The following is a 92,400-nucleotide window of genomic DNA, read 5'->3' on the forward strand; positions in this document are numbered from 1 at the left end:
TCAAGACCTGCATCGTCGAGCAGAAGCCGAACCGCTTGCTGGTCGGGCAGGCCGATGGCATCGCCTGCCGCACCATGGAAATGTTTCACGCCTACGGCTTCAGCGAGCGCGTGCTGAAGGAGGCCTATTGGGTCAACGAGACGACATTCTGGAAGCCGGACGAGCGCCTGCCCGAGACCATCGTCCGCAGCGGAAGGGTGCAGGACGTCGAGGACGGCCTGTCCGAATTCCCGCATGTCATCCTCAACCAGGCGCGCATCCACGACGGCTTTCTCGACGTGATGCGCAAATCGCCGGCCAAGCTCGCCCCACATTACAGCCGCCGCCTGCTCGACCTCGAGGTCGATCCGGACGCGGGTCCGGCCGACCATGCCGTGACCGCGCGCCTCGAACGCGTCGATGGGGGAAGCGAGGGCAAGGTCGAGACGATCAAGGCGCGCTATGTCGTCGGCTGCGATGGCGCGCGCAGCACCGTGCGCAAGTCGATCGGGCGCGAGCTGCATGGCGATTCCGCCAACCACGCCTGGGGCGTGATGGACGTGCTGGTGGTGACCGATTTTCCGGACATCCGCTTCAAGTCGCTGATCCAATCGGCGAAGGACGGCAGCCTGCTGATCATTCCGCGCGAAGGCGGCTACATGGTCCGCATCTATGTCGAGCTCGCCAAGCTCGATGTCGGCGAGCGCGTCGCCAGCCGCAACATCACCGCCGATGACGTGATTGCGAAAGCGCAGCGGATCCTGAAGCCCCATACGCTGGACGTGAAGGAGATCGCCTGGTGGTCGGTCTACGAGATCGGCCAGCGTCTCACCGACAAGTTCGACGACGTGCCGGAAGCGGAGATCGCAACGCGGCTGCCGCGCATCTTCATCGCCGGCGATGCCTGCCATACCCACAGTCCGAAAGCCGGGCAGGGCATGAACGTCTCGATGCAGGATGCCTTCAATCTCGGCTGGAAGCTTGCCGCCGTCCTCCGGAAGCAGTGCGCCCCGAGCCTGCTGCATTCCTATTCGGCGGAGCGTCAGGCGGTTGCGAAAGAGCTGATCGATTTCGATCGCGAGTGGGCGGGGATTCTGGCTTCGTCAGCAAAGGCGGGTGGCGCCGACGCCGCCAGGACTCAGGACTATTTTGTCAGGCATGGCCGCTACACCGCGGGCACGGCGACACATTACACGCCATCGATCCTCACCGGTGCAGCCTCGCATCAGCACCTCGCGCAAGGCCTGGTCATCGGCAAGCGCTTCCATTCCGCCCCGGTGATCCGGCTGGCGGACGCCAAGCCGTTTCATCTCGGCCACGCCGCGCAGGCTGATGGCCGCTTCCGGATCTATGCGTTTTCGCCTGCTGAAAATCCCGCAGCGTCGGACTCGGCCATTCGTAAATTGTGCAATTTTCTCGCGGAATCCCCGAAATCTCCGATCCGGCGACACACGACCCGAAGCTCCGACATCGACAGCGTGATCGATCTGCGCGCGGTGTTTCAGCAGGATCATCGAGAACTCGCGATCGAGGCGATGCCGCCTATGTTGCTTCCGAGCAAAGGCCGTTACGGCTTGTACGACTACGAGAAGATGTTCTGTCCGGACCTCAAGAGCGGCCAGGACGTTTTCGCCATGCGCGGCATCGATCGGAAAGCCGGCTGCATGGTCGTGGTGCGCCCGGACCAGTATGTCGCGAACGTGCTGCCGCTCTCTGACTTTGCCGGGCTTGCATCGTACTTCGACGCGTTCATGTTGCAGGTCAACTGATTGCAGTCGACTGACGGTCCGCCAGCGCCGCTTACGCGTTGCGTCGATGAATGGCAGATGAATATTGAACCGCGCGCGGCATGCGTTTCAATCTTTCGATGGATGGGCGCGCCATGCGCGGAACGCCTGTTCTGCCCGCGCGTTCCGACTCGAAAGAGGAGGAACACGCCATGACATTCAAGAGCGTTTTGGTTGCCGCATTGCTGCTCGCGCCAACAGCCGCATTGGCCGCGCCGGGCATCGTCACGGTCTCGACCGGCCTGCGCGCCGGGCCAGGTTCAGGCTTTCCCCTGGTCGATCGCATCCCCGGGGGCGCCCGCGTCAACATCCATGGCTGCCTGCGCGGCAATGCCTGGTGCGACGTCAGCTTCTCCGATGATCGCGGCTGGGTGTCGTCGCAATATCTCGAATATCTCTATCGCAATCACTACGTCTATCTCCCCGACTATGTCGACCAGATCGATGTGCCCGTCGTTCCCTTCGTGCTGACCTCGTATTGGTCGAGTTACTATGGGGGACGTCCCTGGTATCGACGCCATGCCTATTGGAATAACTACTGGACCTCTCATCAGAGCGTCGCGACGCGGATGACGATTGATCCGCGTGCTGCCCGCATCGGCCGCGCGGCAACGCGCGACGCGGCGATCGCACTCGAACGCAGCGGCGTGCGCGGCAAGGGAGCCGCCGCGATCTCAACGCGCGACGCCGCGACTACACAGCGCGATGCGGCGATCGCGAAGCGCGACGCGGCGATCGCGAGGCGGGACGCTGCGGTCGCCAAGCGCGGCGCTGCGGTTACGCCCGACCGGACCCGCGTTGGACCAAGTGAACGCATCGCGCATGAGCGGACCAATGTGCAGACCCGCAATCCGCGTGATGCACAAGCCCGCATGATGCGTGAGCAGGCCGCGACCCGCGCCCCGGTGCGCGCGCAGCCGATGGCCCGCACGCATGAAGCGCCGCGTGCGTCGGCCGCGCCTTCAGCACGTCCCGCGACGCCGCATGTCGCCCAGCCAAGCGTGAGCCATGGTTCGCCGATGAATGCCCGTGCGCAGATGCCGGCGCCGCGCGCGGCCGCGCCTGCCATGCCGCACGGCGGCGGGGGTGGTGCTCCGCATATCAATGCCGCCCCGCGTGGCGGCGGCGCCCCGGCGGGCGGGCCCGTCGGCGGACATCAGAAGCACTAGCTTTGCAAGGAAAAGCCCGGCCCTGATGCCGGGCTTTTTCTTCGCCGTGCCGAGGCCTTTACAATTTAAGTCAGATCTTCGCGGGCAGATTTCATCGATCGTAACATGTCTACCCAAAGGTGTAAGCATCCACTCGGGGCAGCGGGGCACGGGAGGATGATATGAGACAGAGCCAGGCGGAGACGCGCCGCCAAAATGTCGCGAAGCGTTCGATGACGAAGGAGGCCAAACAGCTGACCGGCCTGATTGCCGGGCTGCGCGAATCCCTCGAAGGGATCCACAAGGAACGGACGAGCACAAAGCTCACCGGCGCCGAGATGGGCATGCTCGACGAGCGTCGCAACAACCTGCTGCTCACCATCGCAGCCCTCGACGACCGCCTCTCCGCGGTGCAGGGGCTGATCGATCTCGGCCGACCCCACATCATCCGCGTGCACTAGCGGGGGCTCGGCCATGGGACGCGCGGTTCCGTTGCTGCCGTGACGGGCCGCCCCCGGCGGTCGATCCGGCACGCCATGGTCCAGCACGGCTGGTAGACGGCCCCGTCGTCGCAGGGAGAACCTGCGGCGGGCCGGAATCGCATCCCAGCGGGGCGCGGCTCGACGCCGGTCGCCGGCGCCGATCATCGGCGCCATGCCTGCGGACGGCACCAAATTGCCATGCTCCCGGCGAATTGCCGCCAAAGCCCGCTGCCACGAGGAGGCCGGGTGCAGGGCGACGCAAGGGGATGCGAATTGGCCTACAAGATGGTCGCAGAACGCGACAACGAGAAGTACAGTTTCGCCCGCGAGAGCCGGCTGCTCATCGTGGCGAAGGCGAAGGTGTGGGCGAGCGAGGGATGGCGGGTCGTCATCACCGACCAGGACGGCAAGGCCTACGCACCGCCGGAGTTCGATCAGCTGTCGGCGGCGTGACCGAAGGGCGGGCGAGGGGACGGCATTTGAGATCGCTGTTTCGACTGGGGCGCGATCGGATCGTGCCCGTGATGACTTTTGCAGCCGCCGCTGTTCTGACGGTGACGGTCGCCGCCGCGCAAAATCTCGACGCCGGCAAGCCGCCCGCAAAGCTCTTCGCTGAGGGCTGCGCGACCTGCCATCGCAGCCCGCGCGGCCTTGCCAAGGGTCGCTTCAGCCTGACGTTAACCTGGTTCCTGAAGGACCATTACGCGACCAGCTCGGACTCGGCCAAGGCGCTCGCGGCGTATCTTGAGTCAGTCGATACTCCGCCGCCGCGCGCTGCTGCCAAACCCGCCAAGAAGCCCGCCCGGTCCGCACCGCATCCGCCCAAGCCGGTGCAGAGCCAGTAGGGCGTGCGAGGCCGCTATCTGCGCCGATTGGTCTGAGCGAGCAGCCGTGCGTGCACGGCGCGTAGCTCGGCGCTCATCCGCGTCTGTCCCGTCGTGACATAGGAGAGCCATGCGCCGTCGGCGGCCAGACGCACGATTTGCAGATCGGGCGCGTCGTCGGTCGTGCGATGACGCTTCAGGCGCGCCTTGATCCAGTCGTTCCAGAGCCGGCGCAGCGGCGGATCGGTGACGACGACCATGCTCAACGCCGCCCATGGGGTCGCGAAGCCGAAGGCCTTGCCGGTGAACACGGCATTCACATAGGCCCGCGTGAAGCGGCCGCGAGGCTTCGGATCGGCTTCAATCGCGGCGTCGATCTCGGTATCGACGCGCGCGAGCAGGTCGGCAAACAGGCCCTCGATCAACGCCTGCTTGCTGCCAAAGTGGTGAAACAGCCCGCCCTTGGTGACGCCCGCCGCCACTGCGACCGCCTGCACCGTGACGCCGGCGACGCCGTGGTCCATGGCGATCGCCGCGGCACAGTCGAGCAGGGCGCGCCGGACCTGCTCGGGCTGCTTGGCGCGGGTGTAGCGGTTCTCCGGCATCAATGCGCCGTGGTCTGCGAGAACAGGTTGATGACCACGACCCCTGACACGATCAGCGCGATGCCGACGAAGGCCGCGGAGTCCAGCATCTGGCGGAACAGCACGAAGGAGACGGTCGCCGTCAGGATGATGCCGACCCCGCCCCAGATCGCATAGGCGATGCTCAAGGGGATGACGCGGATCGCCACCGACAGCGCATAGAACGAGGCGACATAGAACAGGACCATCGCCAGCGTCGGCCACGGGCGGCTGAACTGGGCGGATTGCTGCAGGAAGGCGGACGCCGTGACCTCGAGAACGATGGCGAGGGCGAGCGCTGCGTAGGCACTGAAGGCGGAGGTCATGGTCAGCTCCGGCGGGGCGATAGAAAGATACCGCGCGGTAGGTATGTTTAGCACGCCGTGTCCGGCTTTGGCCAGGACGAGGTATCACGTGTGCGTGACGCGGCTGCGACACCCGGCAACGCAGCATAAAGCCGCCGCGTGGTGAACAAGCGGCGGCTCGAAAAATTTCGTGGCATTTCGACCGGTGTCAGTTGATCCGCACGGAGAGCTCGACGTCTTCGGCGAAGGGCGTGGACATGAAGCCGCTGCCGGGCGCGCGCACGCGCGCGAGATAGTCCGGGCTGTCGTCCGCATTGTCGGCGACGATGATCGCACCCGGTCCGAGATGGCCTTCCAGCAGATCAAGGATATCCGGATAGAGCGCCTTGGCGCCGTCGAGCAGCACGAAGTCGATCGCATCGGGCAGATCGGCGCTGAGCGTCTTCAGCGCGTCGCCTTCACGGATTTCGACCAGATCGATCAAGCCGCCAGCGATCAGGTTCTCCCGCGCCCGCGCGGCCTTGGACGGCTCGAACTCGCTCGTGATGAGGTGGCCGCCGCCATTGTCGCGCAGGCCTGCGGCAAGGTGCAGCGTCGAGATGCCGAACGACGTGCCGAACTCGACGATCACCCGGGCGCGGGAGCTGCGTGCCAGCATGTAGAGCAGGTGGCCCGTCTCGCGCGAGACCGCGAGCGGCGCGTCCTTCAGGCGCCCGTAGAGGTCGCGATAGTCGGTCTTGCTTCGCATCAAGCGCGCCCGGTCTGCGTCGGACAAATCGGCGACGGCGGCCCGCGTTGCGCCATTTGCCGCCGCGGCCTCGTCGAACAGGCGGTCCAGCAGCGGCGCAAGCGATGTGATGGTCGGGGTGGTCATATGAGGTCTCCAGAGTTGGCGAAGAAACGCGTGCTTGCGTGTCGACTGAAATACGACTAATTCGTCGCATTTCCTATTCGCATTGCCTGAGTGAGCCATGGCCGATCGTCGAAGCCGTTCAATTTCTTCACGAAAACAGCCGCAACAGGCCCGCTCCAGCGAGCTTGTCGCGGCCATTCTCGATGCTGCTGTTCAGGTCCTGACCAAGGAGGGCGCGCAGCGTTTCACCACGGCGCGGGTGGCGGAGCGGGCCGGGGTGAGCGTCGGCTCGCTCTATCAATATTTTCCGAACAAGGCCGCGATCCTGTTCCGCCTGCAAAGCGATGAGTGGCGGCGCACGAGTGACCTTTTGCGCGGCATCCTCGAAGACCGGGTGAAGCCGCCGCCGGCGCGGCTGCGCGCGCTGGTCCATGCCTTTATTCTGTCCGAGTGCGATGAGGCCGCGATCCGCGGCGCGCTCAGCGATGCCGCGCCGCTCTATCGCGACGCGCCCGAGGCGCAGGACGCGCGCGTCGCCGGCGAGGGGATCATCGCGGCGTTCATGCGGGAAGCGTTGCCCAAAGCCTCCGAGGCGACCCGCGCGCTTGCCGGCGAGTTGATCAAGACGACGCTGAGTGAGGTCGGCAAGCGGTTTTCGGAGACGCCGCGCAGCGAGGCCGAGATCGCGCGTCATGCTGACGGGCTCGCCGACATGTTCTGCGCTTACCTCGGCGAGCTGGCGCAACGCTGAGGCTACTCTTGCCACACACGACGTTTGACCTTACGGACCTCTTTCATGCTCGTGATCTCCATTCAAAGCCAGGTGGTCCACGGCCATGTCGGCAACAGCGCGGCCGCCTACGCCATCCAGGCGGAGGGCGTGAACGTTGCGGCGGTGCCGACGACGCTGCTGTCCAATCATCCGCGCTATCCGAGCCTGCGCGGGCGGGTGCTGGAAACCGAGCTCATTGCCGATCTTCTGACGGGCGTGGAGGAGCGCGGTCTGGTCGACGAGGCCGCCGTGCTCGTCACCGGCTATCTCGGCTCGCCGGGCAACGCTGCCGTCATCGCCGATTTCGTCGAGCGGGCGCTCACGCGGAATTCCAAGCTCGTCTATCTCTGCGATCCCGTGATCGGCGATGATGGCCGCGTCTATGTCGCCGACGGCATTTTGGACGTGGTCCGGCACCGGCTGCTGCCGGCAGCGAAGCTGGCGACGCCGAACCAGTTCGAGCTCGAGCTGCTCTCAGGCCTCAGAACTGCGGATGCGCGGGGCCTGCGCGCGGCGTGTGCGGCGTTGGCGGGGGCCGGCCGCATCGAAATCGTCGCCACCGGCTGTACGCTCACCGATACGCCCGAAGGGCAGGTGGAGACGATCCTGTGCGCTGACGGGCAATTGTCGCGCTTTGCGACGTCGCGCCTGCCGATCCGTCCCTACGGCACCGGTGATCTCCTCACCGGCCTGATCGCCGCGCATCTGGCCAAGGGCCAGGCGACGGAGGTCGCGGTGCGGCTTGCGGTCGAGACCATCTTTGCGGTGCTCGTGCGCACGCAGGACGCCGGCACGGCCGAGATGCGGCTCGTGCCGCTGCCGACGCTGGGGCGCGCGCCGTAACGGTCTCAGGTCGCGCGCTTGCCGGTCGATTGCGCCGATTTCTGTGGCTTGGCCGGGCTCTTCTGCTCGCGTGCGGCCTGTGCCTTTTGGGCCTTTGACGGCTTGGCGCTCGCAACAGTCCGTGTCTTCTTCGATTTGGCGCTGGCGACTTCCTTGCGCTCGCTCGTGCCACGCTTTGAGATGTATTCAGCGCCGTCGACCGGGCCGACATGCGGCGGATCGCGGCCGAGATAGGGCCGGCCGATGCCGTAGGCCTTGCCGTTGGCGTCGACCCACTTCCACAGAATTTCCGTCGAGACCCAGCGCTGCGCGCGGTTGTTGCCCTGGGTGCTGACGATGTCCGCGGCCATGCCGTGGCCGTAGCCGCCGCGCGTGCTGCCACCGTGATAGGAGCGGTCGGAGGCGGCCTTCAGGCCGCTCGCAATCGACTGGCGATAATCGTCACGGAACGCGCTGGTGATGCCGGGCGAGAGGCCGGCGGCTTCCGCGGCGAGCAGCGTGCGGAACAGCTTCCGCTTGAAGCTCTTGTCCATGCCGCCGATGACGTAGTCCACCATCGACATGCCGGCGTGCTCGGCGGCCTTCGGATCCTTCCATGTGAAATCCTGGTCGACCAGCTTGGTGAAGCTGCGCATCACCGTGACCGTCTTGCCCTTGCGCTTGATGGTGACGGCGCGGCGCTCCTGGACCTTGATCGAGTCCTCTTTTGCGGTGCGCTGATAGAGCGCCCAGAGGTAGCGGTCGATGCAGGCATCCATGACGAAGCATTCGTCGAGCACGGCGACGGTGTCGGCCGGCGGCGATGCCTTGCTCGCAGGCGTGACGGGGCCGCTCGCGATCGCCGCGGGGGACAGCGCGTCGGTCGTCACGATCTCGGTGGGATCGGCAGATGCGAGCTTGACGGGCGCCGGCGCCGCAACTGGAGCAGTCTCGCTGATGACGGGCTCTGGTTCAGGCGATATCTGCGGCGCGGGCGCCGTCTCCGTCGGAAGGATCAGCGCCGGATCTGCCGAGGCGAGCTTCATGGCGGGAGGCTCGGGTACCGCTTCAGTGATCATCGGGGCCGGGGCCGCAGCGACGGCAGCCGCGATGTCGGCGGTCAAGGCGATGCCGTCCTCGATCGTCGCAGCGTGCGGCACGTCCGCGAGGTCGAGCCGGCTGAGATCTTTCGCGCGCGACACGGCAGCGGCATTGGCGCCGCTGTTCTCGATGAGGGCAGGGGCATAGGCGGAGAGGGAAAGTGCCAGCCAGCCGGCGAGAACGGCCGAGGGGCACGCGACCGCCACCAGAAGAGACCGCCGATCGTTCATGATCCCTGCCTCCAAACGGTTCTGTTCGGACACGCTCTGTCGGAACAGTCATGATGCAAAAACAATCTTGCACGGAAAGGCACGCAGCGCCTCGATTGTTCGGAGGACCGTGTGGCGACGCAATGGCGTAATTCGGCGAAATCGGGCTTTTCGCGGAGGTGTTGCCAAGCTGCAACGCGAGTTCCCACCGCAGTTTTCAAGGGAATCGTCGGCAAATGCAGCGTTCATTGTCGTCAACTTGAAGCCATTGGATTTACTCAATCTTGGATTGTAGGCGCGCATTTCTCGTGCCGGCCGTTCCGGCAGAGTTGGGAAGGACACGATTGTGAAGTTGAAATGCAAATGGGCTGAATTCGCCGCCGATGAATCCGGCGCCACCGCGATCGAATACGGCCTGATCGCTGCCGGCATCGCGCTCGCGATCATCGAGATCATCTATGCGCTCGGCACCGATCTGGTCGCAAAGCTGCAATCGCTGGCGACCGCTTTGAAATAGGGCGTCGCGCCACGGCATCGATGATGGAGTGCGGGGGGCCAGCATCATCTTCTTGATGAGGGCATCTTGCCCGATGCGTTGCCGCAACTTTGTTGCGGCTGGCGCGTTTGGTGGGCCATGACGCATTCCTCGCTTCGTCCCATGGACGCCTTCGATCCCACCGAGCCCGCCATTCTGCACGATCGCATCACGGACACGATCATCACCTGGACCGCTGACCAGGCCGACGATTACCGCCAGGCCAGCCGCCCGGGTGAGGACGGAACCGTGGCCTGGAAGGCCTACCTGTTCGATGGCTGGGGCAATGTGCTCGGTGGCTGAGCACCGTCCATAAAACCGTCATGTCGCGGCCGGCGGTGATTCGGCCAACGCCTTGTACGCATTAAACATATCGCCATGCATAACACGCGCTGTTGCAATGCAACAAAGCATGTCGCATTGCAGCAAAACGCGCCTAAATATGCTCCGACTCTTCCACTCAGGAGCATCACCAATGAACAAGAAGACTCTGTCGATCGCCGCCACCATCCTGACGATCGCGGGCAGCACCGCGGCTTTCGCCGCCGAACTGCCGACTTACGAGACCAACGGATTTCCGGTCTCGCCCTTGCAGGTTCGCGTCCTCGGCGCCGCGCATGTCGAGCAGCAGACCGCTGCGCCGACCACGCTGGCCTCGGTCCACCAGGCGAAGGCGCTCAGCCCGCGCAAGGTGAAGACCGCGACCGTTGGCGTGGCCCACTAAGCTGACATCGTGAACGGCAGATGGGTTCCGCGGAGAGGCGGGACCCATCTGCATCACGTGATCGAAGTCGACGCTGCTCGCGCATCGCATCGTGCAAGGTCTCGGCACGATGAATTGGCACCGATGCGCTGATTGAGAATCCGGCCGCGAACAAGTTCGCGTGAATGTGCCGGTGATGTATGCCCGTTCATAACGGGCTTGATCCTTTTAACAGTTGCTTTGCACGTCGCATTGCTTGATGCGGCCGCCGCATTGTTGCGGCCAATTTTGAAATCATAATGGAGGCCATTATGCCCGTTGCGCAGAAAGTCGTTGCCCCCACCACGTCGCCGCGTGCGTTCATTCTCAAGCAGACAGCTTTGTTCGCCGCCGCCGCTTTGTTCGCGTTCGTGCTGAGCCTGACCTACGGCCTCGATCTCAGCCCCGGATTTTTCTGAGCGATCTTCCGCCGCGCGCTAAGCTCTTCGCGCGCGCAGGCTTGACGGCGCGCGGCCGTAGAGTTCGGCGAAGGCGGCGTTGAATCTGCGCAGGCTGCCGAAGCCGGCCTGGAATGCAATATCGGTCATGCTGTCGTCGCCGGCATCGAGCAGGCGCTTGGCGCGCTGGACCCGCAGCGTCCTGGCGAGCTGATGCGGCGTGGCGCCGACGTGGCGCTCGAACAGGCGCGCCAGATGACGCGAGGAGATGCCGAGCCGCATCGCCAGATCGACCACCGAGCCTTGGTCGAGCGCGCCGTCATCGATCAGCTTCATGGCCCGCGCCACCGTGGAGCGCGTGCCGTTCCAGGCCGGGCAGAACGGCGCGGTTTCGGGCCGGCAGCGCAGGCAGGGCCGGAAGCCGGCGGCCTCGGCCGCCGCTGCCGTCGGATAATAGGCGACGTTGCGCGTCAGCGGCTGCTTGGCCGGACAGACCGGGCGGCAATAGATGCCCGTGGTCTTCACCGCCGTGAAGAAGCGGCCGTCATACCGGGGATCACGGCGCAGGCGCGCGGCGTTGCAGACATCGAAGCTCAGCATGGCCGGATCATAACGCATGAGGGCAGGGGTGGAAGGGTTGCGGGATGACCGAGTCCGATTGTGGCGAGCTGCAAGGCGCATCGCGGCCTAGAAGGCGCCCCTCAACGAAAACGAGGAAGCGCATCATGTCCAGCCCAAAAGATATCGTCCTGAACGCGTGGAAGATCTTTTCGACGCGCGATGCCGAGCGCATCGCCGCATTGTTCACCGATGACGCCGAATGGATCGCGCCGAAGGGCAATGCCACCGCCGTCGCGCTCGATCACACCGACCACATGGTGGGACCGCACCAGATCGCGCGCTTCATCGCGCAGGAGATGCACAGGATGTTCTCGAACATCGATATCGCGTTCCGCGGCGTCTATGCCGACGGCGATGTCGTGATCGTGGAGGAACGGATGCGCGCCACGCTGCCCGGCGGCAAGCCCTACGAGAACGACTATTGCTTCGTGTTCACGGTGGCGGGCGACCGGATCAGGCAGGTTCGGGAATACATGGACACGCGCAAGGGATGGCGGATGGTCTTCGAATAGGAGGCTGATGCGTGAGCCCCACAATCACCGCCGCGTGCCAGCCCTGCAGCCGCGTGGGTTGAGCCGATATACGCGCTGACATAAGGCTTGACCCCATGGACCAGCGAACGAGCGGCGCCGACGCTCTATCTCAGAACCAGATTGCGGCGCCGGCACTGCTCGGCGTCACTTGCGGCCTTGCCGCGGCGCTGTTCTGGGCGCTCGGCTTTGCCGCCACGCGGCATGGCCTCAAGCTCGGCTTCACGCCGGTCGATCTCCTGGTGCATCGCTATGTCTGGTCGGGGATCGCGTTCCTGCCGCTGGTGTTCCGCGCCGGCATCTCCGATCTCTGCGGCATCGGCTGGAGCAGGGGCCTTGTGCTGATGGTGCTCGGCGGCCCCGTGATGTCGCTGATCTCCTACACCGGCTTCCTGTTCGTGCCGCTCGGCCACGGCAGCGTGATCCAGCCCTCCTGCGCGACGCTGGGCGGCCTGCTGCTCGCGGCGGTCGTGCTGAAGGAGCACATCTCCGCCTCGCGCCTTGCCGGCGCGGTCGTCATCGTCGGCGGCCTCGGCGTGATCGGGGCGGAATCAATCGGCCATATCGGGGCCGACGGCGTGCTCGGCGATTTGATCTTCGTGCTCACCGGATTGATGTTCGCCGGCTTCGGCGCAGCTCTGCGCCACTGGCGCGTCTCGGCCGTGTCGGCTGCGCTGGTGATCAACGTGCTGTCGCTGCTGCTGCTGCCGGTCTACATCGCAACCGTCGGGCTCGCCCATGTTGCGGCGATCGGCGTGACCGAGAACGCGATCCAGGCGCTGGCGCAGGGCGTGCTCGCCGGCCCGGCCGCGCTCTATCTCTACGCCGTCTCGGTCCAGCGCCTCGGCGTTGCCCGCGCGGCGGTGTTTCCGGCCTGCGTGCCGGCGCTGACACTGCTCACCGGCTGGCTGCTGCTCGGCGAGCCGCCGACGATGCTGCAGGCGGCGGGACTGGTGACGGTGCTGTGCGGGTTCTATCTGGCGCAGCGGCAAAGGTAAGCGCGAGCTACGCCTTCTTCACGAACTCCGACTTCAGGTTCATCGCGCCGATGCCGTCGATCTTGCAGGCGATGTTGTGACCGTCGCTGGCGTCCTGCAGGCGGATGTTGCGCACCTTGGTGCCGCCCTTGACCACCGAGGAGGAGCCCTTGATCTTGAGATCCTTGATCACGATGACGCTGTCGCCGTCCGCGAGCACATTGCCGTTGGCATCGCGCACGCTTGCGTCCTGCGCGGTGTCCGCGGCCGCCTCCGCCGCACCGCTCCATTCATGGCCGCATTCCGGGCAGACCCAGAGATCGCGGTCCTGATAGGCGTGCTCGGAGCTGCAGGCGGGGCATTTCATCGTGTCGGTCATGGCAAGTCTGGTCTAACCCTTCGCTCGTCTCAACGCTTCGTTCGCGGCGCGACCGTAGGGGCAGGATTTGGGAAAGCAAGGGAAAGCTGCGGCCTGCGATCGCTGCCGGTGCGATATCACCGAAACAGCGCGACGAAGATCACGTAGAACCAGCCCAGGATGCCGTGGATGATCGCCCACAGGATGGAATGGTTGTTGGTGTAGGAGATCGCGATGGCGAGCGCCGAGCCGAAGCCGACGCCGTATTTCGCGCCCTCGACGCGGACGCCGTAAGAGCGATTGCCGTTCATGGTGATGCCTCCGTGAGTCGTTGACGGGCGCGAGCCTATGCGGTTGCCGCGATCCTGGCGACCGGCTTGATCCATGAGGCAATGTCGCCCTTGCGAGTTGACTGCCTCAACACCTCCGACACATCGAATCGCGAAAACAACCCCATGCACAGTAGAGACAGCCTTGATAAGGCTCGTGTTTTCGGTTGTGCCGAATAATGTTCTGATGCGTCGGGAAAACAGTGGCATGATGCGATGGTGCCGCTCGTCCGCGAGGCGCTTTGAGCGGAGTGCGCAGCACGGATGGAGCGCAAGCGTAATCCGGGATTTCATCCTTCCGAGACAAGACCCGGATTGCGCTTCGCTCCATCCGGGCTACGCTGCGCCGGCAGTCGAGATAACGGGACGACATGCCGGCAAAACCGAAACGAAAACTGAAGACCTACCAGACCTCGCTCGGCTTCTATGACCAGGCCATCGCCGCGCCTTCGATGAAGGCGGCGCTGGAGGCCTGGGGGGCGAGCTCCAATCTGTTCCATCAGGGCGCGGCGAAAGAGACTGACGATCCCGACATCGTCGCGGCGACCATGGCAAAGCCAGGCGTCGTGCTCAGGCGCCCCGTGGGATCGGACGGGCGGTTCACCGAAAGCGCCGAGCTGCCCACCGATCTCGTCGATGACGACGCCAGGCCCAGACGCAAGGCCAAGAGCAAGACGCGATCGACGAAGGCTCCCTCCAAGGCCGCCAACAAATCATCCGGCAAGATCGACGATCAGGCCGCCCGCAAGGCCGCCGCGGCATTCGAGAAGGAGGAGCGGCGGCGCGAGGCCGAGCGCCGCAAGGAGGAGGCCGCCCGCGCCAAAGAGCGCGCGCGCCGCGACAAGGCGGTCGCCCTCGCCGAGGCGGCGCTGGACAAAGCGAGACGGGAGCACGACGCGAAGGCGGAGGAGATCGACGCCGAGCGGGCCGCGCTGGATGAGCGCGCCGCGGCGGAGGAGGCGCGTTGGGACAAGCAGCGGGCGAAGCTGGAGCAGAGCCTGCGCCGCGCGCGGGAGTAGGGCCTTGCTACGATCCAAGAGATCGCGAGAGCAATTCCTTTACCATGCCATCCAGTCCCGGCTGAGGCGGCTGCCGTTTAGGAGTTGCAGGAAAGTTCTGCGCTATCTTCGCCCCGATTTCGGCAGCGTTGGAAACGCCGCCGCAAGTTTTCGGGAGCTGTCATGAGCGATCATCGCGCCGCAGTCAGGCATCACACCTTGCGCACCGGCATGGTCGAGTTCGACAACGGCACCGGCAGCATCGTCAGCGTGCCCTGCACGATCCGCGATGTCTCCGGCACCGGCGCGCGCGTGGCTCTGAACAGCTCGGCATGGGTGCCGGAGCAATTTTCGCTGGTCTTCTCGAACGGTCTGCGCAAGGGCTGCCGGCTCGCCTGGCGCAAGGAGCGGCTGATCGGCGGCGCGTTCGCGGACGGCTATGCGAGCGTGGACGAGCAGGCGGCCATGATGACCGCGGACGAGCAGGCCCGGCATAGGCTCGGGATCGGCGCGCGCGTCAAGGCCGCACGCGAGACCCGCGGCTATACCGCGGCCCAGCTCGCCGAGCGCCTCAGCGTCACGCCTGCCTTCGTGGCACTGGCCGAGCAGGGCGAGGCGGACATTCCTCTGTACCAGCTGATGCACATCGCCGATTTGCTGATGGTCAGTCTCGACGGGCTCGTCGCGGGGCCGGTGCCTGAGGATGTTGATGCGGGGTAGGGTTTCGCAAGCCTCCCGTAGCCCGGATGGAGCGAAGCGCAATCCGGGATGTTGCCACCGAATTCACTGGTCCCGGATTACGCTGCGCTCCATCCGGCTACGCGCGCTGAAGCGCCCAAGCGCGCGCCTCGTCGCTGAGGAGCCCGCTCTAAGCGGGCGTCTCGAAGCATGGCCGCAAAGTCGCGCGAAATTTGCTTGCCTTGCCCCGAGTCCTTTTGCACTCTTGCCGCGAAGGAGACCACCGCATGACAAAAATGACCGCCGCCTGCGCGCTCGGAACCGCCCTGGTGCTGAGCAGCCTTGCAACATCAGGCGCGGAAGCGCGGACGCGGAAAGCCGTCGTCGTTCGAGCCCCACAAGAGCGGCTCATCGTCACGGCGCCGGTGCTGAGGCCGACGCCGTGGGATTACAATGTCGTTCCACGCTATCGCTATCGCCCCGAGGACGACAAGGTCGATCCCTACGGCCCGCCGCTGGTGCCGTCCTATGTTCGCTATGAGGGATGGCGCTGGCCGTATTGGTGGTAGTGATCGACGCTTCGCCGTTCGGAGCTTCGTAGGGTGGGCAAAGGCGCACTTGCGCCGTGCCCACGTCTTCTCCTCGATCAGCCAAGACGTGGGCACGCTTCCGCCTTCGCTCTTCGAGCTACGGCGGACAAGTCGCTTTGCCCACCCTACGGCACTGCGCGTGCGCCGGCCCTCGATTCCGCCACGCTCGATCGGGGCCAGGCTCGTTCAGCAATTCGGACCGGTTCATTTGTGTTTGACAGGTCCGGAGCTTGAGAAAACGACATCTCCTCCAACTGATACGCCGATAAGTTGAAGTTTGATTGCTCGTCATCTCTGCGTGCAGAGGTGACGATTAGGAAAAAATGGCAAAGTGGGGGCTGTCAAGAGTACATCGAGGTAGAACGACACTTATCCCCGTAATAAACCCGATGCTGTTTGGGGTTCTGGGCGTATCGGGAGGATCAGTCGTGGCAAGTGTTGAACAATTGCACAGACGAGAGGGAGTGAACTTGGTCCAACTCGAAGCGGACATCACGTCGATCCGCTCGGGAAGCTCCATTACTTCAATTAATTTGCCTGATTACGTCGAGCACACCGCGGGCGTGTCGCGCGTCGGTGCGCTCAGTGCAGAGGCGGTCGTTCGCGACTATGAGTCCGCTGCAAAAGAGATCGAGGCCATGGGCACCGAGTTGATCGACGCCGCGCGAAAATGCGAGGCGCTGACGGCTCAGGTTCATGATGCGATCGCCTTCATGCGAGAAACGGCGGCGGGGTATCGTGAAGAGGGACGGAAGATCTTCCAACGCATCGAAGAATGCGCGCTGTTCACCGAAGACGTGCGCAAGACCTGCGAACAGGTCAAACGCAGAATGGCTGGAGTTTCATTTGGCCCATCTTCCGATGAGGAGCTTGCGCCGCAAGATCCCGAGCTGACGGGGATCGCGGCCAAGGTGACGATGAGCGAGATACGGTAAGGCGAGCGGAGAGCATAGTAGCTTCGTAGGGTGGGCAAAGGCGCACTTGCGCCGTGCCCACGTCTTCTCCTCGATCAGCCAAGACGTGGGCACGCTTCCGCCTTCGCTCTTCGAGCTACGGCGGACAAGTCGCTTTGCCTACCCTACGGCAGCTCGCTCACCAATCCGGATCGCCGTAATAAGGATCGTAGGGCGGCGGCATCCACGGGCCGCGCGGGGGCGGCCTCGGCCGCCGTGGCGCGGCGTCTGGTACGTGCGCCCGGGCACGCGCAGCCGAATCGTTGTTCACCACGCTGCGCGCGACCGGCTTGGCGGCTGCAGAAGCGGATGACGCCGGTGACGCGGTCAGTTGCGTTTGCAGCGCCTGGACCTGCGCGGCGAGGCGCGCATTGTCCGCCGCATCCTTCTCTTGCGCTGTCTTGAGCTGTTGAATGGTGTCGGCCTGCTCGCGCAGGGTCTGCTCGCTCCGGCTTTTCAGTTGCTCGAGCTTGCCGTTGATGCTCGCAAGCTCGCTGGTGATGGCCTTGAGCGATTGCGCCAGCTCCGATGACGACGCCTCAGGCGCCGCGGCGCCGGACTTTGGGGCGCTGTCCGTTTCCTTGGGCACTGGCGGCGCGGCCACCGGGCTCGGTTCATCCGCAGCAGCCAGCAGCACGACGGGCGGCTGCACCGGGTTTTCCACCGCGGACGCCTGCGGGGGCGTGCTCGCGGCCGGCGGAGCCCATCGCGCCATGATCGACTGGCCGATCGATTGGGCCTCATCGCGATATTGCGAAGCGACGGCGGCACCGAGCAGGGCGATCGCCAGCACGAGAATGACCAAGGCGCGCATCATGGCCGGATCTTTCTTCAAGCCGCGATCGCGACCCCCGGTATTCGGAACGTAGGGGCTCGGAACCCTGGCATCGGGCTTCGGCGCCTCGTCTCCGGGAGTGGCGGCTGCCGCCGGCGCGGCGCTTGCACGTGAGGCCCGCGGGCTCTCGCTCTCGCGTTCCATTCCGGAAACCAGTCGGTCCAGCCGCGCCAGGTCCTGCTCCGCGCTCTTGATCCGGTCGTAGGCCTGCGCGAACCCGCTATCGGCGCGCGCCTCGTCCGGCTTGGGGGCATCAGGCTTGCTGGTGTCAGGTTTGGGGTCGTTCGTGTCAGGCACCGATGCGCTCTCCATCCGGTCGGGCGTCAATGGGAGGCAGTCCGATCAAGGGAAGGATAGGTCTCGCCACTGTCCAACACAACGCGCGTGCAAAGGAAAAATTATGGCGGGACGGGAGCGGGGCTGTGCTCTTCAATGATCCTGGTCCGCCGCCAGCCGCGCAAACTGCCGCTTCATCGTATTGACCCTGGCGACATACCCCGCGACGAGATGATCGCCGCAGCGTGTCCCGGCGATCATCACAAACTTGCGCCGCGCATAGGCCGCCGCGGGACCTGCGCCGCAGAGATGGATGAAGGCGGCCAGATCCTGCTTCTGCTGCGCGCTCGGCTTCACATCGCCGGCGAGGGTGAGAACCAGCGCCACCTGGCGGTCCAGATATACCGAAGCCAGCTCGATGGCGTGGCTCGGGATCGCGCGGATGTAGAGGAAGGGAGACCCGCAGCCGGTTTGCGTGACCGCGTTGCCTCGGATACAGAACCGTGCGGCCTCCGCGAAGGCCGGATCGGTCATCTGGAAGAGGCCGACCGCGCTGGAGGCGGGCTTGTAAATCGCCAGCGGATTAAGACTCCACCGCCAGCGCCAATAGGTGCGCGCCACCGGATTGCCCGAACTCTCGACCTGCGCCAGCGCGGCCAGCAATTCCGGCGTGATCGCAGCCGTGGAATAGGTGTGGAAGAGCGGCCCGTATCTCGCCCAGGTCTCGGCCGGCTCCTTGTCGAGGGCGTGACCGACGACGGCGAAGAGTTCGGTTGGCTTGCGGATGATGTGATAGGCGATGTTGAGGAGCGCGAGGGTTGCCAGAAGGATCAAGACGATGCCCGCGATCCGGACCATCCGCGGCGCGCGCGCAAACTTCTTTCGCGCCCACTGGACGCTCCGCCGGACACTGCGAAGGCGGAGGAGGAGCTTGCTTTTCCTTGGCATGGGCGCTGTGGGCGTAAATCGCGGAGACGATGATGCATGGCGCCACCATCAAGACATGAAGACCATGCAGCTGGGATCACGTAGCATAGACGGAGCGCTCGGCCACAGTGGCGGCGACTTCATGACCACGGGACAGGACGCCTAGGCCCATGAACTATCTCGATCTCATGGACAATCGACGCCCACCGGCGTCCGCCGACGCCATCCGCGCGCTGGAACAACATATCGGCGCGCCGCTGCCCGCGCCCTACAAGGCGCTGCTGGCGCAATCCGACGGCGGCGGCTTCGAGCCCTGCGGCGTCGAGCTGCCCTGGCGCAACGACCGCACCGTTCTGGACCTGCTGTTCACGACCCATCCGACCGACAGCTACGGCGTCATCGACAATTACGACATGTATCGGAGCATGAACCGAATCCCCCGCCTGAGCTGCCCCTTCGCGCCCGATCCCGGCGGCGACCTGTTCCTGCTGAGCCTCGAGCCGGACAGCTATGGCCAGGTGTTCTACTGGGAGCACGAGCGTGAGCCGCCGGACGGTGGCGAAGAGTTCGCCGATTTCGCGAATACGAACCAACTGGCGCCTGATCTTGAGAGCTTTATTCTCGGGTTGGGGGAGGCGTGAGTTCGGAGATTAGTCCGCAAAGATCAGACCCAAGGAGTTGAGTGCACTGTCACTGAAATTTGGTAGCCCGGATGGAGCGCAGTGCAATCCGGGATGTTGCCACAGGATATACCGCCCCGGATTTCGCTGCGCTCCATCCGGCTACGCGCTCCATGAGCTAATTGCCGGCCATCAATAGCGGCCGCCGCTGCCCTTTTGCTGCGTGATCCAGGCCGACAATGATTTCGGTGCCGCCTTCGCAGTCCGGCCCGGTGATGCCTTCGGATTGTCGCGGACGCCTTTCGCCAGACGGGTGCGCGGCGATTCCGTTGCGCCAGCGCCCTTCAAGGCAGCCGTCGATGCCTCTGCGGCTTCCTTTTCCAGGCGCAACTGTTTCAATCGCGCCATCTTGATGCGCTCTGCCTCGACTTCAGGTCTTTCGGCGAGCAGCGGCTTGGCTTGAGCAAGCTCTGCCGGGACCAGGACACCGAGAATGGTCGTCTCGCCGAGCGCCTTGCAGGCCTCTAACCGATGCAGTCCCTCGACCAGAACGAGGCGGTCTCCGTCGAGCCGAACGGAAATGGGCTCCTGTTGTCCGATCTCCATAATACTTTCCGCGACCTCCGCGACGGTCTCGGGCTTGATGGCCTTCTTCTGCTTCGTGGGAACGAAGATCTTCTCGATCGGGAAGCTTTCCGGTTTGGGCATACCTGTACTCCGCTTCTACCGGGCCCGACGGAACCTATGCCGGTGAGGTCGGAGTTTAGGAGGGAAGGGCTCGACCGCAAAGGCAATTCGAGTTCAGGCTCTCATGGCTTCGCGGCCACAACCGCTCGCTTGGCGCGCGAAGCTGTTGGACGAACTGCGGCAAGTGGAGGTGGCGGCCGCGTTGCTGTTCGTTTCGAATAATCTTCGATTACTGCCTCGATCCGCGCAAGTAAAGGCTCGAAACCCGAGAAGTCGATACTACCGGCTAGCGGGCGGATAACCTTTTCTGCAAAAATGACCTTACCGTATTCTCCAGGAGCATCGTGTTCTTTATCGGGATTGAAGATCTTGCCATCAACTTTCGTCGCTAGCACGTGAGATTCAAAAAAATCTTCAGGGCACGATTTGTGATCAGCGCCCCTAGTCGGAGTTTTAACGAGGTACAGCGGACCGTCGAGATGATAGAATGGTAGGTCCGTTGCGAGGCCAATGCTCTGCCCAAATTTGCCTCTCAAGATTCCGAATATCGACTTTGCTCCATCGTCATTATCGATCAGCACAATTATCGGATGCTTCATTGGACGATGCTTGTGCCTTGCCAGTTCTTCTTTCCAGCCTTCGAGGAAGTATTTCAGATCGCCAGAGCCGCCGCGCATTTGGAGGAGGTCCCGCGACTGCTTCGAATATTTGAAAAATGCCACGTTTAAAAGGATGTCGCTGCCTCTAACGGAGGTCAATTTTGGATGAGCGCTCGCGAGTCTGCGGATCGCACTTTTCAAATAAACAGGATCAGTTGGCCCCTCGCAGATGATGAGTGGCTTTGTTGGGTCTACAAAATGTTTGAAGAATACAAGTCGGTAGTAAATCTTGCGAATAGCCGAAGGATATTCGTTCGTGTGTTCGACTCGGTCTGATAGCAGCTTTTTGCGTTTTGCCGCGTCCTTCTCTGCGGATAGCGCAATGTCGATCTGCCGCTCCCTAATATTATAGATATAGTCCAAGATACCCTCGAGACGTTGTACGGACGTCTCAGAGATGCCGTCGCGCAAATAGCTTCCTGTCGAAAGAAGCGAATGCGTCATTGCACGCGCTAACTTGTAATAGCGTTGCGGCACGTTGACTTTCTCGTTCACGGTTAGCCCCGTTACAGTCTGACAACTTCCGCGTACCTGCATCCTTGTTTTGGACTCGTTTATCGAGAAGCCTGCATCTTCAATACGGGATCGCAATTCGTCGCCGAGACTCCATCCCTCAGCGACCGCAACAGCAAGTGCCTCGGGAAATTCTTTTTGGTTCGTGGAGAAGGTGATGTCGTCCGCGTAGCGCGTATAGGAGCACTTGTTTCTCCCGGCTAGTCGAACAAGGCGCATGTCGAGAAAATGAGTCAGCAGTTCCGATATTATCGGAGAGCACGGACTTCCCTGGGGAAGGGTACCATTGTTGCACGCGATCTGGGCGATTAGCGTCGCGATTGGGCGTGCCAACTTAAAGTGATTGTTTGTAAGAAAGAAGCCGCGCACCCGGCCGAAATTGAGGCTAGGAAAGAAACCTTCGAGATCAAGGTTCAGTACGTATCGCCTCGATTTGTGTGACTTGGCATTGGTGATAATCGAGAACTGCTTGCGATACGCGTGCGAAAGCTTGTTTTTTCGTGGTTCGGACTCCTCTATCTCGCGAAGGCATTCGTACAGCAAATCAGCGAGTCGTTTTTGCAGCCCTTTGAGACGCGGAGTCGGCGCATCGATTCGCCGTGTCCCGCCTCCCTTCTTTGCTATGTCAAATGTCGTGTATTTTGCGGTGGGCGGTGTCAGGTAGACTATAAACGACAGTGCACTAGGTTTGTAACCGAGGAGAACTGCCAGATCATTCCTGGTTGTTGCTGCGCGGAGCGCGTGTAGGCTGGACAATGCGTTTCACCAGAACAAATGGCTTACAGGCACTCCTACGCGCCGCGCAGGCCATCATACCTGGAGATCATTGAGCATCGCTCAGGAGCAGCGCTCCTGCCGTTGGATCATATATCGCGAAACACGATAACAAATCTGCCTGTAAGCTTCCGGTGAGCTCAGAACAGATTCATATTTGTGCAAGCCTAGCGTGTTGAATCGGAGAGGTGCACGGCTTGTACTTTCGTCGACACGTCAAAGGAAAGGCGGCCTCTCGGCCGCCTTTCCTGGATGCTCGGGTATAATGATGATCGTCGAGATCTATCCCCTCACGAACACCCCGTCGTGCTGCCGCAAGTATCGCACTTCATGCAGGTCCCATTCCGCACCAGCGTGAAGTTGCCGCACTCGCTGCACATCTCGCCTTCGTAGCCCTTGGCCTTGGCTTCGGCGCGACGCTCGGCCTTGGTGGGGACGAGGGTCTGGGCGGTGCTGCCGGCTTTGCTCCATTGCAGCGCCTCGAGTTTCTCCGTGGGGGAGAGGTCGTGGGCTGCCTCCTGCTTCAGGGCGACGGCGCCTTCGAGGGCGTCGCCGACGCGGGCGCTGGTGCCGTGCGAGGCGAGCGCGGTGACCTTGCTGCCGCCGGTGGGGGCGCCGTCATTGCCCGGCGCGATCGCGGCGCTGCCGCCGCGCATCACGACGAGGTTGTCGGTCCGCGAGCGGGTGAGGCCGCGCGAGACCAGGCGGGTGGCGTGGTGGCCGCCGTCCTCGTCCGGCTCCTTGCCTTCCTCGACGCCCTTGCCGAGCGCGTCGAAGCCGGTCTCGTTGGGATCGACATGGGCGAGGTCGAAGCGCGACATGTAGCTCACCGCGAGCTCGCGGAAGACGTAGTCGAGGATCGAGGTCGCGTACTTGATGCTGTCGTTGCCCTGCACGGGACCCGCCGGCTCGAAGCGGGTGAAGGTGAAGGCGTCGACATATTCGTCCAGCGGCACGCCGTATTGCAGGCCGAGCGACACCGCGATGGCGAAGTTGTTGATGAAGGAGCGGAGCGCCGCGCCTTCCTTGTGCATGTCGATGAAGATCTCGCCGAGACGGCCATCGTCATATTCGCCGGTGCGCAAGTACACCTTGTGGCCGCCGACGACCGCCTTCTGGGTGTAGCCCTTGCGGCGATCCGGCATCTTCTCGCGCTCGCGCATCACGATGATGCGCTCGACCAGCTTCTCGACGATCTTCTCCGAGACCTGGGTCGCGCGTGCGGCCATCGGCTTCTCGTAGAGGCTCTCGACCGCATCGTCCTCGTCCTCATCATCGCTGATGAGCTGCGAGTTGAGCGGCTGGGAGAGTTTCGAGCCGTCGCGATAGAGCGCGTTGGCCTTCAGCGCCAGCTTCCACGACAGCATGTAGGCGGACTTGCAGTCCTCCACAGTTGCATCGTTCGGCATGTTGATGGTCTTGGAGATCGCACCCGAGATGAAGGGCTGCGCCGCCGCCATCATGCGGATGTGGCTCTCGACCGACAGATAGCGCTTGCCGATCTTGCCGCAGGGATTGGCGCAGTCGAACACCGCATAGTGCTCGGCCTTGAGGTGCGGCGCACCTTCCACCGTCATGGCGCCGCAGATGTGGACGTTGGCCGCCTCGATCTCGCGCTTGGTGAAGCCGACCGCCTGGAGCAGGTCGAAGCCGGGGGCCGCGATCGCCTCGGCGCCGATGCCGAGCTGGTCGCGAATGAAATCTTCGCCAAACGTCCACTTGTTGAAGGCGAACTTGATGTCGAAGGCGGTCGGCAGGGCCTTTTCGACCTTGGCGATGGCTTCATCGGTGAAGCCTTTTGCCTTCAGCGTCGAGGCGTTGATGCCGGGGGCGTTGGAGAGCGAGCCGTGGCCGACGGCGTAGGCCTCGATCTCCGCGATATCAGCTTCGCGATAGCCGAGCGCGCGCAGCGCTGCGGGGACCGCGCGGTTGATGATCTTGAAGTAGCCGCCGCCGGCGAGCTTCTTGAACTTCACCAGCGCGAAGTCGGGCTCGATGCCAGTGGTGTCGCAGTCCATCACGAGGCCGATCGTGCCGGTCGGCGCGATCACCGTGGTCTGGGCGTTGCGATAGCCGTGCTGCTCGCCGAGCGCGAGCGCCGCATCCCAGGCCGCCTTGGCATGGGTGACGAGGTCTTGTTGCGGGCAGGAGGCGTGGTCGAGCGGCACCGGGTTGACGCTGAGCGCCTCGTAACCGGAGGCCTCGCCGTGCGCGGCGCGGCGGTGGTTGCGGATCACGCGCAGCATGTGCGCGGCGTTCTTCTTGTAGCCGGGGAAGGTGCCGAGCTCGGCCGCCATCTCCGCGGAGGTCTTGTAGGTGATGCCGGTCATCACAGCGGTGAGGGCGCCGCAGAGCGCGCGGCCTTCCTTGCTGTCATACGACAGGCCCATGGTCATCAGGAGGCCACCGATATTGGCGTAGCCGAGGCCGAGCGTGCGGAACTCATAGGAGAGCTCGGCGATCGCCTTCGACGGGAACTGCGCCATCATCACCGAGATTTCGAGCACGATGGTCCAGAGCTGGCAGAGGTGCTCATAACCCCTGACGTCGAACTGCTTGGTCTCGGCGTTGTAGAACGTCAGCAGGTTCGCGGAGGCCAGGTTGCACGCCGTGTCGTCCAGGAACATGTATTCCGAGCACGGATTGGACGCGCGGATGTCGCCGGACGCCTTGCAGGTGTGCCAGTCGTTCATCGTGGTGTTGAAGTGCAGGCCCGGGTCGGCCGACGCCCAGGCGGCGTAGCCAATCTTCTCCCAGAGGTCGCGCGCCTTCAGCGTCTTCGTCACCTTCTTGGAGGTGCGGGCGTTGAGATTCCAGTCGCCATCGGTCTCGACGGCGCGGAGGAAGTCGTCCTTCAGCGAGACCGAGTTGTTGGAGTTCTGGCCGGAGACGGTGAGATAGGCTTCGCTGTCCCAGTCGGTGTCGTAGGTGTCGAACTGGATGTCCTTGTAGCCTTGCTTGGCAAACTGGATGACGCGCTTGATGTAATTGTCAGGCACGAGGCTGCGGCGCGCGAGCTTGATCTCGCGGCGGAGGGCAGGGTTCTTCTCGGGGTCGAAGCAGTCGTCGCCCGAGCCTTCGCAGTTGACGCAGGCCTTGAGCACCAGCTTGAGGTGCTTCTGGTTGATCTTGGATCCCGTGACGAGGGCGGCGACCTTCTGCTCCTCCTTCACCTTCCAGTCGATATAGGTCTCGATGTCGGGGTGATCGACGTCGACCACGACCATCTTGGCGGCGCGGCGGGTGGTGCCGCCCGACTTGATCGCGCCGGCGGCGCGGTCGCCGATCTTGAGGAAGCTCATCAGGCCGGATGAGCGGCCGCCGCCGGAGAGCTTTTCGCCTTCGCCGCGCAGACGCGAGAAGTTGGAGCCGGTGCCGGAGCCGTATTTGAACAGGCGCGCTTCGCGGACCCAGAGGTCCATGATGCCGCCCTCGTTGACGAGGTCGTCACCGACGCCCTGGATGAAGCAGGCGTGCGGCTGCGGGTGCTCGTAGGACGATTTCGAGCGGGTCAGCTTGCCGGTGAAGGGGTCGACGTAATAATGGCCCTGGCCGGGGCCGTCGATGCCATAGGCCCAGTGCAGGCCGGTGTTGAACCATTGCGGCGAGTTCGGCGCGACCATCTGCATGGCGAGCATGTAGCGGAGCTCGTCGTAGAACGCCTGGGCGTCCTCGTCGGTCGAGAAGTACTTGCCCTTCCAGCCCCAATAGGTCCAGCAGCCGGCGAGGCGGTCGAACACCTGCTTTGCGCTGAGCTCGCTGACATAGCGCTCCTTCTCGGGCAGCGCGGCGAGTGCGTCAGTATCGGGCACGGAGCGCCACAGGAAGGAGGGGACGGATTCCTCCTCGACCTTCTTCAGGCGCGCGGCGACGCCGGCTTTGCGGAAATACTTCTGGGCGAGCACGTCGGAGGCGACCTGCGACCACTCGGTCGGGACCTCGACGCCATCAAGTTTAAACACGACCGAGCCGTCGGGATTCCTGATCTCCGACGTGGTCTGGCGGAAATCGATTCCCGCGTAAGGTGACTGTCCTGCCGTGGTGTGGCGCCGCTCAATCCGCATCGTCTTGCCCCGTCCTTAAGTTTTGACCGGTCCCGCCTCCGTTCAGGCGTGCCGGTCGACATTTCGTTTCGCGGCGCTGTCAGCCATTCGGCCTTTGGCGCCGCAGTTCAGCCGGTGGATCCGGCTCTTGTTCTCCCGACGCGATGGCTCGATGCGCGCACCGATCATCCGCCGGCATGTCCAGACACATCCGCCCCCAAGGGGATGAGCCCGACATGCGTTCAACGCCCCACAACGTCACTTCTACCGATGCCATTCGAGCCTTTTGCCGGCCCGTTCTGGCGCCCGAAAAGTCCGCCTTTCGCGGGCAGACAAGCCCTCATCCGCTGCCTTTGGCTGGCTTGGCGGAGTTGAGATTTGCGAGACCCTTTGGGGGAGTGCCGGCGGGACGCAAACTCACTCGCGCCGAACGGACCGAAAGCTAGGACTCTCCGTTGCGCCCGTCAAGAACTAGTGCGAGTTCCTGAATCAAATACTAAATATGGTGGATTGCGGGGGATAACAGGGGGCAAGCCCGCGCCTGTTGTGGAGGCAAGTATCAGTGAGTCCTCACAGATTCCCAACCGAAAAAATTTGCATCCCGTGGTGCTGCGGATGCTTCATCCAGCTGTTCACAGGGCAGGTATATTTTTGAGCAATGGGATTGCGTCAGCGGGACTCACGTAGCCCTACGGAAGGTGAGGGCAGGCATGCCCGCCGAGGTGGTGGTGAGAGGGGCGAATCCGGGCCAAGCTGAGGGTCGATTTTTGCCGGACCACCCACATGCTTGATTCGACCCGCCGGGCTGCGCGGCCGCGCATCGCCCCGGCCGGCCTGATGTTCCTTGCCATCACCTCGATCGGCTGGGGCTTCAATTGGCCGGTGACGAAATTCCTGCTCTCCGAGCTGCCGCCGCTGACGCTGCGCGGGGTGACCGGCGTGCTGGGGGCGGTGCTGCTGGCGGCGCTGGCGGTCCTCCGCCGGCAGAGCCTCACGGTGGACCCCGCGATCTGGCCGCGCCTCCTCACCGCCGCCGTGCTCAACGTCACCGGCTGGATGGTGCTGATGGGCCTGGCGCTGCTCTGGCTGCCGGCGAGCGAGGCGGCGCTGATCGCCTATACGATGCCGGTCTGGGCCTCGATCATCGCCTGGCCGGTGCTCGGCGAGCGGCCGACCGTGCCGCGCACGCTGGGGCTGGTGATGGCCTTCGTCGGCCTCGCCTCGATCATGGGCGGCAACGGCATCGCCGCCAGCGTTGAGAAGCTGCCTGGCATCATCATGGCGCTGTGCGGCGCGCTGGGCTTTGCCGTCGGCACGGTGTTCTCGAAGAAGTACCCGATCCATCTGCCGCCGATCACGGCCGCGGCCTGGCAGATCGGGATCGGCTGCCTACCGATCTCGATCATCGGCCTCCTGGTCGAGACCACGCATCTGTCCCAGGTGACGCCGGTCGGCTGGTGGCTCCTGGTCTATTCGACCGTGGTGCAGTTCTGCATCGCCTATGTCAGCTGGTTCGCAGCACTGGCCCGCCTGCCGGCCTCGGTCGCCGCGATCGGCACCATGGCGGTGCCCGTCATCGGCGTCGTCGCCTCCGCGATCGCGCTCGGCGAGCCGCTGGGGGCAGGGCAGATCGCGGCGCTGATCTTCACGCTGGCGGCGGTGGTGCTGGCGACGCGTTAGCCCCCCGGACGCCGGGGTATCAGTGGTCCTGAGGCTCTTTCTCCCGCCGGCGTTGTCCGGAGCCCGGCGGTTTCAACCGCAGGTCAGCAGGTGCGACAGCAAAGACTTCGAGGGCCTGGTCGTAGCCTTTGATGGTCCGCTGTCCGAGCGATGCCAACGGAACGCTATCCCTTACCCTTCCAGCGATAGTGGGATCAGCCAGGATCTGCGCGTCCTTCGCGAGATTGCAGAGCCGCGACGCCAAATTCACCACGGCTCCCATCGCCGTGTAGTCCAGCCGACCGTTATAACCAACCGTTCCGACCGTTGCCGGTCCCATGGCAACGCCCACACCAAAGCCGATCGCGTGGCCGGCGTCGCACCATTTGCCGGCAAGGGACTGCACCGTCATTTGCAGGTCGATCGCGAGTCGGACCGCTTGAGTTGCCGGCTGTTCGCATGCGACCGGGGCATTGACCAGGAGCATGACTCCGTCGCCATCAAAGCCGATGAGCGTTGCCTCGTGACGAGTCGTCACGGCGCCGACGGCCTCGTAGTATTCGCGCATGACGGCCATGATGACATCGGGCTCATTGCGCGTGGAGAACGCCGTGAAGCCGCGTAAGTCGCCAAAAATGACGGCTACTTCACGTCGCTGCCCTTCGAGCAGTTCATGAGAATGCTCGACCAGTTCGGCGACCTGTGACGGCAGGAACTGCTTCAGCCGTTCGATCCGCACAGATTTCTGCTGCGAGATCGCCAGTTCAGAAGCCATTTCATTGAAGCGCAACGCCAGTTGCTGCAACTCGTCACCGCTGAAGATCTTGATGCGATGCTCGAATTGTCCAGTTCTGATCCGCTCCACGCCCTCTTCAAGTTGCTTGATCGGGCCGGACATTCTGTGCGCGCGCCAATAGGCGAGCGCCAGCGCGATGAGAACACCAAAGACAATGAGAATTGACGAGCGCCACAACGCCGCGCGAATTGATGCAAAGGCTTCCGAGACCGGCTGCATCGCGATCACCGTCCATCCCACATCGGCGGCCTGAACGGATAGTGCCACCACCGGGTTGCCTCGGTCCCCGGTTATCGCCGCCGCTCCGCTCGCCGCGCCGGCGAGATGCTTGATCCGGCCGAAGCTGCCCGAGCTGGCGCGGCCGCGCAGGACCAGACTGATATCGGGATGTGCGATCAGATGACCGGAATCATCGACAACAATGGCGTAGCCGGTCTCGCCAATTCTAATGGCTGCGATGACATCCCAGATCAGCTTCAGATTGACCTCGGCGATCGCAACCCCCGCGGCCGGCAGGCTCCCGGCAACCGCGATCCTCATGTAGGGCTCTGAATCTCGCTGGTACTGAACCGGTCCGTACCAAACCTTGTTGGCGCGTGCGCCCAGAACAGCGGGATCCGTAGACATATCAATGCCGCGCCCGGTCCTGTTCAGATGCAGCCTGGAAACAAAGACCCGTTCGGCACCGGTCTCATCCAGCAGCGAAACCGAAACGATTGCGGGCACCTGCTGGAGGAGGCGCAAGGCATCGATCTTGTGTTGCGCATCGTCTCCGACAGACCAGGGAAGCTGCACCATCCAACCCAGCTGATCTCGGATGCCATCCGTGAACGCCTCGATCCTGTCGGACGCCGACCGAGCATCGGCCTGCAGCACCGCGCTGATCTGGCGGCGCTGGTCTCGGTAACCGAAAGAAGCCTCGACGGCCGCGCCGAGTATCAGAGGCACGACCGCAGCGACAAACAACGTCGCGAAGTACTTGCAGAACAGCGAGCGACGCGGGGGCATCGTACACGAAGAGGACTGCGCAGCACCGTCCGTCATAACTACTCTCAGGAGATCACCTTGCTGGCGCGAAACAGGATCGACGACACATCCAGGTCGATACCCAGAAGCCTGGCTGTCTTCAGATTGACTGCCAGTTCAAACTTCTCGGGGCGCATCACCGGAAGATCTGACGGATTTTCACCGCGCAGGATGCGATCGGCATAAGTGGCAAGCCGAAAATAGGTCGTGCGCTGGTTTGCGCCGTAACTCAAGAGACCTCCAGCGTCACAATATTCAGACCAGCCAAACATCGAAGGCAGCCGGTGCGCGATTGCAAACTCCGCAATCTTCGCACGATGCACCAGCGTCACGACATCGGGAAACACGAGGAGAGCATCCGCGTCCACTTTGCCGGCGGCCATCAACCCATTCTCGATTTCGCGAGCGCCACAGAACGGAACGTAGGCTGCCTCAATGCCGAGCTTCCGGCACGACTCCAAAGTCGCACGCCATTCCAGTGGCTCTCCCGGATGATCCGTGTTGGAGAGAACCGCCAGTTTTCGCAGCTTTGGATAAATGTCCTTGAGCAGCTCAACGCGCTTTCCTGCCAGCTCGAGCGACAGGAATGTGCTGCCGGTGAAATTGGTGCCGGGGTGAGCAAGGCTCTTCACCACACCCAAAGCGACGGGGTCACCGCTCAATGCAAACAGCACGGGGATGTCGGTGACCGCAGTCATGACGCGTGTCGCCGGACCGCTCGAGACCACAAGGTCGATATCCCCTCGCTGCAACTCGGAGACGATCTTGCGCAGTGCCTGCGGATCTCCGGGGGCATAATGCGTCTCGAAGGTCACGGTCTTGCCCTCGACGTATCCCAGCGCGCGCATTCCCTCGCGAAAGCCGTCCAGGAAGGGATCTGGTTGGGACTCGGTGGAGACCCAGAAGATTCGATGCAGCTTGGCTCCGCCCTGCGCCCGTGCGATCGCAGGCCAGGCCAGTCCTCCACCAATCAACAAGATGAACTCTCGTCTTTTCATGCGAGCACCTGTCGAAGCTGCGCCGTCAATTCCGGCCGCAGACCAAGATCCTAGCTGTGCATCTGATGACTGCGCTCGGTATCGCGCTCCGCAAGCGGACTGTCGCGACACCGGCTCCAACATTTGTCGCTGAGAGCATGCTCAGAGATTGGGCTGGTGGGACGATTTGTCCTTGAGGTGCGCTTGAGTTTTGCTTGAGACCGGCCCGATCGAGATCAAAACGGCCTTACTTGGTGCATAGCGCGGTGTCAGAACACCTCGGCGGCGGATCCGGGCGGGCTACGCGTCTTAAGAGGACAACCGGAACTCACATCCTGAGCCAGTGCCCTTGACCCGTTACAGGGTGTGACTGCAGCGCGCCTTCGGCAGTTCACGCCCTAGAGCCTGTACTCATAAAAGGCAATGTCCGCTGCTGAGGGACGAGCGGAGATCTTCTGATCGGCCGGAATACTACGGCTTGTGACCCAAAGCGGTCCTGCGCCCACACGCCCCGCATCTACCCGCAGTGAGTGCAACAACTATCGAGACGTGATACTCTGCGTTCCATCGTCCTCAATCTGCGATGAGGATCGAATGAAGCGGCGGGAGTTCATAGCGGGCACTGCGGCGCTGCTCGTTCCGCCGAGCCATTTGCATGCCCAAACGAAGCCTCGGCGGATGGGTTTCCTTGGCGTTTGGGCAGATGAGCCGGCTCGCGATCCGATTCATGCCGCATGGCTCAGCGGCTTGCGGGAGAAGGGTTGGATCGAGGGCAAGAACCTGCTTGTCGAATATCGTTATGCCCCGGATCGTCTGCCAGCTTTGGCCGCCGAGTTGGTTGCCTTAATTCCCGATGTGCTCGTCGCCCCGGGACCGCAGGCAGCGCAAGCCCTGAAATCAGCAACCTCCACCATTCCGATTGTCTTCGTGGCTGTGGCCGATCCGCTGGGGCTCGACATCGTGCCAAGCCTCTCGCGACCAAGCGGCAACATAACAGGCCTTGCGACCATGGTTCCCGATGACTTCGGCGCGAAACGCCTCGAGATCCTCAGGGAACTCGTCCCCAGCGCCTCGAAAATCGCGCTCTTGGTCAATCCGAACAATCCGATGCACAGACTTAACTTCGGAGAATTTTTGTCTCGCACGGCCCAGAGGCTCGGTGTGGCCTTGCTGACAGTTGAAGCGACGACGGCCGAGGAACTCGACGTCGGCTTTGCATCGGCCGCCGCCCAACATGCCGATGCCGTCCTCGATCTGGGTGATGGTCTAACTTTTTTCCAGGCTCCGCGAATTGTCGCGCTCGCCGCGAAACATCATCTGCCGACAAGCTACTTGTTCCGACGATGCGCCGACCTCGGGGGGTTAATCGTCTACGGCCCCGATTTTGCCGATCTGTACCGCCGTGCAGCCGGCTATGTCGACAAAATCCTCAGAGGCACCAAGCCCGCCGACCTGCCGGTAGAACAGCCGAGCAAATTCGACCTGGTGATCAATTTGAAGACTGCGAAAGCGCTCGGCCTCACCGTGCCGCCCTCGTTGCTTATCCGCGCCGACGAGGTGATCGAATAGCGACGAAAATTGCGGCGGTGCATGAGTCCGTTCATGGCCCGTAGCGGACGTTCACGGTGACGCCGCCTGAGGGCTGCTTTTGACCCAAAGCCGACATTTCTCCCACACAACCGGAGACTGCTGCGAATATTGACACAATCTTACTATGTTGCTTGCCGCAGTAGGTTTATCGATTGGGGTCATTTAGTGATCACGAAGTATTTGTCTTGCTTTCTCATCCTGTGTTCTTTGTCCATTCCTGCGCGAGGGGCTGGGCTTCAGCTCCTACAGGGGCCGGGGCTTGAAGGCGCTATTTGGTATCCGTGCTCAGCCGACCCGAGCGATGTACCACTCGGCGAGCTTGCACCACCGGCAGTTATGAGTCTTAGGGGCGTAAAGGATTGTTCGATATCGCCGGCAAAGTTGCCATTGGTCATTTTCTCCCACGGCCGAGGTGCGTGGTTCGGAGCGCATCACGACACCGCGGAAGCATTAGCGGACGCTGGTTTTGCAGTTGCTGCCATCAATCATCCCGGAGACAACGCCAACGATTCGTCACGACGCGATACTTTGTCGGTATGGGGATCGCGACCGGCCGACATGGTCCGCTTATTGAACTTCCTACTAAAGGATTGGAAAGACCGAGATGTCGTCGACCATGACAGAATAGGTCTCTTCGGCTTCTCTCTAGGCGGCTACACCGGACTAGTGCTCGCAGGCGCCAATCCAGATACGGAGCGCTTTGCTGCCCGATGCACATCGAAGATTGGCTCCTGTGCGGAACTCCATAGCGGCGCAAGCTTGCCCAGCCTGCCGCGGGATACGAGGATCAAAGCGGCTGTGCTGGCCGATGCTGCCTTGTCGACAGCCTTCACCCAGGAAAGCGTGAAAGGCGTACAAATTCCATTGCAAGTCTGGCGGTCCGAGTTGGGTGGATACGGTGTGGATGCGGGAGGCACGAGCCGCTTGGCCGGTATCCTACCGGGGCCACCCGAAATTCACGTTGTCCCGGCCGATCACTACGCATTTTTGGCGCCTTGCTCACCTGCGCTGGCGGAGGCCAATCCGCGCATCTGCATCGACACCCCGCCAACTTTCGATAGGCAAGCCTTTCATCGCGACTTCGATACGAGCGTCATTCGGTTCTTTCGGAAGCATCTCGTTAGCCAGTGACTGAAGGCCGAGGATGACCGCTTCTGGCCCAAAGCTGACGTTTGTCGATGCTTGGTCGAAAGTCCGCAAGTGACCCAAAGCGGACCTTTGCGCTGGCAGTTCTCGGCAGCTATGATCCCAGCCCATGAAGACAGCATCTGACATAGCAACGAGGCTTGTCGTCGATGAGACTAGTGTGCGTGTTCCTGTTGCTTGCATCGATGCAGTCCGTCGGTGCGCAGCAGCAAAGCTCGAAAATAACTTTACGCTGCACTGGAACGAGTAGGTTGGTGGGTAAGCCCGGAGCAGAGTTGGAATTTACGCCCCTCTCCAATCTCAGCATCATTGTGAACGACGTCGATCAAACAGTGTCGTTCCAGGATAAGATCGTACCGATCACGAAGATTACTCCCTTGCTTGTCGGGTTCAGCAGCCAATACGCGAATGGGAGGCCGACCATCTCTGGCCGGATCGATCGGCTGACCGAGAGCGTCGAAATCGATTGGAAGTACGAAAACGTCAGCGAGAACACCCATTGGGAGCTTAAATGCCGTCCCGAAGCTCCCTTTCGTGATTGGGGGTGAGCAGCCTTACCTAGAGAGTCGGTTCATCCTGACCGGGCACCATAGGGCGCGGCTTATCGATGATATCTGGGCCGACGTGCCACTTTCCGTTTCTGGCCCGTGGCTGACTTCCCCTGTTGGCTTCGCACGGTCCGCTTCCGAGGGCTGAGCGGAAAGCCATTGTGGAGTCGCCGAAGGCAGCCTTTGACCCATTGCGGTCATCGCGGAACGCAGGCAAGGTCGATTGTGATTTATGAGGGCGATCGTCAAGTGTCGCCTGTCTGGCCTGCCACGGGGAATGAGATGACAGGCGAAAGCATTGCGGCAGCAGGCAATACAGAAGTCCCAGCATACCTTACGCTAATCGAACATGGATATTCGGTTGATCGTATCGATAAGGACGGTGAGGAGCGCTGGATAGCGAAGAAAGGAGCGCTCCAGCTTATGGCCGGCTGTCCGTTAGAACTCCTCGGTCTGTCCCTGTTGAGAAGCGAACGTGGGCCACGTTGGCAGGCAAGCGACAACGAGATTGATGAGTTTTTGAAGCGGTTCTATCCGTCTGCTGGACGACCATGATCGTCATCGTGCCATTTAGCAATGTCGGTTTATGGCCCATAGCTGGCCTTTACGGCGGCGTCGCGGAGGACTGCTTCTGACCCGAAGCGGACGTTAGCTGCCTCGTCGGCGGCCTTTCCCGGCGAAGAGTATCAGTAGCGGATACGCCAGCGCGAGAATGAAGATCCCGTCGAACAAATAGATCGCCACTCCGCGTCCAGACGGCGCTTGAGGCCCAAACGTAAACTCTCGTGCGTCACTGAACAGGATCGGCAGGTTGAGAACGGGCGACGTGAAGCCACCGATCCAGCCGTCGCAGGTGAAGCCTTGCTGTCCATCGGACAAACTGCACCCGATGGATTTCAGGAAGGGATAAAAGAGAAGCTCCAAGGGGGCTACAACGACGGCGACCACCACGATGCATAAGCAAGTCAGGCTCACGCCCCGGGAGACTTTGAGAAAGATCGACCGGGCCATTTGGCTCATCGATAGTCTGCAAGCAAAAGAGCGAGTTTCGCGCCTTCGGCATAGGTCAAATTGGGATCTATGCTGATGGCATAACTTCTAACTTCATCGATCACGGCGCGTACTCGAGCTTCGTCGTTACAGCCGACAGTCTCTCGAAACCTTTTCATCAGGGGGCATTGGCCACGACCTGCCTAACGAGCGGATCAAGTTCGGCGCTGCTACGCATCGTCTCATGCGCGACTATCGGCGCCGGGTCGTGCGAGGGGCCGGCCTTGCCGCTGACGAGTTTAAGAACTCCCCTTGGCTTTTCATCTCTCATGGAGTTGGTCTCGACTTGAGCCCGAACGCATCCCGCGTAACATTACCACGATAGCGCGCCACTTGGCGAGGTCGGCTATTGGCCCGTAGCGGACGTTCACGGTGACGCCGCCTGAGGGCCGCTTTTGACCCTTAGCGGACATGGCCGCCAAACCGTCTGTTGTCTGGTCTTGCAGCAAAAAGCGGACATCAGCTGAAGTCGGCGATTGCCGAATAAACGCAATTTATGAGTACGCCTCCTAGCCATGACGGGCACGCTGTTCTGGCTTGAGTCTCCCTCAACTCGCGCGACGATTGGCGGCCACTGCCATATCATTCGCGACACGCTTGTCGTCGATCGTGAGACCCGGTTGCAGTTAGTGCCCCAGGAATGTCGACCGCCAAGCGCTTTACGTGCGGCACTCTCGACTTCGAAAATGCTAGGCGTCGCATCTTCGACGGCGCGATCGAAGCCAAGTTTCCGTTGGATGCGCTGCCTATCGAAGTGGAATGGAAGTCCATCCGACAAACCGCGGCCGCGCCACGGCCAATTCCAGATGGTCGCGCCTACTCCGGGTATAATTCAACCCCGCCCGAAGTCGGACGGTTGAAGAGAATGAAGGCAAGCACATTTCCGGGCTCTGAAGTGGCGTCGCTGCGAAGTCCGCCGATCTGACCATCGATCGGGCTTGTATATTCCGCGACGACCTCACCGAAAATGTTGCGCTGGATCGCAATTTTTTGGCCCGATTTGACGTTGTCTGTCAGCTTCGTCAGATGCTCGACAATTCCGCCCGAGGTCGCAACAACAGGCATGAGACCATTGGCTACGAAGACATTTGTATCGCGTCCCGTCCGTCCCATCGGGCTCTTGATGATGCCGTGCAGCCTGAGCACGTTCATTGTGCCCTCCACGAAGCGAGGGATCATTGCCAGGTCGAGTTTTCGGGCACTGCCTATCTCCGGCGTGAACGCCGGAATGCCCACCTTGAACAGCGCGTCCGAGAGAAGCCCAGGATAGCCGGGGTTGTCAAAGATCTGGGAGATCGGGAAGAGTTCCGCCATGGCCTTGATCTCGGGGACGTCCATTTTCGCCAGGTGGAAGTCGGCGGCATCGAGGCCGGTCGCGCCGGTATGGAAATCAAGAACGTAGTCCGAGTTCGGACGGATCAGGTGATTGAACAGGAGACCCGCATGCCGCGCCGGCGCGCTCGGGGCGTTCTCGTCGCCAGGCCAAACCCGGTTCATATCGACCAGGTCCGTGCCTCGGCCGGAATTTGGCCAGCGTCGGTTCATGCTTTCTATCGCCGGGCGCGAAATATCGAATATCGCCATGACGGCGCCGCTCATGGCGGCAGGGTCGAGGCCGTTGATGATGGCTTGCACCGCATAGATCGAGCTCATTTCATCGCCGTGGACGCCGCTCGTGAGAGTGATCCGTTTGCCTGGGCTTGTTCCGCGCATGACGGTGACAGATACAAGCCACGGCTGGCCTGATGGACCTTCGACGCCGCGGAAAAAGAGCCGATGAACCTTTCCCGCCTCGAGGTCGGCAATACCGAGCGCGCTGACTACCGGTTTTCCGTCCACAGTACTGCCGGTGTAGACCGTTCCTCCCGGCAGCTTGGTGGCGGCGGTTTGTGCCGCAGCATGATTGGAAGACATGACCGATGATGCAGCCCCCACGGCTGCAAGGGTAGTTGCACGCATGAAGTCGCGACGATCGGTGCTCCGCTGATCTGTCATGGCATTGCTCCAGTTGATGCTGGCGGACCGCCCTTGCGGCGCGCAACGAGCATTCTGGAACGGCTCTATGGGTTTGTCGAACGACGGGCTCGCTGTAGCTCGGTATCGGCCCGACTCGCGCCTGCCAGCGTGTCTGCTCGATGGTCGCTAACGTGGGCAAACCGGGCGTGCCATCGCCAAGGCGACACTTCTGGCCCTTCTCGGACCTCCTGCTACGTCCGCTACTGCACCGTTGTTGGGGATAGGCGGACATCGCCGATTTATGAGTACACGCCCTAGCTCGCCGTCATTGTCCCGCCGCCCAGCGCCTTCCTGATCATCTCGGCGAGCTGGTTTCTCCGATAGGGCTTGGTCAGCAGCATCACGCCGTCGTCGAGCTTGCCGTGATGGACGATGGCGTTGTCGGTGTAGCCGGAGGTGTAGAGCACTTTCACGCCGGGCCGCAGCTTGGCCACCTCGTCGGCGAGGTCGCGTCCGCTCATGCCGCCGGGGATGACGACGTCGGTGAAGAGGAGATCGAACGGCTGGCCGGCCGCGATCAATTCCAGCGCGGATTTGCCGTCGGGCGCGGCAACCGTCTTGTAGCCGAGGCTCTCGAGCTGCGCAGTGACGAAGTTGCGCACGAGATTGTCGTCCTCGACGACGAAGATGGTCTCGGCGCCGCCTTCGACCTGCGGCGCGGCGGCGGCTGCGACGTCCGCCGCGCCTTCGCCCGGCGGGAGATAGAGCTTGATCGTGGTGCCGTGGTTTTCTTCGCTGTAGATCTTGATGTGGCCGCCGGACTGCTTGACGAAGCCGTAGACCATGGAAAGGCCGAGGCCTGATCCCTTGCCGACTTCCTTGGTGGTGAAGAAGGGCTCGAACGCCTTCTGCTGGATGTCGGGCGACATGCCGGTGCCGGTGTCGCTGACGGCGAGCATGACGTAGGGGCCGGCCACCACGTCCGCATGGGCCTGTGCATAGGCCTCATCCAGCACGACGCGGTGGGTCTCCAGCAGCAGCTTGCCGCCGTTCGGCATGGCGTCGCGCGCGTTGATCGCCATGTTGAGCACGGCATTGGTGAGCCGGGACGGATCGATATGCGCGGTCATCGGCCCCTGTTCAAGCACGGTCTCGATCTGGATCTGCTCGCCGAGGGTGGGACGCAGAAGTTTCGCGATGTCCGCGATCGCGGCGTTGATCTCGACGTTGCGCGGCTGCAGCGGCTGCCTGCGCGCAAACGCGAGCAGATGCTGGATCAGCTCGGCGCAGCGCTCGGCAGCATCGTCGATCAGCCGCGCCGCGCGCTGGAGCTCGGGCTGCTGCTTCAGGCTCGCCACCAGCGTCTCGGTGTTGCCGGAGATCACGGTCAGCATGTTGTTGAAGTCGTGCGCGACGCCGCCGGTCAGCTTGCCGATCGCGTCCAGCTTCTGCGACTGGTACAGCTGCCGCTCGGTCTCGCGCGACATGGTGGCGTCGTGATAGACCAGCACCGCGCCCGTGATGTCGCCTTGCCCGTCCAGCATCGGCCGGCCGCTGATCATGAGATGGCGGGGAGCATTGCCGCTGTGCGGGCGGACGATCATCTCCAGATCCTCGAACTTCTCGCCGCGCAGCACGCGCACCGAGGGCAGCTCGTCGGCCTTCATCGGCGTGACCCCGTCGCCGTGAAACACATCTGACAGCGCGCGCAGATTGCGCAGGTTCATGCCGGCGCGATGCAGCAGCATGCGCTCCGCGGCCGGATTGGACAGCAGGACGTTGCCCTCGGCGTCGATGACCAGCACCGCCTCCGCCATGCTGTGAAACGTGCTTTGCAGCACGTTGACCGACAGGCGCAGTTCGTCGTGCGCGGTCACCAGATGCTCGGTGCGCTCGGCCACCGCCGCTTCGAGGGCGTGCTTGGCGGCTTGTGTTTGCTCGAGCGTGCTCTGCAGCTGCACCGTGGCGCGCTGGCTCTCGCGCATCACCAGCGCCACTAGCAGCAGGATCAGCACGGCGCCGGCGACGTCGATGCCCAGCAGCACGATGCCGGTGCGGCGTGAATCCTGGGAGCGCGCGGTGAGCAGGCGTTCTTCATCCGCGCTCAGATGGTCGAGATTGCCCATCACCGTGTCCATCAGGCCGCGGCCCTCGGCCTTGCTGTTGAGCGCGGCAATGCCGGCCTGGTCATTCGCCGCGCGCAGGCGCATCGCTTCGGCGGCGATCTCGACCCGGCGCAGCGCCAGCGGTTCGGTGCCCTCCAGCAGCGTGACCTGATCGGGATTGTCGCGCACGCCGCGCTTCAGCTCGGCCAGCGCCGGTGCGATCTGGACCCGCACGCCCTGAAACTCGTCGGCGAGCGTCTGGCTGCGATAGAGTTCATAGCCGCGGGCGGCGCTCTCGGCGCGGCGCAGCAGCACGCGCAGATCGGAGATCTTCTTCTGCACCTGGACGGTGTGGTTGACCCACGCCGCGTCGGACCGCGACTTGACGTCGAGGGCGATCGAGGCCGCGGTGATGATCAGGAGGATGGCAAGTCCAGCACCGAGAATGACGCGCTGCGTTGGGATCAAGGGGCTTCTTTCTTGTCCTTCGGCTGTGCGCTCTCGCCCGGACCGGCGAGGCATTCCCGGATCGTGGTCAGCAGCGCTTCCGGCGTGAACGGCTTGCGCAGGCAGCGCGTTGCCCCGAGCTCCAGCGCCATGCGGAGGAAATCGGGAGAGGGCGAGGCGGATGAGGCGAAGGCATAGCCGGACATCGCGATCAGCGGAGTAGCCGGCGCGCGCTCGTGAAAGATGCGGATGGATTCGAAGCCGCGCATATGCGGCATGAATATATCAACGAGCATCACCTCAAAGGCCTGCGCTTCCAGCGCAGCCAGTCCTGTTTCGCCGCCGTCGGCCAGCGTGACGTCGAAGCCCTGACGTTGGAGGAGGACCTCGATGGTCGCGCCGACCATCGGATCGTCATCAACCACGAGAATACGCGGCATGACACTTCCCAGTAATCGAAGTCCCCACTGTGATTGGTGATATCCGCGAATCGTGCCTCGGGTCAATTTTGGATTGGATCGGGGTAGATATGCACGGTGCGGTGCATAGGCTGCGGCGCGTGTTCCGTGCCTTATCTTGGGCCACGCGTCATCTATGCGTCATGATTCGCCCGTGAGCGCACGCGGCACGCGAAGTGGGAGCGGCTTCGATGAAAGGTTGAAGCAAAGTCGAGGGATCGCGAGGCCGAACGCGATCGGCAAGACGACTGGCGAAACTGCAGCGGCTCGCAGAACAGACATGGGCGGCGCCCGGCCATCACCGGCGCCGCCCATGGGGTTTGTTGCATCGTCGATTGTTCAGACCGTCTTACGGGCAGGGATGCCGCTGGCCGTCATAACCGAGATAGGTGCCCGAAGCCGGGTCGTATGACTTGTAGCGCCGCGCGCAATAGGCAGAGTCGCCGCCGCTATCCGGCACCACCGCCACGGTCGGCTCATCATAGTAGCTGTCGCCATAGTAGTAGGGGTCATCGTAATAGCCGCCGCCGTAATAGGCATACGAGCCGAGCCCGCCGATCGCCGCACCGGCCGCGAAGCCCGGCCAGAAGCCGCCGCGACGATGATGATGATGCCAGCCTCCGCCGCTCCAGTTGCCACCGCGGCCTTGCCAGGTGCCGCTGTTGGCGGCTGCAAAGTTACGGCTGACGCCGCCGGTAAAGGACGTGCCGCCGCCCGGACGGACCGCTGGGCCGGCCGCGAAGCTGCCGCCACCTCCCTGCAACGCAGGGCCGCCGCCAACCCGTGCTCCGCCACCGAAGCCGCCACCACCCATGCGCGCGCCGCCGCCACCACCGAAGTGAGCGCCGCCGCCACCGCCACCGCCGATGTGAGCACCACCACCGCCACCGCCGACGTGGCCGCCACCACCGCCGCCACGGCCACCGCCGCCGGGCCCCTGTGCAAAGCTCGGTGAAGTCATGGGTAGAACGAGCGCCAGCGCTGCGGCGGCACTCAAAACTTTCAGACTTTTCATGATAAAACTCCTTTCCCGGAAGCAAACCCTATGAAAGGGCTGGAGTTCCTGGGATCACGCCGGTTTGCGCGTGAACGGAGCCTCGCTCTCAATGGCTGTACCCCGCATGAACGGATCGCGTCCGATTTGCGGCAGCGTTCATGGCGAGGCCGGCGCATTTGCCGAGGGCACCGCCGCCCCGCCGAACTGGACATTTCGCCGCCCGGATGGCATCAGGACCCGACGAAGCAGGGCCCTTGCCGCATGAAACAATTCTTCCTCAAGTTCTTCACCTGGTGGAACGGCCAGACTTTTGGCACCCAACTCTGGACCAAGCGGTACGGAGAGCTGGTCGGCCAGGACGAGCAGGGCAATCTCTACTATCGCACCCGCGGCGGGGCGGTCGATCCCACGCTCGGCTTCGAGCGACGCTGGGTGGTCTATAACGGCTATGCGGAAGCCAGCCGGATCCCGCCGTCCTGGCACGGCTGGATTCATCACGTTGTCGATGTGCCGCCGACCGAGGCCAACTATCAGCCGCGCGAATGGGAAAAGCCGCACCAGCCGAATCTTACCGGCACGGTAAAGGCCTATCGGCCCTCGGGCTCGACCCTTGCCAGCGGCAGGCGTCCGAAGGCGACCGGCGATTATCAGCCCTGGACGCCTGGCTAGGCTTTCGGTCCTTCCTCGAATCTCGATCGTTCGGTTGGATGCACGCGCATCCGCCTCACCCTGCTGTGGACAACGGGAACAGCGGGGACGGCGCCTGCGCGGACATTGCGGCCACGCAAGCCATGCGGCTCAATGATTCCATCTTACGGAGATGGGAAACCATCGCGTTCGGTTCGGGCAACAGCTCGCGACTGTCCCGAAATGCAGCGGCCGCCGACAAGGACTCGATCGGGAGATAGGCCCCCGGTCTGGAAGGTCCGAAATCGCCCGATGTGAATGTGCAGCCGCCGTAAGACAGGAAAGGCCGCTTGGGAAACCGAGCGGCCTTTTTCTTTGAGGCGCTTCGTCGGCCGGTTTGTGCGCCTCAGTCGTAGCGCACCTTCGGGAAGAAGTCGCCGCGGCCTTCAGGTGTCATGTCGAGCAGGCCCCAGAGCGGATCGACCAGATCACCGGCGCGATGATGCTGCTTCGGCGCGGGCGGCGCGAAACTCATCTCCGAGCCCCAGAAGTGCCTGATCTTGCCGTTCGCTCTCCTGAAGACGTTGAAGATCGTTTCGTCCCAGTTCTGCCCCTCGGGAACGTGGTGCTGCGCGCGCATACCCTTGGAGAACTTCGATGTGTCGCCGAAGTAATCCGCGTCAAAGGAGTTGCCAGCGGTGGACAGCAGCGACAGATGCTCCCAACCGCGTTCGTGGGCCCAGGCGGCAAGACGCGCGATCGGCGATTTTGCAACGATGTGAAGCGCGGCACGCTCGCCGACATGCCTTGCGGCGCCGTCGAGCCCGTCAAGCAAATGGGTGCAGCCGGGGCACGGCAGCTCGCGCTCCGGCCCATACATGAAGCTGTACAGGATCAGCGTGTCATTCGGGCCGAACAGCTCCGACATCCTGACCTGTTCCGGCATGCTCGTTTTGCCGATGCGTTCGAAGACGTAATCCTGGGGCACCTCGCCACCGAGCGGCAGCGCGCGACGCCTGGCAGAAACGACCTCAATCTGAGCCCGGAGGGCAATCTCCTCATCCAGCAATGCATTTCGCGCGGCACGATACTCAGTGCTTTCGTTGGGGTAGTGGAGATGCTCCATGATTGCGCTCCGGATGCTGTGAGTTTCGTGCGCATTCAACTCGTCCCCCGAAACCTCGGTTCCGTCGCCGAAAGTGGAACGTCTACACCACCCGGTCCGCAGCGCGCTTCACCGCCTCGAGCCGCCGTGCATGGTTTTGCGCGCCGCGCTCCCGGAGCAAGGTCATCACTTCGGCCGGCGCCGTATCGGGCGAGCCCGAATTGAACGGCGGGGCGGGGTTATATTCCATCTGGAGCTGGATCGCTTCCGCGGTGGTGCGATTGACGAGGATCGACACCAGCGTCAGCGCGAAATCGATTCCTGCGGTGACGCCGCCGCCGGTGATGCGGTTGCGGTCGATGCAGACACGCGCCTTGGTCGGCGTGGCGCCAAATTGGGCCAGCATCTCCATCGCGCTCCAATGGGTGGCGGCGCGGTAGCCCTTGAGCAGACCGGCAGCGCCGAGCGCCAGCGATCCCGTGCAGACGGAGGTGACGTATTTTGCGCCCTCGGCCTGCCGGCGCAGGAAGTCGAGCACCTCCTCGTCATTGAGCAGGTCGTCAGTGCCGCGGCCGCCGGGTACGCAGATCACGTCCAGTTGCGGGCAGTCGGCGAATGTCGTGGTCGGCGTCAGCGTCAGCACGGAATCGCTCGGCACCGGCTCGATCCGCTTCCAGATCAAATGCAGCTGTGCGCCGGGCACCATGGCGAACACCTGCAAGGGACCGGTGAAGTCGAGCTGGGTGACGCGCGGGAACACCAAAAGTCCAATCTGGAGCGGTGACGACATCGGCAGATCCTCCAAAGACGAGCTTGACGGGCGAAGATTGGCATGGTGCGGTTGTGTCTGAAATGGCGTAATTCCCTCTATTTCGGACATACCCTATGATCGGCATCCTGATCTTCCCGGACTTCCAGCTGCTCGATGCGGCCGGCCCGATCTCGGTGTTCGAGGTCGCGGCGCGCTGCACTGGCAAGACGCTTGCGCTGCGCGTGCTGGCCGCGGGCGCGGGACTGGTGCGCAGCTCGTCGGGCGTCGAGATGATGGCGCGTGATTTCAAGTCGGCGAATGCGATCACGACGCTGGTGATCGCGGGCGGCGCGGGCGTTGCGGATGCCGCGCGCTGCGAGGTCACGCGCGCCTTCGTGCAGCGGCTGGCGCGGCGCGGCGTGCGGGTCGCAAGCGTGTGCTCGGGCGCCTATGTGCTTGCCGAGGCGGGACTGCTCGACGGCCGCCGTGCCACCACGCATTGGGGACGGACGCGCGATTTCGTCGCGCGCTATCCGAAGGTGAAGTTCGAGCCGGACCAGATCTTCACCCGCGACGGCAATGTCTGGACGTCAGCCGGCATCACCGCGGGCATCGATCTGGCGCTCGCGATGGTCACCGAGGACCATGGCGAGGAGATCGCGCAGCAGGCCGCGCGGCAGCTCGTGCTCTACCATCGCCGCAGCGGCGGCCAGTCGCAGTTCTCCTCGCTGCTGGAGCTGAAGCACCGACCGGCCGCTTCGGCGCGCTGTTGTCCTGGGCGCGCGAAAATCTCGACGCGCCGCTGACGGTGGAGGACCTCGCCGATCGCGCCGGCATGAGCGCACGGCATTTCGCCCGCGCGTTCGCCGCCGAGACCGGCGCGACGCCGTCGAAAGCGATCGAGCGGCTGCGGCTCGAAGTCGCGCGCGAGCGCGTGCAGTCCTCGCGCGAAGCGATCGAGCTGGTCGCAGAGGCGACCGGGTTTGGCGATCCCGAAAGAATGCGCCGCGCCTTCATCCGCGCTTTCGGCCAGCCGCCGCAGGCGCTGCGGCGCGCGGCGCGGGCGGGTTAGGGGATGCTCGTCGCAGCAGAGCTGGAGGTGTTCGCGCGTGCCGTCAGGCGCCGCGCGATCGGCATCAGCATGTAGGGCGCGAGATGGATCGGAAACTGCGTCATCGCGAAATAGAGCCAGGTGGTAGGCGGCAATGCGCCGGCCGTGGCCGCCAGCATCAAGCCGAGATTGCGCTGTGACACCATCAGCCCGAGTGCGAGCGCGCGCTCGGTGCCGATGCGGCGGAATAGCAGCGTGGTGATCGCGAGCAGCGTGAAATAGATCGCGAATGAGAGAGCTGCGAGGCCGAGGGTGAACAGCGGCTGTGCGAGAAGGTCGCTGACGACATCGCCCATGATCGCGGCAGCGAAGATGAAGAGGATGATGATGTTGAGGCCGTCGATCGGCGTCTTGTGACGCTGGATCGCCTCCGCGCCGAAGATCCATCGGATCGCTGTGGCGGCCAGCAGCGATGCTGCGAGGATGCCGAGCAGTTTCAGGCCCAGCGTCAGCGGTGTGACGCTCAGCATGTCGCCGAGGAAGAGGCCGGCGAATAGCGAGGCCGTGAAGGGCACCAGCGCGGTCGAGGTCACCAGCGTGATCAGCACGAGCGTGGCATCGAGACCCATCAGTGCGGCCAGTGCTGGAGAGGCCATCATCGGCGAGGCCATGCTCTGGAGCATCAGCGCGAGCGAAAGTCCGGGGGCGCGAGCCGTGAGGCCGGTTGCGTGGGCGATCAATCCGACGATCAGCGGCACGCCGATCGTGGTCCAGGCCGTGGCGGTTGCAACCAGCGCCGGTCGGCGCAGATGGCCGTAGAGGGCGGCCAGATCGACCCGCATGAAGGAGATGCAGAGCAGGCAGAGGATTGCCTCGGTGAGATAGGGACGCAGCAGCGCGCCGAGCGGTGGCACCGCAGCCGCGATGAACACGACAGCCGCGACTCCGCGCGTGCCCTGGCTGCCGAGCCATGTCAGGACGCGCAGCGGGAAGGTGATGATGGTTTGGAGAAGGACAGGCATCGGCATCGTTGGTGCGTCGGGCTACGGGACTGTCATCCCAATCCCTTCAACCATGCGCCGATCTCGCCGACGGCGACATTGGCCTGCTGCAACAACTTGCCCATCGTGAAGAAGCCATGGAATTGGCCGGGATAGTGCTTGTGCGTGACGGGTACGCCGGCCTGCTTGAGCCGCGCGGCATATTCGTCGCCTTCGTCGCGCAGCGGATCGGCGCCGGCGGTCAGCACATAGGCGGGCGGCAGGCCCGCCAGGTTTTGCGCACGTGCCGGTGAAGCGCGCCAGTCATGGATGTCAGCGGCGCCATTGAGGTAGTGGTCGCGAAACCAGCGGATCACCGAATGCGTCAGCAGCACGCTGGTCTCGGGCTCGCTGTGAGAGCCGTGCGTCATGGTGAAATCGGTGGCGGGATAGATCAACGCCTGGCCCGCGAGCGCGGGGCCCCCAGCGTCACGCGCGGCGAGCGCCACGACCGCGGCGAGGTTGCCGCCGGCGCTGTCGCCGCCGATCGACAGGCGCGAGGCATCGATGCCGAGCTCGCGCGCGTTCGCGGCGATCCATTGGGTCGCGGCAATGGCGTCCTCAATGGCCGCGGGAAACTTGTGCTCCGGTGCGAGACGGTAGTCGACCGAGATCACGATCAGCGCGCCCTCAACCGCGAGCTGGCGGCAGACGACGTCGTGGGAGTCGAGATCGCCGATCACCCAGCCGCCGCCATGGAAGAACACCAGCGCCGGCGACAGGCCGTCGTGCCTGCGTGGCTCCTTGGGAACGTAGAGGCGGGTGGGGATCACCCCGTGCGGCGCCGGGATCGATAGCGGCGTGACGCGCGCGAGCTCCGGCGGCTCTGGGTTGGTGGCAAAGCGGGCCTGAGCGTAATAGGCGCGCGCTTGGTCCGCCGTCAGGGTCTCGTAGGCGGGGCGGCCGGCCTCCTGGAACGCCCTATAGACGGCGGCGGCATCGGGATCGAGCATAACGGGCATGGAACGGCGCACCTCGGGGTTTCCGGTTATCGTTGAATGTGATTTTCGGGGCGATGCCCGCCGCGCGCCCCCAAGGAGGGGCCCTCCGACTATCCCACCCGTCAGCCGCCCTGGCCAGCGGGCGGCGGGCAGGGCAGGGATGCCGCCCTTCCCCCGCCGTATTCCCCGTGTTAACCGGAGGGCCTGCGAGCGGCGGTATCCCCTGTAGAATGTCCAACAAGCCCGATTCGCTGTTGAAGCCGCGCGAGATGTTTCGAACCATTACCCTGACAGGTCTTGCGGCGCTTTTGGCCGCCACCGCACTGACGGTTGCGACGCCGGCTCAGGCGCAGATCGGCACGATTTTTTCCGATCCACCGCCGCTGCGGCCGCCCGGCAACATTCCGCGCGGCCAGCCCCAGCCGCAGCAGATTCCCGATGACGACGAAGAGGTGCCGGAGCTGCCGCCGCAGGGCCGCGTGCTGCCGTCGCGCCCGATGCCTCCGCCGCCGGGCCGGCAGGGCAATGTGATGCCAGGGCCGGTCGAGACCCAGCCGCTGGCGCCGCCGCCGGGCTCCACCGTCGCCCCGCCAAACCAGCCGCCGCCTGTGGCGGTCGTGCCGCCGGGCGCCGGCCAGCCGGGTGCGCCGGGTCGCCAGCCGCAGCAGAAGGGCGGGCCGGGTGGCGCCGTGCCGCAGACCCCGGCGAGCCTGCAGCCGGGCGACGAGGTCGTCACCGAGCCGCCGGCCCAGAAGATCGTGAACAAGAAGGCGACCTTCTCGGGGCTCGACAAGATCACCGGGCGCATCATCAATTTCGACGAGGAGATCGGCGAGACCGTCCAGTTCGGCGCGCTCAGGGTCAAGACCGACGCCTGCTACACGCGACCGGCGACCGAGGCCACCAACACCGACGCCTTCGTCGAGGTCGACGAGATCACCTTGCAGGGCGAGGTGAAGCGGATCTTCTCGGGCTGGATGTACGCGGCAAGCCCGGGCCTGCACGGCGTCGAGCATCCGATCTACGACATCTGGCTCACCGACTGCAAAGAGCCGCAGCAGACCATTGCGACCGCAGCGCCGGATCCCGCGACCAAGCCTGCACCGCCGCCGCCGCCCGCGCAGAAGAAGGCCGCGCCGAAGCAGGTGCAGCAGCGTCCGCCGCAGCCTCTGCCGCCGATCCAGCAGCAGCAATCGGCACCGCCGCCGCCTCCGCCGCCGGAGCAGCGACCAGGTCTGTTCGGTATCCCGGGGTTTGGCCGCTAGGCCTGGCTAGATTATTGCCGCGCGGCGATGATCTCGAGCGCGCGTGCGCCTGGGATCACCTCACCCGCCGAGAGCTTCAGGAAATCGCCCGGCTCGCCCGCGAGCGCCTTGTCGAGCAGCGCGGTGTAGCGCCGCCGCGAGATCTCGGCCGCACCAAAGCTCTTCAGATGTTCGGTGACATATTGGGTGTCGAGCAGCTCGAAGCCGCCATGGATGAGCCGCGCGACCAGATGCACCAGAGCGACCTTCGAGGCATCGCGCGCGGTGTGGAACATGCTCTCGCCGAAGAAGGCCCGTCCGAGGCTGACGCCGTACAGCCCGCCGACGAGGTCCTCGCCCTGCCAGGCCTCGACGCTGTGGCAATGGCCGAGCTCGAACAGGCCGCCATAGAGGTCACGGATGCGCTTGTTGATCCAGGTGTCCTCGCGTCCGGCCTGCGGCGCGGCGCAGCCGGCGATCGTCGCCTTGAACGCGGTGTTGACGGTTACGCGAAACACATCCGAGCGCACGGTGCGCGCGAGCCGCGAGGCGACGCGAAATCCGTCGAGGGGGATGACGCCGCGCAGCTCCGGCTCGACCCAGAACAGGGTCGGATCTTCGGCGCTTTCGGCCATCGGAAAGATGCCGCAGGCATAGGCGCGCAGCAGCACGGCCGGTGTGATTTCAGACGGGGCGGAGTCGCGCGAAGTCATGGTTCGCAACCATAGCAGGATCGCGACGCGGTTGCGATGGGGGTGAGCAGGGCAGCGAGATCAGCTCGCGGCTGCGGTGCTGGTCCTGCCGGGGGCTGCCGGCATGCGCGCGAATTTCAGCACGATCCGGGTTCCGGAATGGGCGGGATCGCGCTCGACCGTGGCGTCGAGCTTCGAGGCCATGGCCGCGACGATGCGCTGGCCCATGCCGGTTGAGCGCGGATCGGCCTTGACGTTGTCGCCGACGCCGTTGTCGGTGATCGACAGCAGGACATCCTCGCCCTGCGCGTGCAGCTCGACGTGGATCGGGCCGGCGCCGTCGGGATAGGCGTATTTCACCGCGTTCATCACCAGCTCGTTGACGATGATGCCGACGGCGACCGCGCGGTCGGGATCGATCTCGATCGGCTCGGCCTTCAGCGTCAGGCGCGACATCCGGTTGCCTTCGGCGGAGCGGCGGAGATCCTCGAGCAGCGAGTCTAGATACTGGTTCAGGACCACGCTCTTCAGATCCTGCGAGGTATAGAGGCGGCGGTGCACTTGCGCGACCGCGGCGACTCGGCCCATCGCGTTGGTCAGTGCCGCCTTGACCTCGTCCTGCGCGGCGGAGCTTGCCTGAAGGTGCAGCAACGAGGCGATGATCTGGAGCGAGTTGCCGACGCGGTGGTTGACCTCGCGCAGCAGCAGCTCGCGTTCGGCGGCAAGGGCGGCGTAGCGGTCGCGCGAGGCATGGATCTCGGCCTCGGCTTCCTCGCGCGCCTTCTGCAGTTCGGCCTGGCGCAGCGCGCCCTCGGTTGCGACGTGGAGCAGGGGGATGAAATCGCCCGTGACGTCCTTGACGAGATAGTCGGCCGCGCCGGCCTTCAGCGCGGTCACCGCGATGCTGGAATCCTGCGAGGCCGTGACGAACACCACGGGCGGCGCACCCGGGATGGCCATGATCTGCTCCAGCGTCTCCAGCCCGTCGAGGCCGGGCATGTACTGGTCGAGCGCCACCACGTCGATGCCGCCCTCGACCGCGGCGCGGCGGATGCGCTCCAGGCCTTCCTCGCCGCTCGCGGCATGGACGACCCTGTAGCCGCGCCGCGTCAGGCCGCGATCGACCAGGCGCGCCAGCGCACTGTCGTCGTCGATGTAGAGCAGTGTTGGCGTGCGCTGGTTCATGGGGCGGCGGGAGGGACCTGGATGACCGAGAAGAACAGGCCAAGCTGCCGGATGGCATTGGCGAAATTCTCGTAGTTGACGGGCTTGGTGATGTAGACGTTGCAGCCGAGCTCGTAGCAACGCTTGATTTCCTGGGAATCGTCAGTGGTGGTCAGCACCACCACGGGCGAAGCCTTCAGATATTTGTTTTCCTTGATCTGCCTCAGGATGTCGATCCCGGTCATGTCGGGCAGGTTGAGGTCGAGCAGGATCAGCAGCGCATTACCCTTCTGCACGAGCCCTGAGCCGTCGGCGCCGAACAAATGCTGCATTGCGTCCGTGCCGTTGGGGAACGAGACGATCTCGTTGTTGACTCCCGAGCGGCGGATGTTGCGCTCGATCAAGCGGGCGTGGCCCTCATCGTCCTCGATCATGATGATGGTGACAGGCTGGGTCATCGATCTCAGTTCCGGTTGCTCACATTCCAGGCGATCGGCAGCGTGATCGTGAAGGTGCTGCCCGCGTCCAGTTCCGACGATACCGACATGGTGCCGCCGAGGCGACGCACAAGTGCACGCACATGCGCGAGACCAATGCCCTGGCCGGGCTTGTCCTGGGTTCCCGCACGGCGGAACAGGTCAAATATCCGCTGATGGTCCTTCGGATCGATGCCGCGGCCATTGTCGCTGATCTCGAAGATAGCGTAGCCGAGCTTGGTGCGCCCGCGGATTCTAATTTCGCCGGGCACCCCGCGCTTCAGGTACTTGATCGCATTGTCGATCAGATTGGAGAAGATCTGCTCGAGTGCGAGCCGGTCGCTGACGATGTCAGGCAGCGGCTCGAGGTGGATCTCGGCCTGCGCCTCGGCCGCCTGGTGTGCCAGCGTCGACACGATGGCCTCGATCAGCTCGCTGGTGTCGATCTTCACCGGCTGGAATTCGCGTCGGCCCTCGCGGGTGAGGTTGAGGATGGCCGAAATCAGCCGGTCCATCTTGGCGATCGACGTCTTGATGAAGCCGAGCGCCTCGGAAAAATCCTCCGAGAGCTGCTTGTCGGCGCCTTCGAGCACGATCTCGCCGGGCGCGCCTGGCGCCAGCGGCGGCCCGCCGGCGGGGACGTGGGTGAGGCTGCCGATGCGGCGGAAGACATCGCCGCTGAGCTCTTCGAGTTCGCTGGTGAAGCCCATGATGTTGACGAGCGGCGAGCGCAGATCGTGGCTGACGATATAGGCAAAGCGCTGGATCTCTGCGTTGGCTTCGCGCAGATCCGCAGTGCGCTCGTCGACGACGGACTCCAGATTGACGTTGGCATCGCGCAGGCGCGCTTCGGCCTCGTCACGAGCGCGGGCCGAGCGCCGCACCAGCCAGGTCGAGATCAGGGCCAGCAGCACGACGAGGCCGGAGCCGATGCCGGTCATCGATGCAGCCAGGGTCTGGCTCCGGTCGGAGTTGGCCGTTCGGACCCGGAACAGCCGCTCCTCCTCGCGGATCATCGCGTTGGCCAAATTGCTGATGGTAGTTGTGGTGTTGCCGGCCGCGGCCTCGCGGATCAGCGCCGTGGCCCTGTCCGGTTGGCCGTCCTTCACGAACTTCATTTCGCGCGAGAACTGGTCGAGTCGGGTCTCGATCGCCGCGCTCAGTTTTTCGATGCTGTCGCGTTGCGCCGGATTGTCGCCGATCTGGCGCGTGAGCTTGTCGAGTGCCGGAATGATCGCTGCGACGGCCTTCTCGTGGTCCGACTGGAAATCCGGTCCCTGCGTCAGCAGAAAGCCGCGGGCGCTGCTCTCGGCGCGGCGGATTTCAAGCAGTAGGGCGTTGATCTGGCTCTCAGCCTCGATCGTGTGAAGCACCCATGTGCTGTCTTCCCTCGCCTTGTTGACGAGATAGACCGAGCCGGCGCTGATCACGGTCAGAATCAGAAGACCCGCCGAAATCAGCAGGATCTGCCAAAATGCGCGCCGTCGATGGGCCTCGGCCGTCACGACGGCCTCGCTCTGTCACGTTCAGCGGAAGTCAAAACGCCCCCTTGGAACTGTCCCCGCGTCGAGAACGCGATGGGGGCCAAAGGGTTCCACGACGAAAGTGGATTTATCGCGGAGCGGGTTCCGTCTTGCCGGCCAGATATTGTTCCAGCCAGTGGATGTGATAATCGCCGTTGATGATGTCGTCTTCACGCACCAGCGCGCGGAACAGCGGCAGCGTGGTCTCGATGCCTTCCACGACCATCTCGTCCAGCGCCCGGCGCAGCCGCATCAGGCATTCGGCGCGGGTCTTGCCGTGCACGATCAGCTTGCCGACCAGGGAATCGTAATAGGGCGGGATCGTGTAGCCCTGGTAGACCGCGGAATCGATCCGGACCCCGAGTCCGCCGGGCGGATGGTATTGCAGTATGCGGCCGGGCGAGGGACGGAAGGTCTGGGGATTCTCGGCGTTGATGCGGCACTCGATCGCATGGCCGATGACCTGGACCTCTTCCTGCCTTGCCGGCAAGTCGCCGCCGGCGGCGATGCGGATCTGCTCCAGCACGAGGTCGATGTCGGTGATGCTCTCGGTGACGGGATGCTCGACCTGGATGCGGGTGTTCATCTCGATGAAGTAGAACTCGCCGTCCTCGAACAGGAACTCGATGGTGCCGACGCCGAGATATTTCATCTCGCGCATGGCTTTCGCACAGGTCTCGCCGATCTTGGCCCGCGCGGCGGCGGCAAGGACAGGCGAGGGGCCCTCTTCCCAGACCTTCTGGTGGCGGCGTTGCAGCGAACAGTCGCGTTCGCCGAGATGGATCGCGCCGCCGCGGCCGTCGCCGAGAATCTGGATCTCGATGTGACGCGGCTTCTGGAGGTATTTTTCCAGATAGACCGAGGCATCGCCGAAGGCCGATTTGGCCTCGTTGGCCGCCGTCGACAGCGCCACCTGCAGGTCGGCCTCGCTGTGCGCCACCTTCATGCCGCGGCCGCCGCCGCCGGCCGCCGCCTTCACCAGCACCGGAAAGCCGATCTTCCTGGCGATCGCCAGCGCGTCGTCATCGGGACCGACCGCGCCGTCGGAGCCGGGCACCACGGGGATGCCGAGCCGCCTGGCGGTCTTCTTCGCCTCGATCTTGTCGCCCATCAGGCGGATGTGCTCGGCCTTGGGGCCGATGAAATGCAGATTGTGCTCGGCCAGGATCTCCGCAAAGCGTGCATTCTCGGACAAGAAGCCGTAACCGGGATGCACGGCATCGGCGCCGGTGATCTCGCAGGCCGCGAGCAGCGCGGGCACGTTGAGATAGCTGTCCTTGGATGCCGGCGGTCCGATGCAGACGCTCTCGTCCGACAGGCGCACATGCATGGCATCGGCGTCGGCGGTGGAGTGCACGGCGACGGTCGCGATGCCGAGCTCCTTGCAGGCCCTGAGGATGCGAAGGGCGATCTCGCCGCGATTGGCTATGAGGATCTTGTCGAACATGGTGCCTCAGCGGGCAAACAGGAAGGTGCGAATGACGAGTGGCGAATAGCGAGCAGAGAACGGTGACACCATTCGCTATTCGCTATTCCCCATTCGCTTACTCAATAATCACCAGCGGCTCGCCGTACTCGACCGGCTGGCCGTCCTCGACCAGGATCTGCGTCACCGTGCCGGCGCGCGGCGAGGGGATCTGGTTCATGGTCTTCATGGCTTCGATGATCAGCAGGGTCTGTCCGACCGAGACCTTGCTGCCGACCTCGATGAACGGCTTGGCGCCGGGCTCCGGTGCCCAATAGGCGGTGCCGACCATCGGTGAGCTGACCGCGCCAGGATGCTTCGACAGGTCGGGTCCGGCGGCGACAGGCGCGGCGGAGGCGACCGGCAGGGCGGCGGGAGCGGCTGCCATCTGCATCGGCATGGTCGCAGCAACGCTGACGTTGCGGGCGACGCGCAGGCGCAGGCCCGCACGTTCGATCTCGATCTCGGTGAGACTGGTCTCATCGAGCAGCAAAGCGAGCTCGCGGACGAGCGCGGAATCCTCGCTGGAAAACTTTGCGGCTGCTTTGTCGTCTGGCTGGCGCGCCATGTTGTTTGATCCGAATGTTCTGTTTGATGAGGGGGCTTCAGGCTTTGGGCTTGATGGCAAGCTTGGCGGCAAGGCCCTGGATGGCGAGGCGGTAGCCCTCGATGCCGAAACCGCAGAGCGAGGCGAAAGCGGCGCGTGCGGTGTAGGAGTGGTGACGAAAGCTCTCGCGGGCGTGGATGTTGGTCACATGCACTTCGACCGTCGGGATCTGCACCGCGAGCAGCGCGTCGTGCAGCGCGATCGAGGTGTGCGAATAGCCGCCGGCATTGACGATGATGCCCTTCATCTTGCGCGCATGCGCCTCGTGGATGAAGTCGATCAGCTCGCCCTCGCGGTTGGACTGCCGGCAATCGGCCTTGAGGCCGAACGTTGCCGCGGTCTCCCGGCACAGTGCCTCGACGTCGGCCAGCGTGGCGTGGCCGTACTTCTCGGGCTCGCGCGTTCCCAACATGTTGAGGTTCGGCCCGTTCAGGACGAGGATCGTATCGGTTGCAGGTTCTGCCATTCCAATCCCGGGAAGAGGTGCTCGGCGTGGCGGGGTTATAGGTAACAAAGCGGCCTAGGGGAAGCCTTGAAGGGCCTGCCAGGGGCCTTCAAGTACCTCATCCCCGGTGCAAAAACCTGTGCGGAAGCTACGGAAATCGCTTGTTAACCAGTTCTAATCGTGGCTGCCGGAGGGAGGCTCGCAGGGGAGGGCGACGCATAGGCCAAAGGCCCCTGCCGATCTCTCGGCAAGGGCCCATTTGGGGATCAGCGAAGCAGCTTAGCCTTCGATGATGTAGACGATCTCGCGCGTCTGCGGACGGACGATCACGTACTGACCGCGGACGAAGATCACCTCATAGCCACGCCACTCCGGGTAGATCTCCACGATCCGGGGCGGAAGCGGATGGACTCGGACGGAGGCCGGGATCGCGGTGCCGACCGAGATGTTGAAGTTGACGTTCGTCGTCTCTTCGATCTTGGTCGACTTGATCGCCGTCGAGATTTCAGACCGCTTTTCGGCCGGCGGCGCGGAAGCCGTCGCGGAGGCGGTGCCGGTCGTGGTCTGGGACTTGTCGGTCGTAGCCGCATTGTTGGTCTTGGCAGCGCCGCCCGCCTTGTTGTCCTCAGCCTTCATGTCCTTGGCAGACTTGGCGGGGTCCGACTTTGTCGTCGAGTCCGAGCTCATGCTCTTCGACTTGTCCTGCTGGGACTTGTCCTGCGCACGTTCGTCGGTGCGCTGGCCCTTGGTGGCGCCGGCCTTGTCCTCGGCCGCGTTCTTGTTCATCGCGCCGCCCGGGGAGCGCTCGTCCTTCATCGCGCCGGATTTGTCTTCGGAAGCCCGATCGGACTTCATGGTGCCAGCGCCACCGGCCTGGCCGACGGTGCCCTTCTCATGGCTCATGGAATCGCGGCCGCTCGCGCCGCGCTCCGCGGCGCCGCCGGAAGGCTGCGAATGCTGCATCTGCGCGCCACCGGCGCCGCCGCCGCTGTCACGGCCCATGGTGTTCTGTGCGTTCGCCAGACCGGCGCCGGCGACGAGCGCGAGCGTGGCAACCGAAATCATAAAGCGGTTCAACATCGAATTCTCCTCACGTGTTTCTTTGCGTCATTGCCCGCGCCGACAACGAAAGGAGATTTGAGTTGTTCCGGAACTTCGCCTGTTCCGCGGCATTTGTTTGTTGAATGCCAGATGAATGATTTTGCACGAAGACGCCAACGTTCGGCGCAAGAAAAAGGCCGGCTTGTCAGCCGGCCTTTTCGGGTTTTCAGGATCGTAAAACGTATGATCAGCAGGTTGCCTTGCCGCAGCGGGCAATGCCGATCTTTTCCTTGAGGCTTTCGACGCCGACCGCGCCGATCACGATCTGCTTGCCGATGACATAGCTCGGCGTGCCGTTCATGCCCATCGCTTCCGCGAGCTTGAAGTTCTCCTCGATGGTGGCGCGCACCTCGGGGCTGGCGATGTCCTTCTCGATCTTTGCGGTGTCGAGGCCGGCTTCCTTGGCGGCTTGAAGCGCGCGCGCCTTGTCGGCCGCGCCGCGGCCGCCGAGCAGCTTCTGGTGGAAGTCGAGATATTTCTTGCCCGAGGGATCCTGCATGCGCACGGCGACCGCGACCTGCGCAGCCTCCACCGAGCCCTGGCTCAGCACCGGAAATTCCTTCAGCACCACCTTCAGCTTCGGATCGGCCTTCATGATGGTGAGCATGTCGTCCATCGCGCGCTTGCAGTAACCGCAATTGTAATCGAAGAACTCGACGAAGGTGACATCGCCGTCCTTGTTGCCGAGCACGACCTGGCGCGGCGAGTTGAAGATCGCGTCCGCATTCTGCGCGATGCTGGCCTCGTGCTTCTGCGTCTCGGCCGCGGCCTGCCGCTTGCTGAGCTCGGCCATCGCCTCCTCGAGCACCTCGGGATGGCTGATGAGATAGTTCTTGATGATCTTCTCGATCTCGGTGCGCTGGGTGTCGGAGAAACTGTCGGCCGACGCGGGCACGGCTGCGCCGAACAGGGCGAGCGCAAACAACGCGGGAGCAAGCAGGCGCAGCGAAGGCATAGGTAAATCCTCTTATCCAAAGCAGGTTTCGGAATACGTCCCGGCGGACTTAAGCTCGGTGTCGTGACGTCGTGGTATCGGGCGTCGTTCGAGTTACGTCAGTTGCGCGGCGGCTTCGCCGCCACGATGTCGTCGGCCTTGACCCATCCGGGTGTGCCGACGGCGAAACGGGTTTTCGCGCGCGTGGCGAGCTCGCGGGCGGTCTTGTTGTCGCCGCGCAGGTAAGCGGCTTGCGCCGAGGCGAGATCCGCTTCGGCATAGTCGCCCTTCCGGCCATAGGCCATCGCGAGCTGGGTATAGCCGAGCACCGCTTCCGGTTCTCGCGCCACCGCGGCGCGGAGAATCCGAACGGCGTCGTCGGTGTAGGCCTTATTATCGGTTCCAACCAGAGCTTGCCCAAGTAACATCTCGATGAGGGGCGCGTTGTTGGAAAGCTGTGCGGCCTTGCGCAGCGGAGCGACCGCATCGGCCGGCTTGCCGCTCTCCAACAGGGCCTGGCCGCGCACCTCGTAAAAGTACGGGTTGTTGGGCTGCACCTGGATCAGCGCGTCGATCTGGGCCAGCGCGCTGCGCAGATCGCCGTGCAGATAGGTGCTGATGGCGCGGGCATAGCGCGCCGGCATGCTGTCGTTGGTCTGGGGATAGCGTCGGTACACCGTCTCGGGCCGCTCCATGAACGCGGAGATCTTGGCGCGCACCATGTCGTGGCGGAGCTGGAGCGCGGGATCGTCCTTCTTGTTCCAGTAGGGGCTGGAGCTGGCGAATTCCTGAAGCGCGGCGACGCGCTCGGCCGGCATTGGATGCGACTGGAGATAGGGATCGGCGCCGCGCGCGGCGAACAGGCTCTCACCGGTGAAGCGCTTGAAGGTCTCGTACATGCCCTTCGGCGATTGCTGGGTCGCGGTCAGGAATTTCACGCCGGCGCGGTCGGCGTTCTCCTCCTGCTGGCGCTGGTAGGACAGCAGCGTCCGGCGGATCACCTCCTGCGGAGCGGAGATCGCGGCGGCGCCGGCATTGGCGAGCCCGTTGTTGCCTGCGCTGCTGCGCTGGGTGCTGCCCGCGGCGATCGCGCCGGCGCCGAGCAGCATCGCAATGATCATCTGGGTCTGGGCGGCGGCGAGCTGCTCGCGCAGCTTGGACAGATGGCCACCGGCCAGATGCCCGGTCTCGTGCGCGAGCACGCCGATGATCTGGTTCGGCGTTTCCGATTGAAGGATCGCGCCGTAATTGACGAAGATGCGGCGGCCGTCGGCGACGAACGCGTTGAACGAGCTGTCGTTCAGGATCACCATCTGGATGTTCTGCTTCTCCAGACCCGCGGCGCGCAGGATCGGGCGCGTATATTCGCGCAGCAGCTGCTCGGTCTCGGTGTCGCGCAGGACAGGCGGCCCCTTTTGCTGCGCCCGCGCCGCCGGGAGCGGCAGCAGCGCGATCGCCGCAGCCGTGACGAGGGCGGTGAGGGCGGAGGCCTTCTTGCGCAATGAGATCTGAAGCAACATCAAACGGTCTGGAGAGCAGTTTCGTGTTTGGTTTTGGCGATTGGCGGCGGACCGGATACGCGATATGCCCTTATGAGCCTCACCCCTTATGAGCCGTACAATGCGGCCAGTCTGGGGCGCAAGCGCCCCGTTTCCCGGACCGGAGGCACCGGCCCGCCAGCGAATAGCAGAAATCGATGCACGATGCGACATTGAGGAACCGGTTGGGGCAGTGGCTCGAGCCCTCCCGCCGCAGTGATGTTCCCCCGTTCATGGTGATGGACGTCATGGCCGCGGCAGCCCGAATCGAGGCCGCCGGCGGCCATGTCATCCATATGGAGGTCGGCCAGCCCGCGGCCGGGGCGCCCAGCACCGCGATTGCGGCCGCCCACGCGGCGCTCGAGGCCGGGCGGATCGATTATACCTCCGCACTCGGTCTTCCCGGTCTGCGCGAGCGCATCGCGCGCCATTATCGCGATGCCTATGGCTGCGACGTCAGCCCTGACAGGATCGTCGTGACCACCGGCTCCTCCGGCGGGTTCATCCTGGCCTTCCTGTCGATGTTCGAGCCCGGCGACCGCGTCGCGGTGACGGTGCCGGGCTATCCGCCTTATCGCCATATCCTCACCGCGCTCGGTTGCGAGCCGGTGCTGATCGAGACCACGAACGAGACGCGCCATGCGCTCACCGGCGAGGCGTTGCTCGCGGCGCATCTCAAGATGCCGTTGAAGGGCGTGCTGGTCGGCAGCCCCGCCAATCCGACGGGGACGATGATGTCCCGCGAAGCGCTCGCCGGCTTGATGGCGGCCGCCGAAGACGCAGGCATCCGCTTCATCTCGGACGAGATTTATCACGGGCTCGATTATGCGTTTCCGGCGGTCACCGCGGCCGCGCTCTCCAAGCACGCACTCGTGATCAACTCGTTCTCGAAATATTTCTGTATGACCGGCTGGCGTGTTGGCTGGATGGTCGTGCCCGAAATTCTGGTGCGGCCGATCGAGCGGCTGCAGCAGAACCTATCGATCTCGGTGCAGTCGCTGTCACAGATCGCGGCAGAGGCCGCCTTCGACGGCGCAGCCGAGATGGAGACGATCAAGCACGGCTATCAGGAAAACCGGCGAATTCTGATCGAGGGATTGCCGAAAGCCGGCCTGAGCAAGTTCTTGCCGGCCGATGGTGCATTTTATCTCTATGCCGACGTCTCGGACTTCACCTCCGACAGTTTCGAGTTCGCCAAGCAGATGCTGGAGCAGGCACGCGTCGCGGCCACGCCCGGCGTCGATTTCGATCCCGTTCACGGCCGATCGTTCATTCGCTTTTCTTATGCACGCTCGCCCGGGGAGATGCGCGAGGCGGTTGACCGGATCGCTCACTGGCTTAAATAGCCGCCAGTTTTCGACCACCACCGGAGTTCAACTTGTCTGACCGATCTGTCTCGACCGCTGCTGCGCCACATTCTTCTCTCGCCGCATTGATGTGGCCGACCCGGCCGGGCGAAACCGTCGGCGCGATGCGTGCCGTCGTGCTGGTTGCGCTCGGCACCGCTTTGATGGCGCTATCAGCCAAGGTCAGCCTGCCGCTGCCCTATGTCCCGATGACATTACAGACGCTGGTCGTGCTGATGATCGGCGCGGCCTACGGCTGGCGTCTTGGCAGCGCAACCATGATCGCCTACCTCGCCGAGGGCGCGCTTGGCGTGCCGGTATTCGCCGGACCGGTGGGTGGGATTGCACCGCTGGTTGGCCCGACCGCGGGCTATCTGTTCGGCTTCGTCGCTGCCGCTTTCGTGACCGGCTGGCTCGCCGAGCGCGGCTGGGATCGCAGCGTGGCGCTGCTGTTTGCAGCGATGGCGGTTGGCCATATCGTCATTCTGGCCGCCGGGTTCGGCTGGCTGGCGTTCGGCCTCGGGCTGGGCGTTGGAAAAGCCTGGCAGGTCGGAATCGTGCCGTTCATTGCAGCTTCGCTGGTCAAGAATGCGCTTGGCGCGACGTTGATGCCGGCGGCGCGCAGGCTGATCGAGCGTCGCCGGTAAAGCGCGCAAAGAGTTCGCGGTTCCAATTGACAGGGCCGGCCAAGTTGATCTTGGCTGGCCCAGCGTTTTGAGGGGGAGTGAAACAATGACGACGACAACGATGGCGGAGGCGCCGATCGCGCCGCCCGCAGCAAAGCCGTGGTACAAGGTTCTCTACGTCCAGGTGCTGATCGCCATCGTGCTCGGCGCCATCGTCGGCTGGCTGTGGCCACAATTCGCAACCAACGAATGGATCAAGGCGCTCGGTGACGGTTTCATCAAGCTGATCAAGATGGTGATCGCCCCGATCATCTTCTGCACCGTGGTCTCCGGCATTGCCCACATCCAGGACGCCAAGAAGGTCGGCCGCATCGGCGTCAAGGCGCTGGTCTATTTCGAGGTCGTCTCGACCTTCGCCCTGGTGATCGGCCTCGTCGTCGGCAATCTCGTCAAGCCGGGCGCAGGCTTTGGCAATGCTGCGGCGAGCGAGGCGGCCGTTGCGAACTACGCCAAGCAGGCCGCCGGCCAGAAGTCCGTCGACTTCGTGCTGCACATCATTCCGGACACCGTGGTCGGCGCCTTCGCGCAAGGCGAGATCCTGCAGGTGCTGCTGTTCTCGGTGCTGTTCGGCTTCGCCATCATGAGCTTAGGTGAGCGCGGCCACACCATCCGCAGCTTCATCGACGATGCCGCGCATGCGGTGTTCGGCGTCATCTCGATCGTGATGCGCGCGGCACCGATCGGTGCGTTCGGTGCGATGGCCTACACCATCGGCAAGTTCGGGACCGGTGCGATCCTCAACCTGATCGGTCTGATCGCGACCTTCTATGCCACCGCGGCGCTGTTCGTGTTCGTCGTGCTCGGCATCATCGCGCGCCTGGCCGGCTTCTCGATCTTCAAGTTCCTGGCCTATATCAAGGACGAGTTGCTGATCGTGCTCGGCACCTCCTCCTCGGAGAGCGCGCTACCGTCCATGATGGAGAAGCTGGAGCGGCTCGGCTGCTCCAAGTCGGTGGTCGGTCTGGTAGTGCCCACGGGCTACTCGTTCAACCTCGACGGCACCAACATCTACATGACGCTGGCGACGCTGTTCATCGCGCAGGCGCTCGGCGTCGATCTCAGCTTCAGCCAGCAGCTCACCATCCTGGTCGTGGCGATGCTGACCTCGAAGGGCGCCTCCGGCATCACCGGCGCGGGCTTCATCACGCTGGCGGCGACGCTGGCCGTGGTCGATCCGCGCCTCGTGCCGGGCATGGCGATCGTGCTCGGCATCGACAAGTTCATGAGCGAGTGCCGCGCGCTGACCAATCTGTGCGGCAACGGCGTCGCCTGCGTGATCGTCGCCTGGTGGGAGGGTGAGCTCGACCGCGACAAGCTCAACGCCAACCTCTCCAAGCAGATCGATCCGACCGACATGGAGACGGCGATCACGACGGACTGATCTGGACCTGACGGCGCGAGCTGCGCTGTCAGACCTTGAAGTCATAGGGCTGGTCGAGATGCTCGATCAGCCCTTTTTCTTTCGGCTAGAACCGCTCCGGCCGGTACGGCATCGGATCGATCGCAGGCGTCTCGCCGCTCATCATCTCGGCGAGCAGGCGCCCGGTCGCGGGTCCGAGGGTAAAGCCCTGGTGGCCGTGGCCGAAATTCATCCAGAGCCCGAGATGCTGCGGAGCTTGCCCGAGCACCGGCAGCATGTCGGGCGTGCAGGGGCGGGTGCCGAACCACGGATCCGGCTCGACGCGCTTGCCGAGGTCGATCAGCTCGCGCGCGGATGCTTCGGCGCTGGCGAGCTGCACGGGCGTCGCGAGCGCATCCGGGCTCGTCAGCTCGGCTCCGGTGGTGATGCGAATGCCCTTGGCCATCGGCCCCATGGCATAACCGCCGGCCTTGTCGATCAGCGGCAGGTCGAGCGAAGCGCCGCCGCTGTAATGCATGTGGTAGCCGCGCTTGCGCACCAGGGGAATGCGATAGCCGAATTTGTGGAGGAGATCGGGCGACCACGGCCCGAGGGTCACGACGGCGTTGGCGGCGTCGAGACGCCCCTGGTCCGTATCGACCGACCAGCCGGTCGCGGTCTGCCGCAGCGACTGCGCATCGCCGAGCACAATGGCGCCGCCGCGGCGCTCGAACAGCTCGGCATAGGCCGTGACCAGCGCGCCGGGATCGGACACGGTCCAGGTGTCGAGCCAATGGATCGCGCCGGGAAGATCGTCGCGCAGGACCGGCTCGACCCTGGCAAGCTCGCTGCCGGAGAGCACGCGAAAATTCACGCCGAACTCGCGGCGGTCTTCCTCCGCCGTCTTGATCGCCAGATCGAATGAAGCGGCATCGCGATGCAGCATGCGATAGCCGGCGCGGCGGATGAGATTGTCGGCATGGGCTTCGCGAATGAGGATGTCGTGCTCGCTCGTCGCGTAGGCGATCAGCCGCGCCCATGCATCGACGGCCTCGCGATGGCGCTTCGGGGCCGAATGCCACCAGTAGCGGAGCAGGGGCTCGATATGGAGATGAAGCGACGACAGGCTGTAGCGCACATCGTTGGTGCGGCCGGTCGCGATCTTCAGCAGCGTCGCAAGGTCGCGCGGCATCGGATAGGGGCGGACCGCTTCGGCCTGGATCATCCCGGCGTTGCCGTAGCTGGTCTCGCGGCCCGGCTCCCTGCGGTCGACGAGCCTGACGGCCCAGCCGCGCTGCTGGAGGTGCAGCGCCGCGCTCACGCCGATCATGCCGCCGCCGAGAACAATTGCGCTTTGCATTGGAACTGACCTCGCCAAATCAAAAAACGCCCGGCTTGACCCGGGCGTTTTCTCTTGAGTGTTCGGCTTTATTCACCGCCGCCGAAGCGGCGCGACCACCAGCCGGCGCGGCGTGGCGCCGCCGGTGTTTCGCTTGCAGGTTCCGGCACGGGTTCAGCTGCCGGCGGGGCGGCCGGCTCAGGCGCCTGCGCAACCGGGGCTGCGGGCTCGATTGGGCTGCTCGACAGGAAGCTCACCTTTTCCCGGACCGTGGAGCGGCGCCGCGCGGTCTTGTCGTCGGCGGGCTCTTCCTCCGCGGCAACCGGCTGAGGCTGGGCCGGCACCGCCTCGGTCTGCACCTCGGCGCGCTGCTCAGGCTGCGAGACCTCAGGCTCAGCGGTGTGTTCGGCCTGGGCAATCGAGGGCGCAGCCTCGCCGCCGAAGCCGTCGAAATCGGCGACTGCGTCGGACGCTTCCGACGGCGCATTTGCCGCGAGCTCGTCGCTGATGGAGCCGGCGAGACCGTCCTCGCCGCCACCACGCCGACGGCGTCCGCCGCGGCGACCACGCCGGCGGCGACGGTCACCGCTGCCCTGCTGCTCGCCGCGGGCCGCCTGTTCCTCACCTTCTTCGCCATCCTGCTCGGACTCGGCATCCTCTTCGCCTTCGCCGGCCGCAACGGCCGCCTCGGGGAGGGCGGCAGGGCTATCCTCACGCAACTCGCCGTCGCGCTGGCCACCGCGGCCGCGCCGGCGACGGCGGCGCTTGCGGCGCTGGCCGTCCTGCTCGGAAGCTGCCTCGCCCGCAGCCTGCTCCTCGGTGAGACCTTCGGTCTCCTCGGTTTCGACCTCGGATTCGAGTTCGGAATCGAATTCCTCGTCGTCATAGGCGTCTTCAACGATCGGCGGCGGGCTTGCTGCCGCCTGCGCCGCCAGCAGCGCCTTGGCGGCTTCCAGCGTATGGACTTGCTCGCCGCGGTCGATGAGATAGGCCTGCGGCCCGCTGACGCTTGCGTCGGCGATGACCGACAGCGTCACCTTGAAGCCGTTCTCGAGATCGCGCAGATGGCCGCGCTTGTGGTTCAGCACATACAGCGCGACGTCGGTGCGGGTGCGGACCACGAGATTGTGGGTCGCGCCCTTCATCAGGATCTCTTCGAGGCCGCGCAGCAGCTGCAGCGCCACCGAGGACACCGAGCGGACATGGCCGGTGCCGCCGCAATGCGGGCACGGATCGGTCGAGCTCTCGAGCACGCTGGCGCGGATGCGCTGGCGCGACATCTCGAGCAGGCCGAAATGCGAGATGCGGCCGACCTGGATGCGCGCGCGGTCCTGCCGCAGGCAATCGGACAGCTTGCGCTCGACCGCACGGTTGTTGCGCTTCTCGTCCATGTCGATGAAGTCGATGACGATCAGGCCGGCGAGGTCGCGCAGGCGAAGCTGGCGGGCGACCTCTTCGGCCGCCTCCAGATTGGTCTTGAGCGCGGTGTCCTCAATATGGTGCTCGCGGGTCGATCGTCCCGAGTTGACGTCGATCGAGACCAGCGCCTCGGTCTGGTTGATCACGATGTAGCCGCCGGAGCGCAGCTGCACGGTCGGCGAGAACATCGCGTCGAGCTGGCTCTCGACGCCCATGCGCGAGAATAGCGGCTGGCCGTCGCGATACTGCTTCACCGCACTGACATTGGCGGGCATCAGCATCTTCATGAAGTCGCGGGCTTCGCGGTAACCGGCTTCACCGGCAACCGAGATCTCGTCGATCTCCTTGTTGTAAAGGTCGCGCAGCGAGCGCTTGATCAGCGAGCCTTCCTCGTAGACGAGGGTCGGGGCCTGCGACTTCAGCGTCAGGTCGCGCACCGTCTCCCACATCCGGATCAGGTATTCGAAGTCGCGCTTGATCTCGGGCTTGGTGCGGGCGGCGCCGGCGGTGCGCAGGATGATGCCCATGCCCTCGGGCACGTCGAGATCCTGCACCACTTCCTTCAGGCGCGAGCGGTCCTGAGCGCTGGTGATCTTGCGGCTGATGCCGCCACCGCGTGCGGTGTTCGGCATCAACACGGCATAGCGGCCGGCGAGCGAGAGGTAGGTGGTCAGCGCCGCGCCCTTGTTGCCGCGCTCTTCCTTGACGACCTGCACCAGCATCACCTGGCGGCGCTTGATGACTTCCTGGATCTTGTACTGGCGGCGCGGGCGGAAGGTGCGCTCCGGCACTTCCTCCAGCACGTCGTCGCCGCCGACGGATTCGACGACTTCCTCTTCGGCTTCCTCGCCGTCTTCGTCCTCGTCCTCGTCGTCTTCGCCGGTTGTTTCCGCAGCCTCGGCATGCGGCGCCTCGGCGCTCTCGACCGCAGCATACACGGCATCGGCAGGTTCAGCGGCGGAGGTCACGGCCTCAGCCAGAGCTTCCGCATGCGCTTCGGGGGCGGCGGTCTCCTGCAGCTCGGCGGCGACCACAGGCTCGGCGCCAATCGTTGCGACAGGCGCGGGCGTCTCGTCGGCGTGATCGTGGTCGTGATGATCATGCTCGCCATCGTGACCATGGTCATGATCGTGAGCGTGAAGGTGCCCGTCATCATGGGCATGATGATCGTCGTGATCATGCTCGTCATGATCATGATCGTGGTGATCGTGAGCTTCGTGCTCGCCGCGATGCTCCGCGTCGGCGTGCAGATGCTCGCCTTCGTGCAGGGCGCCCTCGGCGTGCTCCGGCAGCGCCGCGCCTTCGATCGGCTGGGCCGCGGGATCTGCGCCTTCGACGATGTCGCTGCGCACGCGCTCGCCATGACCGCGGCGGCGGGCGTTGCGGTGGCGCGAACGGCGGCGGCCGTGGGAGCGGTTCTCGCTCTCTTCCTCGGCCTCGCGATGGGCCTGTTCCTCGGCCTCGATCAGTGCCTGACGGTCGGCGACCGGGATCTGGTAGTAGTCGGGATGGATTTCGCTGAAGGCGAGGAAGCCGTGGCGGTTGCCGCCATATTCGACGAAGGCGGCCTGGAGCGAGGGTTCAACCCTTGTGACCTTGGCGAGGTAGATATTCCCACGCAGTTGCTTGCGTTGCGCGGTCTCGAAATCAAACTCTTCGACGCGATTGCCGCGGACCACGACGACCCGGGTCTCTTCCGGGTGGGTGGCATCGATCAACATCTTGTTGGGCATGTCTTAACTCTTGGCGGCGGCGGGCGCGATTCACCGTGGGCGCGAGCTGCGCTGCCGGGTGACGCGACGGTCCACCTGATTCGGGGGTGAGGGGAAGGCCGAAACGCCGTCTCTCGCGCCTTGCCGAACCGGAAGCTTCAGGACCAAGGCGGCGCGCGGGATTTTCACTCCGCAGCGTCGCGAATGATCCTTCAGAATTCGTCGGCACAGTCTGGCGCATCAAGCGTCGGCCCGTATGAAACATTGGGCGGCGAGGCCGCCCTTCAATCAGTTGCTGCTGGCCAGGCATGGCGCGAGCGCGCTCGCCTTGATGATCACGAACCGCTCCCCTGGGATCAAGGGACCGGGTTAATGGGTTACGTCGCTGTCAGAACTGTCCCGGTAACGCGAGAGGTAACCCAGGACCGTCCGCCGCCGGCGCTTGACCCGTTCCACCTCGCTGCCGCGCACCGCGCTGGCCTTAGAGGGGAACGGAAAAACGCTGGAATTCCCAAACCTTGAGAGTTCCGGCGCTGCACCGGGAGGCTGAATGCGACACAACCGGAAATATCGGCCGTCAGCATTCCGTACATACGAGGAATGAGCCATCGGTGCAAGGGAGCGTCGCACGGCGGTCACAGTCAGCGAGTTTCGCGTTTCTGTCATTAAGGATCAATTAACCCTGTGGTTCTATTGCGTTAAAAGGGCTGCTCGGAGGCACGGAATCGGTGGCGAGCCGCACAAATCAACGGGTTTTGCTGGGATGCGCACTTCTGTGCGCCGCAGCGTTGCCGTGTGCTGATTCCTCGCGCCTGAGCGCCGCGGAAAGCCAGCCGCAACCCACTGTTGCGGTAGCGAATTTTCCAGTCGCCTCCGCCGCCCGGCTGGCCGGCGACGGCAAGCAGACCCGCTTCATTCTCGACATCGACCAGACCGTTACCTTCCGTGCGGTCACGCTCGCAGACCCGTACCGGGTCGTCGTTGACGTGCCGCAGGTCAATTTTCAGCTGCCCGCGGGCACGGGGGTCGGGGGGCGCGGCCTCGTCAAGGCTTTCCGCTACGGGCTCGTCATGCCCGGCGGCTCGCGAATCGTGTTCGACCTGACGGGACCGGCCCGGATCGCCAATTCCTATGTGCTGGAGGCGGCCAACGGCCAGCCGGCCCGGCTCGTGCTGGAGCTGGAGGAGGTCGACCGGACGGCCTTCGTGCAGTCGCTCGCACCCGAGAACCGCCCCGAGCTGCGGCCCACGATCGCCGAGGCGCAGCCTGCAACGGCTCCCGCGACGACAACCCCGGACACGGCGCAGCAGAAGGCCGATGGCCGCCCGGTGGTCGTGATCGATCCCGGCCATGGCGGCATCGACAACGGCACGCAGTCGAGCGGTGAGAGCGAGAAGAACCTGGTGCTGGCCTTCGGACTGGCGCTCCGCGACAAGCTGGAGAAGGCCGGCAAATACCGTGTGGTCATGACGCGGGACGACGACACCTTCATTCCCCTCAATGACCGCACCAAGATCGCCCGGAATCTGAAGGCCGCCTTGTTCGTCTCTATTCACGCTGATGCGCTGCCCCGTGCCGAGGGCGATGCGCAGGGCGCGACCATCTATACGCTGTCCGACAAGGCGTCCGATGCCGAAGCCCAGCGACTGGCGGACGCGGAAAACCGGGCGGACGCTATCGCAGGCTTCAATCTCGCCGAGGAGCCGACCGACGTCGCCGACATCCTGATCGACCTTACGCAGCGGGAAACCCGCACCTTTTCAAACCGTTTTGCCCGTCTTCTGATGGGCGAGATGAAGTCGACGGTACGGATGCACAAGCATCCCCTGAAGTCGGCGGGTTTCCGGGTGCTGAAGGCGCCCGACGTGCCCTCGGTGCTGGTCGAGATCGGTTATGTCTCAAATAAGGGCGACCTCGAGCATTTGGTCTCCGAGGGCTGGCGGTCGCGTGCCGTGGGCTCGATGGCGCAGGCGATCGACGGGTTCTTGACCAAGCGGATGGCCACGGCGGGATCGTCAAATTGACGACCGGGGGATCGTCAAATTGACGACTGGGGGGATCGTCGCATTGAAAGGGTTTTTCCGTCCCGCCGCAAAAGCCCTAGTTTGGCCACAGCCGGCGCTTTATAAAAATGCCGCAGGGGGTTCCGGAATCGGAGAGAATCCCGCTCGGCAAGCGTCTAAAGTCCGGCACTGATGGTATTGCGTAAGCCGGTGAATTCGTGACGTGAAGATTGGCCCCTGTTTGGGTGCCAAGGGGCTGATACTGAGCTGATCCAGAGATTGAACGGATAAACACATAATGCGCTTGCTGGTGCGGTTCATGGGCTTCCTGTTCGCCGCGGGAACGGTGGTGTTCCTTGTTGGTGTCGGGGCCGTGGCAGGCCTGATCTGGCATTTCTCCAAGGACTTGCCCGACTACTCTCAGCTTCAGGATTACGAGCCGCCGGTGATGACCCGCGTGCACGCGGTCGACGGCTCGCTGCTCGGCGAGTACGCCAAGGAGCGGCGGCTGTATTTGCCGATCCAGGCGGTGCCGAAGCTCGTGATCAACGCGTTCCTCGCGGCCGAGGACAAGAATTTCTACGAGCATGGCGGCATCGACTACACCGGCATGGCGCGCGCGGGCGTGGTCTACATCCAGAATTACGGCTCGAACCGGCGTCCGCAGGGTGCCTCCACCATCACCCAGCAGGTCGCCAAGAACTTCCTTTTGACCAATGAGGTCTCCTTCGCCCGCAAGATCAAGGAAGCCTTGCTCGCGATGCGGATCGAGAAGACCTACTCGAAGGACAAGATTCTCGAGCTGTATCTGAACGAAATCTATCTCGGTCTGGGTGCCTACGGCATTGCTGCCGCCTCGCTGGTCTATTTCGACAAGTCGGTGAACGAGCTGACGGTGGCGGAAGCGTCCTATCTGGCCGCGCTGCCGAAGATGCCGGCGACGCTGCATCCGGTCCGCAACCGCGACCGCGCCATCGAGCGCCGCAACTACGTCATCGACCGTCTGGTGGAGAACGGCTGGATCAAGCAGGCCGACGCCGACAAGGCCCGCAAGGAGCCGCTGGCCGTCACCAACCGGTCCAACGGCGCCCACACCTTCGCCGGCGAATATTTTGCCGAGGAAGTCCGCCGCGACATCTTCGAGCGCTACGGCGAGAAGAAGCTGTATGAGGGCGGTCTGTCCGTCCGCACCACGCTGGATCCGAAGATCCAGGTCATGGCGCGCAAGGCCATGGTCTCGGGCCTCGTGAACTATGACGAGCAGCAGGGCTATCGCGGCGCCATGAGCAAGCTCGATATTTCGGGCGATTGGGGCGTCAAGCTCGCCGAGATCAAATCGCTGTCCGACATCTCGCCGTGGCGCATGGCGGTGGTGCTGGAGACCAGCGACCAGTCGGCGCGGATCGGCTTCCAGCCGAACCGCGAGCTTGGCGGCGCCGTGAGCAAGCAGCGCGAGACCGGCATTGTCACGGTTGACGGCGTGCGGTGGGCGCGAGCCGTGCAGGGCGGAACCAAAGGCAAGACGCCGACGGCGGTGTCGCAGGTGCTGCAGCCCGGCGACGTCATCTATGCCGATCCGCTCTACAAGGATGGCCAGCCGGTCGAGGGCCAGTACCGGTTGCGCCAGATTCCCGAAGTGTCCGGCGCAATGGTGGCGATGGATCCCTGGACCGGCCGCGTGCTCGCCATGGTCGGCGGCTTCTCGTTCGACCAGAGCCAGTTCAACCGCGCCACTCAGGCCTATCGGCAGCCAGGTTCGTCGTTCAAGCCGATCGTCTATTCGGCCGCCCTCGACAACGGCTATACACCCTCGACCGTCGTGCTCGACGCCCCCATCGAAATCGACCAGGGGCAGGGCGCCGGCGTGTGGCGGCCTGAAAACTTCTCCTCGGGCAAATTCCAGGGACCGGTGACGCTGCGCAACGCGCTGCGGCAGTCGCTCAATACCGTGACGGTGCGGCTCGCGCAGGACATCGGCATGCCCCTGATCGGCGAATATGCCCGCCGTTTCGGTGTCTATGACGAGCTGCCGAACTATCTCTCCTATGCACTGGGCGCCGGCGAGACGACGGCGATGCGTATGGTCACGGCGTACTCGATGCTCGCCAATGGCGGCCGCCGGGTGAAGCCGACGCTGATCGATCGCATCCAGGACCGCTACGGACACACCATCTTCAAGCACGACCAGCGTGAATGCCGCGGCTGCGACGCGCCGGGCGGCTGGAAGAACCAGGCCGAGCCGCAGCTGATCGATCGCCGCGAGCAGGTGCTGGACTCCATGACCGCCTATCAGATCACAGAGCTGATGGAAGGCGTGGTGCAGGCCGGTACGGCCACGGTCATCAAGGAAGTCGGCAAACCCGTCGCCGGCAAGACCGGCACCACCAACGAGGCCAAGGACGCCTGGTTCGTCGGCTTCTCGCCCGACGTCGCCGTCGCCATCTACATGGGCTACGACAAGCCGCGTCCGCTGGGTAAGGGCAATGCCGCAACCGGCGGCCATCTGGCCGCGCCCATCGCGCGCGATTTCCTCAAGCTCGCGCTCGCCGACAAGCCCGCCGTTCCGTTCAAGGTGCCGGCTGGCATCAAGCTGGTCCGCGTCGTCTCCAAGACCGGCATGCGCGCCGGCCCCGGCGAGACCGGCGGAACCATTTTGGAGGCCTTCAAGCCGGGCACGGCGCCGCCGGATAATTATTCGGTCATTGGCGTTGCCGACGCTGACGGGCGTGGCGGCGGCATGCCGGCCTCGCAGCAGCAGCAGCCGGATTCCGGCTTCTTCATGCAGCCGGGCACCGGCAGGCTGTACTGAGGCTAGAACAATAGGGACGTTATCGCGTCAGCGGTTGCGCTTTGCAGCCGCCGCCGCTACATCCCCCACTCAATTGCACGCGGGATTCCGCGAGACCAGAGAACGACATGCGCGCCGAAATCGAACGGTTGGTAGAAGAGATCAAGCAGTCAGTCGGGCTGCTGAGGAGGCATCTTTGACGTCGAGAAATCGACGGCACGCCTCGCCGAGCTGAACAAGCTCGCAGAAGATCCCAATCTCTGGAATGATCCCCAGAAAGCCCAGAAGCTGATGCAGGAGCGGACCTCGCTGGAGGATTCGCTCTCGGGCATCGGCAAGGTCGAGCAGGAGCTCGAAGACGATATCGGCATGATCGAGCTCGGCGAGGCCGAGGGCGATGCCGGCGTCGTCGCGGAAGCCGAAGCGGCTCTCAAGAATCTCAAGAAGGAAGTGGCGCGCCGCGAGCTCGAGGCGCTGCTGTCGGGCGAAGCCGACCGGTTCGATTCCTATCTCGAAGTCCACGCCGGCGCCGGCGGCACCGAGAGCCAGGACTGGGCGCAGATGCTGTTGCGCATGTACACGCGCTGGGCCGACACCCACGGCTTCAAGGTCGAGGTGCTGGAAGAGTCCGAGGGCGAAGAGGCCGGCATCAAGTCCGCGACGATCCAGGTCTCGGGCCACAACGCCTATGGCTGGCTGAAGACGGAAGCGGGCGTGCATCGCCTGGTGCGCATCTCGCCGTTCGATTCCAACGCGCGGCGGCACACCTCGTTCTCGAGCGTGCAGGTGTTCCCGGTCATCGACGACAGCATCAAGATCGACATCAAGGAAGCCGACGTCCGCGTCGACACCATGCGCTCGGGCGGCGCCGGCGGCCAGCACGTCAACAAGACCGAATCCGCGGTGCGGCTGACGCACATTCCGACCGGTGTCGCCGTGGTCTGCCAGGCCGGCCGCTCCCAGCACAAGAACCGGGCGCAGGCCTGGGACATGCTGCGCGCGCGCCTGTATGAAATCGAGTTGAAGAAGCGCGAGGAGAAGGCCGCCGCCGACCAGGCCGCCAAGACCGATATCGGCTGGGGCCATCAGATCCGCTCCTACGTTCTCCAGCCCTACCAGATGGTGAAGGATCTGCGCACGGGCGTGCAGACCTCGGACACCTCGGGCGTGCTCGGCGGCGATCTCGACGACTTCATGGCCGCGACGCTGGCGCAGCGCGCCTTCGGCACCACGGGTGCCGACATCGAGGACGTGGACTAGCCATGCCCCGCGTCGCCTTCATCGGATTGGGGCGAATGGGTCATGGCATGGCCGGGCGCTACCTCGATGCGGGCTTCACGGTGACGGTGTGGAATCGCAGCAAGGCCAAGGCTGAAGAGCTGATCGCGCGCGGCGCGCTTTGGGCGACCTCGCCCGAGGACGCCGCCATCGATGCCGACGCGGTCGTGACCATGGTGGCCGACGACGAGGCCTCGCGCGCGGTCTGGCTCGGACTGAAGGGCGCCGCGAAGACCGCCAAGGCCGGCACGATCGCGATCGAATGCTCGACCGTCTCCTATGACCACGCTCGCGAGATGGGCCGCGAGCTCAACGCGCGCGGGCTGATCTACATCGATTGCCCCGTGACGGGATTGCCGGATGCGGCAGCCGCCGGGAAACTGACGCTGCTGGTCGGCGCCGACGCCGCCGATCTCGAACGCGCGCGGCCGTATCTGACGCCGATCGGCTCGACCACCCGTCATTTCGGCGCCGTCGGCTCGGGCACCGTCTACAAGCTCATCAACAATCTCATGGGCGCGATTCAGATCGCCGGCCTCGCAGAGGGCCTCGCCATCGCCGAGCAGGCCGGGCTCGACATGAACCTCGTGCTGGAGTCGATCCAGGCGGGCGTCGCCGCAAGCCCGCAGGTGCAGCGCCACTCCAAGCGCATGGTCGCCCGCGATTTTTCCGGCGCGACCTTCACCGCCGCGCTGCGGCACAAGGATGCCGCCTACGCCGTGAGACTCGCCGAGAGCCTGCTGGCCGACAAGCCGCTGGTCTCGCGGGCCGCGGTCGAGTCCTACGCGCAGGCCAAGGCCGCGATGCCTGACGACGACGAAGGCAAGATGATCGAGCTGGTGTCGCGGCCGAAGAAGCCGTCCTAGCCGGTCGCATCCACATGGGGCAGCCTCGTTCGGAACGCGGTCTCGGCATTGCCCTCGTCGTCGCCGCTGCGATTGCGTGGAGCACGGCGCCGTTCTTCACGCGCCTTCTGCCGTTTGATCCCTGGACCATTCTATTCTGGCGCGGCCTGTTCGCCGGCAGCCTGGTCACCATGCTCCTCGTCGTGATGCAAGGCCGCGCCGGGCTGCGGCAGTTGTTAGTGCCGGGGAAGGCAGGCCTGCTCGTGGCCTCATTGTCCGCGATCGGCATGATTTCGTTCATTCCCGCGCTGCAGATGACCGACGTCATGAACGTGGCGGTGCTGATCGCAACACAGCCGTTCGTCGCGGCCGCGCTGGCTTGGCTGTGGCTCAATGAGGCCGCGACATGGCGCACGCTGATCGCGAGCCTGATTGCCTTTGCCGGCGTGGTGATCACGGTCGGCGGTGTGCAAGCCGGTGCCGATCTCGGTGGCATCGCGCTCAGTTGCCTGATGGTGCTCGCCATCTCCACCATGACGGTGGTGGTCCGGCGCCATCGCGAGACGTCGATGGTGGCGGCAGCCGCACTGTCGAATTTCATCGGAAGCCTCGTCAGCCTTCCATTTGCGCGCGACATCGCCCATGTCGGCGGCCATGGCCTTTTGATCCTTGCGATGTTCGGCTGCCTCCAGGTCGCGCTCGGCCTGACCTTCTACATGCTCGGCTCGCGACTGCTGCCGTCGGGGCAGGCCTCCCTGATCGCGACGCTGGAAACGCCGCTGATGCCGTTCTGGATCTGGGTTGCCTTCCGCGAGATACCGGCCGTCCACGCGCTCATTGGCGGCGCGTTGGTGATTGGGGCGGTAGTTGCGGATATCGCGGGCGATCGCCGGTCACGGGGATGATCTCGAGCAATTTTGTCGGAAACCGGGTGGCGGGATTTTCCGCGTTGTCCTAGGCGAGCAGCCGCGCCGAGGTGAAACGCATGCCCCCAACCGACAACAGGATCGACGCGCGCGACTGGTCGCTGCTCGCGGTGCTCTCCGTTCTCTGGGGCGGCTCGTTCTTCTTCAACGGCGCGGCCTTGCGGGAATTGCCGCCGCTGACGCTGGTGTTCTTGCGCGTCGCGCTCGGCGCGGCCATGCTGCTGCCGCTGCTGCGCATGCAGGGGATCAGCTTTCCCAGAGGCACGACGGGCTGGAAGCCGTTCGTCGCGATCGGGCTGCTCAACAATGCCATCCCGTTCTCGCTGATCGTGATCGGCCAAACCTTCATCCCGAGCGGTCTGGCATCGATCCTGAACGCGACCACGCCATTGTTCACGGTGCTCGTGATGGCGGCGGCAGGCGAAGAGGCCTTGCACATCCGCCGCGTGGCCGGCGTAGCGCTGGGCCTTGTCGGCGTCATCATCCTGCGCGGATGGGGCCTCGAGACAAGACCGGGGCAGGGGCTCGGCATCCTGCTCTGCCTGGGCGGCGCCCTCAGCTACGGCTTTGCGGCGTTGGCAGCGCGGCGAATGCTGAAGGACTCCCCGCCGCTGGGCACGGCGACGTTTCAGCTGATGGCATCGACGGTGATGATGGCAATCATCGCTGGCGTGGTGGAGCAGCCATGGCGCCTCGCAGTGCCAGGTGTCGCGACATGGTCCGCGGTGCTTGGCCTTGCGGCCCTGTCGACGGCGCTCGCCTACATCGTCTTCTTTCAGATCATACGGCGCTCCGGTGCGACCAATGTCATGCTGGTGACGCTGCTCATTCCCGTCACCGCCATCCTGCTGGGATGGCTGGTGCTGGGGGAGCCGATCTCGATGCGCGAGATCGCAGGCGCCATCGTCATTGGCAGCGCGCTGCTCGTGATCGACGGACGCATTTTGAACCTGCTGCGGCGCAGCGAGTAAATTCCGGATTCGCGGTTTCATCTCGCGGAAAATCGAAGCGCTTGCCAGCCGCCAACGGCCTTGCGACACTCCCTGCAAAACAAGACTACAAAACAGGGGAGAGACCGATGCCGGGTCGTCGCAAAAACCTTGCTGCCCTCGCCATGCTTGCTGCCGGAGTGCTCATCACGACACCGGTCTCGGCGCAGAAAAAATACGACCCCGGCGCCAGCGACACCGAAATCAAGGTCGGCAACATCATGCCCTATAGCGGGCCGGCGTCGTCCTACGGTGTGATTGGCAAGACCGAGGCCGCCTTCTTCAGGATGATCAACGATCAGGGCGGCATCAACGGGCGCAAGATCAACTTCATCAGCTATGACGACGCTTATTCGCCGCCGAAGGCGATCGAGCAGGCGCGCAAGCTGGTCGAGAGCGACGAGGTGCTGTTGATCTTCCAGCCGCTCGGCACGCCCTCGAATTCCGCGATCATGAAGTACATGAACGCCAAGAAGGTGCCGCAGCTGTTCGTCGCGTCCGGCGGCACCAAGTTCGGCGACCCCAAGAACTTCCCGTGGACCATGGGCTTCCAGCCCAACTACCAGAGCGAAGGACGCATCTACGCCAAGTACATTCGCGATCATTTCCCGAGCAGCAAGATCGCCGTCTTCTGGCAGAATGACGACGCCGGCAAGGACCAGTTCAAGGGTTTGAAGGACGGTCTCGGCGACAAGGCCAATATGATCATCGCCGACAAGTCCTACGAGGTCAGCGATCCCTCGATCGACTCGCAGATCGTCGCCCTGCACGATTCCGGTGCGGACATCTTCTTCTCATGGGCCGCGCCGAAAGGCTCGGCGCAGGCGATCCGGAAGGTCGGCGAGCTCGGCTGGAAGCCAAAATTCTTCCTGGCCAACACCGCGACCTCCGTCGCCTCGGTACTCAAGCCGGCCGGGCTCGACTACTCCAAGGACATCATCTCGACCATCTATCTGAAAGATCCGACCGACCCGGCCTGGGACAAGGATCCGGCCGTGGTGAAATGGCGGGAGTTCATGGACAAATATTACCCCGATGGCGACAAGACCAATTCCAACAACGTCTACGGTTATGTCCAAGCCGAGGCGATGGCGCAGGTGCTGAAGCAATGCGGCGATAATCTCACCCGCGAAAACGTCATGAAGCAGGCGGCAAACCTGAAGGACTATCACACCGACCTGATGCTGCCGGGCATCATGGTCAACACCTCACCGGACGATTATTTCCCGATCGAGCAGATGCAGCTGATGCGCTTCAACGGGCAAGCCTGGGAGCTGTTCGGCGACGTCATCACCGGCGAGGTCGGCCACGAGCGCAGCCAGTGATGATGTACAGTCGCCTTTTGTCGCGGGCTTAACCCGCGCTGAGACGCACGCCGGCGCGGAGGAACTTCTGCGGATCGACCGCTTCGCCCTCGATGCGGGTCTCGTAGTGCAGATGCGGACCGGTGGAGCGACCGGTCGACCCGACCAGACCGACGACCTGGCCGATCTTCACGGTCTCGCCGACCCTGACGTTGATCTCGGAGAGATGGCCATAGCGGGTCGAAAGTCCGTTGCCGTGGTCGACCTCGACCATGCGGCCGTAACCGCCGGACCAGCCGGCCGACACCACCTTGCCGTTGGCGGTGACGCGAACCGGATCGCCGGTGGCAGCGCGGAAATCGAGCCCGGTATGCATTGCGGGCCGGCCGAGGAAGGGATCGCTGCGGACGCCGAAGCCGGAGGTGAACTCGACCTCGCCGATGACGGGCTTGCGGTAGGGCACTAGCGCCAGCGTGCGGTTGAGACGGTCCATCTCGGCGCGCGTGGTGTTGATGCGGTAGAGCTGCTTCTCGAACGGTCCGGCGTTGGCCGTCAGTTTGACCGGCACGAAAGGACCACCCATCGCGCTGCGCGGCACGGCGGATTCGAGATTGGCGAGATTCAGGCCGAGATCGCTGACGACGCCGCGCATCCGGCGCATCCGTGAATCCATGCCTTCCTCGACGGCGCTGAGCGCCGCCATCTGGCGCCGTTCAACCTGGTCGAGCGAGGTCGTGAGCCGGACCAGGACGTTGTCGAAACCCTGGTTCTTGGCGAATTGGCTGGTCGGGGCCGCTGCGACAGTGGGGGCGCGCGATTCCAGGCGGGCCTCACGGTCCGGAGGCGCCACGAAAATCACGGTGTCGCTGATCGGCGAGGGTTTAGGCGTGCTCTGGCTCGAATCGCCGCGCTGGGGCGTCGCACGCGGAATCGAGCCGGTTACATCAGGCATGGCTCCGAGCGCCGTCGCCCGGGACTCCAGCGCCGTCTGGCGCTTCATGATCTGGTCGAGTTTCTGGTCGAACTGTTCCTGGTCGAGCAACTGGCGGCTGGTGGTGCGGTCGACCTTGGCGCGCAGCTCGGCGATGCGGTCCTCATAGGCGTATTGCATCTCGGCCTGGCGGGCGATCAACCGGGTCAGGACGTCGTCACGGAAAGCGAAATAGGTAGCGGTTGCCGCCGACCAGAGACCGAGCAGCACCACCGTGCCAACCACGATCCAGAACACCACGGGCCCGAAGCGAACCTGCTTGCCGGCATGGACGATGGTGTAGGCGTCGTCGGTCGCGGGAAGGGGAATCGCTGCGGTTGCCGCGGGGGCAGGACGGCGTTGGGAGGCCCGTCCGCGGTCGTGAGGATGATGTTGGGCGTACTGCGAGTATTGGGCAGAACTTTTCGACATCGGCACTCCCGCGCCGGTCGGATGAGTCCGTACGGCCTAATTGCCGCAGCAATCTGGGCGGTCATGGTTAATTTTCCGGAAACGGGAACGCGCGAATTTAAAGGACTGGTTAAAGACTTCTTGCCGCTTCCAGCACCTCGTCGGCATGACCGTCGACCCGGACATTGCGCCAGATCCTGGCCAGTTTGCCATCGGCCCCGACCAGTATCGTGGTGCGAAGAATCCCAAGGAAGCTCTTGCCATACATGGACTTTTCGCCCCAGGCGCCATAGGCTTCCAGCATCTGGTGCGTCTCATCCGAGATCAGGGGGATACCGAGCTTGTGCTTGTCGCGAAACTTCTCCTGAGCCTTTAACGGATCGGCGGAGACGCCGAGCACGGCAGTGTCGGCAGCCGCGAAGGCACCGGCGAGGCGAGTGAAGTCGATCGCCTCCCGGGTGCACCCCGGGGTGTCGGCGCGGGGGTAGAAGAACAGGACGAGCTTTCGGCCGGCATAGTCCGCCAATGTGACGACCTCGCCGCCGTCGCGGGGCAGGCGGAAGGCGGGGGCCTTCTGGCCCTCGGTCAGGCCCGACTTCGCCTTGGCGGGCGGAGACACCGATTTGGAGGAATTTAACTGTTTCGATGCGGCCGTATGTGATCCTGCTTTTGCTAAGGTCCCGGTTGATTTGCTCGCCGGTGTCCGCGGCGTTTTCGCGGACTTTGTCGGAGTAGAGGCCCGCGTTTTCGGGGCCTGCTTTTTAGCCGTCGGACTGCCGGAGGGCGTTTTGGACGATTTCGTTCGGGATTTCTTGGACATACGCCTTCCTTTCGACGCTTTCGGCGGGTCAACCGAAACGGTATTGCAGCTCTCGTCCGGTGTGCCGGAATCGCGCCCTCGGCTGGGCAAGTCTGGCGGCGCCGGAGTATGGTTACAAGGAATTCCACGCACCACCCCACTGCTCGTTGAACGCGCTCCCGGGGCGAAATGACGAACAGCAGGAATATTCGAGGTATGGCGGCAATGCCGGCGCAGGGAGCTTCGCTTCCCGCGGACGGCTGCGGTCCCGGCGGCGCTCAATCCTATGACGGGCGCCTGTATCGAGAGGCAATGGCAAGGAATAAGTCGCCCCAGGATTACAATCGGGACTTCGATCGGCGCGGCGTTCAGCAACAGCCGCAGGAATGGGACGACGCCGATTGGGATCCGGATCAGGAGGCGGCCGCGGGCCATCGCGCGCGCCGGCTGCTGTCGCGTTCCAATTCGGGCTTTCATCGCTTCGGTGACGGGTTTGGGGCGCTACGCCGCTGGCTGGCTGCCGATCGCTGGCTAAAGCGCGTCGTCCTTGTCGTCGGGACTCTCGCCGTCATCTTCATCGGCTGCTTCGGCGCGCTGTGGTGGCGGCTCGGTGCCGGCCCCATCAATCTCGACATTGCAACGCCATGGCTGGCGGCCGCGATCGAAGACAATATCGGTCACGGCAACACGGTTGAGATCGGAGGCACACAGATCGAGCGCGCCGGCCGGGTCCGCATCGCCGTCCGCATCCGAGACATCATCGTCCGCGATCGCGATCACGCCATCGTTGCCAGCGCGCCGAAGGCTGAAGTGAAGCTATCGGGTGCGGGCCTCTTGATGGGTCACCTGCGCGCCGAGAGTCTCAATCTGGTCGATGCTGAACTCGCGATCCGCATCGCGCCCGACGGTACCGTCACCGTGTCCGCCGGCGATACCGCAAAGCCGCTGGCAACCGGCGTCGCCTCGAAGAAGGACGCGGGTCTGCCGCCGACATTCCCGCGCAACGGTGTCCCGCCGCCGCCATTCGCCACGGGGCCCGCGAGCCAGGATCCATCCCAAGCCGCCTCTCAAGGCCCGCCTCAGGCGACGGCACAAAGCGGCATCCTTCAGGGCCTCGACTGGCTCGACAGTCTGAGCATGACCGGCCTCGACGGCCAGAATCTCAACGAGATCGGCCTGAAGAACGGCAATCTGATCGTCGACGATCAGCAGCGCGGCAGCAAATGGTCGTTTGAGAACATCACGCTCAGCCTGCGTCGGCCGAGCCGGGGTGGCGTCACGCTCAGCCTGGGCGAAGAGGGCGCGCGTCCGTGGATGCTGCGCGCCACGATCGGGCCTGCCGAGAACGGCGTGCGCTCGGTCGACATCAAGGCCGACAAGGTCTCGACCTCCAACATCCTCCTGGCACTGCGGGTCAAGGATCTCACCTACACCGCCGACCTGCCGCTGACGGGCGAGCTCAAGGGCGAACTCGGCCGCGATGGCGTGCCGACCTTCTTCCGCGGCAAGATGGCGGTCGGCGCCGGCAATATCATCGACACCGACACGCCGGACTATCCGATGGCGATCGACCAGGCCGAGATCAACGTCGAGTGGGACGCCAATCGGCGGGTGCTGGTGGCACCGTTCAAGGTCCTGTCGGGCGCGAACCGCCTGACGCTTCTGGCTCATCTGGAGCCGCCCAACGGCACCATCAATGACTGGCAGCTCGGCTTCAGCGGCGGTTCGATCCTGCTCGGCGGCATCGACAACGAGCCGCCGCTCGTCTTCAACCGCATCGCGATCGGCTTCCGCTTCGACACCGACCACAAGCGCCTCTTGCTGACGCAGGCCGACATCAGCAATGGCGAGATCGGTGTCGCCGGCACGGGTGCGATCGACTATTCCGGCGAGCCGCGGCTGACGCTGGGCTTTGCGGGAACGCCGATGTCGGCCTCCGCGCTGAAGCGGATGTGGCCGACGCTGGTCGTTCCCGAGTTGCGCGAATGGGTGATCGAGCGGATCGAGCGCGGTACGCTCCAGCGCATCGAGATCGGCGTCAATTCGCCGACGAAGAACCTTCCGCGCAAGGGCCCGCCGATTCCCGACGACGGCCTCTCGGTCAACATCGTCGCGAGCGGCGTCGCGGTCCGTCCCGTGGACGGCATGCCCGTTGTGCACGATGCCGATCTGAAGGCGCGCGTGACCGGCCGCACCGCGACCGTGACCATCGGGCAGGGCATTGCCGATACGCCCGCCGGCCGTAAGGTCACGATTTCCGATTTCGTCTTCGAGGTGCCGGATATGGCGCCCAAGCCGTCGCCGTCGCGGACCAGGTTCCGCGTCGACGGACCCGTGCCTGCGGCGGCCGAGATGCTCTCGAATGATCGCCTGAGTGATCTGTCATCGACCGTCGTCGATCCCAACACCAGCAAGGGGACGTTCACGGCGAACATCCAGCTCGGCCTGCCGGTCAAGGGCGAGCTGACCAAGGCGGACACGACCTACGCCGTCACCGCCGATCTCAACGGTTTTGCCGCCGACAAGCTGGTGATGAACCAGAAGCTGGAGGCCAACAGCCTCAAGATCGTCGCGAGCAACACGGGTTATCAGGTCAAGGGCGACGTCAAGATCAACGGGCAGGCGGCGTCGCTCGACTATCGCAAGCCCGCCGAGGGCGACGCGGATGTCAGGTTGCAGGCGACGCTGGACGATGCGAGCCGGGCGCGCCTGGGATTCGATCTCAGCCCCGCCGTCAGCGGATCGTTGCCGATCAAGCTGTCGGGCAAGATCGCCGGCGGCCCCGATCAGACGACGAAGCTCGGCGTCGAGGCCGACCTGACCTCGGTGAAGCTCGACAATATCCTGCCCGGCTGGGTCAAGCTGCCGGGCAAGTCGGGCAAGGCCAGCTTCAAGGTCGTGCCGACCGCGCAATCGACGCGTCTGGAAGACATCGTCATCGAAGGCGGTGGCGCCTCGATCAAGGGCTCGCTCGAGGTCGACGCGAACGGCGATCTCATGAACGCGAACTTCCCGACCTATTCGCCGTCCGATGGCGACAAGGCGTCGCTGAAGGTGGAGCGCAGCCAGGATGGCGTCATCAAGGGCACGATGCGCGGCGACGTGTTTGACGGTCGCGGCTTCCTGAAGTCGGCGATCTCCGGCAATTCCAAGGACGACAAGAACAAGATGAAGAACGTCGATTTCGACATCGACGTGAAGCTCGGTGCCGTCGCCGGTTTCAACGGCGAGGCGATGCGCAGTGTCGATGCCAAGATGTCGAAACGCAATGGTGCCATCAAGGCGTTCACGCTGAGCGGCAAGGTCGGCAAGGACACGCCGGTGGCGGCTGACCTGCGCGGCGGCCGTGCGCAAGGCAACCGCGAGGTGATCTACCTCCAGACCAACGATGCCGGCGCGCTGCTGCGGTTCACCGACACCTACACCAAGGCGGTCGGCGGCCAGATGGTGGTGGCGATGGAGCCGCCGACATCCGAGCCGAACACCTCGCGCGAGGGCCTCATCAACGTCCGCGACTTCACGGTGAAGGGCGAGGCGCAGCTCGAACGCGTCGCCGCTGGCGCGCCCAACGGCACCGGCAACGGCGTCTCGTTCAGTGCGCTCCGCGCCGAGTTCACGCGGCAGAACGGTGCGCTGACGGTCCGCGACGGCGTGGTCAAGGGTCCCATGATCGGCGCCACCATCGAGGGCTCGATCGACTATCCCGGCAACCAGGTCTGCATGAGCGGCACCTTCGTGCCGATGTATGGCGTCAACAACATCTTCGGCCAGATCCCGTTGTTCGGCATCTTCCTCGGCGGCGGCAACAATGAAGGGCTGATCGGCGTGACCTATGAGGTCGTCGGCACGCCGGCCGCGCCCGTGATGCGCGTCAATCCGATCTCGGCGATGGCCCCCGGCCTGTTCCGCAAGATCTTCGAGTTCAACACCGGCAAGCAGAACTCGCCGTTCGAGGAATTCCCCTCGCAGTCGAACGACGGTTCGACCGGCTCGACGCGCCAGCTCTCGAGCGGCTGCAGCCTGACGCGACGGTAACCACCCATAGTCCCAAGTGCCCGTCATGCCCGGGCTTGTCCCGCCTGCGCGGCCGGAGCGGCTTCGGCTCGGCGAAGGCCGGGCATCCACATTCTTCGTCGCGGCCAAAAACGTAGATGGCCGGGACAAGCCCGGCCATGACGAATGTGGCGACGCTCTCGCGCCAAATGTCTTGATTCTGGAGTGACGCGTTAGGCGGCGCGCACGCCGGCGAGGAATGTCCCGACTTCGCCGGAGAGCTGCTCGGCCTGCTTGGACAGGTTCGAGGCGGCGGCGAGCACCATGCCGGCGGCGTTGCCGGTCTCGTTCGCGGCGGTCGAGACGCCGCCGATATTGGTGGTGACTTCCTTGGTGGCTTCCGCGGTCTGCGAGACGCTGCGGGCGATCTCGGCGGTGGCGGCGCCTTGCTCCTCGATGGCAGCCCCGATCGAGGTGGCGATGCGGCTGACCTCCTCGATGGTGGCGGTGATGCCGCCGATGGCGTCCACGGCCTCCTTGGTCGCGCCCTGAATCTGCGCGATCTTGTCGCCGATCTCGCGGGTGGCTTCGGCAGTCTGGCTCGCCAGCGACTTCACCTCGGAAGCGACGACGGCAAAGCCGCGGCCGGCTTCACCGGCGCGCGCGGCCTCGATGGTGGCGTTGAGTGCGAGCAGGTTGGTCTGCGCGGCAATGCTGGAGATCAGCTCGGCGACGTGCTCGATCTGCTGGGCGCCGTCCGAGAGCGCACGCACGATGGTGTCGGTGCGGCGCGCGCTGTCGACCGCGCGGCCCGTGACTTCTGCGGACTGAGCGACCTGGCGGCTGATCTCGGTGATGGAGGAGGAGAGCTCCTCGGCGGCAGCCGCGACGGTCTGGACGCGCTGGCTCGCCTCGGTGGCGGCCGTGCCGACCACGGCGGCGCGGCGGTTGGTGCCTTCGGCCGTGGATGACATCGACTTGGCGGTGGTCTCGAGCTCGCCGGAGCCGGAGGCCATCAGGCCGACGAGCTGACCGACGGAGGCATCGAAGCGATCGGCGAGGGCGATCAGGGCGTCGCGCTTCTCCTGCTCGCTGCGGGTCTTGGTGGCGACCTGCTCGGCTTCCAGGTTACGCGCCGTCAGCGCGGTCTGACGCAGGACTTCAAGCGTCTCGGCCATGCGGCCGATCTCGTCGCCGCGGTCGGTCTCCTCGACCGGCTTGTCGATGGCGCCCTCCGAAATCTCCTGCATGCGGTTCTTCTGGCGGTCGAGTGCGCCGAGCACGTCGCGGGCGATCAGCCAGGACAGCGTCGCCATCAGCATCATCAGGCCGATGCCGATCGCGGCAAGCTCCAGCGTCAGGGCGCGCACGTCGGCGTCGATGTCGTCGACATAGAGACCGTAGCTGATGGTCGCGTTCCAGGGCGCGAATTTGCGCGCGAAGACGGTCTTGCGCACGGGCTCGGTCTGGCCGGGGCGGGGGTAGAGATAGGAGGTCACTCCGCCCTGTGCGGTCTCGCCGCCGGCCTTGATGATGGCGTCGGCGATCAAGACGCCGTTAGAGTCCTTGGCCCCAGTGATCTTGCCTTCCAGCTGCTGGTTGGCGCCGTTCACCAGGATGGAGGTGTCGGGGTTGTAGACAACGGGGTAGCCCTGGTTGCCGTTGAAGTTCATGCGGCGGCCACGCTGGTGGAACTGGGCCTTGGCGTCGGCCGGCGTCAGCTTGCCGGCGGCAACCTCTTCCTGAAGCGATTGCGCGTAGTTGTAGAGCAGCTCTACCGCAGTCCGCATCTGCTGGACGCGATCCTCCATCATGCGACTCTTGCTGAGGACGGACGATACGCCGATGATGGCCGTGACTGTGAGAGCTGAAAGACAGACCATGCTGGCGAGCTTGGTCCGGATCTTGAGATGACTCATCAGCTTCATCGCGGCCTCGAAAGAAATGGTTGTTATTGCTCGCGTCGGTAGCATGAAGTTCTTACCAATCATGAATGGACGCGTGCGACGTGCTGCCGCGCGCGCAGCGTCCGCAGCCGGATGCGCAAGCATGCAGGCGGAATCGCGCTGTGCCAGTGCGTGGCGCGTCAGGTCGTCGAGACAGATGATGTCGGAATTTGGTGGTGACCGAGCCGGGCCGGAGCGGCAATGAACCGATTCGTTCACCGCATCGTCATGGCCGTGCTGCTCTTGGCTGCCCTGGTTCTGATCTGGAACGTGCTGGGCGCGCGCTGAGTCGGCACCGGCAGATCCGCCGGTGCCGACTTGCTTTCAGGTTAACTAGCGAGCGCCTCAGCGCCGTGCGTAGGCGTCGCCCGCCGCGTCGCTCTCCTTGCCCAGCAGCGCATCGACGCTGACCGAACCGCCGCCGGCGGCCGCGAGGTAGAGGCAGGCGAAGCAGAACAGGATTGCTGCGGTGCCGCCATTGAGCAGCGGCAGGAACACAGGCGCTTCGCCTTTGAGCATGTGGCCCATGAAGTAAGCGAAGGCCATTTCGCCCGAGAGAATGAAAGCGGTGAGGCGGGTGAACAAGCCGAGCATCAGAAGCGCGCCGAGCACGAGCTCGAGCGCACCGGCCGTCCAGATCAGCGGCGGGATGTTGGCGAAGTAGGGGAGCACCGGAAACTTGAAGATCTTTGCGATGCCGTACTGGAACAGCAGCAATCCGGTGACGAAGCGGAACAGGCTCAAGAGAACCGGTTGAAAGCGAGTGAGATACGGAAAGTTCATTGGTTTGTGCCCTCCATCCAATGCTGCGACTTGGACCGCATTCGGTTTCGCCCTGCAAGCCGTGCACACTCGATTCGTCCTGACATTTTCGTCATGTCGGACAAAACACCGCAGGCCAGGATTTCAGCCCGGTACGACCGCACTTTTTGCGCGTGTTCCCCGTCGCACCCATCCGTAATTTGCCGGTGACGCGGATGCGCGCAAGTTACCTCCAGGAAACTTACCGCCGCAAGGCGGGCACGATCAGGAACGGGATCATCCCGAGCACCACGCTCGCAAGTGCGAAAGCAAGCAGCGCGTTATACCCGTGGGTCGCGTCATGGATCAGGCCGCCGCTCCAGGAGCCGAACGCCGAGCCGAGTCCACTGCCGATCGAGATGGTGCCGTAGATGGTGCCGACCCGCTTGCCCTGGAAAATCCTCATCGCCGTGGCGCTGATCAGCGGGCCGCGCGAGCCCATCATGCTGCCGAAGCAGACGACGAAACCGGTGAGCAGCAGGATGTTCGGAGAATACTGCAACAGCCACAGCAGGACGATGCCGAGGATCGAGATCGCGTAGCTCAGCAGCACCGACGGCCGGCGCCCGATCAGGCCGTCGAGCGCGGACACGCCGAGCATGCCGAACACAAGCACGACGCCGGAGAAACCCCAGGCGGTCGCAGCCTGCAGCGGCGGAAAGCCGGCGTCGATCAGATAGGCCACGATCTGCGCGGCAATTGAGTACATGCCGACGGCAGTGAAGAAGAAGGTCCAGAACAGCGCCCAGAAGGCGTGATGGCGCATGGCACGAAGGAGGGTCCAGCCATTGTCGACGAAATCAGGATCGGTCCTCTTCACGACATGCGGCGAGCCCGCAGCGAACAGCCGCCACGGCAGCAGCATCAGCGGGAGCAACAGGCCGAGTGCCGTAAAGCCGAACAGCTGGTAGGTGTCGCGCCAGCCGACGTGATCGATCAGGAGCTGCGAGGCCGGCAGCAGCGCCAGCACGCCGCCGCCCATCGCCGAATACACCACCGACATTGCAGTCGGCAGGCGGGGTCCGAACCAGCGGCCGAGCAGGATCGAGTTCGGCACGATGCCGATGAAGGCAACGCCGATGCCGACGCAGAGGCCGATCGAGAGTTGGAACTGCCAGAGATGTTGCGCGTGGGCTGCGACCAGGAACGCCGCGCCCAGCAGCAACAGCCCGAGCGCATAGACGATGCGTGGTCCGGAATGGTCGAACAGGCGTCCGACGAAGGGCGCAGTGAGACCGCTCGCGAGCCAGGTCAGTGAATAGACCGAGACGATCTGCGCGCGGTCCCAGCCAAAACTTTCCGAAATCGGTTTCAGGAACACCGTAAAGCTGTCGCCGAGCCCGCGGCCGAGCACGGCCAGCGTGAAGCACAGCGCGAGCACGACGAGCGCGGTGCGAACAGCGTCCCGCTGATCGCTCGCGACGTTCTCCCTGGGCGTGTTCTGATCCATTGCCTGTCAGGGAGCGCGCATCCGTGCGCCCTGACAAGCAGCGAAAAGCTCATACGCCTATGCAGGCTTAAGCAGGACGTGCTTCTTCTTGCCGAAGGAGAGCTTGATCACGCCCTCGGGCGTCAGATTGTCTGTCGACAGTGCCATCTTTTCGTCAGTGACCGGCTCGTCGTTGACGCGAAGGCCGCCGCCCTTGATCTGGCGCCGGGCTTCGCCGTTGGAAGCAACGAGGCCCGCCTTGACGAAGGCGTTGAGCACGCCGAATCCGGCGTCGATCTCGCCCCGCGGAATTTCCACCGTCGGCAGGGTTTCGGCCAGCGCGCCTTCCTCGAAGGTGCGGCGCGCGGTCTCCGCCGCCTCGTTCGCGGCCTCGCGGCCGTGCAGCAGCGCGGTCGCTTCAGTGGCGAGCACCTTCTTGGCCTCGTTGATCTCCGAGCCGCCGAGCGCTTCGAGCTTCCTGATCTCAGCCATCGGCAGCGTCGTGAACAGCTTCAGGAATTTGCCGACGTCGGCATCCTCGGTGTTGCGCCAGTACTGCCAGAAATCATAGGGCGAGAACGCGTCGGCGTTGAGCCAGACTGCGCCTTGCGCGGTCTTGCCCATCTTGGCGCCCGATGCGGTCGTCAGCAGCGGCGTCGTCAGCGCGAACAGCTGGTGCGTGCCCATGCGGCGGCCGAGATCGACGCCCATGATGATGTTGCCCCACTGGTCCGAGCCGCCCATCTGCAATTTGCAGCCGGTGCGCTTGGCAAGCTCGACGAAGTCGTAGGCCTGGCAGACCATGTAGTTGAACTCAATGAAGCTCATCTCCTGCTCGCGCTCGAGGCGCAGCCGGACGGAGTCCATCGTCAGCATGCGGTTGACCGAGAAGTGCCGGCCGACGTCGCGCAGCATCTCGATCCAGTTCAGCTTGGTCAGCCACTCCGCATTGTCGAGCATGACGGCGTCGCTTGCGCCGCTGCCGTAGCGCAGCACTTTCGCGAACACGCCGCGGATCGATTCCTTGTTGGCCTCGATCTCGGCAATGGTGCGCATCGCGCGCGTCTCGTCCTTGCCGGAGGGATCGCCCACCATGGTGGTGCCGCCGCCCATCAGCGTGATCGGCTTGTTGCCGGACTGCTGCAACCAGTGCAGCATCATCATGGTCAGATAATTGCCGATATGCAGCGAGCGGGCGGTGCAATCGTAGCCGACATAGGCGGTCGCCTCGCCCTTGGCGGCGAGCGCGTCCAGCCCCTCGAAATCGGAGCATTGGTGGATGAAACCACGTTCCTGCAGGATATTGAGGAAATCCGATTTAAATGCAGTCATCTGTCGGCATGCCCAACAATTCTTGGTTTACTGTTTCGGGAGCAATTTAAGGGTCTTCCGTGGGAACCCGATTGCTGCCCGCCACTTGGCGCTGTGGCATTATAAGATGTGTCCCTCTGGCACAAGATCGGCATGCCGGAGGGGGTCTCTTGAGGACGCTGATCCATGATGTTGACGGCACTCGGTTTGATGAGCGGCACCTCGCTGGACGGGGTGGATGTCGCGCTGATCGAAACCGATGGAAAACAGGTGAAGGCATTTGGGCCGTCCGGCTACCGGGCCTATAGCCCTGCGGAGCGCAATCTGCTGCGTCAGGCCCTCTCCGAGGCTGTGCACCTGGCGCAACGTGACGCCCGGCCAGGCATCCTGGCCGAGGCCGAGCGCGCGGTAACACGGGCCCACGCCGAGGCGGTTGCCAACTTCTTCGCCCAGAACCGCATGAAGCCCGAGGATGTCGACATCGTCGGCTTCCACGGCCAGACCGTGCTGCACCGCCCCGAGCGGCGCCTGACGGTGCAGATCGGTGACGCCGCGGCGCTGGCGAAGGCGATCCATATCCCAGTGATGCATGATTTCCGCGCCGCCGACGTCGAGGCCGGCGGGCAGGGAGCGCCCTTCGTACCAGTCTACCACCGCGCGCTCGCCAACTCGCTGGATCGCGAGGGGCCGATCGTCGTGGTCAATATCGGCGGCGTCTCCAACATCACCTATATCGACGGCAACGATACGCTGATCGCCTGCGACACCGGCCCCGGCAACGCGCTGCTGGACGATTTCATGTACCGCACCATGAACCAGGCGTTCGATGCGGAAGGAAAGTTCGCAGCCCTCGGGAAGGTCGATGAGGCCTGGATCGCTCGCGCGCTGGAGCTGCCGTTCTTTGCGCTGCCTCCGCCGAAATCGCTCGATCGCAACGATTTTGCCGCCTTGAGGCTCGGCGACGTGGCGCCGGCCGACGGTGCGGCGACCCTGACCGCCTTCACCGCGACGGCGATCACCCGCATCATCCCGTTGCTCCCGCGTCGGCCGCGCAGCTGGATCGTCTGCGGCGGCGGCGCCCGCAACCTCACCATGCTCCGCATGCTGCGGGAGCGGGTGGGATCGGCGACAGTCGAGGCCGCCGAGACGCTCGGCTGGGCCTCCGACGCCATCGAAGCCCAGGCCTTCGGCTTCCTCGCGGCGCGCGGGCTGAAGGGCCTGCCATTGTCCTATCCGACCACCACGGGCGTGCCGATGCCGATGACGGGCGGGGTGATCGCGCGGCCCTGAGCGCGGCCGTTGTTCGCGCGCCGTCATCGCGAGCGACAGCGGAAGCAATTCCAAGGGACGCAGTCATTCCCCGCGAAGGCGGGGAATCCAGTACGCCGCGGCTTATCGGTTCAATCACTGCCGTCTAGCTGGCTGCACCGCAGGGCCCCAAGGCTGTTTCGTCTCCGTATCCTGCTGGCCGCGGCCTGCGTCGCCTTTATCGCGATCGGAATGGCGATCAACCTACTCCCGGTTCGGCCGTAACGCCAGTTCAATGCAGTTGCATTGATCTTGACGTGTGCATGCAAGTGCATTTATATTGGATGCAGTTGCATCGAACCGCCGGGATCGCGCCATGACCGCTTCACTGAAACTGATCAGCCACAAGCTTTGTCCCTACGTGCAGCGCGCCGTGATCGCGCTGACGGAGAAGGGCGTTCCGTTCGAGCGGGTCGATATCGATCTCGCCAACAAGCCGGACTGGTTCTTAAAGCTCTCGCCGCTCGGCAAGGTGCCGGTGCTGGTTGTGACGACCGACAAGGGCGAGGTCGCGCTGTTCGAGAGCAACGTGATCTGTGAATACATCGAGGAGACGCAAACAGGCCTCGAGCTGCATCCGGCGGATGCGCTGAAGCGTGCCGAGCATCGCGCCTGGATGGAGTTCGGCTCGGCGATCCTCGGCGACCTCTGGGGACTGGAGACGACGACGGATCCGGCGACCTTCGAAACCAAGCGCCAGGCGCTCGCTGCGAAATTCGCGCGCGTCGAGGCAGCGCTTGGCGCGGGCCCGTATTTCGCAGGCGATGCGTTCAGCCTGGTCGATGCGGTGTTCGCACCCGTCTTCCGCTATTTCGATGTGTTCGACGAACTGACCGAGCTCGGCATCTTCAGCGATCTTCCGAAGGTGCGGGCGTGGCGTGCGGAGCTGGCGAAGCGTCCGAGCGTACGCACCGCGGTCGGCGCCGACTATCCGCAATTGCTGCGGGCTTTCCTGGTGCGGCACGACGCCCATCTGCTCAAGCTCGCCGCCTGAGGCGAGCCGATGTCACAATCCATGGCCTGGCTGATGCTGGTGATCGCCGGCGCGCTCGATGTCGGCTGGGCGATCTCGATGAAGTACGCGGAAGGCTACACGCGGGTGGGCTGGAGCATCGCTTCGCTGGTGTTGCTCGCGGCCTTCGTCTTCCTGCTCGGGCGCGCCTTGAAGGTGCTCGAGGTTGGCGTTGCCTATTCGGTGTGGACCGGCATTGGGGCTGCCGGAACCTTCGTCATGGGCGTGGTGCTGTTCGGCGAGACCTTGAGCGCGATGAAGCTTGCCGGCATCGCGCTCGTCTTGACGGGGATCGCCGCGCTCAAGCTGGCTTGAGCTGCGAGCCTTGGCTTCGTAGCCCGGATGGAGCGGAGCGCAATCCGGGGCCGTGTATCCGCGGATGGATTTTCCCGGATTTCGCTTCGCTCCATCCGGGCTACAAGGTCTCAGCGCACGTTCGCGAGCCGCATGTCGAGATAGGCGGTGATGGTTTCCATCAGCGGCTCGAGCTTGGCGTCGAAGAAATGGTTGGCGCCGGGGATGACCTGCTGGTCGATCACGATGCCCTTCTGCGTCTTCAGCTTCTCGACCAGCGTGTTGACGTCCTTCGGCGGCACCACCGCGTCCTTCTCGCCATGCACGATCAGGCCCGACGACGGGCAGGGCGCAAGGAACGAGAAGTCGTAGAGGTTGGCCGGCGGCGCGATCGAGATGAAGCCCTCGACCTCGGGGCGGCGCATCAGAAGCTGCATGCCGATCCAGGCGCCGAAGGAGAAGCCGGCGACCCAGCAAGCGCGCGCTTCGGGATTGATGGTCTGCGCCCAGTCGAGGGCTGCGGCGGCGTCCGACAATTCGCCGGTGCCGTGGTCGAACGAGCCCTGGCTGCGGCCGACGCCGCGGAAATTGAAGCGCAGCACCGAGAAGCCACGATGCGCGAACGCATAATAGCACTGGTACACGATCTGATGATTCATCGTGCCGTGAAACTGCGGATGCGGATGCAGGATCATCGCGATCGGCGCGTTCTTCTGCTTGGCCGGGTGATAGCGGCCTTCGAGACGGCCGGCAGGGCCAGTGAAAATAACTTCAGGCATCGATGATCTCTTGATTGACTTGCTGGAGAGACGATCCTCGGCAATCAACCGATTGTGGCCTCATCGGCAGGTGCCGACGGAAGCGCGAATGAAGGGTGAGAAGGCGCGCCTTGCGGTGATGCGCTGAAGGCGTGCGGTGACTTGACGGTGCGGGTTCTAACATAGGCAGAGGGTCAAAAAGCAAGCATCTTGAACATCACCCAATGGGCTCAAGGCGTTAGCGTGTCATGGTCGCGTCATCGGCTGTCGCGGATCTGGAATCGCCCGTTGCCAAGCGCATGTCGGGGCGCCATGTCGAGCTGGAGGGGCCCCCACGGGCCAAGTTTCCCAAGCAAGGTAATATAATACTAGATGCGGAACCGCGTTTATCTCGACTGGAATGCGACCACACCGCTACGCGCCGAAGCGCGACGCGCGATGCTCGCCGCCTGGGACCTGGTCGGCAACCCGTCCTCAGTCCATGCCGAGGGGCGGGAGGCGCGACGGCTGGTCGAGGAGGCCCGCGCCGCGCTCGCGGTGGCGGTAGGGGCGCTGCCGCGGAACGTCGTCTTCACCTCCGCAGGCACGGAAGCCAACGCGCTGGCGCTGTCGCCTGGCCTGCGGCGGTCATCCGGCGGCCCGGTCGAGCGGCTGCTGGTCTCGGCCGTGGAGCACGCTTCGGTGCTGGCCGGTGGCCGGTTCCCGGCGGAGAGGGTCAGCCCGATCCCGGTGACGCGTTCCGGTGTGGTTGACCTCGACCATCTCACGAGTCTGCTCGGTGACGGCGCTCCGGCACTGGTTTCCGTCATGGCCGCGAACAACGAAACCGGCGCGCTCCAGCCGGTCGCCGAGATCGCCCGGATCGTCCACGAGGCCGGCGGCCTCCTGCACGTCGATGCAATCCAGGCGCTTGGAAAAATTCCATTTGAAATCAACGCTATCGGCGCGGATCTTGCGACTTTTTCTGCGCATAAGGTCGGCGGCCCCAAGGGCGTCGGCGCTCTGGTCGTGGCGGAGGGACTGACGGGACTGGAGCCGTTGTTGCGGGGAGGCGGCCAAGAGCTGAACCGACGCGCGGGAACCGAGAATGTTGCGGGAATCGCCGGCTTTGGCGCAGCGGTGAAGGCCGCGCTTCAAACTCTTTCCGAAGATGCGGAACAGATGGCAACCCTCAGAATTCGCTTGGAAAACGGCATCCGAGCAATCGACGGCGCAACGATCTTCTCGAACGAGGTGACGCGGTTGCCAAATACCGTCCTTTTCACCGCGCCCGGCCTCAAGGCTGAAACCGCCGTGATCGGCTTCGACCTCGAAGGCATCGCAGTCTCCTCAGGTTCGGCCTGTTCCTCGGGTAAGGTCCAGCCGTCCCACGTGCTGTCGGCGATGGGGTACGATCCCGCCGTGGCCCAGGGAGCGGTGCGCCTCAGTCTGGGCTGGTCCACGGAACTCGAAGACATCAATAGGGCGTTAGAGGCTTGGCGAAAGCTCGGTAATACCCTACTTAAGAGCTAAGCGATGAAACACGGCTTGAACGGTTCTAAGCGCGTGCTTTCCGCCAAAAAACATCGTAATAGACACCGTAATAATCGTTCGAGTTTGATCCACCGCGGTCCTTGAAACCGCGAGCGGAGGATGGAATGCCAGCCGTACAAGAGACGGTCGAGCGCGTGAAGCGCATCGACGTCGACCAGTATCGTTATGGGTTTGAGACCCTGATCGACTCCGAGAAGGCCCCCAAGGGGCTTTCGGAAGAGATCGTAAAATTCATCTCGCAGAAGAAGAACGAACCCGACTGGATGCTCCAGTGGCGGCTCGAGGCCTATCGGCGCTGGCTGACCATGACCGAGCCGACCTGGGCGCGCGTCGACTATCCCAAGATCGACTTCCAGGACCTCTATTACTACGCGGCGCCGAAGCCGAAGAAGACGGTCACCTCGCTGGACGAGATCGATCCGGAGATCCTGAAGACCTACGAGAAGCTCGGCAT

The 92,400-nt window shown here is 64.1% G+C and carries 83 protein-coding genes and 2 pseudogenes (1 of these 85 cut by a window edge); 43 read left to right on the top strand and 42 right to left on the bottom strand.

Going from position 1 to position 92,400, the window contains the following annotated elements; translation table 11 throughout:
* The 5 genes from BM190_RS34580 to BM190_RS34600 form a co-directional block, all read left to right on the top strand.
* Positions 1–1,748, top strand: the 3' portion of a protein-coding gene (locus BM190_RS34580; protein WP_092262006.1) for an FAD-binding monooxygenase. The gene continues 175 nt to the left of window position 1, outside the view; 1,748 of the gene's 1,923 nt are visible here — the last part of the coding sequence; its start codon lies beyond the left edge, outside the window; the stop codon is at positions 1,746–1,748.
* A gap of 170 nt (positions 1,749–1,918) precedes the next feature.
* Entirely contained in the window at positions 1,919–2,935 is a 1,017-nt protein-coding gene (locus BM190_RS34585; RefSeq protein ID WP_092262072.1) for an SH3 domain-containing protein, read from the top strand.
* Between the two features lie 212 nt (positions 2,936–3,147).
* Positions 3,148–3,375, top strand: coding sequence for a hypothetical protein (locus BM190_RS34590; protein ID WP_244550826.1), 228 nt, complete (start codon positions 3,148–3,150; stop codon positions 3,373–3,375).
* Between the two features lie 267 nt (positions 3,376–3,642).
* Entirely contained in the window at positions 3,643–3,849 is a 207-nt protein-coding gene (locus BM190_RS34595) for a hypothetical protein (protein ID WP_018322958.1), read from the top strand.
* 71 nt (positions 3,850–3,920) lie between these two features.
* Entirely contained in the window at positions 3,921–4,241 is a 321-nt protein-coding gene (locus tag BM190_RS34600) for a hypothetical protein (RefSeq protein ID WP_092262007.1), read from the top strand.
* A 14-nt stretch (positions 4,242–4,255) separates the two neighbouring features.
* On the opposite strand, the gene BM190_RS34605 is transcribed toward BM190_RS34600, so the two are convergent.
* The 3 genes from BM190_RS34605 to BM190_RS34615 all read right to left on the bottom strand — a co-directional run bounded on the left by BM190_RS34605 (position 4,256) and on the right by BM190_RS34615 (position 6,022).
* Positions 4,256–4,825: a TetR/AcrR family transcriptional regulator gene (locus BM190_RS34605; RefSeq protein ID WP_092262008.1), complete on the bottom strand. Its 570-nt coding sequence runs from the start codon at positions 4,823–4,825 to the stop codon at positions 4,256–4,258.
* Positions 4,825–5,169 (bottom strand): DMT family transporter, encoded by a 345-nt coding sequence (locus BM190_RS34610; RefSeq protein ID WP_092262009.1) that lies wholly within the window; start codon positions 5,167–5,169, stop codon positions 4,825–4,827. The genes BM190_RS34605 and BM190_RS34610 overlap by 1 nt, the downstream gene beginning before the upstream one ends.
* 187 nt (positions 5,170–5,356) lie before the next feature.
* Positions 5,357–6,022 (bottom strand): O-methyltransferase, encoded by a 666-nt coding sequence (locus BM190_RS34615; protein ID WP_092262010.1) that lies wholly within the window; start codon positions 6,020–6,022, stop codon positions 5,357–5,359.
* Positions 6,023–6,119: 97 nt separating this feature from the next.
* On the opposite strand from BM190_RS34615, the gene BM190_RS34620 reads away from it, so the two are divergent.
* Entirely contained in the window at positions 6,120–6,752 is a 633-nt protein-coding gene (locus BM190_RS34620; RefSeq protein ID WP_092262011.1) for a TetR/AcrR family transcriptional regulator, read from the top strand.
* A gap of 45 nt (positions 6,753–6,797) precedes the next feature.
* Positions 6,798–7,616, top strand: coding sequence for a pyridoxal kinase (gene pdxY / locus BM190_RS34625; RefSeq protein ID WP_092262012.1), 819 nt, complete (start codon positions 6,798–6,800; stop codon positions 7,614–7,616).
* Between the two features lie 5 nt (positions 7,617–7,621).
* On the opposite strand, the gene BM190_RS34630 is transcribed toward pdxY, so the two are convergent.
* Positions 7,622–8,926 carry a hypothetical protein gene (locus tag BM190_RS34630; protein ID WP_092262013.1) on the bottom strand — a complete coding sequence of 435 codons (1,305 nt, stop codon included), beginning with the start codon at positions 8,924–8,926 and terminating at the stop codon, positions 7,622–7,624.
* Positions 8,927–9,257: 331 nt separating this feature from the next.
* Between BM190_RS34630 and BM190_RS34635 the strand changes: the two genes are divergently transcribed.
* From BM190_RS34635 to BM190_RS40820, 4 genes are all read left to right on the top strand, one after another.
* On the top strand, positions 9,258–9,422 hold the full coding sequence (locus BM190_RS34635; RefSeq protein ID WP_502687017.1) for a Flp family type IVb pilin: 165 nt from the start codon (positions 9,258–9,260) through the stop codon (positions 9,420–9,422).
* Positions 9,423–9,539: 117 nt separating this feature from the next.
* On the top strand, positions 9,540–9,743 hold the full coding sequence (locus tag BM190_RS34640; RefSeq protein ID WP_091956908.1) for a hypothetical protein: 204 nt from the start codon (positions 9,540–9,542) through the stop codon (positions 9,741–9,743).
* 172 nt (positions 9,744–9,915) lie between these two features.
* Positions 9,916–10,164 carry a hypothetical protein gene (locus BM190_RS34645; RefSeq protein WP_092262015.1) on the top strand — a complete coding sequence of 83 codons (249 nt, stop codon included), beginning with the start codon at positions 9,916–9,918 and terminating at the stop codon, positions 10,162–10,164.
* Between the two features lie 290 nt (positions 10,165–10,454).
* On the top strand, positions 10,455–10,601 hold the full coding sequence (locus BM190_RS40820; RefSeq protein ID WP_177237473.1) for a hypothetical protein: 147 nt from the start codon (positions 10,455–10,457) through the stop codon (positions 10,599–10,601).
* An 18-nt stretch (positions 10,602–10,619) separates the two neighbouring features.
* Here BM190_RS40820 and BM190_RS34650 read toward each other — a convergent pair whose 3' ends face one another.
* Positions 10,620–11,180 carry a bifunctional transcriptional activator/DNA repair enzyme AdaA gene (locus BM190_RS34650; protein WP_092262073.1) on the bottom strand — a complete coding sequence of 187 codons (561 nt, stop codon included), beginning with the start codon at positions 11,178–11,180 and terminating at the stop codon, positions 10,620–10,622.
* Positions 11,181–11,305: 125 nt separating this feature from the next.
* Here BM190_RS34650 and BM190_RS34655 point away from each other — a divergent pair, with 125 nt between their 5' ends.
* Positions 11,306–11,713: a nuclear transport factor 2 family protein gene (locus BM190_RS34655; protein WP_092262016.1), complete on the top strand. Its 408-nt coding sequence runs from the start codon at positions 11,306–11,308 to the stop codon at positions 11,711–11,713.
* Positions 11,714–11,808: 95 nt separating this feature from the next.
* Positions 11,809–12,729, top strand: coding sequence for a DMT family transporter (locus BM190_RS34660; RefSeq protein WP_092262017.1), 921 nt, complete (start codon positions 11,809–11,811; stop codon positions 12,727–12,729).
* Between the two features lie 7 nt (positions 12,730–12,736).
* On the opposite strand, the gene BM190_RS34665 is transcribed toward BM190_RS34660, so the two are convergent.
* The gene (locus BM190_RS34665; RefSeq protein WP_092262018.1) at positions 12,737–13,087 is read right to left on the bottom strand and encodes a zinc ribbon domain-containing protein YjdM; all 351 of its coding nucleotides are present in this window, start codon (positions 13,085–13,087) and stop codon (positions 12,737–12,739) included.
* Positions 13,088–13,203: 116 nt separating this feature from the next.
* Positions 13,204–13,377, bottom strand: coding sequence for a hypothetical protein (locus BM190_RS40825; RefSeq protein ID WP_177237474.1), 174 nt, complete (start codon positions 13,375–13,377; stop codon positions 13,204–13,206).
* Between the two features lie 389 nt (positions 13,378–13,766).
* On the opposite strand from BM190_RS40825, the gene BM190_RS34675 reads away from it, so the two are divergent.
* The 4 genes from BM190_RS34675 to BM190_RS34690 all read left to right on the top strand — a co-directional run bounded on the left by BM190_RS34675 (position 13,767) and on the right by BM190_RS34690 (position 16,596).
* On the top strand, positions 13,767–14,414 hold the full coding sequence (locus BM190_RS34675) for a cell envelope biogenesis protein TolA (protein WP_092262019.1): 648 nt from the start codon (positions 13,767–13,769) through the stop codon (positions 14,412–14,414).
* Between the two features lie 162 nt (positions 14,415–14,576).
* The gene (locus BM190_RS34680) at positions 14,577–15,113 is read left to right on the top strand and encodes a helix-turn-helix domain-containing protein (protein WP_092262020.1); all 537 of its coding nucleotides are present in this window, start codon (positions 14,577–14,579) and stop codon (positions 15,111–15,113) included.
* Positions 15,114–15,358: 245 nt separating this feature from the next.
* Positions 15,359–15,640 carry a hypothetical protein gene (locus BM190_RS34685; RefSeq protein ID WP_018322975.1) on the top strand — a complete coding sequence of 94 codons (282 nt, stop codon included), beginning with the start codon at positions 15,359–15,361 and terminating at the stop codon, positions 15,638–15,640.
* A 410-nt stretch (positions 15,641–16,050) separates the two neighbouring features.
* Entirely contained in the window at positions 16,051–16,596 is a 546-nt protein-coding gene (locus tag BM190_RS34690; protein ID WP_018322976.1) for a hypothetical protein, read from the top strand.
* A 157-nt stretch (positions 16,597–16,753) separates the two neighbouring features.
* Here BM190_RS34690 and BM190_RS34695 read toward each other — a convergent pair whose 3' ends face one another.
* Positions 16,754–17,761 (bottom strand): hypothetical protein, encoded by a 1,008-nt coding sequence (locus BM190_RS34695; protein WP_092262021.1) that lies wholly within the window; start codon positions 17,759–17,761, stop codon positions 16,754–16,756.
* Between the two features lie 117 nt (positions 17,762–17,878).
* Positions 17,879–18,673: a transglycosylase SLT domain-containing protein gene (locus BM190_RS34700; protein WP_092262022.1), complete on the bottom strand. Its 795-nt coding sequence runs from the start codon at positions 18,671–18,673 to the stop codon at positions 17,879–17,881.
* A gap of 149 nt (positions 18,674–18,822) precedes the next feature.
* Between BM190_RS34700 and BM190_RS34705 the strand changes: the two genes are divergently transcribed.
* Positions 18,823–19,293: an SMI1/KNR4 family protein gene (locus tag BM190_RS34705; RefSeq protein ID WP_092262023.1), complete on the top strand. Its 471-nt coding sequence runs from the start codon at positions 18,823–18,825 to the stop codon at positions 19,291–19,293.
* 171 nt (positions 19,294–19,464) lie between these two features.
* On the opposite strand, the gene BM190_RS34710 is transcribed toward BM190_RS34705, so the two are convergent.
* The 3 genes from BM190_RS34710 to BM190_RS34720 all read right to left on the bottom strand — a co-directional run bounded on the left by BM190_RS34710 (position 19,465) and on the right by BM190_RS34720 (position 25,969).
* Positions 19,465–19,980 carry a ParB N-terminal domain-containing protein gene (locus BM190_RS34710; RefSeq protein ID WP_092262024.1) on the bottom strand — a complete coding sequence of 172 codons (516 nt, stop codon included), beginning with the start codon at positions 19,978–19,980 and terminating at the stop codon, positions 19,465–19,467.
* Between the two features lie 101 nt (positions 19,981–20,081).
* Positions 20,082–21,887, bottom strand: coding sequence for a retron Ec67 family RNA-directed DNA polymerase/endonuclease (locus tag BM190_RS34715; RefSeq protein ID WP_092262025.1), 1,806 nt, complete (start codon positions 21,885–21,887; stop codon positions 20,082–20,084).
* Positions 21,888–22,195: 308 nt separating this feature from the next.
* On the bottom strand, positions 22,196–25,969 hold the full coding sequence (locus BM190_RS34720; protein ID WP_092262026.1) for a vitamin B12-dependent ribonucleotide reductase: 3,774 nt from the start codon (positions 25,967–25,969) through the stop codon (positions 22,196–22,198).
* Between the two features lie 762 nt (positions 25,970–26,731).
* Between BM190_RS34720 and BM190_RS34730 the strand changes: the two genes are divergently transcribed.
* Entirely contained in the window at positions 26,732–27,628 is an 897-nt protein-coding gene (locus BM190_RS34730; RefSeq protein WP_092262027.1) for a DMT family transporter, read from the top strand.
* Positions 27,629–27,647: 19 nt separating this feature from the next.
* Here BM190_RS34730 and BM190_RS34735 read toward each other — a convergent pair whose 3' ends face one another.
* Positions 27,648–29,447, bottom strand: a complete 1,800-nt coding sequence (locus tag BM190_RS34735; protein ID WP_092262028.1) for a cache domain-containing protein — start codon at positions 29,445–29,447, stop codon at positions 27,648–27,650.
* Positions 29,448–29,455: 8 nt separating this feature from the next.
* Positions 29,456–30,427: an ABC transporter substrate-binding protein gene (locus tag BM190_RS34740; RefSeq protein ID WP_092262029.1), complete on the bottom strand. Its 972-nt coding sequence runs from the start codon at positions 30,425–30,427 to the stop codon at positions 29,456–29,458.
* A 573-nt stretch (positions 30,428–31,000) separates the two neighbouring features.
* Here BM190_RS34740 and BM190_RS34745 point away from each other — a divergent pair.
* The 4 genes from BM190_RS34745 to BM190_RS39960 all read left to right on the top strand — a co-directional run bounded on the left by BM190_RS34745 (position 31,001) and on the right by BM190_RS39960 (position 34,245).
* Entirely contained in the window at positions 31,001–31,975 is a 975-nt protein-coding gene (locus BM190_RS34745; RefSeq protein WP_092262030.1) for an ABC transporter substrate-binding protein, read from the top strand.
* 357 nt (positions 31,976–32,332) lie between these two features.
* Positions 32,333–33,127 (top strand): alpha/beta hydrolase family protein, encoded by a 795-nt coding sequence (locus tag BM190_RS34750; protein WP_283806139.1) that lies wholly within the window; start codon positions 32,333–32,335, stop codon positions 33,125–33,127.
* A gap of 179 nt (positions 33,128–33,306) precedes the next feature.
* Positions 33,307–33,690 carry a hypothetical protein gene (locus BM190_RS34755; RefSeq protein ID WP_143109143.1) on the top strand — a complete coding sequence of 128 codons (384 nt, stop codon included), beginning with the start codon at positions 33,307–33,309 and terminating at the stop codon, positions 33,688–33,690.
* Between the two features lie 282 nt (positions 33,691–33,972).
* The gene (locus BM190_RS39960) at positions 33,973–34,245 is read left to right on the top strand and encodes a hypothetical protein (RefSeq protein ID WP_143109144.1); all 273 of its coding nucleotides are present in this window, start codon (positions 33,973–33,975) and stop codon (positions 34,243–34,245) included.
* Positions 34,246–34,338: 93 nt separating this feature from the next.
* Here BM190_RS39960 and BM190_RS34760 read toward each other — a convergent pair whose 3' ends face one another.
* The 5 genes from BM190_RS34760 to BM190_RS34780 form a co-directional block, all read right to left on the bottom strand.
* Complete coding sequence (locus BM190_RS34760) at positions 34,339–34,710, bottom strand: hypothetical protein (RefSeq protein WP_092262033.1); 372 nt, start codon at positions 34,708–34,710, stop codon at positions 34,339–34,341.
* Between the two features lie 846 nt (positions 34,711–35,556).
* Positions 35,557–36,735 carry a M14 family metallopeptidase gene (locus tag BM190_RS34765; RefSeq protein WP_092262034.1) on the bottom strand — a complete coding sequence of 393 codons (1,179 nt, stop codon included), beginning with the start codon at positions 36,733–36,735 and terminating at the stop codon, positions 35,557–35,559.
* Positions 36,736–37,010: 275 nt separating this feature from the next.
* Entirely contained in the window at positions 37,011–39,269 is a 2,259-nt protein-coding gene (locus BM190_RS34770) for a CHASE3 domain-containing protein (RefSeq protein WP_018322989.1), read from the bottom strand.
* Positions 39,266–39,688, bottom strand: a complete 423-nt coding sequence (locus BM190_RS34775; protein ID WP_018322990.1) for a response regulator — start codon at positions 39,686–39,688, stop codon at positions 39,266–39,268. The genes BM190_RS34770 and BM190_RS34775 overlap by 4 nt, the downstream gene beginning before the upstream one ends.
* Positions 39,689–40,055: 367 nt before the next feature.
* Positions 40,056–40,721, bottom strand: coding sequence for a BA14K family protein (locus tag BM190_RS34780; protein ID WP_092262035.1), 666 nt, complete (start codon positions 40,719–40,721; stop codon positions 40,056–40,058).
* Between the two features lie 243 nt (positions 40,722–40,964).
* Between BM190_RS34780 and BM190_RS34785 the strand changes: the two genes are divergently transcribed.
* Entirely contained in the window at positions 40,965–41,372 is a 408-nt protein-coding gene (locus tag BM190_RS34785; protein WP_092262036.1) for an NADH:ubiquinone oxidoreductase subunit NDUFA12, read from the top strand.
* A 364-nt stretch (positions 41,373–41,736) separates the two neighbouring features.
* Here BM190_RS34785 and BM190_RS34790 read toward each other — a convergent pair whose 3' ends face one another.
* Positions 41,737–42,456, bottom strand: coding sequence for a DUF899 family protein (locus BM190_RS34790; protein WP_092262037.1), 720 nt, complete (start codon positions 42,454–42,456; stop codon positions 41,737–41,739).
* Positions 42,457–42,538: 82 nt separating this feature from the next.
* Entirely contained in the window at positions 42,539–43,225 is a 687-nt protein-coding gene (locus tag BM190_RS34795) for a DJ-1/PfpI family protein (protein WP_092262074.1), read from the bottom strand.
* Between the two features lie 95 nt (positions 43,226–43,320).
* Between BM190_RS34795 and BM190_RS34800 the strand changes: the two are divergent.
* Positions 43,321–44,258, top strand: a pseudogene (locus tag BM190_RS34800) (GlxA family transcriptional regulator).
* Here the strand turns inward: BM190_RS34800 and BM190_RS34805 are convergent.
* Together BM190_RS34805 and lipP1 are read right to left on the bottom strand one after the other, a co-directional pair.
* Entirely contained in the window at positions 44,255–45,259 is a 1,005-nt protein-coding gene (locus tag BM190_RS34805) for a Na+-dependent transporter (RefSeq protein ID WP_092262075.1), read from the bottom strand. The pseudogene BM190_RS34800 and the gene BM190_RS34805 overlap by 4 nt on opposite strands.
* A gap of 32 nt (positions 45,260–45,291) precedes the next feature.
* The gene (lipP1, locus tag BM190_RS34810; protein WP_092262038.1) at positions 45,292–46,239 is read right to left on the bottom strand and encodes a LipP1 family hormone-sensitive lipase; all 948 of its coding nucleotides are present in this window, start codon (positions 46,237–46,239) and stop codon (positions 45,292–45,294) included.
* Positions 46,240–46,448: 209 nt separating this feature from the next.
* On the opposite strand from lipP1, the gene BM190_RS34815 reads away from it, so the two are divergent.
* Positions 46,449–47,483: a DUF2155 domain-containing protein gene (locus BM190_RS34815; RefSeq protein WP_177237475.1), complete on the top strand. Its 1,035-nt coding sequence runs from the start codon at positions 46,449–46,451 to the stop codon at positions 47,481–47,483.
* Between the two features lie 11 nt (positions 47,484–47,494).
* Here the strand turns inward: BM190_RS34815 and aat are convergent, their stop codons facing one another.
* The 10 genes from aat to BM190_RS34865 all read right to left on the bottom strand — a co-directional run bounded on the left by aat (position 47,495) and on the right by BM190_RS34865 (position 57,389).
* The gene (gene aat / locus BM190_RS34820) at positions 47,495–48,175 is read right to left on the bottom strand and encodes a leucyl/phenylalanyl-tRNA--protein transferase (protein ID WP_092262040.1); all 681 of its coding nucleotides are present in this window, start codon (positions 48,173–48,175) and stop codon (positions 47,495–47,497) included.
* Between the two features lie 60 nt (positions 48,176–48,235).
* Positions 48,236–49,339: a sensor histidine kinase gene (locus BM190_RS34825; protein ID WP_092262041.1), complete on the bottom strand. Its 1,104-nt coding sequence runs from the start codon at positions 49,337–49,339 to the stop codon at positions 48,236–48,238.
* A complete protein-coding gene (locus BM190_RS34830) occupies positions 49,336–49,776 on the bottom strand; it encodes a response regulator (protein WP_018323001.1) in 441 nt (146 codons plus the stop codon). Before BM190_RS34830 ends, BM190_RS34825 begins: the two co-directional genes overlap by 4 nt.
* A gap of 5 nt (positions 49,777–49,781) precedes the next feature.
* On the bottom strand, positions 49,782–51,299 hold the full coding sequence (locus tag BM190_RS34835) for a sensor histidine kinase (protein WP_092262042.1): 1,518 nt from the start codon (positions 51,297–51,299) through the stop codon (positions 49,782–49,784).
* A 106-nt stretch (positions 51,300–51,405) separates the two neighbouring features.
* Complete coding sequence (gene accC / locus BM190_RS34840) at positions 51,406–52,764, bottom strand: acetyl-CoA carboxylase biotin carboxylase subunit (protein ID WP_092262043.1); 1,359 nt, start codon at positions 52,762–52,764, stop codon at positions 51,406–51,408.
* Between the two features lie 97 nt (positions 52,765–52,861).
* Entirely contained in the window at positions 52,862–53,350 is a 489-nt protein-coding gene (gene accB, locus BM190_RS34845) for an acetyl-CoA carboxylase biotin carboxyl carrier protein (protein WP_018323003.1), read from the bottom strand.
* Between the two features lie 37 nt (positions 53,351–53,387).
* On the bottom strand, positions 53,388–53,855 hold the full coding sequence (gene aroQ / locus BM190_RS34850; RefSeq protein WP_092262044.1) for a type II 3-dehydroquinate dehydratase: 468 nt from the start codon (positions 53,853–53,855) through the stop codon (positions 53,388–53,390).
* A 258-nt stretch (positions 53,856–54,113) separates the two neighbouring features.
* Positions 54,114–54,914: a DUF1236 domain-containing protein gene (locus BM190_RS34855; RefSeq protein WP_092262045.1), complete on the bottom strand. Its 801-nt coding sequence runs from the start codon at positions 54,912–54,914 to the stop codon at positions 54,114–54,116.
* Between the two features lie 208 nt (positions 54,915–55,122).
* Complete coding sequence (locus tag BM190_RS34860; RefSeq protein WP_092262046.1) at positions 55,123–55,890, bottom strand: DsbA family protein; 768 nt, start codon at positions 55,888–55,890, stop codon at positions 55,123–55,125.
* A 98-nt stretch (positions 55,891–55,988) separates the two neighbouring features.
* Positions 55,989–57,389, bottom strand: coding sequence for a M48 family metalloprotease (locus tag BM190_RS34865; protein ID WP_092262047.1), 1,401 nt, complete (start codon positions 57,387–57,389; stop codon positions 55,989–55,991).
* A gap of 176 nt (positions 57,390–57,565) precedes the next feature.
* Here BM190_RS34865 and BM190_RS34870 point away from each other — a divergent pair, with 176 nt between their 5' ends.
* The 3 genes from BM190_RS34870 (at position 57,566) to BM190_RS34880 (ending at position 60,820) form a co-directional block, all read left to right on the top strand.
* Positions 57,566–58,753 (top strand): pyridoxal phosphate-dependent aminotransferase, encoded by a 1,188-nt coding sequence (locus BM190_RS34870; RefSeq protein ID WP_092262048.1) that lies wholly within the window; start codon positions 57,566–57,568, stop codon positions 58,751–58,753.
* A gap of 89 nt (positions 58,754–58,842) precedes the next feature.
* Entirely contained in the window at positions 58,843–59,400 is a 558-nt protein-coding gene (locus tag BM190_RS34875) for a biotin transporter BioY (protein WP_092262049.1), read from the top strand.
* Positions 59,401–59,485: 85 nt separating this feature from the next.
* Complete coding sequence (locus BM190_RS34880; protein ID WP_018323010.1) at positions 59,486–60,820, top strand: dicarboxylate/amino acid:cation symporter; 1,335 nt, start codon at positions 59,486–59,488, stop codon at positions 60,818–60,820.
* A gap of 85 nt (positions 60,821–60,905) precedes the next feature.
* Here BM190_RS34880 and BM190_RS34885 read toward each other — a convergent pair whose 3' ends face one another.
* A complete protein-coding gene (locus BM190_RS34885; protein ID WP_092262050.1) occupies positions 60,906–62,138 on the bottom strand; it encodes an NAD(P)/FAD-dependent oxidoreductase in 1,233 nt (410 codons plus the stop codon).
* 68 nt (positions 62,139–62,206) lie between these two features.
* Positions 62,207–64,504 (bottom strand): Rne/Rng family ribonuclease, encoded by a 2,298-nt coding sequence (locus BM190_RS34890; protein WP_283806137.1) that lies wholly within the window; start codon positions 64,502–64,504, stop codon positions 62,207–62,209.
* Between the two features lie 21 nt (positions 64,505–64,525).
* Between BM190_RS34890 and BM190_RS41665 the strand changes: the two genes are divergently transcribed.
* The 8 genes from BM190_RS41665 to BM190_RS34925 all read left to right on the top strand — a co-directional run bounded on the left by BM190_RS41665 (position 64,526) and on the right by BM190_RS34925 (position 75,402).
* The gene (locus tag BM190_RS41665; protein ID WP_283806138.1) at positions 64,526–65,359 is read left to right on the top strand and encodes a hypothetical protein; all 834 of its coding nucleotides are present in this window, start codon (positions 64,526–64,528) and stop codon (positions 65,357–65,359) included.
* Between the two features lie 617 nt (positions 65,360–65,976).
* Positions 65,977–67,272 carry an N-acetylmuramoyl-L-alanine amidase gene (locus BM190_RS34895; RefSeq protein WP_092262052.1) on the top strand — a complete coding sequence of 432 codons (1,296 nt, stop codon included), beginning with the start codon at positions 65,977–65,979 and terminating at the stop codon, positions 67,270–67,272.
* A gap of 277 nt (positions 67,273–67,549) precedes the next feature.
* Complete coding sequence (locus tag BM190_RS34900; protein WP_018323014.1) at positions 67,550–70,060, top strand: penicillin-binding protein 1A; 2,511 nt, start codon at positions 67,550–67,552, stop codon at positions 70,058–70,060.
* 107 nt (positions 70,061–70,167) lie between these two features.
* A protein-coding gene (gene prfB / locus BM190_RS34905) for a peptide chain release factor 2 (RefSeq protein ID WP_099091752.1) occupies positions 70,168–71,299 on the top strand; the annotation gives its coding sequence in 2 pieces (ribosomal slippage) (positions 70,168–70,236 and positions 70,238–71,299; 1,131 coding nt in all).
* Between the two features lie 2 nt (positions 71,300–71,301).
* A complete protein-coding gene (locus tag BM190_RS34910) occupies positions 71,302–72,183 on the top strand; it encodes an NAD(P)-dependent oxidoreductase (protein WP_092262053.1) in 882 nt (293 codons plus the stop codon).
* 14 nt (positions 72,184–72,197) lie between these two features.
* Positions 72,198–73,067 carry a DMT family transporter gene (locus BM190_RS34915; RefSeq protein ID WP_092262054.1) on the top strand — a complete coding sequence of 290 codons (870 nt, stop codon included), beginning with the start codon at positions 72,198–72,200 and terminating at the stop codon, positions 73,065–73,067.
* A gap of 80 nt (positions 73,068–73,147) precedes the next feature.
* Positions 73,148–74,059 (top strand): DMT family transporter, encoded by a 912-nt coding sequence (locus BM190_RS34920; protein ID WP_092262076.1) that lies wholly within the window; start codon positions 73,148–73,150, stop codon positions 74,057–74,059.
* 107 nt (positions 74,060–74,166) lie between these two features.
* Positions 74,167–75,402, top strand: a complete 1,236-nt coding sequence (locus BM190_RS34925) for an ABC transporter substrate-binding protein (RefSeq protein ID WP_092262055.1) — start codon at positions 74,167–74,169, stop codon at positions 75,400–75,402.
* A gap of 28 nt (positions 75,403–75,430) precedes the next feature.
* Here BM190_RS34925 and BM190_RS34930 read toward each other — a convergent pair whose 3' ends face one another.
* Both BM190_RS34930 and BM190_RS34935 read right to left on the bottom strand, forming a co-directional pair.
* Positions 75,431–76,783, bottom strand: a complete 1,353-nt coding sequence (locus tag BM190_RS34930; RefSeq protein ID WP_177237476.1) for a M23 family metallopeptidase — start codon at positions 76,781–76,783, stop codon at positions 75,431–75,433.
* A 109-nt stretch (positions 76,784–76,892) separates the two neighbouring features.
* Positions 76,893–77,582, bottom strand: coding sequence for a peroxiredoxin family protein (locus tag BM190_RS34935; protein WP_092262057.1), 690 nt, complete (start codon positions 77,580–77,582; stop codon positions 76,893–76,895).
* 204 nt (positions 77,583–77,786) lie between these two features.
* On the opposite strand from BM190_RS34935, the gene BM190_RS34940 reads away from it, so the two are divergent.
* Positions 77,787–81,596, top strand: a complete 3,810-nt coding sequence (locus BM190_RS34940; RefSeq protein ID WP_177237479.1) for a YhdP family protein — start codon at positions 77,787–77,789, stop codon at positions 81,594–81,596.
* A 191-nt stretch (positions 81,597–81,787) separates the two neighbouring features.
* Here the strand turns inward: BM190_RS34940 and BM190_RS34945 are convergent, their stop codons facing one another.
* From BM190_RS34945 to tyrS, 4 genes are all read right to left on the bottom strand, one after another.
* Complete coding sequence (locus BM190_RS34945; protein ID WP_092262059.1) at positions 81,788–83,482, bottom strand: methyl-accepting chemotaxis protein; 1,695 nt, start codon at positions 83,480–83,482, stop codon at positions 81,788–81,790.
* Positions 83,483–83,845: 363 nt separating this feature from the next.
* Complete coding sequence (locus BM190_RS34950) at positions 83,846–84,283, bottom strand: DoxX family protein (protein WP_092262060.1); 438 nt, start codon at positions 84,281–84,283, stop codon at positions 83,846–83,848.
* 220 nt (positions 84,284–84,503) lie between these two features.
* Complete coding sequence (locus BM190_RS34955) at positions 84,504–85,751, bottom strand: MFS transporter (protein ID WP_018323025.1); 1,248 nt, start codon at positions 85,749–85,751, stop codon at positions 84,504–84,506.
* 57 nt (positions 85,752–85,808) lie between these two features.
* Complete coding sequence (gene tyrS / locus BM190_RS34960) at positions 85,809–87,062, bottom strand: tyrosine--tRNA ligase (protein WP_092262061.1); 1,254 nt, start codon at positions 87,060–87,062, stop codon at positions 85,809–85,811.
* A 165-nt stretch (positions 87,063–87,227) separates the two neighbouring features.
* On the opposite strand from tyrS, the gene BM190_RS34965 reads away from it, so the two are divergent.
* The 3 genes from BM190_RS34965 to BM190_RS34975 all read left to right on the top strand — a co-directional run bounded on the left by BM190_RS34965 (position 87,228) and on the right by BM190_RS34975 (position 89,676).
* Complete coding sequence (locus BM190_RS34965) at positions 87,228–88,331, top strand: anhydro-N-acetylmuramic acid kinase (RefSeq protein WP_092262062.1); 1,104 nt, start codon at positions 87,228–87,230, stop codon at positions 88,329–88,331.
* A 334-nt stretch (positions 88,332–88,665) separates the two neighbouring features.
* A complete protein-coding gene (locus BM190_RS34970; protein ID WP_092262063.1) occupies positions 88,666–89,343 on the top strand; it encodes a glutathione S-transferase family protein in 678 nt (225 codons plus the stop codon).
* Positions 89,344–89,352: 9 nt separating this feature from the next.
* Complete coding sequence (locus tag BM190_RS34975; protein WP_018323029.1) at positions 89,353–89,676, top strand: DMT family transporter; 324 nt, start codon at positions 89,353–89,355, stop codon at positions 89,674–89,676.
* A gap of 110 nt (positions 89,677–89,786) precedes the next feature.
* Here the strand turns inward: BM190_RS34975 and BM190_RS34980 are convergent, their stop codons facing one another.
* Positions 89,787–90,434 carry an alpha/beta hydrolase gene (locus BM190_RS34980; RefSeq protein WP_014495555.1) on the bottom strand — a complete coding sequence of 216 codons (648 nt, stop codon included), beginning with the start codon at positions 90,432–90,434 and terminating at the stop codon, positions 89,787–89,789.
* Positions 90,435–90,785: 351 nt separating this feature from the next.
* Between BM190_RS34980 and BM190_RS34985 the strand changes: the two genes are divergently transcribed.
* Both BM190_RS34985 and BM190_RS34990 read left to right on the top strand, forming a co-directional pair.
* Complete coding sequence (locus BM190_RS34985; protein WP_092262064.1) at positions 90,786–91,925, top strand: cysteine desulfurase family protein; 1,140 nt, start codon at positions 90,786–90,788, stop codon at positions 91,923–91,925.
* A gap of 125 nt (positions 91,926–92,050) precedes the next feature.
* A pseudogene (locus tag BM190_RS34990) lies at positions 92,051–92,400 on the top strand (Fe-S cluster assembly protein SufB); the annotation flags it as partial.

The organism is Bradyrhizobium sp. Rc3b (assembly GCF_900114915.1).
In the GTDB taxonomy this organism is placed as follows: domain Bacteria; phylum Pseudomonadota; class Alphaproteobacteria; order Rhizobiales; family Xanthobacteraceae; genus Bradyrhizobium.

Bases quoted from the DNA above. Each gene is read 5' to 3' on its own strand.
- BM190_RS34880 (WP_018323010.1), top strand. From the start codon at position 59,486: ATGACGACGACAACGATGGCGGAGGCGCCGATCGCGCCGCCCGCAGCA.
- lipP1 (WP_092262038.1), bottom strand. From the start codon at position 46,239: ATGCCCGTTATGCTCGATCCCGATGCCGCCGCCGTCTATAGGGCGTTC.
- BM190_RS34695 (WP_092262021.1), bottom strand. From the start codon at position 17,761: ATGGAGAGCGCATCGGTGCCTGACACGAACGACCCCAAACCTGACACC.
- BM190_RS34925 (WP_092262055.1), top strand. From the start codon at position 74,167: ATGCCGGGTCGTCGCAAAAACCTTGCTGCCCTCGCCATGCTTGCTGCC.
- BM190_RS34915 (WP_092262054.1), top strand. From the start codon at position 72,198: ATGGGGCAGCCTCGTTCGGAACGCGGTCTCGGCATTGCCCTCGTCGTC.
- BM190_RS34935 (WP_092262057.1), bottom strand. From the start codon at position 77,582: ATGTCCAAGAAATCCCGAACGAAATCGTCCAAAACGCCCTCCGGCAGT.
- BM190_RS34875 (WP_092262049.1), top strand. From the start codon at position 58,843: ATGTGGCCGACCCGGCCGGGCGAAACCGTCGGCGCGATGCGTGCCGTC.
- BM190_RS34775 (WP_018322990.1), bottom strand. From the start codon at position 39,688: ATGCCGCGTATTCTCGTGGTTGATGACGATCCGATGGTCGGCGCGACC.
- BM190_RS34665 (WP_092262018.1), bottom strand. From the start codon at position 13,087: ATGACCGACACGATGAAATGCCCCGCCTGCAGCTCCGAGCACGCCTAT.
- BM190_RS34720 (WP_092262026.1), bottom strand. From the start codon at position 25,969: ATGCGGATTGAGCGGCGCCACACCACGGCAGGACAGTCACCTTACGCG.
- BM190_RS34900 (WP_018323014.1), top strand. From the start codon at position 67,550: ATGCGCTTGCTGGTGCGGTTCATGGGCTTCCTGTTCGCCGCGGGAACG.
- BM190_RS34620 (WP_092262011.1), top strand. From the start codon at position 6,120: ATGGCCGATCGTCGAAGCCGTTCAATTTCTTCACGAAAACAGCCGCAA.
- BM190_RS34750 (WP_283806139.1), top strand. From the start codon at position 32,333: ATGAGTCTTAGGGGCGTAAAGGATTGTTCGATATCGCCGGCAAAGTTG.
- BM190_RS34705 (WP_092262023.1), top strand. From the start codon at position 18,823: ATGAACTATCTCGATCTCATGGACAATCGACGCCCACCGGCGTCCGCC.
- BM190_RS40820 (WP_177237473.1), top strand. From the start codon at position 10,455: ATGCCCGTTGCGCAGAAAGTCGTTGCCCCCACCACGTCGCCGCGTGCG.
- BM190_RS34950 (WP_092262060.1), bottom strand. From the start codon at position 84,283: ATGAACTTTCCGTATCTCACTCGCTTTCAACCGGTTCTCTTGAGCCTG.
- BM190_RS34605 (WP_092262008.1), bottom strand. From the start codon at position 4,825: ATGCCGGAGAACCGCTACACCCGCGCCAAGCAGCCCGAGCAGGTCCGG.
- BM190_RS34760 (WP_092262033.1), bottom strand. From the start codon at position 34,710: ATGAGCCAAATGGCCCGGTCGATCTTTCTCAAAGTCTCCCGGGGCGTG.
- BM190_RS34700 (WP_092262022.1), bottom strand. From the start codon at position 18,673: ATGCCAAGGAAAAGCAAGCTCCTCCTCCGCCTTCGCAGTGTCCGGCGG.
- BM190_RS34710 (WP_092262024.1), bottom strand. From the start codon at position 19,980: ATGCCCAAACCGGAAAGCTTCCCGATCGAGAAGATCTTCGTTCCCACG.
- BM190_RS34685 (WP_018322975.1), top strand. From the start codon at position 15,359: ATGACAAAAATGACCGCCGCCTGCGCGCTCGGAACCGCCCTGGTGCTG.
- BM190_RS34910 (WP_092262053.1), top strand. From the start codon at position 71,302: ATGCCCCGCGTCGCCTTCATCGGATTGGGGCGAATGGGTCATGGCATG.
- BM190_RS34765 (WP_092262034.1), bottom strand. From the start codon at position 36,735: ATGACAGATCAGCGGAGCACCGATCGTCGCGACTTCATGCGTGCAACT.
- BM190_RS34815 (WP_177237475.1), top strand. From the start codon at position 46,449: ATGTCCAACAAGCCCGATTCGCTGTTGAAGCCGCGCGAGATGTTTCGA.
- BM190_RS34640 (WP_091956908.1), top strand. From the start codon at position 9,540: ATGACGCATTCCTCGCTTCGTCCCATGGACGCCTTCGATCCCACCGAG.
- BM190_RS34855 (WP_092262045.1), bottom strand. From the start codon at position 54,914: ATGTTGAACCGCTTTATGATTTCGGTTGCCACGCTCGCGCTCGTCGCC.
- BM190_RS34660 (WP_092262017.1), top strand. From the start codon at position 11,809: ATGGACCAGCGAACGAGCGGCGCCGACGCTCTATCTCAGAACCAGATT.
- BM190_RS39960 (WP_143109144.1), top strand. From the start codon at position 33,973: ATGACAGGCGAAAGCATTGCGGCAGCAGGCAATACAGAAGTCCCAGCA.
- BM190_RS34780 (WP_092262035.1), bottom strand. From the start codon at position 40,721: ATGAAAAGTCTGAAAGTTTTGAGTGCCGCCGCAGCGCTGGCGCTCGTT.
- pdxY (WP_092262012.1), top strand. From the start codon at position 6,798: ATGCTCGTGATCTCCATTCAAAGCCAGGTGGTCCACGGCCATGTCGGC.
- BM190_RS34860 (WP_092262046.1), bottom strand. From the start codon at position 55,890: ATGCCTTCGCTGCGCCTGCTTGCTCCCGCGTTGTTTGCGCTCGCCCTG.
- BM190_RS34590 (WP_244550826.1), top strand. From the start codon at position 3,148: ATGACGAAGGAGGCCAAACAGCTGACCGGCCTGATTGCCGGGCTGCGC.
- BM190_RS34885 (WP_092262050.1), bottom strand. From the start codon at position 62,138: ATGCAAAGCGCAATTGTTCTCGGCGGCGGCATGATCGGCGTGAGCGCG.
- BM190_RS34730 (WP_092262027.1), top strand. From the start codon at position 26,732: ATGCTTGATTCGACCCGCCGGGCTGCGCGGCCGCGCATCGCCCCGGCC.
- BM190_RS34805 (WP_092262075.1), bottom strand. From the start codon at position 45,259: ATGCCTGTCCTTCTCCAAACCATCATCACCTTCCCGCTGCGCGTCCTG.
- BM190_RS34920 (WP_092262076.1), top strand. From the start codon at position 73,148: ATGCCCCCAACCGACAACAGGATCGACGCGCGCGACTGGTCGCTGCTC.
- BM190_RS34870 (WP_092262048.1), top strand. From the start codon at position 57,566: ATGCACGATGCGACATTGAGGAACCGGTTGGGGCAGTGGCTCGAGCCC.
- BM190_RS34615 (WP_092262010.1), bottom strand. From the start codon at position 6,022: ATGACCACCCCGACCATCACATCGCTTGCGCCGCTGCTGGACCGCCTG.
- BM190_RS41665 (WP_283806138.1), top strand. From the start codon at position 64,526: ATGCGCTTCGGGGGCGGCGGTCTCCTGCAGCTCGGCGGCGACCACAGG.
- BM190_RS34680 (WP_092262020.1), top strand. From the start codon at position 14,577: ATGAGCGATCATCGCGCCGCAGTCAGGCATCACACCTTGCGCACCGGC.
- accC (WP_092262043.1), bottom strand. From the start codon at position 52,764: ATGTTCGACAAGATCCTCATAGCCAATCGCGGCGAGATCGCCCTTCGC.
- BM190_RS40825 (WP_177237474.1), bottom strand. From the start codon at position 13,377: ATGAACGGCAATCGCTCTTACGGCGTCCGCGTCGAGGGCGCGAAATAC.
- BM190_RS34955 (WP_018323025.1), bottom strand. From the start codon at position 85,751: ATGGATCAGAACACGCCCAGGGAGAACGTCGCGAGCGATCAGCGGGAC.
- BM190_RS34675 (WP_092262019.1), top strand. From the start codon at position 13,767: ATGCCGGCAAAACCGAAACGAAAACTGAAGACCTACCAGACCTCGCTC.
- BM190_RS34610 (WP_092262009.1), bottom strand. From the start codon at position 5,169: ATGACCTCCGCCTTCAGTGCCTACGCAGCGCTCGCCCTCGCCATCGTT.
- BM190_RS34735 (WP_092262028.1), bottom strand. From the start codon at position 29,447: ATGACGGACGGTGCTGCGCAGTCCTCTTCGTGTACGATGCCCCCGCGT.
- BM190_RS34830 (WP_018323001.1), bottom strand. From the start codon at position 49,776: ATGACCCAGCCTGTCACCATCATCATGATCGAGGACGATGAGGGCCAC.
- BM190_RS34970 (WP_092262063.1), top strand. From the start codon at position 88,666: ATGACCGCTTCACTGAAACTGATCAGCCACAAGCTTTGTCCCTACGTG.
- BM190_RS34795 (WP_092262074.1), bottom strand. From the start codon at position 43,225: ATGTCGTCACCGCTCCAGATTGGACTTTTGGTGTTCCCGCGCGTCACC.
- BM190_RS34585 (WP_092262072.1), top strand. From the start codon at position 1,919: ATGACATTCAAGAGCGTTTTGGTTGCCGCATTGCTGCTCGCGCCAACA.
- BM190_RS34650 (WP_092262073.1), bottom strand. From the start codon at position 11,180: ATGCTGAGCTTCGATGTCTGCAACGCCGCGCGCCTGCGCCGTGATCCC.
- accB (WP_018323003.1), bottom strand. From the start codon at position 53,350: ATGGCGCGCCAGCCAGACGACAAAGCAGCCGCAAAGTTTTCCAGCGAG.
- BM190_RS34945 (WP_092262059.1), bottom strand. From the start codon at position 83,482: ATGAAGCTGATGAGTCATCTCAAGATCCGGACCAAGCTCGCCAGCATG.
- tyrS (WP_092262061.1), bottom strand. From the start codon at position 87,062: ATGACTGCATTTAAATCGGATTTCCTCAATATCCTGCAGGAACGTGGT.
- aroQ (WP_092262044.1), bottom strand. From the start codon at position 53,855: ATGGCAGAACCTGCAACCGATACGATCCTCGTCCTGAACGGGCCGAAC.
- BM190_RS34785 (WP_092262036.1), top strand. From the start codon at position 40,965: ATGAAACAATTCTTCCTCAAGTTCTTCACCTGGTGGAACGGCCAGACT.
- BM190_RS34790 (WP_092262037.1), bottom strand. From the start codon at position 42,456: ATGGAGCATCTCCACTACCCCAACGAAAGCACTGAGTATCGTGCCGCG.
- BM190_RS34865 (WP_092262047.1), bottom strand. From the start codon at position 57,389: ATGTTGCTTCAGATCTCATTGCGCAAGAAGGCCTCCGCCCTCACCGCC.
- BM190_RS34600 (WP_092262007.1), top strand. From the start codon at position 3,921: ATGACTTTTGCAGCCGCCGCTGTTCTGACGGTGACGGTCGCCGCCGCG.
- BM190_RS34985 (WP_092262064.1), top strand. From the start codon at position 90,786: ATGCGGAACCGCGTTTATCTCGACTGGAATGCGACCACACCGCTACGC.
- aat (WP_092262040.1), bottom strand. From the start codon at position 48,175: ATGACTTCGCGCGACTCCGCCCCGTCTGAAATCACACCGGCCGTGCTG.
- BM190_RS34630 (WP_092262013.1), bottom strand. From the start codon at position 8,926: ATGAACGATCGGCGGTCTCTTCTGGTGGCGGTCGCGTGCCCCTCGGCC.
- BM190_RS34930 (WP_177237476.1), bottom strand. From the start codon at position 76,783: ATGTCGAAAAGTTCTGCCCAATACTCGCAGTACGCCCAACATCATCCT.
- BM190_RS34745 (WP_092262030.1), top strand. From the start codon at position 31,001: ATGAAGCGGCGGGAGTTCATAGCGGGCACTGCGGCGCTGCTCGTTCCG.
- BM190_RS34655 (WP_092262016.1), top strand. From the start codon at position 11,306: ATGTCCAGCCCAAAAGATATCGTCCTGAACGCGTGGAAGATCTTTTCG.
- BM190_RS34940 (WP_177237479.1), top strand. From the start codon at position 77,787: ATGCCGGCGCAGGGAGCTTCGCTTCCCGCGGACGGCTGCGGTCCCGGC.
- BM190_RS34825 (WP_092262041.1), bottom strand. From the start codon at position 49,339: ATGAACCAGCGCACGCCAACACTGCTCTACATCGACGACGACAGTGCG.
- BM190_RS34645 (WP_092262015.1), top strand. From the start codon at position 9,916: ATGAACAAGAAGACTCTGTCGATCGCCGCCACCATCCTGACGATCGCG.
- BM190_RS34965 (WP_092262062.1), top strand. From the start codon at position 87,228: ATGATGTTGACGGCACTCGGTTTGATGAGCGGCACCTCGCTGGACGGG.
- BM190_RS34690 (WP_018322976.1), top strand. From the start codon at position 16,051: ATGCTGTTTGGGGTTCTGGGCGTATCGGGAGGATCAGTCGTGGCAAGT.
- BM190_RS34740 (WP_092262029.1), bottom strand. From the start codon at position 30,427: ATGAAAAGACGAGAGTTCATCTTGTTGATTGGTGGAGGACTGGCCTGG.
- BM190_RS34975 (WP_018323029.1), top strand. From the start codon at position 89,353: ATGTCACAATCCATGGCCTGGCTGATGCTGGTGATCGCCGGCGCGCTC.
- BM190_RS34980 (WP_014495555.1), bottom strand. From the start codon at position 90,434: ATGCCTGAAGTTATTTTCACTGGCCCTGCCGGCCGTCTCGAAGGCCGC.